The organism is Litoreibacter halocynthiae, assembly GCF_004365635.1.
Taxonomy (GTDB): Bacteria; Pseudomonadota; Alphaproteobacteria; order Rhodobacterales; family Rhodobacteraceae; genus Litoreibacter; species Litoreibacter halocynthiae.
Window position 1 is genome coordinate 394,501 of record NZ_SOBH01000002.1, and the last position, 112,731, is coordinate 507,231.

Here is a 112,731-nt window from a genome sequence, read left to right on the forward strand (position 1 = left end):
CTAAACACCTTTGCGATCTTGGACGCGGCCAAGGTGACCAATCTGCCGGAACTTCTACAAACGTCCGGATTGGAGCATCATTGCCTGTTTAAGGGCGACGCTTTCGATGAACTCAGCCATGTGGCTCCGTGGATTGTGCAACTTGAAGCCGACAATCGCTTTGCGCGCAATCTATTTACCGCTGGCCGCGCCCCTTGGCAGCTTTGGGATAAAAGCCCCGGATGCTTCCTGCGCGCACGTGCAAGCTGTGAGGAGATACGCAAACACTTTCGCAAAATCCTTCGTGTTCAGGACGACACGGGAAAGTGGTTCTTCTTCCGCTTTTGGGAAGGGACGGCGCTGCAAACTGTGGCGGCGACCGTTGATCTTAAAGGCCAGCAACGTCTTTATCACCCCACCATGGCCGTCTACGCGCGGCAATCGACACCCGATGGCGACATGCTGATAAAAAGCTGGGTCAACGCAGGACCAGAGGCCCCGACATCATGAGCTTCGTAATTTCCGCCCCCTCCGTGGCTGATCTGCGTTTCGACAATCTCTATAAACGCATTCTAGCCTATCTTATGGAACTGGATTCCGCGCGCTTTCGGGCTTTGGGCGATGACAATTGCAGGGCATTCGTTCGTAAAGGCATCGCGTTCTGTGACACCCGCAATCTGGGGTTTGTGGAGCACATCGAATACGTCCATTTCCTGATGTATTTCATCGGCACGGATTTCGACCGCGACCCGCGCTACTCCGCGCTCACACGCGCCCTGAGCGATCAAAGTCACGTCGCCAACGAGCGCATCGAGACCGCACATCGGCTGTTTCGACCCGTAGCGGAGCGGTTTATCGGCGTCGGGCTTGCACAGGCACATGTGGCCTTGTCTCGCTTTAACGAGGCGATGGAACACACCATCGATGACCAGCTCACCCCGCGACTGGTGTTTGACGCGTTCTACGCCGCCTATGATTTCACCCCGACCGAGCGGGACCGCTTTCCCGAAGCGGCACTTGTCGACGCCGCCGTGCAAGGAGCGCAGGCGCTCGGCATCGAAACGGCACTTGGCCGCAGTGTCTGCTTGTCGCTGGCGCTCTGGCTCGGCACAGGTTTCGCCAATGACCCGTTGTTTCCTTGGGTCCGTGATGTGACCGCCCAAGCCCCCAACAATGCAAACGAACGCGCCCGTTCTCTAAAAGCCTACGCCCAAAAACGCATGATAAAAATGCGACCGAAAGAGGAGACCTGACATGTGTGGAACCACCATGATCAACCCCGCAGCAAGCCCGACCACAGGGGCCACTGGAAGTCAGGCCTCTGCTCCATGTTGCCCGCCACCGCCGTGGATGCCGATCGCGCTTGCTGAAAACGCGAAAGGTGTTGCGGAGATTTCAGGTGCAACAGAGAACCCCGACGTTGTGCGCTACATGGGTATGAACCGCTACGGTCACCGTCGCGATGACAATACGTCGTGGTGCGGCTCGTTCGTGGCCTATGTGTTGGACAAAGCTGGAAAGTCGATCTCGACCGTTCCCGAACGCGCGCTGACTTGGGGGCGTCCCTCCTCTCATCCTGAGGGCTACTGGCCCGGCGGAATCAGCATCGGTCGGCCCATCTATGGCGCCATCGCAGTCAAATCACGGCAAGGTGGCGGCCACGTCACCTTTGTCATGGGGCAAGACAAAGACGACTCGACAATTCTGCACTGCCTCGGTGGCAACCAGCGCAACAAGCTTCAGGTTTCCAGATACTCCCGAAGCGTCTTTTCGGCGTATATGGTTCCCGAAGACTATCCACATAGCTGTTGCACACTTCCGATTTACAACGGAACTTCGACGGCAGCCGGATCGGAGGAATAGCCTGTGCGTCACTTGATTGCGATCACACTGACGGCCATCGCTGTCGCCGGATGCGCCAGCGCCTCGAACCTCGGCAATCGGGAGGTAGGCGAAAACGACGTCTACCTCAATGGCCCGATCACGCGCGCTATGGCCAAGCAATCCCACCCGCTTGATGAAACCAGCGCAGCCGTGTGCGGTATGAAGCACCGCAGCTCTACCCTGTCGGTGCGAACTGCCCCGATGGTCAACGCCAAAGAAATCTACAGAGCCCGCTACTATTCCATCGTCGATTTCACCGGAAAGATCAGCTCGGACGGGAAATGGGTGGAAATCGAAAGTGTCTCCCATCGAGTCGATACCAACGGATTCTTTCTTGAGATCGTCGATCAGACAAAAACCGAAGTCACGGGATGGGTCAGCTTGCGCTACCTGTGCGACTTTGAAATGTAGCGCTTGGTTTGCTGCGGCGATGCTCAGCGTCGCTGGCACAACTGCATTCGCGGTCGAACTTATGCCTTTCGGCACAGATCCCGACAGAGATGCGGCCAACCGTGTTGGTGGCTGGATGGTTTGCGGACTTGAAGGCCCCGACAGCTATCTTTCCTTGCGACGGAAACCCCAATCAAATTCGGGCGAAGTGCTAAAACTGAGCCCTTACACGTTGGTGGCGACAACTGGAAAAACCAGCAACAAAGGCGCATGGGCGCAAATCCATCAGTTCCGTGTTCTATATACCTCGCACGGTGTATTCCTGACCGAAGCAGAGTTCGCCCAAACCAAGGTAACTGGCTGGGTCGCAACCCGCTTCCTTTGTCACTACGGCCCACTTCCGAACGGCGACTAGATCAATGAGTGCCATAGGGTCCGCACACGAGCACAGCCCCCTCGACGCGCCTCTCCAAGCCAACCCAACTCACAATATAAATCACTTTGACGCTCTGGTTCAAATCGTTGCGGCTGCCGTTCAAGGCAAGCGCCGCTGCACCCCTTATCTTCAAATCATCAACAGCGGGACAGCACGTCGCCTACCGCAACAATCGCTGAAATAAGGAAGCAAAGTTATGAAACTTCTTACTCTCACAACCGCCATCGCCCTCGCTGCTGCACCCGTTTTCGCAGAAACACCCGCCGAGAAATTCGGCATGATCCATGCGGGCTCCGGCGCATCCCAAGCTGCTCAAGCAACCGCAGTTGAAAAGCTGTCCGGCGACAATGTCGATGATCGCATCGTTATCGCAGCACCTGCACAAACGACCCGCAACTCGCAAGGTCACTTGCAGCTAGCCAAAAACATGGGCGTATCCCCTGACGCCTACACCAACGCTGAACTGGCAAAAATGTTCATCGGCGCATACGACTGATCGCCCTCCCCAGCACTACGCAAGTAGTAAATGATCAGTCGAAAAAACCCCGGTTGGTTCACATCAACCGGGGTTTATTTATGCGTGTGCGTGGTCCGTGCGAAACTGGCTGGGGGAAACCCCCAGATGCTGTTTGAAGCTGCGTGACAGATGCGCCTGATCGGCAAAGCCGCACTGAGCGGCGATTTGCGCCAGCGACTGCACACCTTCCCCCAACAAGCGGCTCGCAACCTCAAGGCGGACTTGCGTCACAAAGCGCATGGGGGTCTCGCCGACCGTGGCTTTGAATTTACGCGAGAACGCGGCCTCGCTCATTCCCAACTCTGAGGCCAGTTGCGCCGGATTTATCTTGTCAGCCAGATGGTCCTCAACAAAAGTGACCACCTGCGCGTATTGCTCCGGGCCGAAGCGCTGGTCAAATGCCACGTCGGTGTGGTCTTTTTTGCAGTAGCGTTTGACCATCAGCACAAGAAACATCCGCGCCAAGGCGTCAAACACGACGCTGGAGCCCAACTCGTCAGCCTCCAAAGTGTCCTTCATGCGCTCGGCGGCATGTCTGACGTCAGCGTCATAGAAAAAGATCGTATTTTCAAAGCGATGCCCGTTCGGCACGACTTTCAACTCCGTTTGCACAAAGCGCCGCATTACGGTCGGGTTCACATGGATTATAATTACCTTCGCAGGGTCAAGCCATTGCCAGGCAGTCAGCGATCCAGCCAGTGCCACAGCAATATGACCCGCCTCCATGGTGAAGCGCTCGGTACGCCCGTCACGATCCGCGATGACCCGAATGGGCGTGTCCTGTACGGAAATGATCAGGCTGTTATGCGCATGCACCTGCGGTGGCAAAGAGCCCGGTTCGTCTTCGCGGTATTCAAAGCGCAACAGCCCATCGAGGCTGGAATGCGCAAGCAAAGCTGGGGTCTTTGTTTCCAGCTCGGGATTTAGCCAAAATCGCTCGGTTTGCTTGCCCATCTAAATTCCCTCGGCTCAAAATTGAACTATTCGGTTTAGATATGGATGGCCATCCTCATGGTCAAGGGAGGGAATTTCAAAAACAAGTGAACGCCGGAAGTTGAACCCCTGTACGTTACGAGTCGCGCTGGACCGGCCCGCCCTGCGCTTCCCACATTGAAAACCCCTCGCGCAAATGCGCCGCGTCGAAACCCATGTCGTTCAGTGTCGCCACCGTCAGCGCGGACCGCCAGCCGGACGCGCAGTGGAAAACGAATTTCTTGTCCTGCGCAAAGACCTCTTTGAAATACGGGCTGTGGGGGTCCACCCAGAACTCCGCCATCCCGCGCGGGCAGTGAAAGCTGCCCGGCACATAGCCGCTACGATGCCGCTCCCGCACGTCGCGCAAATCCACGATCACCACATTCGGATCGTCCACCATGGCAATCGCGTCCACGGTCTCGACCTCCTCGATCCGCGCCCGTGCACGCTCCACCATCTGCGCTGCCGATACTTTCAATGCCATGTTCCGTCCTCTCTATAGTGCTACAACCAGCACCAGAATACTGACCACGATCAACGCGATCCCCGCCAGTTCCTTGGGCGTGCTGCGCTCCTTGAAGATGAAGTAGGACGCCAGAAAGGTGAACACCAATTCCACCTGCCCCACCGCCTTCACATAGGCCGCATTCTGCAACGCGAACGCCACGAACCACCCGAAAGAGCCGCACATCGACGTCACCCCTACCAGCGAGGACACCCGCCACGAGGCTACGACGCGCCCGATCTCACCCTTGTCGCGCCAAGCGAGCCACGCGGCCATGATCAGCGTCTGGAACGCGGTGGCCACGGCCAGACTGACGCCTGCCCGCACAATTACGTCCGGGCTGTCAATCTGCAGCGCCGCGCCGCGATAGCCCACCGCCGACACCCCGAACAATAGCCCTGACCCAAGCCCAAACCCTGCCGCCTTATTGAAAAACCGCGCGCCGCCTTTCGGCGGGTCCGACAGTAGCACCACGCCCGCGAACCCGATGACAATCGCCACGACGCCAAGGCTCGAAACGCCCTCGCCCAGTACCACCAGCCCCAACAGAGCCGTCAGCACCACTTCAGTTTTCTTGAACACGATGCCCACGGCAAAGTTCCGCTCCGCAAACAGCGCCACGACACAGGCGGTCGCAAGGATTTGGCCGATCCCGCCAGACAGCGCATAGGCCCAGAATTTCCCGCTTAAGGCCGGAAACGGTGCATTGGTCACGCTCATATATGCCCAGATGCCAAGCGCCACCAACGGGCTGGAAAACAGAAACCGCGAGAACGTCGCCCCGCCGGTCGACAACTTCGTCGCCTTGAGGTGCTTTTGCAACATGAACCGCAGGTTTTGCATAAAAGCTGCGAAGATCGAGACGTATATCCAAAGGGCCATAGGTCTCTCCAGTTGCGACGTATGGCGTGTCTACGCGGGCGGCGTGCGGTCGTCCAGCGCGCGGTGCATCAAGGGATGCTCTACGGGGTCCTTGGCCCGCACAAGATGCCGCGCAAAGATCGCTCCGTAAGAGGGATAGATATAGCTGTCATTGCACGCCAGAAAGCGGTCCTTCCCACTACGGTAGAGCGCAGGAAGATCATACCAGGGCACACGCGGATACATATGATGAACGGCATGCAGGTTGTTGTTTAGAAACAAGAATGCCAATGGCCCGCGATCCTCGACAATCACCGAGCGCGCGCGGCTCTGCTCATGCGCGCGGTGCTCCAGAAAGGTGCGGATTTTCAGCAGCGACAGGCCAAGATAAGCCGCTATCAAATACGCCCATAGCGGCATTGGGGACTGGATCACCAGCCAGACAATCGGCACCGTTGCAACTATATGTGCCAGCCAACTCATCACGGTCCGACGGCTCGGCGCTCTTAAGTCACCGCGCATGAACGCCCATTGCCCGATCGCTGGCCCAAGCAATATACGCCCCGCCAGCGTGTTGTTTATGCAGCAAACAAACTTCGCCCACGCAGGCAGCGCCGCCCAGTCCCGAGCCGCCAGAAAGTTGCTCTCGGGGTCGTCATAAGGGTCGGTCAGGTTCGCATCGCGGTGATGGGCCAGATGGGTATCGCGGAACCGGCCATAGGGAACGGCAAGGTTCAGCGAGGGTCGCACCATCGCCTCGTTTACCCACTGCAAGCGCAGCGGGTGGCCGTGCAAGACCTCGTGCTGTAACGACGACTGCTGCGCAATGGCCAACGCGGCGATCACAACAGCCAAAGGAACCGACCACCCCGCAATCCAAAACACCGCCCCGGCCCAGACAGCGTAGGTGGTGAACAACAAAGCCAGCGTGGGCCACTCGACCCGCAATGCGATTGATTTCATATACGCACCCTTCCCCTGCACACTGATTAACGCCTCAGCCGACTTTAGGGCATCCGGTAGATAGTTCACATTATCCAGCATTGGTGATAGTAATCACCAAATGATGGAAATTCTTGACAAGCGAGACCGCGCAGAGCTGTTCCGCACTCGACTGGCCACCGCAATGGACGCTGGCGACGTCACCCAAAGCGCCCTTGCCCGCGCCATCGGCGTGGACCGCTCGACGGTGTCGCAACTGCTCAAACAGGAAACCGCCCGCCTGCCCAACGCGCAGGTCGTCGGCGAATGCGCCCGCGTGCTGGGCGTGTCCGCGGACTGGCTGCTGGGTCTCACCGACCGGCCGGAACTGGCCGCCGACCTCATGGCCTCCACTCTGACTTTTACAGAAGCACCGCGCGCACTGGTTGATGAGCAAATCTTCGAATGGCACCGCGAGGCCGCAGGTTACAAAATCCGCCACGTTCCAGCGGGACTACCCGATATGCTAAAGACCCGCGAATTGTTGGAATGGGAATACACGCCGCATCTGGGCCGCACTACGGCACAGGCCATCGGCGCGTCCGAGGACCGGCTGTCGTGGATGCGCGGCGCAGGCTCGGATTACGAGATCGCCGTGCCATTGCACGAGCTTCACGCTATGGCGGAAGGTTGCGGTTACTACGTTAGCCTACCCACTGAGATACGTCGCGCGCAACTCGCCCGATTGCTGGAACTCCACGACCAGCTTTATCCCACGCTCAGGCTCTACGCCTTCGATGCTCGCAAGCTCTATTCCGCGCCGGTGACCATCTTCGGCCCCAAGCTGGCGGTGATCTATCTGGGCCGCAACTACCTTGCCTTCCGCGACCGCGAACGGGTGCAAGCCATCACCTTGCACTTCGACGGGCTGGTGCGAGAGGCCGAGCTATCGTCGCGCGAAATGCCGGAATTGTTGCAAAGCCTCGTTGATGCGGTGAAAGAACAAGACAACCCAAGATAGCGTCGCAACGTCCACGCACGGGGCCGTTCCTGTCACACTTTGGGATCGGGGTTCTCCGTATGCCCGTCCACCGCAATGACCTGTCCTGACACCAGCCGCGCAGCGTCGGAGCCAAGGAACACGGCCATGTTCGCCACGTCACGCGCCTCCACGAAAGAGCGCATGGAGGTGCCCTTGGCATAGCCCTCGTAAACCTCGTCGCGGGTCATGCCTTTAGTGGCCGCTTCACGTGCCAACACGCCCTCCATCCGCGGACCTTCGACCGCGCCGGGACAGATCGCGTTGGCGCGGATGCCATGCGGCCCCAACTCCATCGCCAAGGTTTTCATCAAACCGATGATCCCCCACTTCGCCGCCGAATACGGCGCACGGTTGGGGTAGCCGTAAATGCCCGCCGTCGAAGAGGTTAGCACCATCGCGCCGGAGCCTTGCCACTTCATCAATGGCGCCGCATATTTCGCCGCCAGAAACGCGCCTTCGAGGTTCACGGAAACGCACGCCTTCCAGTCCTTTAGCGCCACGTCTTCAACCGCCGCCGTCGGCCCCGCGATACCTGCGTTGGCACAGAGCACATCAAGCCCACCCCAAGCGGTTTCGACCTCTTGGAACAGGGCCGCCATGGCGCTCTCACTGCTGGCATCCACAGTGCTGGAGCGCCAATCATCAGGCACCGCACTGACGTCCAGATCCGTCACCCAGACCTGCGCCCCCGCCTCGGCAAAAGCCTGCCCCATGGCGAAGCCGATGCCCGAGCCGCCTGCGGTGATCAGAACCCTCACCGCTTGCCTATGGCAGCGCCCGCACCCTCCGGCGCGGGTAGTGACGCATGGGAAGCCGCGATCTCGCCCAGCTTGGTGGCAATAGCGACCGATGGCTCCGACGCGCGACGGGTCTCCAGCGAGACATGGATCAGCATATGCTCTCCCGTCGCCAATAGCCTTCCTCCTTCGTACATCCGGTGGAACAAATGCATCTTCTTGCCCTGCCCTAACAGCACCTGCGTTTCGACGCGAATGCTCGCACCTGCATGAACCTCGTCAAGGTGGCGTATATGGGTCTCGGCGGTGAAGTAGCTGCCGCCCGACGCGATGTAATCCCCGTCACAGCCGATCATCTCCATGAAGCGGTCGGTGGCGTCGCCAAACGCCTGCAAATACCGCGCCTCGTTCATGTGGCCGTTATAGTCGGTCCAGTCCAAAGGCACCGCGCGTTGCACAGTGACGATGGGCAGCGCGCTGTCCTCCAGTTCCGGCTTGGCGGGTTGCGCACGGTTCAGCACCGCCCCCGCCCCCCAGTCCTGTGCCTTCAGCGCGCGCATCATGGCGACAAGGTTCGTGTCGCGGATACGTTCCAGCTCGCGGATCGAGTGCTTGCCCGATTGCGCATCAGACTGGCTGGCGATCTGGTCGACCAGCTCGTCCGTCAGCTCCGGCACATCCATCAGCTTGGTCCATGGCCACGACAGACAGGGGCCGAACTGCTCGATAAAGTGCTTCATCCCAGCCTCGCCGCCCGCAATGCGGTAGGTCTCGAACAGCCCCATCTGCGCCCAGCGTAAACCAAAACCCATGCGGATCGCCTCGTCGATTTCTTCGGTGGTGGCGATGCCGTCCTTTATAAGCCACAAAGCCTCGCGCCAGACGGCCTCCAGAAAACGGTCCGCGATATGGGCGTCGATTTCCTTGCGAACATGCAGCGGGAAGCACCCGATGGAGGTCAGGATATCCTTGGCCTTCTGCACCGTGGCGGCATCGTTCGCTGGGCTAGGCACCAGCTCGATCAGTGGCAACAGATAGACGGGGTTGAACGGATGCGTCACCACGATCTGCGCGGGGCGCGCAGCACCTTCCTGCAACTCGGACGGCTTGAAGCCGGAGGTGGACGAGCCAATGATCGCGTCTTCGCGGCACGCCGCCTGCACTTGGGCGAAGACCTTGTGCTTGATCTCCAGCCGCTCCGGCACGCTTTCCTGTATCCAGTCGGCGGGGCCAACGGCCTCGGCCAGATCGGCGTGGAAACTCAGACGGCCCTCGTCCGGCATAGCGGTGTCTGACAGGCCCGGCAGCGAGCGCCGTGCGTTGGCGAGCACTTCGTTAATCTTGCGTTCAGCCTCTGGGTCGGGGTCGAACACCCGCACGTCCCAACCCATGAGCAGGAACCGCGCGGCCCATCCTCCGCCGATAACTCCGCCGCCAAGGATTGCTGCTATTTGTGTCATGGGGACACCTTTCTGAGTTTGGTGATGTCGTAGCCGTTGAAGGCCAGTATTTCGCGAGCCGCCTTCAGGCGGTCCGAGCGCAGGTTTTCCGTACGGTTGATAATCATGCCAAAGCGACCGGACGGTGTGCCTAAGGCTGCCGTACGGTGGTCTTCGTCGACCCAGATCACCCAGATCGGGTCACCTGCTTCGGGTGACAGCCTGCCAAATTGGCCGATGCGATAGACCGGCCACACGGCTCCTTCCGCATCCGCCGCTAACGGAGAAATTGCGGCTTGTGGGATGTAGCGATACCCGCCCGCCTCGGGTCGGAAGGTCACGCGACTTATCGCGACTTCGCGCGGAGTTTGCTCAAAACTTTCGATCACCCGCCAATCGCCTGCAAAGCGTTTAGGGTTAAACCGCGTGGAGGATGTGATCGGGATGTTGGTATCGCGAAAGCCATCTGGCACGAATGCAGGTTTCGGCTCGCAAGCAGCAAGCACCATTATCACCAATGCAACCAGCCAAAGCTTCACCCGCGCGGCGCCCGCTTCACCAACCCCAGCTTTTCACGCACAGCATCCGGCCCGATGACCTTGGCACCCAACCGCTCGGTTATCTCGACGGCGCGGGTGACCAGTGCCTCGTTTGTAGCCAGCACGCCGCGATCCAGCATAAGGTTGTCCTCTAGGCCAACCCGCACGTTTCCGCCTGCAAGGATGCTCGCGGCAGCCAGCGGCATCTGGTTGCGGCCCAGCCCGAAGGCGGAGAACGTCCAATCGTCGGGCACGTTGTTAACCATCGCCATGAAGGTGTTGAGATCGTCCGGCGCGCCCCACGGGACGCCCATACACAGCTGCACCAAGGCGGGGCTGTCCAGCACGCCGTCTTTGACCAACTGTTTGGCATACCAAAGGTGTCCCGTGTCAAACGCCTCGATCTCCGGCTTCACACCAAGCTCCGTCATCATCCGACCCATGGCAGTCAACATGCCGGGGGTATTGGTCATGACGTAGTCGGCCTCGGCAAAGTTCATGGTGCCGCAGTCGAGCGTGCAAATCTCGGGCAGGCACTCGGCCACATGCGCCACACGTTCTTCGGCGCTGACCATGTCGGTCCCCGCCTGCGTGGGAAGCGGACTCGGGGTACCGAAAACGATGTCGCCACCCATGCCTGCGGTCAAGTTCAGCACCACGTCGACTTCGGCATCGCGGATACGGTCGGTGACCTCGCGGTAGAGCTTCAGATCCCGCGACGGCGTGCCGCTTTCTGGATCACGCACGTGGCAATGAACCACCGCCGCCCCCGCCTTGGCCGCCGCAATCGCACTGTCGGCGATCTGCTTGGGTGAGCGTGGTACATGCGGGCTTTTGTCCTGCGTCGAGCCCGAGCCCGTCACAGCGCAGGTGATAAACACCTCACGGTTCATTTCCAGCGGCATGAGATACTCCCTTTTTGTGTAGCGGACGTCATCCAAGTGGGTCTTAGCAAGCTTATTTCCGCGCAGATGTAGCCTGAATACGTCATAGTTTCATCTTGGCTAAAATATTCCCGCCGGAGGCTCCGATCTCACCTAGTATGGCATCGGATTGGCTTTATGCGCGGCGGTGATGTCATCCAACACATCCTGACCAAGTACCAAACCCTTTCCCGCGATGATATGGTTGAGCTGATCCATCGTCGTCGCGCCGAAGATCGGGATCACCGGAAACGGGCGCTGGCAACACCACGCCAGCGACATGTGAACCGGATCCAGCCCATGCTTTGCCGCGATGTCCAGATACACTTGCGCCACATCCAACACGCGGTCCGATGCGCGCCCACCCATCTTCTCGTTGATCGACATACGCGATCCTTCGGGGATTTTACCGCCTTGATATTTGCCCGTCAGGAACCCAACAGCCAAGGGCGAGAACGCCAGCAGTGAGACATCTTCATTATGACCCAGCTCGGCCAGATCAGTGTCATAGAGACGGCAGAGCAGCGAGTATTCGTTCTGGATACTCTGCACGCGCGGCGCACCCATGCGCTCGGCGATTTGCAGCCACATCATCGTGCCCCACGCGCTTTCGTTGCTCAGACCGAAATGGCGAATCTTGCCTTCTGCCACCAGTCCTTGAAGCGCGCCAAGCACATCTTCCATATGGGCCACCGTGACGGCACGATCCTGCCCCGACGGGTCGTAGGACCAGTTCTGGCGAAACATGTAGCTACCCCGATTGGGCCAGTGCAGCTGGTAAAGGTCGATCACATCCGTTTGCAGCCGCCTCAGCGAGCCTTCGACAGCCTCGCGAATAGTCTTGGAGGAAATTTCCTCTCCGTCACGAATATAATTGCCCGCACCCGCCACCTTGGTCGCCAGCACTACATCATTGCGACGCCCTGATTTGGCGAACCAATTGCCAATGATTTCCTCGGTTCTGCCCGCATTTTCCTTATTCATCGGGTTTACCGGATAAGCTTCGGCGGTGTCGATGAAGTTGATCCCTGCATCCAGACTGGCATCGATCTGCTGATGCCCCTCTGCCTCGGAGGTTTGTGTGCCCCAAGTCATGGAGCCAAGACAAAATTGGGAGACCATCAGGTCGGTGCGGCCAAGGCGGGTTTTTTTCATGTCGGGCTTCTCTGTCATTAAGGTCGGAGGCTGGGGGCGAAGCCTACTTCGCTGTGAAATGGTGGCAACCGCAAAATCCCCTCGCGTACCCGTCACGATGAATTGACGCCATGCGATCTCAAGCCATGTATATGCTGAGGCGATCATACAGGACACCCGATGACACAGCTGACCCGCCGCGCCTTCTCCACAGCCCTTGCCATGATACCGCTCGCCCACGCGGCCCATGCAGTTGCGGTCCCCTATGCGCTGCAAGCGCGGCGCTCCACCGTGGGGTTCATCTACCGGCTATCCGGCCAAGCCTCCAAAGGCAGCATGCCGGTTAAACGTGCGTCAGTGGTGATTGACTTCGATGCGCTTCAACGCTCCTCGATTGATGTGGAGGTCGACGTGCGGGGGGCCAGAACAGGACTCATCTTCGCCACCGAAGCCTTGAAGGCCGCGTCGGTGCTGGACGCCAAAGCACATCCCACAATCCGGTTTCGCTCGACTGCGATCCGCTTGAACGGCAAGGGGCGCCTGTCGGACGGCGCCGAGATTGACGGCCTTCTGACAATCAAAGGCATCACCAAAACGGTTATTTTGCGGGCCGCATTGTTCCGGCAAGCCGGCACACAGGCGGGCGATCTCAGCCAACTCAGCTTTCAGCTGAAAGGCCGAATCAGCCGCGCGGCGTTCGGGGCCGCAGGCTTTGCCGATCTGGTCGCGGACGAAATCGACCTCGACATCGTCGCCCGCGTGAGACGGGCCTAAAGGTCTTTTGGATCAACCCGCGACATATTGCTTTGGGTCAATTCGCGAAGCGGGCGGATGTAGCTTGTCACCACAGCCCAGCCGCGCTCCATATCCGTGAGACGCGACAAAAACGCATGAGGTGATCCCGTCGTCATGTTGCGCACCTTTTGCGCCATGGCCTGATGGCTATCGTCGTCGTTCCAGCCGCGGTTTGACGTCCCGCTGATCCGCCCCAAGGCAAGGAAATCCGCCCCTGCCCCCTTCGAGCGCGGCAGCAAATGGTCGACATCCTGCCCGTCAGAGCTGCGCGGCATCACCGCGTCAAACGCAGCGCGGTAGCTGGTATAGGCTGGGTTCACATAGACCGTCGCCCAGTTTTTGCGCACCAACACAAAAGCGTTGGACAACCCCCGTCCGCCAATCTTGTGGATGGCAACTTCCGGCATCTTCATGTCAGCAGAGCCGATGGCCGGCGCGGGCCAAAGCACCCCTTGTTGGCGCATCATAGCGCCATATTGTCTTGCGGTAATCATGCTCGACCTCTTGGAAATTAATTCAAATAATGACGTCAGTATTCCGGAATTTCCGTTCACAATCCAGCACGTATTGCGCACATGTGACAAGGATATGACGCGAAATCACTTGCGGTCAGTCCTCTGGAGGGCGAGCGTAGGGCAACCTAAAGGGCAGTCCTATGCGCCTCATGATTTCTTTCGCCGCCCTGTTTTTGTCGGTGGTGCTGTTGCAGCTTTCCTCTGGCGGGGTTGGCCCCCTCGACGCGTTGTCGGGGCTTACATTGGACTTCACCAAATCCGAAGTCGGCCTGCTCGGCTCGGCACATTTCCTTGGCTTTTTCATTGGCTGCTGGTGGGCGCCGCGCGCGATGGGCTCGGTCGGGCATTCCCGCGCATTCGCAGCATTCACGGCGACGGGCGCCATCGGATTGCTGGCGCATATGCTGATCATCGACCCCTACGCCTGGGCCTTGATGCGCGTTGCCTCCGGACTTTGCGTGGCAGGGTGCTACACGGTGATCGAGGCATGGCTTCAATCCAAAGTCACCAACGAGACGCGTGGCCGCGCCATGGGCACCTACCGGTCGGTCGATATGGGGGCGTCCCTGGTCGCGCAACTGATGATCGGCGTTCTGGAGCCCGCCTCCTACGTCTCCTACAACCTGCTGGCCTTGCTCTGCTGCGCCTCGATTATCCCCTTGACCCTGACCACCGCACGCCCGCCTGACACCCCCTCCGCGCCGCGGCTGCGTCCAATGCTGGCGATAACCCGCTCCCCTCTGGCTGCGGCCGGGGTCATTGTGGCGGGGCTGAACAGCGCCGCGTTCCGGATGGTCGGTCCCGTTTATGGCCAGGAGGTTGGTCTGCGGCCCGACCAGATCGGTATTTTTCTGGCCGCCTTCGTCGCGGGTGGCGCTCTGGCCCAAGTCCCATCCGGCTGGCTGGCGGACAAATACGACCGGCGATGGGTGCTCATCTGGCTCTCCATCGCGGCCATCATCTCCAGCGTTTTCACCGTGTTCTCGGCCACGGGCGGTACAACCATGGTTTTGCTGGGCGCTGCGGTCTTCGGGTTCACCACCTTCCCGATCTACTCCGTCGCCGCCGCCCACGCCCATGATTTCGCCTCCTCCGAAGAGCGGGTTGAGCTGTCGGCAGCCTTGATGTTCTGGTACGCGGTCGGCGCCATCGCCTCGCCTCTTGGCGCGTCAAAGCTGATGGAGGCATTCGGGCCCACCGCCCTGTTCATGCTGATGGCGGTCGGGCACGCTGTCCTTGTGGTCTTCGGTCTGACCCGAATGCGCGCCCGCTCCACACCAAAGAAGCGCACAACTTATGTCTACGCGCCACGCACCTCCTTCACCATCGGGCGGCTCCTGAGACGACACAGAGACCGCAAATAGGTCTTCATCTTGGCAAAAATATTCAAAATCCGTCACTGGCAGGACGCGCAGGCTTAGGCTAAACCAACCCGACACCGGCCAAGGACGACCAAATGAACCGTATCCTCATCACCTCTGCCATTCCGTATATCAACGGGATCAAGCATCTCGGAAATCTTGTGGGCTCGCAACTGCCTGCGGATCTCTTCGCCCGCTACAATCGCGCACGCGGGGCCGAGGTCATGTTCATTTGCGCAACCGACGAGCACGGCACTCCGGCCGAGCTGGCCGCCGCGAAAGCGGGCAAGCCGGTCGCCGAGTTCTGCGCTGAAATGTATGACGTCCAAGCCGACATCGCCAACCGCTTTGGTCTGTCTTTTGACCACTTTGGCCGCTCCTCCAGTCCCCAGAATCGAAAGCTGACCCAGCACTTTGCGGGACGCCTGAAAGCCGAAGGCTATATCGAGGAAGTGTCTGAGAAGCAGGTCTATTCCAACGCCGATGGCCGCTTTCTTCCAGACCGCTACATCGAAGGCACCTGCCCCAATTGCGGCTATGACAGCGCCCGTGGCGACCAGTGCGAAAACTGCACAAAGCAGTTGGACCCGACCGATCTGATCGAGCCGCGTTCTGCTATCTCGGGCTCCACCGATCTGGAAGTACGCGAGACCAAGCACCTGTATCTGCGCCAGTCCAAGCTGAAGGATCAGCTGGACGCTTGGATCAACTCCAAAACCGACTGGCCCGTGCTGACCACATCGATCGCCAAGAAATGGCTGCATGATGGCGACGGGCTACGGGACCGCGGGATCACCCGTGATCTGGAATGGGGCGTGCCGGTCAAGGATGGTGAAACCGACTGGCCCGGCATGGAAGGCAAGGTCTTCTATGTCTGGTTCGACGCTCCCATTGAATACATCGCGGCCACCAAGGAATGGGCCGATGCGCGTGGTCTAGACGACAGCGCATGGGAAAGCTGGTGGCGCACCGACAAGGGTGCCGACGACGTGCGCTACGTGCAATTCATGGGCAAGGACAACGTGCCATTCCATACGCTGAGTTTCCCTGCCACGATCATGGGCTCGGGCGAGCCGTGGAAGCTGGTCGACTACATCAAATCGTTCAACTACCTGAACTATGACGGCGGCCAGTTCTCGACCTCGAAGGGGCGCGGCGTGTTCATGGATCAGGCCCTGGACATCCTACCCGCCGATTACTGGCGCTGGTGGTTGCTGTCCCATGCACCGGAGACGTCAGACTCTGAATTTACATGGGAGAACTTCCAAGCGTCGGTCAACAAGGACCTTGCCGACGTGCTGGGCAACTTCGTGTCCCGCGTCACCAAGTTCTGCAACTCCAAGTTCGGGCCTGCGGTGCCGGAAGGCGGCGCATATGGCGCGCGTGAGGAGGCGCTGATCGCCGACCTCACCACCAAAATCCGCGCCTATGAGGGACACATGGCCGCGATGGATGTGCGCAAATCTTCGGCGGAGCTGCGATCAATCTGGGTGGCGGGCAACGAATACCTGCAAGAGGTCGCTCCATGGACGACCTTCAAGGAAAACCCCGACCAAGCCGCCGCGCAAATCCGCTTGGCATTGAACCTGATCCGCGTTTACGCGGTGCTGTCTGCGCCGTTTATACCAACGGCTTCGGCGCAAATGCTGTCGGGCATGAACACGCTGGATATGAGCTGGCCGGATGACGTGGAAGCTGCACTGGGTGCGCTGCCTGTGGGCCACGAATTTACCGTGCCGGAAGTCCTGTTTGCCAAGATCACCGACGATCAACGCGAAGAATGGGCGGAGAAGTTCTCAGGCGTGCGCGACTAAATCCAAGCGAGCGTCGCCATCGCCAGCACAAGGTAGCGCCCGAACTTTGCAACGGTGACCAGCACTAGAAACGGGCCGATTGGCTCGCGCAGGACACCTGCGACGACGGTCAGCGGATCGCCGACAATCGGCAACCAGCTTCCCAACAGCGACCAGCGGCCATAACGATGATACCACGCTTCCGCACGGGTCAGCTGGTCTTGCGACACCGGAAACCACCGCCGGTCCCGGAACCTCAGTAAAAAGCGTCCCAGAGCCCAGTTGATCACCGCCCCCAACACGTTGCCAGCTGTGGCGACCGCTAAAAGACCGGTGACAGGGTAGTCTCCCGTTGCCAGCAATCCGACCAGAACGGCCTCCGACTGCATGGGCAGGATCGTCGCCGCAATCAACGCCGACGCGAACAGCCCGAAATACGCGATCAACTGCCCCGCGCCCGTGACGCCATAACCGGGATGAGAATGCTCAAGATCACCAAGCGGCCCACATGGCATGCCGCCACGAAGCCCGGATTGGCCCCGAGAACGGCCCCCATCACGATCATCGTCTCCAACCCGCCCGGTGCAAACGCGACAAGAACGTGGGGCAAGGGCATGTCCAGAAACATCGACACTGGTACCGCGAACCCGATGGCCAGCACTGTGGTTAGAGCAGTAATCGCCACACCACCGCCCGCATAGCGGAACAGTGTCATCGGGCTGGTCCCGCTGAAGCGCGACCCGATGAGCGTTCCCATCAGCACGAGGCACGCCAAGGTGATTTTCGGCTCCAACACTCCGGGCGAGAGATCCGACAGGTGGCCGATTGATGACACCAGCATCGCACCGATCAGAAGCGGTGCCGGCACCCGTAGGCGCTCCAACACCCAACCGGTGATCAGCGACAACACGACCAATACGGCAATGTAGCCCACGCCCAGAATATCACCGCTTGGCGCCATGCCTTGGGACATATCCAACCCCATTAGCGCCGCCAACGCGGGAACGGTCAAAGTCAGCAGCAGCACCCGCACGGATTGTGCGACGGTGACGCGGGTCAGGTTAACACCATAGGTCTCGCCCAATGCGATGACAAAGCTCAGATGCCCCGGCGCGGATGCCAAAACGGCGCTGAGGCGGTCGAAACCAAACCCCTTCACCAGCAATACACGGCACAAGATCATGGCGATAACCAGCATGACGGCCAAGGCGACAAACGCCAAAGGCCAGCGCAACATCGCGGCGGCGGCCTCCGCGTTCACGCCCGCGCCAATGCCGATGCCAATAAACAGGAACGCGATGTCACGCAGCAGGGGCGCGATTCCGAGCCGCATTCCGAGCAGCGATAAAACCGAAACCAGAACTGCCGGACCCGTCAGCATATAAAGCGGCAGGTGAACCAGATATCCAAGCGCAGCCCCGGCGGCCCCGACCGCAAGGGAGACGAGCGAAAGCCCGAGGGCAGGCAAGGTTGGCGGCGTAAGCATACGAACTGGCTATCACCCCTCCTCGCGGATGTGGAGAGACTGAATGCACTCATGTTGTGCATTGTTGGTGGGGGAAAAAGGAGGGCTAATGCATGGTGTTAACAATAAACTTACCAGCAGAAGACTTGACGCAGAGAGTTTCTGCGGCACCATTCGGTGATGCGTTTTATTTTTCTTCTTCCGATCGTCTTCCCGCTGGCGTCTCTGGCTGATTGCCCACCGATGCCCGAGCGCAGCACCCGTCACACCGAATTGATGAATTTGGTCGCCACGGCCTCGAACGAGATGATCGCAAGGGGCTATACCAACGAGCTGTGGGGAATTTGGGCAACCGCCCCTGACGACACCGCGCAAGAAATTCTGGACCGCGGGATGACGCGGCGGGCCTCCTATGACTTCGCCGGCGCGATTGAAGACTTTGACAAGCTGATCGCCTACTGCCCCGATTATGCTGAAGGGTATAACCAACGGGCATTCGTGAATTTCATTCGTGAGGACTACAATGCCGCGTTGGTGGACCTGGATCGCGCTGTTGAATTAACACCTGATCACATCGGCGCAATCGTTGGACGTGCGCTGGCATTGATGCAGCTGGGGCAAGTGCGACGCGGGCAAATTGCGTTGCGAAAAGCGCTCCTGCTCAACCCGTGGTTGCCGGAACGCAATCGCATCATTCCCCTACCCCACAACAAAGAAAACGACATCGAAACCGACCTTTGATCTTTAAGCCCTTGCGGCACCCCGCTATGGTCTCGCGACCCCTCGTGCCCGCGTGGTGGAATGGTAGACACATGGGACTTAAAATCCCTGGACCTAACGGTCGTGCCGGTTCAAGTCCGGCCGCGGGTACCAAATCAAGCATACCTGTCGTTTTGCCGCTACTTCAACTGCACGCCGTCGGCTGGTTGTTCCTTGCGGGCCTTCGGTAGATGGTCTTCTACATCTTCCAAATAGACGCATACCTCTGGCGCATTGAATCGCAATTCGTCGGCCAACTCTTGGGTAAGTGGCACCATTCCTATCTGCGCCACCGGACCGCACAGCATGATGCGATTGAGGGCGTTGGGTGATAGATCGGGCAACAATCGCGTGGCATCGGCCAAAGTTTGACCCGGTAGCAATCGGACAATCTTCGCCGACCGGATTGCCTCGATAAGCATCAGAGTCTTCAACCCTGCGATCGTCACCATAATAATGTCGCCACGAATGATTTCAAAGTCTGACATTGAAGTTTTGTCCTTTGTAGAAGCCCGAGATCTTAGGGGCTTGAGCTAAACGCCCGCATGAAGTCTGCTTTTACGATGAAGGCCTCGGTCGTAGGTCGGTCATTATAGAGCATGACCTGAAAATACTCTACGCCCGCCTCAACCTGTTGGCCTGTGCTTTCGTCAATTGCATTGGACGGAATATCAGCCGCCTGAAACGGAACAAGTGTATCGGGCAATCCGGTAAACGCGTCGGTCCTAAGGAATACAGGGCTGTTTTCCGGCGAAGTGGTATACGGAATGTTGCCAGTGAAGGCCCAGCGCGCAATCGGTGCCGGTCCTTCCAAAGGGCGCCCACCATTTGTCGAATAGACCTCGTTCGGCATTTTTCCGTCTCGATCAATTCTTCCTGCAACGATATGGAAATCCGAATTCTCTATCGGGTCCTGTCGGTACACAACTGTTCCGTTCTTGTCGACATATTGCCCACCCCACGCGGATGCGGAAAGTGGCCATAGCACGAAAAGAATGTCACAAGCGCTATCTGGCGCGTCGGACGAGTAGTCATCCCCTCGATCGATGAGCGCTCCATCGGCACGTGCAAGTTGCTGCAACCCTCGGACAGTGAATTCGACCGAAACAGTTTTTCCGCTGTCGGTTTGGTAGGTGAATACCTGACCGATCTCCAAGTTGCCCCAAATGTTACGCAGTCGCGCCGAAAGGCCGGCGCAGTTGGTAATCTCGTAATCCGCACCAAATGGGTCATTGTAGCGCTGGAACGCCAGGCAAGGACATCCTTCGGTGCATTGTGTAACGGCAGGAGTACCCGATTGCGCAGGGACAACACGCGCTTCGGCAGTTCCACTTCCGCCTAGGTTACCCACCATTGTGCAGCTCTTGCTTAAGAGGTTGAAGTGGTAAGTTCGCAAGATGCTCCTGACAAGCCTGCCAAAGCAAATGCTCTTTATCCAAGGCCGGTGCAGGATTCTGCAAAACCATGCGAAGCCACGGAAAAAGCGGATCGTTTGTCACGCCATACCCGAAAGAGAGCCGCATGCAGACTAAAATGAAAACGGAACTTGGTGCGAACAGCCGAAGTTTGCGGCACAGATCAGCGGTTTCGTGCATCATTGACCAGATCACGTTACGCCCGACATAAGCGGTCATACTAGCGAAATGAGCGTCGACAAATGCAAGCGTTTGGGTGGCATCCACGGGCGCGTCTTGTGGGTCATTCAATGTCTGAAGTTGGCGCAGGAAACCCGATATGTGTTCACCCTCATGGCCACAGGTTTGCTCCACATACTCTAAAAAAGAATCGCGCAGTGCGTTAATCCTATAGGCTTGTCGCCCGTTCCGGCAGGGTGTGACGAGCGCCATTTTGGCCCAAGGCAACAACGGATCTTCGTCAAAATGCGAGCCCAAATGGAACATAATCTGGATATAGGCCTTGAGGGGCGACCGCTCGTCAATGGCGTAACGTTGGCCACTCCGTATCCCCAAATGTACCGCCTCACGTATGCTATCCACACCAAGATTTCTCTCTAGCATTGGATCAGCAGCCATCAGGTCGCCTACGAGTTCTTCTGAGAAATCGCGCAGGACTTGATTCTGAAGAGCGGAAACGCTGTTTCTTTTTAATGTGAGCATGTTGCAATGAACTTTAATATCAATTCGCAAGGTAGCATCAGCCATGGCCGCAATCCAGCAAAGATGCCTTTAGCTGGTACGAAACTCCCACAAAAAAACGCGCCCCAGTGGGACGCGTTTTAAAATCTCGCTTCGGGCCAGCTTTATGCAGCTTCGGCTTGGCTTCGGCGTTCGCTTTCTTCGCGAGACAGGGCGACGGAGGTCCGAACGCCATTTCCAACAAAAGCCATCAAACCGGACACAACACGTTCGTTGGGGTCGATACCAGCACAGCTCAGCACTTCGCGGCCATCGCGAGAGCGCGCCCAGCGGGCGATCTGCTCGGGGCCGTTTCCATATTTCTTGTCATCCGCAATCGCATCATCGAGTGCAGCGAGGACCACCGCGGCGAAGAGTTTCCGCGCACGTTGTCCTTGTTCAAAGTTGAAAGCGTTGCCATCAACGAAATCAGCAGCCATTTCGTTTCCTTTGTTTTTGCTCTTGTATCTTCGGGCGTGAAGACGGTTGTGACAGAAACTATCCGATTCGTCATTGCATTTCTGGAATACCACCTATGCATCTAACGCATGACTTGGCGTCACACCAAACCGTATTTAGCCTTCTTGCCACCCCATAACTCCCCAGATATAGGATTGTTCCAAATTCTATCAACCTTTTGCCAAGGAAATGACACAATGCCCAAGATTAACGGAAACGAAATCCGAGGTGGCAATGTATTGGAGCATAACGGCGGCCTCTGGGTCGCTGTGAAAGTGGACCATGTTAAGCCCGGTAAAGGCGGCGCTTTTGCTCAAGTAGAGATGAAAAACCTGCGCAACGGCTCGAAATTGAACGAGCGTTTTCGCAGCGCCGACAAGGTAGAGCGCGTCCGGCTGGAGCAAAAAGACCAGCAGTTTCTATATGAAACCGACGGCATGCTGACCTTCATGGACACCGAAACCTATGAGCAGATCGAACTGCCAGCTGACCTGCTGGGCGACCGCCGCCCCTTCCTGCAAGACGGTATGATTGCCGTGGTCGAATTCCACGAAGCCGAAGCGTTGAACGCGTCCCTGCCCCAGAAAGTCACCTGCAAGGTCGTCGAGACCGAACCTGTGATCAAAGGTCAGACCGCGTCCAAAAGCTTCAAGCCAGCCGTTCTGGACAACGGCGTGCGCATCATGGTGCCACCGTTTGTGGGCGTTGACGAAGATATTATCGTCGACACCGAGTCGATGGAATATTCCGAGCGCGCCTAAGCGTTTAGACGGCGATCCACCGATCCGGAAGAATATCCCGATTGGCCAGTTTGGGATCGTTGAACCAATGCGCAGGCCCGACCACACGTGCGTCCGGCCTGCGATCCAGCCAGCCACCCCACCACGAAAAGGTGGAGTTGGCGATCACATGATCCGAGCAGCACGACATAAGCCGCAAGTCCTCATAATGCTTGTCAGGGCCGTTATGGCCCACGGCAGTCATGTCGTAAGGCAATTTCAGGTTGTCACGCACCCAAACGGGATCGTCGGAGAAGACGAACACCTTCAGGTTGCGTCCCCCTTCCGACAGCCGCTCTAATGCCCGCAGATAATAGGCCTCGTCACACGTGGCATAAGTCGCGTTAGACTTCGGCGAGCCGAGATAATCCCCCCGACGCATGTGCAGCGAAACTGTATGGCCCGCGTTGGCGATGCGCTCGGCATAGTCGGCATTTTGGGTGTCTGGTGGCGTGATGATCCGCAACTCGTCACCAAGCTTGTCCATCACGTCTGCAAAATAGCGTTCGGACTGGAAGTACCCGTGCAGATAGGTGCCGTCGGGCGCGTTGGCGATGCGGTCCTGATAGCCCAGACCCTTCTCGCGCATGAATTTCGGATTCCGCCCGAACGCGCGCCATAGGGCGTAATTGACAGGTTTGTCTTTGGCTGGCGGAAGCTCGGACGGCTCTGCAATGCGGGCGTTTATGTTGAAATGGTCCAGCGCGAAGGCCCAATGCGAGCCCGGCGGAGCAAGGCGGGCGTCAAGTACAAGCTCAGTCCCCAGTCGCAGCGACACAGCCCGCGCGGCGGCGTATTGGAACAACTGGTTACCCAAGCCACCGAAAATTCTGCTGTAGATCATATCCCGCCCCTACTGCTGCAAGGCTTGCCCTGCCCGACCGCGTTTGTCATAGCTATGCGACCCAATAGCCCAATTGCGAACGGACCTGAAATGCGAATTTCCCTCAAGCACTGGCTTCGCCTGCGCCGCGACCCTTGGCGCAAGATTTTCTATGACGCCTACCGTCAATGGAAACGCGACAAGATGGAGGCCAAGCGTTACGTGTTCAAGGGCCTGAATGCCGACAGTGTTGTGTTCGACGTTGGCGGGTTCGAGGGGAACTGGGCACAGGATATCTATGATCGGTACGGATCAACCATCCATGTGTTCGAGCCGCATCCAACCTTTGCAGCCGCACTTGAAAAGCGGTTTGCGGAAAACCCAAAGATTGTGGTTCACGCCTTTGCATTGGGCAGTGAGGCGGGCCAATTGCACTTGTCAGATGACGGGGATGCGTCCTCGGCGGTGAACGATGTTGCGGGCTCTGTGTCCGGCGAAGTGCGCCCTGTGGCCGAGTTCATGAAAGAGTTTGAGCCGCCAATGATTGACCTGATGAAGATCAACATCGAAGGCGGAGAATACGATCTACTGCCAGCGCTTGCAGCGTCCGGCGATCTGGGTCGGTTCGGGATCGTTCAGGTCCAATTCCACCAGTTTCGCGAAAGCGACGGGGCTTTGCGTGACACTGTGCGTGCCGAATTGGCAAAAACGCACTCGGAGAAATGGTGTTATCCGTTTGTCTGGGAAGAATGGCACCGAACCTAATCGTAAGTGCACGGTCTTCCGCTTTGCACGGTGAGTGCCGCGCGTCGAAGATAATCGGCATAAAACCTCGCGCGTGCCGCATTTTCCGTTATGGCTGCCCTGCGCGCCGCGTAGTCTTCCACACTGACGCGCTGTAGGGCGTCGCGTATCTCAGCCTCGGACTGGCAGATCATCATGCCTGCGGGGTTGAAGAAGGTCTCGATATTCGGGCATCCCCAATAGATCGGAACTGTTTCGCACAGTGCGGCGTCGACCATCTTTTCGGTAAAATAATCCCGCTCGCGAATATTCTCGATGACCACCGAATACCGATACGGCGCCAAGCCATCTTGTTTACGCTCAAACGGCTTGTAGCCCCGCCCCATCACATCGACTTCAAGAGCGGCCTCGCGAACATGATCCACGATTTGATGACGTAGCTTGTGCCCTTCCAGATCGCGTTTGGCGGATGCGATCAGGGACGTCATTCGGGTTTTGTCGACCACGATGCTGTCAATATCGTCAATGAAGGTAAAGCCGAACACGTAGTGCAAAGCGTTTGGCGCGCCTGCCAGCAGGTCTTTGTTCTTCGTCAGAATGTGGTGGAACCGCCAACGCATCCGCCTTGCATTCTTTAGGTGGTGGCCGTGAACGACATCAGGCTCCACGATCATCACCGATACCTTTGCCCTGACACCCGGCCATGGCAGATAGAACATCGGCTTGCGCGGGAAGGTGATCAGGTGATCATCAGGTCCCAGATCAGAAACCGTGCCTTGGGACAGGCGATCAGGGCGACCAAGCGGCCAGACCAGATCATCCAAAGACATTTTCGCGATACCCAAGGTTGGCCAGCAGCCATAGGGCACCACCGCAACGGCTGAAACAGCGCCGGTCATTTGCGTCGCGTCACAAGTGGAAGGGTTGACTTGTATTTCGCCTCCGGATGCGGCGGATGGCCTTCCGTGGCCTGCCAGTAGGCCGCCCCGCCCCGCTTGAGCCATAGCGGCAGACACAGCAACAAGCCGATCAGGAAGCCGCCTGCATGCGCCCAGTAGGCGACGCCCACTCCGTCACCGCCCAAGTTCACCACGCCATTGAAAAGCTGCAAGGCAAACCAGACCCCAAGCATGACCCATGCCGGCACCGGAAAGATTTTGAAGAAGATCACAAATATCAGAATGATATCGACCCGAGCCCGTGGAAACAGCAGCAAATAGCCACCCATCACCCCTGCAATCGCACCCGACGCTCCGACGACAGGAACCTGACTACTTGGGTCCGCTAACAACTGCCCGATATCTGCGCCGATACCAGCCGCAAGGTAGAACAAGGCAAATCCGACATGCCCCATTTGGTCTTCCAGATTGTCGCCAAAAATCCAAAGAAACAGCATGTTACCAGCAAGATGCATCAATCCGCCATGCAGGAACATCGAAGTCAGCAAAGTATGCGTTTTTGCGCCTGAACTCACTTCAAACGGCTGCATACCCCACGTCTGGAAGAATGCGCCCAAGACGGGTTCATCGTTAAACAACGGCCAATAGCTGGCAAAGATCACGACGTTTAGCGCGATCAGCGCATAGGTCACATATGGCGTGCGTTCCGACGGGTTGTGGTCACGGATTGGAAACATGACGCGACGCTGACGGATTGAACGAGGAGGGTCAAGCGCCCACCTCGGCCAACAATGCCGCATTGCCACCAGACGCGGTGGTGTCGATGCAAACATGCCGTTCAGCCAGCGTGTCGCATGGGCGCGGCACCTCTGTGATCAGCTGCAAAATCGGACCATCGCGGCTTGCCAATACCTGTCTTACATCGCGCGCAGTCTCGGTATCTCCCCACCACAAGGCACCTGCAATATCGCCAGCGGAGGCCACATCTTTGACTTCCCCGTGCAAGCCGATCCCGCCAGCTGTCGCGATTGCCTTGAGTTGTGCCGCATGATCCGGCCCCAAACATAGGAACGGGGCCCGTGGTGCCATAGACAGGCGGTTGGTCTCGCCGGTTGGCCCTGGCATATCTAGGGTGTCTGGCAGTGCTGGTGCGCCGTTGCTTCGGGTGAATTTGGTCAGGTAAAGCGGGCCTCCGGCCTTGGGGCCTGTTCCGGACAACCCTTCACCGCCAAACGGCTGGGAGCCTACAACCGCGCCAATCTGGTTGCGGTTTACGTAGACATTGCCCGCGTGAACACGGTCGACCACAGATTGCACACGGTCATCGATGCGTGAGTGAAGGCCGAACGTGAGCCCGTAGCCTGTGGCATTGATCTGGTCGATTACATCATCAAGTTGATGCGCCTTGAACGTCGCCACATGAAGAACAGGGCCGAAAATCTCCTCTTTCATCTGCGCGATGCCGTCCACCCGCAGCATCGTCGGGGCGATGAAAGTGCCGTTAGACGGCGTTTCTAATTCGTGAAGCACCCGCCCCTCTGCGCGCGCAGCCTCGATATATCCGGCAATCTTGTCACGGGCAGCTGCGTCAATGATGGGGCCGACATCGGTGCTGACATCCCACGGATCGCCCACCTGCAGCGCGTCCATTGCCCCGCGCACCATCTCTATCAGACCCTCGGCCACGTCCTCTTGAACATAAACGCAGCGAAGCGCCGAACAGCGCTGACCCGCCGACTGGAAAGCCGACGCAACGATGTCGCGCGTGACCTGCTCTGGTAGTGCTGTGCTGTCCACGATCATCGCGTTCAGACCGCCAGTTTCCGCGATTAGCGGAGCGGCGGCATTTCCATGTTGCGCAAGGCTTTGGTGAATGCGCATCGCAGTCGCTGTCGATCCGGTAAAGCAAACGCCATCCACCAGTTGCTGCGATGTTAGTGCCGCCCCGACGTCACCCCCGCCCGGTAGCAATTGAAGCGCCTCTTGCGGCACGCCCGCCTCGTGAAGGAGCGATGTCGCCAAATGGGCGATGAGCGGAGTTTGCTCGGCGGGTTTGGCCAGCACAGCGTTGCCCGCGGCCAACGCGGCGGCGATTTGGCCAGTGAAGATTGCCAGCGGGAAGTTCCATGGCGAGATGCACACAAAGCGGCCGCGTGCCTCGCCCGTCAGCTTGCCAGCCTCGCCTGCATAGTATCGCAGGAAATCGACGGCTTCGCGCACCTCGCCGATGCAATCGGGCATTGTCTTTCCAGCTTCGCGGGCCAGGAGCGCGAAGATCTGGCCGATATTGGCTTCATACAGGTCGGCGGCTTTCAGCAGCACCGCGGCGCGATCGGTTGCGGGCGCGCTCCATGGTTGCGCGACTTTCACCGCTGCGGCGGCGTCCTCGGCGGAGGCGAGGTTCACGGTGCCGACCTGATCTTCCGGCGTTGCGGGGCCGTGAATGTTGCGTTGGTCTGTCCCTGCTTTGGTCGACACGACCAATGGTGCAGCCTTGCTCTGGCCCTCACGGAATTTGTTGCGGGCGGTGTTGATTTCACCCATGTCGCGAGGATCGGACCAGTCCCAACCTTGCGAGTTCTTCCGTCCCGGAAAGATGTCGCAGGGCAAGGTCACAGCCGGGAATGTCAGCCCTTGAATTTCCTCGAACGGATCAGAGGCCACCACAGAGGCCGGAACATCCTCGTCAACGATCTGGTTCACGAACGAACTGTTCGCACCGTTTTCCAACAACCTGCGTACCAGATAGGCCAGCAAATCACGGTGTGCGCCCACTGGAGCGTAAATCCGGCAGCGGGTCTTTTCGCGACGCAGGACAATGTCGTGCAAACGCTCGCCCATCCCGTGGAGGCGCTGGAATTCGAAGGCGTTTTTGTCACTTGCCATAACCAGAATCGCGGCAACGGTGTGCGCGTTATGTGTGGCGAATTGCGGATAAATGCGATCCGTCAAACCCAGCAGCTTGCGTGCGTTAGCGATGTAGGACACATCCGTCGCCTGCTTGTGGGTGAAAACGGGAAAACCGTTAAGGCCCATGACCTGCGCGCGCTTGATCTCCGTATCCCAATACGCGCCTTTAACGAGGCGCACCATAATGCGCCGGTCAAGACGGGTCGCCAGCGCATATAGCCAGTCGATCACAAAGCTCGCACGCGGGCCGTAGGCTTGCACAACAACGCCGAAACCGTCCCAACCCTGCAAGGCTTCATCGGAAAGTGCCGCCTCGATCACGTCAAGCGACAGATCAAGGCGATCCGCCTCCTCCGCGTCAATGTTGAGGCCAACACCGCCCTTGGCTGCCAAACGGCAAAGCTGCGACAGACGTGGCACCAAAACCTGCATCACCCCATCTTTTTGTGGCGCTTCGTACCGTGGAAATAGCGCAGAGAGTTTTACCGATATGCCGGGGTTGGAACGGATATCACCATATGTTGCGGCTTTGGTGATCGCTTCGATGGCATTGTGATAGGCATCGAAATACCCCATTGCATCCGCGTCGGTCCGCGCGGCTTCGCCGAGCATGTCGTAAGAATAGGTATAGCCCTCGCCCTGACGGGTTTCTGCGCGGGTCATCGCCTTGGAAATGGTTTCCCCCAGTACAAACTGCCGACCCATTTCCTTCATTGCGCGCGCCACAGCAGTGCGGATCACCGGCTCGCCCAATCGCTTGACCATTCCGCGCACCTGCCCTGCGATCCCGCGCGTATCCTCTTCAAGCACCTTGCCTGTGAGCATCAACGCCCATGTCGAGGCATTTACCAAAGGCGAGGCGGAATGGCCCAAGTGACGCCCCCAATCAGACGGTGCGATCTTGTCTTCGATCAGGGCATCCATGGTGTCCGCATCTGGGACGCGCAACAGTGCTTCCGCGAGGCACATTAGTGCCACGCCTTCATCGGTGGAAAGCCCGTACTCAGCGAGGAAAACCTCCATCAACCCCGGTTTTTCGGAGCTGCGGATTTTCTCGACAAGCTGCGTGCCCGATGCCGCGATCCGGTCGCGATCAGCCTGCGACAGGTTCGCCGTGAGGACCAGTTGGTCCAATACGTCGCGTTCGTTTGGAAGCATATGCGCCCGCATTTCGCGGCGTAGATCAACGGCAGTTTCAAGGGTCATTGCGGAGTCCTCCCAACAGGCTATTTAACAAGCTTACGCGCCCTATTGCAAAAATGAACCCCGTCCTTCAGATTTAGAATAGATTCTGTCCCGTAGATTCGAGAAATTTCAGGCAAAATGACTGACGAATTAGACACCTACGACACCGCCATACTAAAAGCCGTATCCGCCAATGGCAGAATTACGGTCACAGATCTGGCAGAGCGTATAAATCTATCCAAATCGCCAACCCAAACGCGGCTGCGGCGGCTCGAGAAAGCCGGATATATCAGAGGCTATACCGCCCAGCTCAATCCGATCAAGCTCGGGCTAGCGCATATCGCTTTTGTCGAGGTCAAGCTCGACGACACCCGCGAGAAGGCATTGAAAGCGTTTAACGAAGCGGTCTTGTTGGTGCCCGAGATCGAGCAATGCCACATGATCGCGGGGAAGTTTGACTATCTATTGAAGGTCCGCACATCGGACATGCAGACCTATCGCCGCATTTTGGGCGAGCGCGTGAGCGCGTTGCCCCATGTCGCCCACACCTCCACCCATGTGGTCATGGAGGCGGTGAAGGAGGAGGCGATCTAAGGCGCGCTCTTTACTTCCCCGCCCTTTCGCGGCACCTCGGTCAGACGGCTGATCGGAGAGACCAAGTGACCAAGGCAATCATGATACAAGGCGCAGGCTCCAACGTCGGCAAGTCGATGGTTGTTGCGGGGCTGTGTCGCCTGTTCACAAAGCGCGGCCTCACGGTACGCCCCTTCAAGCCCCAGAACATGTCGAACAACGCGGCCGTGACATCGGATGGCGGCGAAATCGGGCGTGCGCAGGCGTTGCAGGCCTTGGCCTGCGGGGTTGCGCCGCACACGGATATGAACCCCGTCCTTCTGAAGCCAGAAAGCGATGTCGGGGCGCAGGTGATCGTTCACGGAAAGCGGTTCGCCACGTTGAAAGCACGCGACTACGCGAAAGCCAAACCCGAGTTATTGGCAAAGACCTTAGAGAGTTTTCATCGCCTTGCGGAAAGCGTCGATCTGATCATCATCGAAGGGGCGGGCAGCCCTGCCGAGATCAATCTGCGCAAAGGCGACATTGCGAATATGGGCTTCGCGGAGGCCGCAAATGTCCCCGTAATCCTGGTCGGTGACATCGACCGTGGTGGCGTCATTGCGCAGATCGTCGGGACGCATTGCGTATTGCCGGAAAGTGACCGGTGCCGGATTAAAGCCTTCATGATCAATAAATTTCGGGGCGACGTCACCCTGTTTGATGAAGGTATGAGTGAGATCACGGATCGCACCGATTGGGCACCGCTTGGGGTGTTGCCGTGGTTTTCAGACGCGTGGCGACTTCCTGCAGAGGATGTGATGGACGTCACCTCTACGGCGCGGGCCGGTGATGTGTTGAAGATCGCAGTTCCCAAGCTGTCTCGCATCGCGAATTTTGACGACCTCGACCCGTTGGCAATGGAACCCGGAGTGTCGGTCGAAATTATCGAACCGGGTCGCCCCCTCCCCGCAGATGCGGATTTGGTTCTTATTCCCGGGTCAAAGTCGACCATCGGCGATCTGGCCTTCCTTCGTGCTCAGGGATGGGACATCGACATCCTTGCCCATGTGCGACGAGGTGGGCATGTGCTTGGCATCTGCGGCGGGTATCAAATGCTGGGACACACGGTGTCCGATCCGGACGGCATCGAGGGTGCAAATGGGTCTGTTCCGGGCTTGGGATTGCTGGATGTCGAAACCACCATGGCCCCACTAAAAAGACTGGCTGACGTGCAGGGTGTTCACTTAGCCTCTGGTGCGGCAATCACCGGATATGAGATACATATTGGGTCGACAACTGGTACTGACACCGACCGGCCATGGCTTCAGATCGAAGGAGCATCAGCTGGCGCGTCCTCCCAAGACGGCAAAGTCCAAGGATGCTACATCCACGGCTTGTTTACTTCAGATGCGTTCCGGCGCAGCTATCTGGAAAAACTGGGTGGCACCTCTCAGGTCAACGACTATGGCGCATCCGTCGAGACTGCATTGGATGCGCTTTCCGACCATCTGGAAGCACATCTGGATATAGCAAAACTGTTCGAACTGGCGGAAGAGGTCGAACCCACCTAGGCGCTATTCGAACTCGCGGGTCATCACGGCGCGATGAATTTCGCGGCGCACCAGCTTGCGGACGTTGCGCGTGATCCGCTCGCCCAGTTCTCCGGTCAGTTCCTGACGCACGATATCTGCCACAAGGTCGCGCAGAGCATCTTCGTCAACTACACTCTCGTCGAAATCCGCTAAGTCCACGTCTTCGTTGGTCTCGTCGTTGTCCATGTTGCCATCAACAACCGAAGCCGCGGCTGCGGAAACAAATTCGACCTCGTCAGCGAATACAGTTTCCTCAGTTTCTTCTGCATCTTCAACATTATGACCGTCATCCGCGTTCTCGTCATGCCCGCCGTCATCGTGGTCGACCGTTTCGTCATCAGCTTCAGTAATCTCTGAGATTTCATCCGCCTGCGCTTCGGCCTCGTCGTCTTCATCGGCAGGCATCTCAGCCGCTTCAGGCTCATCATCGACCCAGTCTTCCACCGGATCGGCTTGCTCGACGTCCTCACCCTCAGGCGTTCCATCTACGAGTTCCGGCTCCCAAGCCTCTTCCGCATCGGACAACTCGCCAGTCGCGGGTTCCGATTTAGTACCTTTACCGTGACGGATAAAATCTATGACCGGAGCAGCTTCTGGCTGCATGTCATCCTCGTAATAATCATCATCGGCCAAAGACCATTTGCCTTGATCCGTAGATGCAGCGGAAGCGTCATCCTCGGCCTCAACCGCTGACTCTTCGGACAGCGTGTGACGGAAGTTTGACATTGTTGCGTGGCTGAACTCTGGCACCGAATCCTGTTCGGTGGATTTCACGCGCAGGGCGGAGGTCAGAATCAAAGCATCCGAGGCCTTCGGCTGTTCTTCTGCCGTCTCGGCCAGACCTTCGCTCGAAGCTTCGAGTGCTTTTGTTTCTTGGCGATCTTCGCTTTTTGTGTCCGACACGAGCCTTCTGATGGATGACAGCACATCTTCCACGTCTACGTTGGTCACCGGATCAGACATATACTCAGCCTCTACACTTTTGATGCAAGATACCTGCCGCGTGTCGGCCTGACAACCGATCGTTAGACTCTTCAGTTCTTTTGGTAGCGGTTCAAAATACGATCCAGCTTCTTGCCCGCCTTTGAGCTGGGCACCGGAGCGTTCTTGACTGCGTTGTAATACTCTGACGGATCATAACGCTGGACATTGAGTTTCAGGTTGTCAGCGGTGAGCAAACCCATGGCCGCCAACAGCCCGTAAGCCGCTGAGTAAACTTGCGTTTCCGAGACAACCCGTGTTGTGCGCGCGTCTGACAACACCTGCTCCGCATCCAAGACGTCGAGTGTCGTACGCGCCCCCAGCTTGGCCTCTTCACGCACCCCGTCAAACGCAATTTGAGCGGCACGAATCTGGCGATCTGACGATGTTACTTGAGCGTTGGCGACCGCGAGGCGCGACCACGCATTCGCAACATTTTGTTCCAGCACAATTGCGGTTTGGTTCAGCGCCGCCTTGGACCCGTGAACCGCCGCCAGTGATTTGCGCACCAGCGCCGAAAGCTGCCCGCCTTGATAAATCGGGACGTTCATTTCCAAGCCAATGCTGGACGAATTGTTGGTAACCGAAGAATGCGACAGAGCGCTATTGAACGTGATCCGTGGCCGTGTGCCTGCTTTCGCTGCTGCGTAATTCAGCTCATTGGCCTTGATCTGATGCTGCACTTGATCAATCAGCGGGCTGACCCGTTTGGCCGTCGCCTTCGCCGCGTTTGCGGATGCTGGCAGTTTCGGCAAACGTGAAATGCCTTTCAAGCCGACGGGCGCGCGGCCAACTGCAACTTTGTAAAGCTCGCGGGTAATCTGCAAGTTCCCCTGTGCCTCGACCAACGAGCCACGCGCTTGTGCAAGTCGCGCTTCCGCTTGGGCCACATCCGTGCGGGTCACTTCGCCAACTTCAAACCGATCACGCGCGGCACGCAGCTCTTGCGTGATCAGGCGAAGATTGCTGTCACGCAATTGCGCAACACGTTGATCCCGCAGCACTTGAACATAAGCGTTTACCGCGTCCAAAAGCACCGCTTGCTCCTGCTGGACCAGTTCTGCACGCACCGCCAAGACGGTTTCCTTGGCAGACTCGACAGCCAACTGGGTTCGTCCGGCATCCCACAACAACAACTCCAAAGTCAGCGCAACAGTCGACGACAGGTTGTCGCGCGCAGGAGATGGATCGCTTAGCGTGATGGTAGATCGCGCATTGATGCTGGGAAGCAGCGCGGACAGGGCAATGGCAACATCTTCATCCTCGGCACGCAAAATCGCGCGGCTTTGCTCCAGGAGGTTGGAGTTGTCATAGGCAGCCGTCAAAGCACTTGCGAGCGTTTCAGCCGACAGCTGAACCGGAGCAAAACTCATCACGACACCAACCAGCGCACTATTCAGAAAACGGTATTTCATGCGAACTTACCTCTATACCGAAGCCCTCTAACAAGGCTCTTGGGCAGTGATCTTGTGCCACAAAAGTGACGACTAAAGCGCGAAGACAGCCTCGGACTCAAAGCCGGGCAGGATTGGTGCCGTCGCGTTGAATGCAAGACTCCAACTCACCTTGCCGTTGACCTTGCGGCCTAATCGCGCTTCGCCAAGGACGCCAACCGCGAATATCGCAAGGATACGACCCCCTTCTTTCAATTGCTCCAGCACTTCGGCAGGCACGACTGACACGGCACCCTCGATGCAAATCACATCATAGGGGCCATGTTTGGCAGCTCCTTTGGCCAGCGCGTTCGTAAGCACCACAGCGTTGTCCACGCCTTCCTCGGAAAGCGCCGATTCAGCGTCACGGGCCAAATCCTCGATTTCTTCAACCGCAACGACCGCATCCGCCATATGCGCCAGAATGGCAGACGAGTATCCAAGCCCGCACCCTATATCTAGCACAACATCGTCGGGTTGAATATCCAGCGCATCCAGCATCTTTGCAAATGTACGCGGATCCAGAAGGACACGCCCGCCGCCAAGATCAATGTCCCCGCCAGCATAGGCCACATTGCGTTTGCTTTCAGGGACAAACGCCTCTCGGCGCACGCGCAACATAGCGTCAATAATGGGAAATTTGGTGACGTCAGAGGGGCGCACTTGCGAGTCGACCATCATCGTCCGGCTTTTGGTATTGTCGAGCATACTAAACTCATTAGTCTAGTTTCAGTTAAAGCTGGTTTGACACAGATCGGCGGATGCGGCAACGCCGAAGTAAACCCAGCAGAAGATCGTTTGCGAAATTTGACTGCAATTCTACGATAAATCGACAGCTTTCGCACCCCTAGCTGCGACTCTTTACGTTTGCATATTGTATTGGCGCAAAAGGATAACGGACTTTTGTGTAGCCTATTGCACGCCCCATAAGCTTGGTCTAGAGAACCGGAACACCATCGAGGCGAGTTGGCGGAGTGGTTACGCAGCGGATTGCAAATCCGTGTACAGGAGTTCGATTCTCCTACTCGCCTCCAGATTTTTCAGCATAAAACTCCGTTCCAGATCCTCAGGTCCAGTTCGGCACGTCCCCACCCGGAAGCATCTGGCGCGCGATCATGGGTTGGCGATAGTCGAGCGAATTTGCATCGCAAAAACCTGAGACCCAAGCGTCATCCATCAGCAAAAAATCCAGAACCGAGCCCAGGAATGCCGGATCAGATGCCTGCGCACGCACGGTATCAAGTGTCGATCCGGTGGCCCCCAAGAACACCCCTATCAGGTCGTCTGATGCCGCGATCCAGCCCAGTGCCGATAGCGCCAGTTCTTCGGCTTTCTGAGGGGTCATAGGTGCTCTCCAACATAGTAAATATTTCTTAACTCTTGGCAGAACACACTGGGCGCGTTCAAGGGCCGATTCCCGCTTTCAGGAGAAGAACCACAGATGGCTGGCCGCATTCTCATCATTGATCCCGTCCCGACAAACCGGATGGTTCTGAAGGCCAAGCTCGCGCTGGCCCATTACGACGTCAGTCTTGCAGACAGTGTTCAGCAAGCCCGAAAGCTCGCCAGCACACATGTGTTCGAGGCCGTCTTGGCGTCCTCCGCTCTCGTCAATCACTCTGTGGATTGCATATTGGAATGGGTGCGTGGGCTTCGGGGCAATAGCGGGTCAGCAACCACCTTCATCTTCATGAAGGATCGACCCAACTCAACCTCAGCCCGCGACGTGTTGGACCAATGCCTAAGTGCGGGTGCCGATGACGTCCTAAATCGCCCGTTTTCAGAAGATGTCTTGCTCGCACGCATCAGAAACCTGATGAGAAGCCATGCGCTTAATCGAGAGTTAAACCTGCCACGCGGTCACCACAACGTGCAGTATGAAACGAAAACCACAAAGGCCTTGCCTCCCATAAACATTGCAATCGCGCATGTGAACTCCGACACACCTTCGCATCAAGCCGACCGATTGCTCGGATGCCTTGAAGAGGCCTTCCAAAGGAGCCCTCGTACACAAAGCATAAAAACAATTCCGCTCACCGTCCTCACCCAACCAGACTCGGCCCCGAGCGAGCCGGACGTGGTCTTGCTGGTGGCCGGACGCCGCGACGCGGAGCGGGCCTTGTCCATTACATCGCAACTGCGTTCCCGCGCACGCACGCAAGATTTGCGGGTGGTTTTGATCGCGGAAAACCTAGCGCACTTTCAAATTGCCCGCGCCTTTGATCTGGGCGCTCATGACGTCGTTCCGCTAAACATTCAGACCTCCGATCTGGTCGCGCGTCTTCGCAATCAGGGGGAAATCCATCACGTCATCCGCAGCAAAAAGCACAGTGTTCGCGAAAGCCTTTTGCAGGCCATCACCGACCCTTTGACCGGCTTATACAACCGCCGCTACGCAGCCAGCCGGTTGGTCGAATTACAGCGAGATTGCCTTGCAACAGGCAAGCACTTCGCGATCCTCGCTTTCGATGTGGACCACTTCAAAAACGTCAACGACCGATATGGGCACGCAATCGGCGATGCCGTCCTGACAAAACTAGCCGACACATTGCGCCAGAACTTGCGGGACGGGGATTTAATTTGCCGGACGGGGGGCGAGGAGTTCTTGGTCGCCTTGCCGCATACCGACCTCGCGCGCGCTACAACCACCGCAAACCGGTTGCGCAAAGCGGTGGGTGCGCTGGACATCACTGTTAAAAATCATGCAACCCCGTTGCGCGTCACAGTGAGCATCGGCCTGTCGCTGCAAGACGGAAAAATGCCAATTCCGGAGATGCTCGATCAAGCGGATCGGGCTTTATATCAAGCCAAGGCGCGTGGGCGGAATGTGGTCGCGATGGCCGCCGCCGCCTAAGCTGATCAAGAGGCAGTTTTATTCGCGATCTGGTTTGCCCCGACGCCCTCCGCGCTCCAATAGTTCTTCCAGCCGCTCGGCATACTCAGCCCGTTGCTCTGGCGACATGGCGGCGATTTGCTCCACCAATGCGTCTTGCATGGCATCCGAGCGTCCTTTGATCAGGCCCTGTTGGCGCAGCAACACGTCAGAAAACGCACCCTTATCAAACGGCGTCTGCTTCAGCAGGTCGGAGGCCTCGCGCACCATTTCTCCCAACTCGGCGCGAATTTCCTGGCCGCGCGTTGCGCGACCATCACGCAACCGCTGACCAATTGCACGCCGATCCGGTTTCTCTAGCGCACGGCCATAGATTCCAATCGCGGCAGTGTCACCACCGCGTTTGTCAAAACTGCTTCGGTCGCGATTCCCCCCGTGCAGAACTGCGCCAACGATTACCCCTACAACCAATACGTTGATCGCAAGAGAAATCGCCAACGCCACTTTTACGCGTTTAGGGGTGCGTGTTTTAGCATCGTCCATCCCCATCACCCTTTCTCAATCCAATACAAATCACCCAGCAGCGCATGGCTCATGACGCCTTCTGCTTCTACCATAACCTCGGTATCCGCAGCGCCCCAAGTCGTTGCAAATTCAGGGTTTACGAAGCCCAAATAGATGCCGGTACAGGCCGACGCCACCAGTCCGCCCATCGCAGGCAAGCCGCCGACATCGTCAAAAAGCTGCCGCCACCAAGGCACAGAAGCCTCGCGCGGCATTTCGTTGGGCCGGCCAAAATCTGCCTGCGTTGCGTTCGCGTCGTCCGATATGCGCGCCAGCAAACCGGACGACGGGACAGGCGCCTCGTCACGTGCTTGTGCGAAGAAACTCTCCAGCTCCGAATCCACGTCCGGGTTGATGTTCTGTCTATCGGTCATGACGACAACTCTTCCTTTTTAGAGGCCAGCAGTTTTGCCAACGTCCGTTTCCCGCGCGCCGTCAAACTTTCGACGGCTTCCACGCTAATATCCATTATCTGCGCTATCTCGGGGTTTGCTTGCCCCTCGATATGCCTCAAAATCACGGCCTGTCTTTGCCGCTCTGGCAGTTGAGCGAACGCGGCATCCAGTGCTGCCATCCTGTCTTCTTGGATCAAACGGGCTTCCACCGAGGGTGAGGGATCCATCGGCTCGGCCAAATCATCCAGACCCACATTGATCCGCTGGCGCTTTCGCAACCGGTCGATGCACAGGTTGTTTACGACACGATAAAGCCACGTCGCCGGTTTTGCCTCGCCGGGCCGCCAGTCGGGGGCGATACGCCAAAGCCGCAGCATCGCTTCCTGCACCACATCCTCGGCCTCTGCCAGATCACCCAACATGCGTTTCGCAAAACTCAGCGCTTGAGGGGACAGGCGCAGGGTCAAGGCCTCCGCTGCCGCACCATCGCCATTGGCGAACAGCACGATCAACGCGTCATCGTCGAGTTGATCCGATTGATCCAGAGCCATACCCATCCCGCGTATCAATATCCCATTCAGGGCAGCGGGGCGACCACCTAAGGCCGCCCCTCTTAACTCAGTTCTTGTGGTTGCGACCACCGCGACGTTTCTTGGCCATCTCGTCGTATTCCGCTTTGGAGATGGCGCCGTCCCCGTCTTTGTCCATCCGCGAGAACCCTTTGCCTTTGCGCTCGCTACCAACATTGGCCAGCTCGTCTTGGCTCAAGACTCCGTTGCCGTCAGCGTCCATACGCTCCATCATTTTGTCCAAGCGACGCGTCATCCGGTCTTCCTTGCCGGATTTCATTTGTGCCTCAAGCTCCGCACGCGACAATGAGCCATCCCCATCCGTGTCAGCAGTTGTGAACTTTGCAGCACGATGTGCCTGCATTTCCGCCTCGGTCACGCTGCCGTCTCCGTTTGCATCCAGCTCTTCGAAGGTGACCCGTGGTCCGTGACCACCTTTGGCTTGCGCCATCATAGGGCTCATCGCCAATGCAAGGCCAAGCCCGGCCATCACAAGTTTCGTTTTCAGGTTTCCTGCCAATATTGCCATTTTATAGCTCCGTTAATGGTTCACTCGTCGACCTGTCTTGATCGCCGATATGCACCTTTAACGGGCACAGACGCCCACTCCGTCGCGGCTTGGTAAAAAAATTATATTTTCTCCAGCCGAGACATCCTGTCACCCTGCAATTGCCTACGTCCCCCATTAAGGTGATCGTCTGCGACGAAGGTATCATTAAATGGCGAGAGATATTTTGACTGAAGAACTCGAACGTGAACTCAAACCGGCCCTTTTGCGCGGGTGGCGTCGTCGTTGCCCATCTTGCGGGCAGGGTCCGTTGTTTTCAAGTTATCTGAAGGTGCGTGACGAGTGCGCCGTCTGCCACGAGCATATGAGCCACCATCGCGCCGATGACGGCCCAGCCTACTTGACCATCCTGATCGTGGGGCACCTGATGGCGCCGTTGCTGCTTTGGACTTTTTTCGAATTCGAGCCCGATCCGTTGGTGGTGGCAACCATTTTCACAATCGGGTGCGTCGCCCTATCGCTTTACCTTTTGCCGCGACTAAAAGGGGCAATTGTCGCGCTGCAATGGGCAAAACGCATGCACGGGTTTGGTGGGCGAACCGCCTAACTCAGCCGAGCGTTTGCAGTTGAAGCCGGACAGCACTCAGGTCACAGTACCCGCATGACAGATACACCGATCAGAGACGCGGCCAGTGTCGTTCTTTTGCGTGACGCCGATACCGCGCCAAAAGTGCTTATGGGACAGCGCGGCCAAAACGCCGCCTTCATGCCCAACAAATTTGTATTTCCGGGGGGTGCTGTCGATCCTGAAGACGCCACCGCCGTCTTGCCCGGCATACCATCCGAAATGTGTCTATCACGGCTGGGCAATGTCGGCCCTGCCTTGCTTGCCGCTGCCTTGCGCGAAACTTGGGAAGAAACCGGCCTAACCTTGAGCAAATGCGAAGGTCTACACTACTTCTTCCGTGCCATCACTCCGCCAGGCCGCCCACGTCGCTTTGATGCCCGATTTTTCCTCGCGGATGCGAACATCATGACCGACGCCGACCTAGACGATTTTTCGAAAGCCAGTGACGAGTTGCGCCATCTGCACTGGGTCCCGCTTCCCGAAGCACGGGCGCTGAACTTGCCGTTCATCACCGAAGTTGTGCTGGCAGAAGTCGAAGCGCTCGCCAAAACCAAGGCACCGCCCGCAAGTGTTCCCTTCTTCGACAACAGCACCGGCAGCTCCCGTTTCTTAAGGATTCAGTAGTGCGAACAGCACTGGTGTTCTCTATCTAGAAACAGTTTCATAATCCTGCCCTATTTTGTCGCTAGCGCACGGAGGATATGAATTTGGTCGACAGCATACCAACCCACCCCGCAGCGTTATCGGGGAAAGCCCCGCGCGCCCTGCGTGACCGGATGCTGTTCTGGGGGCTGATCGCATTGTTCATCTTCGGATTGTTCGGCCTTATCAGCGCGACGGGTTGGCAGGAAACATGGGACGAGCTGCGCAAATTGTCAGCTTGGCAGGTTGGCGTGCTTCTGGCCTTGTCGATGATCAACTACCTGTTGCGCGGATTGCGCTGGCACATCTTGGCGCGTCGTCTGGGCATTAGCCTCCCGCTTCGCTACTCGCTTTTGCACTTCATTGGTGGCTTTGCGATGACCATCACCCCCGCGCGGGTGGGTGAATTTGTGCGTCTGCGATGGCTCACGCGCATGACGGGATGGAGCATTGAACGTGTAACTCCCCTCCCCCTAGCCGATCGTGCATTTGACATGGCGACGATGGGATTGGTTCTAGGCGCCGCACTACTTATTTCCGGCCAAGGCAACATCAGCGCGGGTATCGTCGCGATCACCGCCATCGCTTCGGCGATTGTGGTGACGCGTCCAAAGCTGCTGATCAAGCTGGTGGAAGCCCTTTTCGGCGCAATTGGTCGCTGGCCGCGCCCGTTTGCAAGATTGCGCCAAGCAGCCCGCTCTATGGGACTGTTCAGCGCGGCTCGGACAACCGGCCCTGCCTTCCTCCTCAGTGTCGTTGGATGGATGGCCGAAGGCTATGCCCTATACCTGCTACTTCAATGGATGGGGGCCGAGGTCAGCATCGCAACCGCGACCTTTATCTTCGTATTTGCCACATTGGCAGGTGGCCTGACAGGTGCGCCGGGTGGACTGGGTGGTGCCGAGGCCACAATGATGGTTCTATTGGCAATGAACGGAACCCCACTTCATGTCGCCCTCGCCGCAACCACCGTTATCCGCATCACCACTCTCTGGTTTGCGATCGCCATTGGCGCGCTCGTCTTTCCGTTCTCCGAAGCCCTTTCACACAAGTCGAAAAAAGTATGATCTGGAACACTCTCACTTATACCGGCTGGGGTCGGGTTCGTAGCGCGACCGCACAAGTCGCGCGCCCCGAACGCACCTCCTCACTTGCAGCACTGCAAGCAGAGACCGCTGCACCCGCAATTGGCATGTGCCGGTCCTACGGGGACTCCTGCCTGAATGATGGCGGCCATGCCGTGGATATGACCCGCATGGATAGGTTGCTCGGATTTGATCCGGACACCGGAATCCTAGAGGTCGAAGCAGGTGCGCGTATCGGCGACATCGCGCGCCGTTTTGCCCCTGACGGCTGGCTACCCAGCGTTATGCCCGGAACCGGCTTTGCCACGGTTGGCGGCTGCATCGCCCATGATGTGCACGGAAAGAACCACCACGGCGCGGGATCTTTTGGCCAGCATGTGGTCGAGATCAGCCTGATGAATGGTGGCAAACTGCAAAAGGTAAGCCCGTCAAAGGGCGTGAAGCTGTTCCGCGCCACCATTGGCGGCATGGGCCAAACCGGCGTTATCGTTTCAGCCAAGCTTCAGCTGCTTCCATGCAAGGGCGACATCATGACAGTCACCGAGCGCAGGATCGAAAATCTTGAACACTTTCTAGAGGCTTTGGACGCCTCAAAATCCACCTACACCGTCGGCTGGATCGATGCGACGGCACAGGGCGAAGCGCTTGGGCGCGGGATTTTGGAAGAAGCCGAGACCGGTTATGGTTTGGTACCGGATGCAAAACCGTCGCGCGCTGTCCCGTTCAATGCCCCCCGCTGGGCCTTGGCCACTCCAGTGGTGCGCTTTTTTAATGCAGCCTATTTTCGCCGTGTGCCGGAACGCGGCAGGACCAGCGTAAAGCCGATCACCGAGTTTTTCTTTCCGCTCGACAAACTTCTTGAGTGGAACCGCCTCTACGGCAAACGCGGCTTTCACCAGTTCCAATGCGTGGTCCCTGTGTCAGAGGCTGCCGTGTTGCGGTTGATGCTGGACAAGATCGGCTCTGCCGGTCTCGCCTCCCCCTTGGCTGTACTCAAACGCATGGGGTCGGGCCGCGCGGGGCTCATGTCCTTCCCGATGGAAGGCTATACTCTCGCAATCGACTTCCCTAACCGCGCAGGCGCCGAAGCCCTGATCGCCGAGTTGGAAGAAATCACGGAAAAAGCGGGCGGGCGGGTCTATATGGCCAAAGACGCCACCCTAGATCCGTCCCATCTGACGAAAATGTACCCAGACGTTACCAAATTCGCCAAACTTGTAAGCAGCATTGATCCGGACGGGCAGTACGAGACCGATCAAACCCGCCGCCTCAACATTCGGAGCCACGCATGACCGAAACTTGGATCATTCTCGGGGCAACGTCCTCAATGGCCCGCGCATTTGCGCGCGCTGTCTCCAAAAACGGCGATCAGGTCATTTTGGCGGGCCGTGACATACCCGATCTGGAAGCCAGTGCGTCCGACTGCGCGTTGCAAGGCGCCCCGATTGCCGAGGCCATACAGTTCGACGCAAGGGAAGCAGCCACTTTCGCGCCAATCATCGAACGCGCATCCGAACTGGAAGGTATGATTAACGTCGCGGTCTTCGTCGGCTCGATGCCGTCTCAGGACCAAATCGACACCGACCCGTCGCTGATTGCGGGCACCGTGACTGACAATTACGCAGGACCTGCAACCTTTCTTCAGCTTGTCGCGTCTACCATGGAGGAACGTGGTGGCGGAACCGTCGTGGGTGTAGGCTCGGTGGCGGGCGACAGGGGCCGGATCGGCAACTATGTATATGGCTCCGCCAAAGCAGGGTTTCACACCTATCTCAGCGGGCTGCGCAATCGCCTGACGCGATCTGGCGGGCATGTTGTCACCGTAAAACCGGGATTCGTGGACACTGCAATGACTTGGGGGATCGAGGGGATGTTCCTTGTCGCAACTCCGGACAAGATCGCAGCTGACATTCTCAAAGCCGTCGAAAAACGCAAAGACGTGATTTACACGCCGGGGTTCTGGCGGCTGATCATGGGGATCATCACGGCCATTCCTGAACGCGTGTTCAAAAAACTCAGCGTTTAGAATCCAAACGCCTTTTGAGACAGCCCTGCCGCGTAGAACATCAGTGTCAGGGTGAACAGGGTCATGGAGAGACGAGCAGGCCTAAGTAGGCTGCTTTGCGGCTGGTCGCTATATCAAGAGTAATCGCCGCAATCATTCCGATCTGGAAAAGAAGAGCCCAGCTCGCAATCCGCCGTTTGCACTTGGTCGAGGGCCTCCAATCTGTGCCCTCCAAAACCAAGGAAATTCCGAAGCCAACAATCAAATTGCATTCTTGACCCCGTGCTACACCAAATCAATCAACTCAATTGTTTGCGGGCGTCAAGAATTCACGCGTCGCGCTTTGGCAGTTAAACAGTTGGCAACGACCTTCAGCGCTTGGGTCGGCGTACGCTCCATTGCTAACCAGAAGGTTTCAAACAAGATATCAGCGCGAAAAAAGGTGCCGTCGACACCAAGATCAGGGGTATGTCGATTTTGGACTAGCCATTCGTGCGGAAAACGCAGCCATCGGACACCAGTTCTGGCGGCGACAAACACATGCCCTTCGCAACTTTCCATGCGGCCAGCACTTTGGGAACATAGTTACGGGTCTCGGAATAGGGCGGCACGCCCCCATGCTTCTTCACTGCATTTTCGCCCGCGTTATATCCGGCAAGGGCCAGAATAGGGTCGCCGTTGAATTCCTTCATCAGCCATTCCAGATAGGCGACGCCGCCTTTGATGTTCTGCACTGGATCGGTGCTGTCCGTCACACCAAAGCGGGCGGCAGTGTCGGGGATCAACTGCATTAGGCCTTGCGCACCCTTGTTGCTTTCGGCGGCGGCGCGACCACCCGACTCGATCGAGATGAGGGCCAAGACGAAAGCCGGCGATATCTTCTTGTTTAATGTCTCGAGCAGAATTGTCGTTCCGTGTTGCGACGCGATGGACTGCATGGTCTCTAGCCGTGGCGCTTTGACCGCCTGCCCTTTCGGTGCTTTCCCAAGACTGGCGACTGCATTCGAGAACCGGCCCGGACCAGATGCATCTATTGACGGGGATACCGCTTGCCAAAACCAGTCCAGCTGCGACGGAGCTGGCACAGATGCTCCGGCTTTGGCCGTCGCTGTGGTTTTGGTTTCTACACTCTTGGGTTCGATCTGAACCGTTATGAGTTTCTTGGTGCCGCTTTTCGGCGGTGCAATCTTCTTAAAGGTAAAGTTCCCGCCAAATGCAGGTTTGAGCTCTGCCGCCTTGGCAGAGAAGCCGATGCTCATACACATCAGGACGAATATTGCGCGTTTCTGAATCGACATGAGCCTGCCCGACTTGTCGTTGGTGTTATTCTTTTTCAGGACTCTTCCAGAAAACGGGCATCAATTCCACCACAACTAAGAAACAATCAAGAACCTGTGCCAGCATTGACGCAACCACCGCGACAGATTCCATGCCCGAAATATTAATTTCTTGTTAATTATTATTATAAAACAACGAGATGTAAGATTTTAGGAAGATTTATTACCCTGCTCCGAAAAGGAACCATTCGCGCCCAATTCTCGCCCCGATTGAGGGGGATACATGCTGCATACCAAGACGGCGACACGGTCTAGAACAGAGGCTGGCCGGGTCGAACAAGCGTCAGGGTTAACTTGGAAACTAAACAAACTTACATCCTTGGAGGGATACACTATGACACTGAACGCAATGATCAAAAATTTCGCAGCTGACGAATCTGGCGCAGTAACTGTTGACTGGGTTGTTCTGACCGCTGCCATCGTTGGCTTGGGCATCGCAGTTATGGCTTCTGTTTCCGACGGTCTGGAAGACCTGTCCGGCGACATCGAAAACCAGCTGACGACTCAAGGCATCTCGACCACTTTCTAAGTTGGTCGTCGCCTAGAGCGACTTCGAGATTGGGCCGCGTTCTTCGGAACGCGGCTTTTTCGCGTTTTGCAGCCACAGCCCTTGCGCAATCACCAATCAACAATGACCCAAATCTGGTCCAACTCTCGCCCTATTCTTTTCGGATAAATTTTTCATCTTACAACAACAATCCAAAGAAGGTCGGCAACCTTGCGGGATACCACTATCCCAATCTGACGCAGAGAACCAAGCCAGACCTAAGATCAATGAGGGGTAGATTATGACACTGAACAAACTGACCAAAAAATTCGCTTCGGACGAGTCTGGCGTCATTACCACCGATACGATGGTGATGATCGCTGCAGGCGGCCTTTTGAGCGTCGCGGTTATGGTCTTTGCCAGCGCCGGCGTCGAGCAGCTCGACAAAGACAAAGCCTATCAGCTGAAGGCTCAGGAGAAGGTCACCACTTTTTAGACGTGGCGGCACAGTATTGACCACGCCAGTGAGGGGCGCGTTCTTGGAAGCGCGGCCTTTTTTAACGGCCGAAAGCACTCACAACCTTTCGTCGCCGACTTCGAAAACGGAAACGATCAGTTTCTAACTCAGACCGCAAATATGGCGAGATTGCCTTATTCCTTCTAAATTTTGCCTAAATTCGTTGCGATAATTGGCATGTTGCAATCAAGGCCCCAGGCCAGTTCCGTCGGAGAGTAAAATGACGTATCTAGTATCCCGATTTTTGACAGACGACTCTGGCGCTGTAACCGTAGATTGGGTCATTCTGTCTGCGGGCGTCATTGGATTGGCACTGGCTTCAATGGGTGTCGTCATCGATGGCACTGAAGACCTGACGGGCGATGTAGACACGACCCTCAGCAGCCAGTTAATCAGCACCTCGTTTTGATCAAACGGCCCGCGTGACGCCGCGGTAAATCCACGCCAGCTCCTACATTTTGCCGCATTTGCCGTGCATGACTGCGGTCACACGAGTGAGCCTGACCGGCAAATCGGCAGGTGTTACAATATTTAAAGGGGCTAAAAATGCGATTGGTATTCGGGTTAGTACTGGTAGTCGGCGTCGCCTTGGCGGGCTTCGCTGCATACATGGCGAAAAACAGGTTCGACCAATATCAGGCCAAAGTGGCCGCTCAGGAGAAATTGCTGAAAAGCAATGTTCCCTTGGAAGCTGTCTTTACGGTAAAGCGGCAGATTGCTTATGGCGAAACGCTCACCAAAGACGACGTGCAGATCATCGCTTGGCCAAACAACGCCATTCCTGAAGGCGCATTTCAAAAAGGCGAGGACTTGTTCCCTGCCACTGGCGCCCTTCGCACTGTTCTTCGCGTAATGGAAAAAGACGAAGCCGTTATGGCATCGAAAGTGACAGAGCCGGGCGAAGACGCCGGTGTGTCCTCGCGCCTGTCAAAAGGTATGCGCGCTTTCGCGTTGCGTGTTGACGTATCATCCGGCGTATCAGGCTTTCTGCGCCCCGGTGACCATGTCGACGTATACTGGACCGGTAATAGCCAAGGTCGCGAAGTTACAAAACTGATCGATACGCGTTTGCAGTTGCTTGCCGTAGACCAGATTGCCGATGGCGACCGCTCTGCCCCGACAATTGCACGGACTGTAACCGTGGCCGCGTCGCCAGCAGAAGTCGGAGCATTGGCACAAGCCCAGTCGTCTGGCCGCCTGTCTCTATCCCTTGTTGGTGCCGGTGATGACACCGAGGTCGCAGCAGTTGAAATCGATCAAAACCAGCTTCTGGGTATTCTTGAAGAAAAGGCCATCGAAGCCAAAGCCGCGAAGGTTTGCACAATCAAGACCCGCAAAGGTGCTGACGTCGTAGAAATCCCGATCCCCTGCGCTGAATGATCTGGAACCAATTTACAAACGACTTCACGGCACCCTATATTGGGTGCCGTTTCCGTGTGACCTACTAGAATTTGCGTTGTGTTGCGACAGGCCCACATAAAAGACGCGCGGTAAACACCTGATTCTTGCAATAAATTTTAAATTCGCGCATGGTTCTCGTGAAAATGGGCAAAAGACCCGTTCCACTTAAGTGATCAGAGAGGCAGATCACAATGAAATTGAAGCAGTTTTTCTGCGTTGGCCTGTTTGGCCTCGCGCTAACGTCATTCGTACCAGAGACAGGGTTCGCACAGAATCTGAAGGTGACCAACCAGTCGACGGCACGCAAACTCAATGTTGCAATCAACAGCGCCGTGGTCGTCGAAAGCGACGTCCCCTTCGCTGAATTGTCCGTGGCCAACCCTGCCATCGCGGACATCGCGACCTTGTCGGACCGCACGATATATGTGCTGGGCAAATCTCCGGGTCGCACAACTCTGACACTTCTTGGACCGGATGGTCGCTTGATCACCAACGTGTCTGTGCGCGTATCGCCAGATCTGTCGGAATTCAAAGAGCGCCTTCGCGAAATCCTCCCAGGTGAGAAGATCGAAGTTCGCACCGCGAATGACGGACTCGTTCTGTCCGGCACTGTTTCTAGCATCGCAAAGCTCGACCGCGCGTTGGATCTCGCCGAGCGTTATGCGCCGGACGCCGTGTCCAACCTGATGAGCGTCGGTGGCACCCAACAGGTGATGCTGAAAGTTCGGTTTGCTGAAATGCGCCGCTCCGTCTCTAAAGATTTGTCCGCAAGCCTTGGTTTCCAAACCGCAGGCGGGACGTTCGGGGCAAACGGCTTCACCAACACGCTTCAAGCTGGCAACAACCCGACAACAACCTTCCCCGCCGGTGGCGGTGCTGGTAACGCGGTTTCAACCCGCGAACGTAACGGTGTGTTCTCCTTCGGGTTCGGCAGCGGCAGTCTTCGCGCTCTCGTTGTACTCGAAGCCCTTGAAACCAAAGGCCTTGTGCGCACTCTTGCCGAGCCGAACCTGACCGCCCTCTCTGGTCAGGAAGCGACATTCCTTGCAGGTGGTGAATATCCGATCCCAGTTGTCGACGATGGAACGGTTAGCATCAGCTACAAACCTTTCGGTGTTGAGTTGAAGTTCACGCCAACCGTGTTGGACGAAGACATCATTAACCTCAAACTTGATACCGCCGTTTCGGGCATCGACTCTACTGTCGTTGTTCAGAACGAAGGTTTTGCGGTTAACGCCTTCTCCAAACGCGCATCTTCGACTGTAGTGGAAATGCGTGATGGCGAAAGCTTCGCAATCGCGGGTCTTCTTGAAGACGACTTCACCGATCTGGCTGGCCAGGTTCCGTGGCTCGGGGATATCCCAATTCTGGGTGCATTGTTCCGCAGTGCGAACTTCGAGCGCCGTCAGTCAGAGTTGGTTGTCATTGTCACCGCACATCTTGTGTCGCCGACCCGTGGCAACGCCCTTGTTCTGTCAACCGACCGCATCCGCCCACCGACCGAGCGTGAATTCTTCCTGAACGGGAAAGTCGCACGCGAAGTTCGGACACGCCGCACATCGACCGGCGAAGTGGCCCGCCAGGACTTTTCTGGCTCCTACGGCTATGTTTTGGAGTAATACCAGATGCTTAAAACCTCTTCTTCAATCGCCCTGATCGCCGCACTTACGGTCAGCCTCTCCGCATGTTCCAACTCTCGCAATGTTTTTGAGCGGGAAGCAGGCGGTGACCTTGATGAGGGCGGCTTCGGCAACCCCACCATGACCAACACCTTGATCAGCAACGGGACGATTTCCGTTGCCGAGACTCTCGGCCGCCGTTTTGCGACGGATGTGAACACTCAGGTGAACTTCGAGTTCAATTCGGCACAACTTGACGCGAATGCGCGCGCCGCCCTGCTCGAACAAGCGAACTGGATCCGCCAATTCCCGGAAGTCCGCTTCCGCGTCTATGGCCACACCGATCTCGTCGGCTCGAACGCCGCCAACAAGGCCCTCGGGCTACGCCGCGCAAATGCTGCTGTAAACTTCCTGACATCTCAGGGCATCAGCCGCTCTCGCCTCGAGGCCGTCGCTTCGTTCGGCGAAACGAAACCCGTGATCCTGACTGAGAGCCCAGAACGTCGCAATCGTCGTACTGTAACTGAAGTTACAGGCTTCGTGAGCAACCATCCGATGCTGCTAAATGGCAAGTACGGAATTATCGTTCAACGCGAGTATGTTCAGACCGCAAAGAGCCCAGAAACGCTCGCACGGGAAAGAATAGTGCAATAACGGAAATAATACCTCAGTTTTTCGCTAATTTAGCCCCATTCTCGCCCCTTTTCCTAAGCATTCCTTGTCATGAGATAAGCCACAATCCGCCCTAAGACGGCATGTTGGTTTAAATACCGCAAACAGTTGGCGGGGGCGCTAACCCTTATGAAAGGGTGCCCTCGTTAACACGAACCCGGCCGTGTTTTTTGGCCAAATGGGATTTGAGGCATGACGAGCAGTGTAGCTTTACAAACCGAACCGGCGCCAATTTCAGCCTGTACCGTCGCTCGCGACGTTCAAAACTTCGATCTTCTGATCGAAGATATGGAAACAGAGCTGGGTGAAGCATGGGGTGATCTGAGTTTCGAGGACGCAAACGCGTACTTGTCTCAGCCCGATGCCACGGATTTGCAGTTTATCGCCGTCGCGGTCGACAATTCCGACGAAGACAACCTGACACTTGTGGGCGACGTAATAGGTCGCGCCAAGGAAGTCGGTGTTAAAGTCATCCTGATTGCAGAAGATGTGTCGCCAATTGCGCTGCACCAACTGTTGAAGCTGGGCGCGGACGACTTTGTCCCCTACCCGCTTCCAGAAGGCGCACTGCACGACTCCATCGAACGCATTAACAAACCAGCTGAAGTCGCCGAGGCGCCTCAAATGCCCGCCACTGTCGAGACCGCGCCAGTGGTAACCGGCAAAGAGGGCACCAATGAAGGCGTCGTTCTTCCAGTCCACGGCCTTGCCGGCGGTGCCGGTGCGTCCACCTTTGCGGTGAACCTGGCTTGGGAGCTGGCGACCGTCGACAAAAAATCCGAAGTAAGCGTGTGCTTGCTCGATCTGGATTTCCAGTTCGGCTCAAGCTCTACCTATCTTGATCTACCGCGCCGCGACGCTGTGCTAGAGATGCTGACTGATATCGACGGCATGGACGACGCGGTATTTCGCTCGACGCTTCTGACTTTCAACGACAAACTTCAGGTCCTCACGGCTCCTGCCGACATGATCCCTTTGGACATGGTCGGGCCGGAAGAAATCGAAAAGCTGGTCGAAACAGCACGTCGCAACTTCGATTATGTCATCATCGACATGCCATCGACGCTCGTTCAATGGACCGAAACAGTTCTGGGCATGTCTGATGTCTATTTCGGGATGCTGGAACTTGATTTGCGTTCTGCGCAAAACACTCTGCGTATGGTGCGCGCCCTCAAATCCGAGGACCTACCCTACGAGAAAATTCGTTACGTGCTGAACCGTGCGCCGAAATTCACCGATTTGTCCGGCAAAAGCCGAGCGAAACGGATGGCAGAAAGCCTTGATATTTCCATTGAGCTGCACATGCCCGATGGCGGCAAACAAGTTGCACAAAGCTGCGACCACGGTCTGCCGCTTGTCGACACCGCGGCCAAGAACCCTTTGCGCAAGGAGATCGCCAAGCTGGCGCAATCTCTGCACGAAACAAATATGGCGGAAGCCACAGGATAACGGAAGGTTACCACCATGTTTTCGCGCTACAAAAAACCAGGTGCCGATCCAAAGGCACAAGCAAACGCAGCACCGCAAGCAGCAGCGCCGAAAATCAGCGCCGCAAAATCCATGCGCAAGGCCGAGGGCAAGCCTCCAGTCGCGCCTGCCGAGGTGATTGCGCAAGACAAAGAACTCAAGCGCCGCCAGCGTCTGGAGGAGGTCCGCTCAGATCTTCACCACCGCCTGCTCGACAACTTGAACCTCGCCGCGTTGGAAAACGCACCAGAGGCTGACCTCAAAGCCGAAATCATTGCGATTTGCGCCGAGGGCCTTGAAGAGCAATCCATCATCCTCACCAAGGACGAGCGGCAGACCCTACACGCGGAACTTTTTGACGAAGTCACGGGCCTTGGCCCGCTGGAACCGCTTCTGAAAGACGACACCGTCAACGATATTCTGGTCAACGGCCCGAACCGCGTGTTCATCGAACGCGACGGTAAGCTGACGCTGACCAACACCCGTTTCAAAGACGAAAAGCACTTGCTTAGGATCATCGACAAGATCGTGTCCGCTGTGGGTCGTCGTGTCGATGAATCCAACCCGTACGTGGATGCGCGCTTGAAAGATGGCTCGCGTTTCAACGCCATGGTTCCACCGATTGCAGTGGACGGCTCGCTCGTTTCCATTCGTAAGTTCAAGAAAGAAAAGCTGGCGATCGACGATCTCGTCAAGTTTGGCGCGTTTTCGGAAGAAATGGCCGCCTATTTGCAAGCCGCCGTCGCGTGCCGTCTGAACGTCATTGTGTCGGGTGGTACGGGTTCCGGTAAAACGACCACGCTCAACGCATTGTCATCCTTTATCGACAATTCCGAACGCATCCTGACGATCGAGGATACGGCGGAACTTCAACTCCAGCAGGTCCATGTCGGCCGGATGGAAAGCCGCCCTGCCAACGTTGAAGGCAAAGGTGCGGTGTCCCAGCGCGACTGTCTCAAAAACGCCCTTCGGATGCGCCCTGACCGCATCATCGTGGGTGAGACGCGTGGCGAAGAAGTTATCGACATGCTGCAAGCTATGAACACCGGCCACGACGGCTCGATGACCACGATTCACGCCAACTCGGCGCGTGACGGGGTGTCCCGTCTTGAAAACATGATTGCGATGGCCGGTATCGAGATGCCGATCAAAGCTGTGCGCGCGCAAATTTCCTCGGCTGTGAACCTGATCGTGCAGGCGTCGCGTCTGCAAGACGGCTCGCGTCGCATGGTCTCGATCACCGAGATCACCGGCATGGAAGGTGACGTTATCTCCATGCAGGAAGTGTTCCGGTACCAGCGTTTGGGCCTTCAGCCCGACGGCAAGATTATCGGCCAGTTCACGCCAACAGGTGTGCGCTCGCACTATTCCGACCGGTTCAAGCAGTGGGGCTACGACCTGCCCGCTTCGATATACGAACCGATCGCAGCGGAGTAACCAGTTATGGAAATCAGTTTTGAGCCAATCCTTTACGGCATAATCTTCGTTGCCGTTCTGATGTTGATCGAAGGCGTCTACCTCGTGGTATTCGGCAAATCGATCAGCCTCAACAGCAAGGTGAACCGCCGCCTGGACATGATCCAGAAGGGTGGATCGCGCGAAAAGGTTCTGGAGCAACTCCGCAAGGAGATGAACCAGCACATGAATTCGGGCGGTATCCCGCTTTATTCCATGCTGGCCGACAAAGCCCTACGCGCCAACATCGCGTTTACGCCGACCGCGCTCATCGCGATGATGTTTGCGCTTGCGGCCGTTATCTTTGCTGTTCTCAGCCAAATGACAGAAGCCGCCGCCCCCGTGCGCGGCCTCATTGCGCTCGCGATGGGGATCGGTGCCGTCTATGTCTGGGTGAATAACAAATGCAAAAAGCGCCTTGCACTGATGGAAGAGCAATTGCCGGATGCCATCGAGTTGATGGTGCGGTCTCTTCGTGTGGGTCACCCGTTTGCCTCGGCGATCAACATCGTCGCCAAAGAGGTCGCGGATCCGCTTGGCACCGAATTTGGCGTGATCGCAGATGAATCCGCCTATGGTCGTGACGTGTCCGAAAGCCTCAAGCACCTGGCCGAGCGTATGGACATGCAAGATTTGCGATTCCTCGCCGTGGCCGTGACCATTCAACAAACCTCCGGTGGTAACCTTGCCGAGATTTTGCACGGGCTTTCGCAGGTGATCCGTGCTCGCTTCAAACTGTTCCGCCGCGTGAAAGCCATCACGGCAGAGGCCAAATGGTCCGGCATGTTCCTATCCGCCTTCCCGCTTCTGGCGCTCGTCGGGATCAACATCATGGAGCCGGACTACTACACCGAAGTCAAAGAAACCGAATTCTTCATTCCCGCGTGTATCGTTGTGGGTGTGTTCCTTGTGGTGAACATGGTTTTCATGCGCATCATGGTCAACATCAAGGTGTAATGAGATGCAGTTCATTGAAAATATCAACGCCTTGCTCGTCGACAACTTCGGGGAATTGGGCCCGCTGATCGCAGTTGGCTTGCTGGGACTCATCATGGTTCTGGTCACTTTGCCAACCATGCTGAAGAAGCAAAAGGACCCGCTCGATCGCATCCGCGAAGAGGCGCAGCGCGCCAATAGTCGCTCGAAAAGCGGCGAAGGCTCGCTCCGGAATGCGAACGGTACCGACAAGCTCGACAAGTTCGCCAACTTCCTGGAACCGCAGGATGATGAAGAACTTGCGGGCATGAAGCTCAAGCTGCTTCAAGCGGGCTACAAACAAAAAACAGCGGTGCGCACATTCCACTTCGCGCAGTTCGCGCTTGGCTTGTTGTTTCTGACCCTTGGCCTGCTCTATGTTCTGATCCTCGGGGGCGACGACATGTCGACCCGTGATCTGATCCTGGCGATCGTGATCCCGGGTGGTGCAGGCTACTACCTGCCCAAGTACTGGATCGAACGCCGCCGTCAGGAACGGCAGGACGAAATCGAAAGCGGCTTCCCCGACAGCCTCGACCTGATGCTTGTTTGCGTCGAAGCCGGTCAAGCGCTGGACCAGTCAATCATCCGCGTAGCCTCCGAAATTCGCGCCGGTTATCCGGCATTGGCGGATGAATTCCAAATGGTCGCCAACGAGATGAAAGCTGGTAAGGACCGGATCACCGTGCTGCGCGATATGGCCGAACGTGCCGGTGTGCCTGACGTATCCAGCTTTGTAACGGTGCTGATCCAATCGACCAGCTTCGGTACGTCCATCGCAGATGCCTTGCGCGTCTATGCGTCCGAGATGCGTGACAAACGCGTTATGCGCGCCGAAGAGAAGGCAAACGTGTTGCCGACCAAACTCACCCTCGGCACGATGTTGTTCTGTTTGCCACCTCTTTTGATTATTTTGATCGGCCCGTCGATCTATGACATCTATAAGAACCTAAACGGTGGTGGCGGATAATCATGCGACTTTGGGTGGGTGCGATAGCAGTTGGACTTAGCCTCGCTGGATGCGAGGAAAAGGCCCCTTCGCTTGGCGAGGGGGCTAATCCGTTTCCGCCCACCGGAGACGTCGCCCGCCTTCAAGGCGTCGACGGGCTAAGCGTCGGTCACCAGCTTATGGCTGCCGGTCAGTTCGAACTGGCCCTCAAAGCCTACCTTCGCGCCGCAGGGGAACAGGGAACCACTGTCGATGTGCTCAGCGCGCTCGGCTCGGCCAACTTGAGGCTTGGCCGGCTTGGCCAGTCGGAAAAGCAGCTGCGCCGCGCCATCAAAATTGACCAAACCTTTGTTCCTGCTTGGAATAATCTTGGTGTCGTGCTGATGGAAACCGGCCGCGCCGGAGAGGCCAGCCGTGTTTTCAAGACTGCCTTCGCCCTCGATAGTGGCAAATCTGACGAAATCAGGGAAAACCTGCGCCGCGCGCTCGCCAAGATTGAAAATCCTGCATATAGTCCAGAAAAAGACGACAGAGCCTTTGACTTGGTGAGACGCGGTAACGGCCGCTACCTGATTTTACAGGCGCCCTGAACAAAAAGGCCATTGAGAGCAGAGTAGAGGACGCCCCATGCGCCATATGAAGACAGGAATGCTGTGTCTTATCAGCGTTGTAGCCCTAACCGCTTGTGATAAAGGTGGCAAAGGCGAGTACAGCAAAACCCTCAAAAACGTCAATGTTATCGATGAGAGCAATCTCAACGACATCATGCTTACGGTCGCTGACCCCAATGAGGCGGTGACCTATTTCCAGAAGGCTAGTCGTGACGATCCCGACCGTCTTGACCTGCAACGCGGCCTCGGCCAATCGCTGCTGCGCGCCAAACGCGCGACGGAAGCCGGTGTTGTCTGGGCAAAAGTCATAAAGCACCCCGACGCGAACAACGACGATCAAGTCTTTTACGCCAATGCTTTGGTCCGCCAGGGCGAGTGGAAGAAAGCCGAAAAAGCGCTTGATGCAGTTCCGCCGACATATGAAACCTTCGAGCGGTACCGCCTCGAAGCAATCATCGCGGACACCAACAAAGAGTGGAAAAAAGCCGATAGTTTCTACCAAACGGCTGTTGGCCTGACCACCACACCCGGATCAGTGCTCAACAACTGGGGTTTCTCGAAACTGACCCGCGGTGACTATGACGAAGCCGAGCGTCTGTTCGGCGAAGCCATCACCTATGATCCAAGCCTGTTTACCGCGAAAAACAACCTCGTGCTCGCGCGTGGAGCCCGCAAGAACTACACGCTTCCGATCATCCAGATCACACAGGTCGAACGCGCGCAGTTGCTGCACACCATGGCCCTGACGGCCATCAAGCAAGGCGACACGCAGACCGGCAAAACCCTGCTGGAAGAAGCAATCGAGACCCATCCGCAGCACTTCGAGGCAGCGATCCGCTCCTTGCGCACGCTCGAAAGCTAAATCTATGGCGACCTTCGCGTTATGGTCCCTGCCCTTGGCGACCCTCATTTGCATGTGGGTCGCCTGGAGCGACCTCGCCCGCATGAAAATTCCCAACAAGGCCGTGCTCGCATTGCTCGCGGTCTTTGTGGTGGTTGGTCTTCTAACCCTGCCGCTAGAGGTATATCTGTGGCGCTACGCCCATTTTGCAATCATTCTGGCCATCGGCTTCTTGATGACCATCACCGGATTGGTCGGTGCGGGTGATGCTAAGTTCGCCGCCGCGATGGCCCCGTTTGTCGCTGTCATTGACGGCACCTTTGTGGCCGCCATCTTCGCGGTCACGACGATTGTTGCATTCATCTTGCACCGCTTGGCGCGTATTTCACCGCTGCGCAAGCTTGCCCCGAACTGGGAAAGCTGGGAGCGTACACGCGACTTCCCGATGGGCCTTCCGCTCGCCGTAACCCTCATCGTCTATCTGGCGCGCACAGCCTTTCTTTAGGGGCGCGCGAACAAGATATAGAGCTCGGTCCGCCGGACCTCTTCAAGCTTCTCACCCCGCGCCTCCACGTCCTTCAGGATCGACCTGTAGGCATGTGGCGTGGTCGGGCAGGTCGGGATCAGCAGGTAATCCGCATTCTCAAACCCCGTCAGGCGTCCGTAATACCAAGGGGCGGCGCCAAGCGTGGGCTCCAGATCGCCAAACATCCACAGGTTGCCAAAGGTGTCCGCGACAAACACGGATTTCCCGTGAGACAACCCAGCCTGATCCAGATCCCGTGCCATCGCATGCGAGGCCCCGATCAACCCCAACTCTTGCGCGCAGGAGGGCAAAACCTCGCCTTGAAACTCTGCTGGAGGCAGATGCGCCGCAAGCTCGTTCATGTAGGCAAATTCCTCGCTTTCGAACAGCATGGGCTTACGCATCAGGATGCGGTTGACCCGTTCAGCTTTGGTAAAGAAATCGCCATAGCGCGCCCCATTGGGAGTGCCTTCGAACAATGCGCTGTAGGTATCCTGCTTCGCCACAAAATGTCGCGCAGTGCTTGTTGCCATGTTGAAGAAGGAGGGCGCTATCAAAGTGCAGGCCACAACAGCCAAGGCGATGACCTGCGGGGTTCGGGACACCGCCAAAATCATCACCGCCAGAAGCGCCAGCCATTTCGGGTCATTGCCATAATTCTGGTAGGTGACGTAAATCATCCCTGGTCCAAGAAGCATCAGAACCAACCCCAAACGCGGATCAACGCCGCGCCGCAAGACCACAACGGACAAGACCAGTACCGCATTCCCCAATGCGTATTGCGGGGCCGTCAGCAGCGTGCCCAGATCTACTCCTGCACGCGGGCGTATGTCTGTGCCTGCAACCAACGCGAGATCACCCAGATAGGCTGGCCACATCGCCGGACCTGCCAAGGCCGTCAGCACACCGGCAAACAAGGCCACCACAACCAGTGCCGCCCCTATCACCCGCCACTGGCCCCGAATCGCCAGCGCTACAGCTACCCCGGGGGCGAAGGCCACGCCGTAGGTTATTTTCCCAAGGACAAAGAAGCTGAACGCGACCCCCAAAATGACCCCGTCAAACCATTGATTTTCCGCCTGCTTCGGTTCCAGAACCGCGACGAGAATCGCAACAAAAGCGAACGCCCATGCCCAGCGGTTGTAGTGCATCGACAAGGACAGCGACGCCCCGGCCTCGCCATGAATCATGGCCAAAACAAGAACCATCACCAATGCACCGACACCATAGGCCATTCCGCGGGACAAACGGCTGTAAGCTAGCCACCAGACCATTGGCACAAACATCAACGCAACGGTGATCTGCGCCAGCAAAATCGCGGTTCCGATGCCGAAGCCCATCCAGACGAAAGCCACAATCGGCAAGAAACCAAGGACCCCCAAGGGCGTGACAAAGTCCAGATGCGGCCATTGGCCTTCGGCCATCCGCAGCACAATTTCGATTAAATGAAGTGTGTCGCCCTCGTGGCGGTCGACGTAAAGACCACCTTTTGCCAAGGATAGACCGCCCATCAGCGCGACCAATCCTAGCAGATAAACAAGAAAAAGCCTTGCTCCGGCCTTATCCATACCCTCGTCCATGCCCATCATCCCCATGCCCCGCCCTGTTTGGCGGTGTTCATTATGTATAAAGGCTAGCGCAGCTGGCCTGCTTTTTGAAGTGAGATCGGTTTATGTTGTCCGGATACAGTTCAACCGGTAAACTAGGTGGAAGGATGCCGAAAAATCGGCACGCGAGGCAGAGCACATGAATATGCACACAACCACGGGCGTACAGGCCCCGGCCCCTCCTAAGTCGTTGAAAGACACGGGGCTAAGCGTCGTTATGATGCGCGATATCCTGTTAAAAACAATCTTCCGCAAGAACCTTGAGCACGTCTCGGACATGGCCGTTGCCATTTGTCTGTCCCTGCCGCTGACCCAACAACTTGTTGAGATCGCGCGGGAGCAAAAGCTGATTGAAGCACAAGGTACATTGCACGCGGGCTCCGGCTCCGAGATGGCGTTCCAGCTGTCTGACGCGGGCAAATCACGCGCGCTCGACGCTCTGTCCCAATCCGAATATTACGGCGCCCTGCCTGTTCCTTTGGCCATGTACAAAGAGCAGGTAAAAAAGCAGTCCGTGCGCAACATCCAGATCACCCGTGAAAAGCTGCTGGGTAATATGGGTCACCTGATCCTGCCCGACAACCTGCTGAACGATCTTGGACCGGCGGTGAGTTCCGGCCGCTCCATTCTGCTTTATGGCCCTCCCGGCAACGGTAAATCAGCGATTTCCAACGGCATCCGCGACGCACTTGGCGACATGATATATATCCCGCAATGCATTGAATATGCAGGACAAGTTGTAACACTATACGATCCGATCGTGCATACACCGATCGAAGATGTCGAGACGCAAACCACCTCGCTGCGCCGGACCGACAACCGCTACGACAAGCGCTACCTGATGTGCGAACGCCCCACGGTTATGACCGGTGGTGAGCTGATGCTGAACATGCTCGACCTGAACTACAACGCCACCTCGCGCACCTACCAAGCCTCGCTTCAGTTGAAGTCGACCGGCGGCGTGTTCATCGTGGATGACCTTGGCCGTCAGGAAGAGCCGCCACAGGCGCTGATCAACCGCTGGATTGTTCCAATGGAAGCCGAATACGATATTCTGGCCCTGCAATCGGGCGAGAAGTTCGAGGTCCCATTTGACACACTGGTTATCTTCTCGACCAACTTCCACCCCAACGAGATGTTCGATGGCGCGGCCCTGCGTCGTATTTTCTTCAAGATCAAAATTGACGGCCCGACACAGGAAGAATTCCTGAAAGTGTTCGCCATGGTTGCGAAGAAAAAGAAAATCCCGTTGAACGAAGAGGCGTTGATCCACCTGTTGAAGGTCCGCTATCCCACCATCGACAACGTCTACGCCAACTACCATGCGAACTTCCTGATCGACCAGATGATCGCCGTATGTGAATACGAGGGCATCCCAAATCAAATGACGCCCGAGCTGATCGACCGCGCATGGGCGAACATGTATGTGAAAGACGAAGAGATTAAACACTGACCAAAACCATTGGTCGGGCTATATCTGGGGCATGACGCAACTGCCCCAGCCCCTGCACGATTGGTTCGCCGCCAGAGGCTGGGATATCCACCCGCATCAGCAAGCGATGCTCGATGCCGCATACGCGCCGTCGACCTTGCTTATTGCCCCGACGGGGGGCGGCAAAACCATGGCGGGTTTCCTGCCCACGCTCGCCGAACTGCACGCATCCCCACGCGATGGGCTTCACACGCTCTACATCTCGCCACTCAAAGCATTAGCGGCTGATATCAAACGGAATCTTCGCACGCCCGTGGACGAGATCGGCATGGATATCCGCATCGAAGATCGCAGCGGCGACACTACCTATACCCAGAAACGCAAGCAACGCGCGGACCCGCCCCATATCCTGCTCACCACCCCTGAAAGTCTGGCATTACTTCTCAGCTACGAAGACGCACCGCGCATCTTCAACGGGTTGCAGCGCGTCGTGGTCGACGAAATCCATGCCCTTGCCGAAAGTAAACGCGGCGACCAGCTCATGCTCGGCCTCAGCCGCCTGCAAGCCCTTGCACCAGACCTGCGCCGTGTGGGCCTAAGCGCCACCGTTGAGGACCCCGAAGCCATCGCCAACTTCCTTGCGCGTCATCCGCAGCCCACCAAGATCATCCACGCGGACCCCGGCCCTGCCCCCGACATCTCCATGCTGGAAACGGAAGTGGCCCCGCCATGGTCCGGCGGTGGCGGGCGATACGCCATCCCTGCTGTGCTGGAGCAGGTGAAACAGCACAACACGACGCTGATCTTCCACAACACCCGCGCGCAGGCCGAGATTTTCTTCCACCACCTCTGGCTCGCCAACGAAGACCAGTTGCCCATCGGCATTCACCACGGTTCCCTCGCCCGCGAGCAGCGCATGAAGGTGGAACAAGCGATGGTCGACGGCAGCCTCAAGGCCATTGTCTGCACTGGCAGCCTTGATCTGGGCATTGATTGGGGCGACGTCGATCTCGTGATCCAGATCGGCGCTCCGAAAAACGTCAAACGCCTCGTGCAGCGCATTGGCCGCGCCAATCACCACTATAACGCACCGTCCAAAGCGTTGCTCGTACCCGCAAACCGCTTCGAAATCGTCGAATGCAATGCCGCCCTTGATGCGGTGAAGGAACACGACCTGGACGGGGAGCCGCGAAGCACAGGCCCGCGCGACGTCTTGTGCCAGCACATTCTGGCCAGCGCCGCGTCCGGCCCGTTTGCTGCCGATGATCTTTACGGGGAAGTCATCACCGCAGGCCCATATGCCAAGCTGACCCGTGACGATTTCGACCGCTGTCTCGATTTCTGTGCAACCGGCGGCTACGCGTTGCGCGCCTATGACCGCTATCAGCGCATTGTGGAGCGGGACCGAAAATGGCAACTCCGCGACCCTCGATCTGCCGCTCAAATCCGCATGAATATCGGCACGATCATCGACACCGAAATGCTGAAAGTCCGGCTTAAAGGGCGGCGCGGCGGGTCCGCTTTAGGCGAGGTTGAAGAAGCCTTCGCCTCGACACTAAGCCAAGGTGATACGTTCCTGATCGGAGGCCAGATCGTGCGCTACGAAGGCTTGAACGAAATGACCGTCGAGGTCACCCGCCGCGCATCCGACAATCCGAAGGTTGCGGTCTTCTCCGGCACCAAATTCGCCAACACCACACAACTCAGCCAACGCATTATGCGGCTGTTGCAGCAAGACAGCTGGCCCGACCTGCCTGCTCACACGGCCCATTGGCTGACCTTGCAACGCGAGCGCTCGAAATTGCCCGAACCTTCGCGATTGCTCATCGAAAGTTTCCCGCAAGACAATCGTCAGTATACCGTCATTTACGGCTTTGCCGGACGCAACGCTATGCAAACACTGGGGCTTCTTCTGACCCAACGGATGGAAGAACAGGGTCTCGATCCGCTCGGGTTTCTGGCAACCGACTACGCCACCATGATCTGGAGCTTGCAGCCAGTATCCGACCCGACGCCGCTGTTTGAGCTGGACAACCTGCGGCAGGGCTTGGAGGAATGGTTGGCTGGAAACGCGGTGATGAAGCGAACCTTTCGCGCTTCCGCCATCATCTCCGGCCTCATTGACCGCATGACACAAGGCAAGCGCAAGTCCGGCAGGCAGGCGACGTTTTCCTCCGACATCCTGTACGACACATTGCGAAAATACGATCCCGATCACCTCATGCTCGACATCACGCGGGAAGAGGCGATGAAAGGCCTCATCGACTTTGGCCGCATCGAGGAGATGATCACCAGAACCCGCGGCGCAATTGATCATCTGCAACTGGATCGCGTCACCCCCCTGGCAGCCCCCCTCTTCCTGGAAATCGGGCGCGTCCCGATCAAAGGCGCGGCGGAAGAGCGGCTTGTGGCCGAAGAGGCGTCGCTATTGATGGCGAAGGCTGGTCTGGAATGAAGCCCTTTTCATTTTGTGGGGCGGACCTTGTGGCCCTCCCCTCCGGCGCGCTTCTCTGGCCTTCGCAAAAACTGCTGACCGTCTCCGATCTACACCTTGGCAAATCAGAACGTATCGCGCGCAGAAGCGGCCAGATGCTCCCCCCTTACGAGACGATGGACACGTTGACGCGTCTACAGACCGATCTGGACGCCCATACGCCCGAACATGTCATTTGCCTTGGTGACAGCTTTGACGATCTGGAAGCCGGCGCGCTTATGCCCGAAAATATCACCGACTGGATCACGCAATTGATGGCTGGCCGAAGCTGGACATGGATCGAAGGCAATCACGACCCGGGGCCGTTAAACCTTGGTGGCAGCCACCGCGCCCAACAAACGATCGTCCCCTTGACCTTCCGCCATATCGCGCAATCAACCGCTGCATCGGGCGAGGTCTCGGGCCATTACCACCCCAAAGCCAGCTTGCGCACACGCGGGGGTAACGTCACACGGCCCTGTTTCCTGTATGATCAGACCCGCCTCATCCTGCCCGCTTACGGCACCTATACCGGCGGCTTAGGTACCAATGCGGCCACCCTGCAATCGCTGATGGCACAAGATGCCCGCGCCATTCTCACCGGCGCATCAGCGGTGGAAATCCCGATGCCACGCAGCTAGGGTTTCGGAAAAATCCGGAGCTCCCATGCCGTCATCCCCCCGCAACCCCGACTATGAAACCACGGTGAAGGACAGCTTTGCGCGTCAGGCGATGATGGCAACAGCTGGGGCGTCCCTCACCGAAGTGTCGGCAGGGCAGTGCATAATCGCCGCCCCGATCCGCGCGTCGATGACGCAACAACACGGGTTCGGGCACGCGGCTTTAACCTTCGCACTGGGCGACAGCGCTGCGGGTTATGCCGCCCTCACACTCATGGAAAAGGGGCAGGAGGTTCTGACCTCCGAGATGAAGATCAACCTGCTCGCACCGGCCAAGGGCGATCACCTTAAAGCGGTCGGGCGGGTCCTGAAGGCGGGGCGTCGGTTGGTTGTGGTGCAGTCGGATGTCTACGCAATCGACGGCGAGGTGGAAACCCACATCGCCGCCCTTCAAGGCACAATGGTGCCGGTTTAAGCGGTCAGGCCTTCCGGCTCCGGCAACCCGTTGGCACGGCAACACGCGGTCAGGGTGTTGGCAAGCAGACAAGCAATCGTCATTGGTCCGACGCCGCCCGGAACGGGTGTAATCGCGCCAGCCACAGCCGCCGCGCTTTCATAATGCACGTCCCCGACAAGGCGGGTCTTGCCCTCGCCTTTTTCAGGCGCGTCGAGACGGTTGATGCCGACGTCGATCACCGTAGCACCCGGTTTGATCCAGTCACCTGGGACCATTTCAGGGCGCCCCACAGCGGCCACGACAATATCGGCACGGCGCACCACATCTGGCAAATCCTTGGTGCGGGAATGGGCAATCGTCACCGTGCAGCTATCCCCCAGAAGCAGCTGTGCCATGGGTTTTCCAACGATGTTCGAGCGCCCGACAACCACCGCGTCCAAGCCGGAAAGAGACCCGTGATGGTCGCGCAGCATCATCAGACACCCCAATGGTGTGCAGGGCACCATCGATTTCTGACCGGTGCCCAGAAGCCCGACATTGGAGATATGAAACCCGTCCACATCCTTGGCAGGATCAATCGAGTTGATCACCAGATCTTCGTTCAAATGCTTCGGCAACGGAAGCTGCACCAGAATGCCGTGGATTGATGCGTCTTCATTCAGCGACTTGATGACGGCCAGCAGGTCTGTCTCGGACGTGTCCGCATCCAGTCGATGCTCCACCGACTTCATGCCGACTTCCACGGTCATCTTGCCTTTGGAACGCACGTAAACTTCGCTTGCAGGGTCTTCGCCCACCAGAACGACCGCCAACCCCGGTACAAGGTCGTGATCGGCTTTCAACTTGCTCACACCTTCCGCGACTTGCCCGCGCACCTTGGCCGCAAAGGCCTTTCCGTCAATTACTTGTGCGCTCATGCCCGTGGTCTCCCTATTGATTTCAACACCCGCAACACGCGCGGGAAGCAGCCAAAGCTGCGACGCGGGCGTGGCGGCCTCGATGGCTGCCACGCCCGCACCATGTCTTAGAACAAGCCTTCGATTTCGCCCGCGTCGTTTAGCATAATCGCTTCAGCGGACGGAACCCGCGGCAGGCCCGGCATGGTCATGATCTCGCCGCAGACCACGACGACAAAACCCGCACCCGCAGACAACCGCACTTCGCGCACTGGCAAGGAGTGACCAACCGGCGCGCCACGCAGGTTCGGGTCGGTCGAGAACGAGTATTGCGTTTTCGCCATGCAGACCGGCAGATTCCCATATCCGGCCTCTTCCCACTGGCGCAGCTGATCGCGGATTTTCTTGTCCGCCAGAACCTCATCGGCGCGGTAAATGCGCTTGGCGATGACTTCGATCTTCTCGATCAACCGCAGGTCGTCGGAATATAGTGGTGCGAATTGCGACGCTCCGCTATCCGCGATTTCCGCCACGCGTGTCGCCATTTCCTTGATCCCTTCGGAGCCATGCGCCCAGTGCTTGCACAAGATCGCTTCCGAGCCTTGCGCTTCCACATAGGCTTTCACCGCCGCCACCTCCGCATCGGTGTCACCCGAGAAGTGGTTGATCCCGACGACAACCGGCACGCCAAAAGATTTGACGTTTTCGATATGGCGCCCAAGGTTGGAGCAGCCCGCGTTCACCGCGTCCACATTCTCTTCTGCCAGATCGGCTTTCGCAACGCCGCCGTTCATTTTCATCGCGCGAACCGTCGCGACCAGAACCACGCAGTCAGGCGCAAGCCCGGCTTTGCGGCACTTGATGTTCATGAATTTCTCGGCGCCCAAATCGGCCCCGAATCCGGCTTCGGTGACAACGTAATCGGCAAGTTTCAACGCCGTTGTGGTCGCCACGACCGAATTACAGCCATGGGCGATGTTGGCGAAGGGGCCGCCATGTACGAAGGCCGGATTGTTTTCCAGCGTCTGCACAAGGTTGGGCTGCATCGCTTGTTGCAGCAGCACCGTCATCGCACCGTCAGCCTTGATATCGCGGCAATAGATCGGAGAGCGGTCCCGGCGATAGGCCACAATGATGTCCCCAAGACGCTTTTGCAAATCGTCCAGATCAAGCGCCAGACACAGGATCGCCATAACTTCAGAGGCCACAGTGATGTCAAACCCCGTCTGACGCGGGAAGCCGTTGGCTACCCCGCCCAGCGACGTCACGCAATCGCGCAGCGCACGGTCGTTCATGTCCAGAACCCGCTTCCACACTACGCGGCGCTCGTCGATTTCCAGCTCGTTGCCCCAATAAATGTGGTTGTCGATCATCGCTGACAACAGGTTATGCGCCGAAGTGATCGCGTGGAAATCGCCCGTAAAGTGCAAGTTCATTTCTTCCATCGGCACGACTTGCGCGTACCCGCCACCAGCGGCCCCGCCCTTCATCCCGAAACACGGACCCAGCGAGGCTTCGCGAATACAGATCGCAGCCTTCTTGCCGATCGCATTCAGGCCGTCACCAAGGCCTACGGTCGTTGTGGTCTTACCCTCACCGGCAGGTGTCGGGTTGATCGCGGTCACAAGGATCAGCTTGCCGTCTTTCTTGCCGCGCTGTGCGGCGATGAACTCTGCCGACACCTTTGCCTTGTCGTGGCCAAAGGGCAGAAGGTCCGCTTCCGGAATGCCCAGCTTGGCGCCAATCTCTTGGATCGGGCGTTTTTTGGCCTCGCGGGCAATCTCGATATCGGTCTTGAAACTCATGGTCTGTCTCCCCTTGGCCCGCGTAAAAACGCAACGGCTCGATTGTGTACCATCGCCTATATCGGGGACACGGCCAGTCTCATCCTGCGTTTCCGACATTTATGGCCTCGGAATCGGCCTCAACGGGATTATGCGTTTCTCATCGGAACGACTTTTGCCAATCAGCGCGGTCTGATTGCTGTCAAGCGTCGCTCGGGCTCCACGCTCTTTGGTCGGGGATGTGCAAGCTCACGGTATCGCCCACGCGCAGTAGGCCTTCCCGCTCGACCCAAGCCGTCACCCCGCGGCGGTCTTTTGCTGCTGCTTTGAACGCGCGCCCGTGGCCCGGCGCATCTTCGTCGATAACGGGGCTGGGCAAATGGCATGGGCGGTTTTCCATGTCCACAGTCAGCGTGGTGCCATCTTGCGTTTGCAGTCGCGAGGATGGTGGGATGTGGGTGAAATCCGAAATGCCTTCGATCACGATGTTCGCGCCGCACCATTCCGGGTTGAACTGCGCCACCCCGATCTCTGATGCGACAGCCGCCATTTCTTCCGCCGACACGATACAAAGCTGCCGCGTGTTCTTGATTGGTGTCCCCTTGGGATATTGCGACGAGACGCGGCTGCAAGACGGGCGGGTCAGATCGCCGTGATCCTCGCCGTCAATGCCTTCGAACCGGGCTTCGACTTCAGCCAGCGGGCTGGACCGCAAAGCATTCGCCCTGCTTTCCACGCGCCCCAACCAGATGATGGTGCCAGTGTGTTCAGTTTTTTTCAAAGCAGGCATGCAGTCGGTCTCCAATCAGAATTGTCCGGCGACAATGGGCGACGGGACAAAGGGCGTCCAGTCAAACTCTGTGACATCCTGCATCACAAGAAAACGCCCCACCAATTGGCAGGGCGTTCATTTGTCTTGTGGGAGTGATCAAGCCTTACGAAGAAGGTTCCGGCTCCATGCCGCCATCAGATTTTGGCGTCTTGGGTTTCCGCGTCTTCGGGATCGCCGCAACGGAGGTTGTACCGCTGCTTGGCGTATCATCTTCTTCGTCATCACCACGGTTCAGCGGCTGACCTGCAACCACTTTGGCGATTTCGGATCCGGTAAGAGTTTCATACTCCAGCAGCCCCTGCGCCAACCGTTCCCATTCTTCCTTCTTTTCCGTCAGAATGCGTTTGGCGGTCTGATACCCTTCGTCGACCAGTTCTTTTACCTTCTGGTCAATGATCTTCTGGGTTTCCTGCGAATGGCTCGTGCCACCACCATAAGGGCCCAAATGGGATTGCTGCTCGTTTGCGTAGTCGACATGGCCCAGCTCTTCAGAGAACCCGAATTGCGTGACCATCGCGCGCGCGATTTTCGACACTTGCTGGATATCCGAGGTCGCACCGGAGGTAACGTTCTCAGGCCCGAACTTCAGCTCTTCCGCAACCTTGCCGCCCATAGCCATGGCGATTTTCGACGTATACTTGGTTTTGGAAACCGATAGCTGATCCCGTTCCGGCAGGCTCATCACCAGACCCAAAGCACGTCCGCGCGGGATGATTGTCGCCTTGTGGATCGGGTCATGCTGCGGAACGTTGAGCCCCACAATCGCGTGCCCGGCCTCGTGGTAGGCCGTCAGCATTTTCTCGTCCTCGGTCATGACCATCGAGCGGCGCTCCGCCCCCATCATGACCTTGTCCTTGGCATTCTCGAAATCTTCCATTGTCACAAAGCGACGCCCGATACGGGCCGCCATGAGCGCGGATTCGTTGACAAGGTTCGCCAGATCGGCACCCGAAAACCCAGGCGAGCCGCGCGCAATGATGCGCAGATCAACATCAGGGCCAAGCGGCACCTTGCGCGCATGCACGCGCAGGATTTTCTCGCGACCTTTGATATCCGGATTCGGCACCTGAACCTGACGGTCGAAACGACCAGGGCGCAGCAATGCAGGGTCCAGAACGTCAGGACGGTTGGTTGCGGCAACGATGATGATGCCTTCATTGGCCTCAAAACCGTCCATCTCGACCAACAGCTGGTTCAATGTCTGTTCGCGCTCGTCATTGCCGCCGCCATAGCCAGCCCCGCGGGAGCGACCAACAGCGTCAATCTCGTCAATAAACACGATGCAGGGTGCGTTCTTTTTCGCCTGCTCGAACATATCACGAACGCGTGAAGCGCCCACACCGACGAACATTTCCACGAAGTCGGAGCCCGAAATGGTGAAAAACGGTACGCCGGCTTCGCCTGCAACAGCACGCGCCAGAAGCGTTTTACCAGTCCCGGGAGGGCCAACCAGCAAAGCTCCTTTCGGGATCTTGCCGCCAAGGCGCGAGAACTTCTGCGGGTTGCGCAAGAACTCGACGATCTCTTCCAGATCATCCTTCGCCTCGTCGATGCCTGCCACGTCGTCAAAAGTCACGCGGCCTTGCTTTTCGGTCAGCAGTTTGGCCTTCGATTTGCCGAAGCCCATGGCCCCGCCTTTGCCGCCACCCTGCATCCGGTTCATGAAGAAAATCCAGATACCGATGATCACAAGGAAAGGCAGCAGTGTGCCGACATAAGCCAGAATACCGTTTTGTTCCTGACGCTTGGCCTCAACAGCGACCTTGTTCTCAAGCAGAACAGGGGTCACATCAACGCCTTCAGGCTTAATCGTAGCAAAGCGTTCATTGCCCGCTTGGATGATGATGTTCTCGCCATCCAAGGTTACTTGGCTCACATCGCCGGACTCAACTCGCGAAATGAATTCCGAATAGGAAATCATGCGGGAATCTGCGGCGCTCTGCCCACCGTTGAACAGGTTGAAAAGAGCGAGGATCAATAAAAACAGTACGACCCAAAAAGCGATGTTTCTCGCGTTGCCCAAGAGAGTTCTCCTAAATCAGCTCGGCTTTGACGCAGACACTTACGCCACTTACAGCCGTTGGTGTTAAAATAGGGATAAGTGGCGCATGTTCAATGCGATAAAACGAACTCGAGGTACTCACAGTCATGTTGTCGCAGCGTCAGGCTCCAATTGTTGGCCCAACCGGCCAAAGGGGCCGCCAGTAACCGGTCACCCTCCCACACCGACGGCGAGGCAAGCACCGAAGCGCGAGGCAATCCGGTATCGCGCCAATTGACCGCACATTGTGCCAATCCCGCCTCTCCCAAGGCCCGAATTTCAGTGGTTTTGCTATGCGGACCGGCCACGCTCCATCGCTGGTCCCAAACCTCGGTCGAAGGTACACGAAGCGCCGAAACCGCGTTGAATTCCCGCCCGACCCGAAGCCCTGCATCGTCGGATGTGATCACGCAGCCATGCAGCACGGTTTTCTGGCGCAAATCCGCCAGTACCCGCATCATTTTCGCGCCACGCGGCGGATAATCCTGCCCCGCGACGAATTGCAATGCCGAATTCAGCAATCTGCGCTGCGACTCAGATGACTTTGCCTCCAGCCAGTGAAGGTCAAAACACAGATCGCCCCGATCCAGCCGGACATGGCCTTCCACCTCGGCGGCAAGTTCAGCATTCAAATCGCGGCGGGTCGCTTGCAGGTTGCTTAGGGACATCTCGATTTGCTGGGCCGAAACACCTGCGGCTGCCAGTGCGCTCATACTCTGACGCACCTGAATGCGCTGGTAGCCGGGGTCGTCATTGCTCGGATCATCAAACCAGCTGATGCCCGCGCCTTGCAAGATTTCGCGCAACTCCGACCGGCGAGCGTGAAGTAAAGGGCGATGAAACGCGATGCCTTTGCGCAAAAACGAAGGCTGCATTCCGGACAACCCGTCCAAGCCCGCCCCCCGCGACAGGCCCATCAGAAATGTCTCGATGTTGTCGTCGGCAGTATGCCCTAGCGCCACGCTGTCCAGACCGGCCTCGGTGGCCCATTCCGATAGCAACCGGTAGCGACCCCGTCGCGCCTGATCTTGTAGGTTGCCCGTGCCGTCCCAATGCCAGTGCAACACATGGTGCTTAACACCAGAGGTCGCACAAAACGCGGCGACGGCCTGTGCCTCTGCTCCGGCTTCATCGCGAAGATTGTGGTTCACGGTGGCGACCTGAACCGGCACGCGGGCCTGTAGCAGCAAATGCAGCAACGCCATACTGTCGCCGCCGCCAGAGACAGCAACGCCCAGAACGCTGTCCGGCATTAATGAGGTAAGGAAGTCTTCAGGAAGCGCTGTGGCGGTCACTGGCAGCCAAGATTGCGCATCGACGAATTCGCCGGAAGCACCTGATCCGATCCGGGATAGCGCACGCCCACTTCTTGCAACATCAGGCAGGCCTCTTCCGCTTGACCCAGCTCGTACAAGGCAAGGCCCAAACGGAACAATGCCTCGGGCGCACGCGGGGCATCAGGCGAGCCGGAGAAACTTTCCAAATAGGAGCGCGCTGCGTTGTTCCAGTCGCCCGATTGCGCCAACGCTTGGCCACGCAGGAAATAGGCGTCGGAGGCTAGAGGCCCCCCCGGGTAGGATTCATTAAAGGCCGCAAACTGCTCCGCGGCGCTGCGAAAGTCACCGGCTGCGAGCGCCTCCTGCGCCCGCTCGAAGTCGGCTTTCTCGGATATGGCCAGTTCTGCCCCGCCCGTATCGGGTGAGGTGGATGGCGCGACTGCAACTGGGGCAGTTCCGGTGTCACCACCCAAAGTCGGGGTTTCCCCAAGCGCGCCAAGGTCGCAGCCCTCTTCCAACTCGCACAGACGGAATTCCAGATCGCCCACGCGGTTGGTGCCGTCGGTTACCACACGGTTGATCCGGTTCTCCAGATCCTCGGCCTTGGAGGTCAGCTTTGCCAAGGACGCCTCGATAATGTCGATACGTTGCAATGTGTCACCGGTGATCGTCAAACCACCGGTATTGCCGCTCGACACCTCAGAGCGCAGTTGAACCAGCGCAGCATTCAACTGCCCCAACTCCGCGCGAATATCCGCAAGGCTCGAGTCCTGCGCGGCCAGCGGCCCCACACTCAGAGCGAAACTCAAACACATCAGAAACTTGCGCATAATCTTAGCCTATCAGCTGCCAACCCCTGCGGAGATCACGGTCACCGCACGGCGGTTCTTCGCATAACATTCTTCTGTTGAACAGACCGCAAGCGGGCGCTCCTTGCCGAAGGTTACCGTGCGCAGACGGTTGTCCGCAACGCCGTTCGCCACAAGGTAGTCACGGGCGGCCGCGGCGCGGCGGGCGCCCAGTGCAAGGTTATACTCGCGTGTGCCCTGCTCGTCGGCGTGGCCTTCAATGATCGCGGTGTAGGTCGTGTTGTTGTTCAGCCAGTTGGCCTGTTGGCTCAGCGTGGTGCGAGCGGTATCGTTGATCGTGGACTGGTCCACGGCAAACAACACTTTGTCACCGATAGTCTGGTTGAAATAGGCCGGGCTGTTCGCATCCAGAGCGGAGCTGGAAATTCCGCCGTTATCTAGACCCCCAGCACCTGCACCGGCGCCATTGCCGCTGCGGTCAAACGGGCTTTTGGCGCAAGCGGCCAGCGCCAGCGTGGTGGTCAGCACTACAACCTTGGTAAACGTCTTCATGGGGTTTGATCCTTATGGGTCATTATATGTTGCTCGATTGCGCCGAACTTAGCATGTGCGCGGCGCAAAGGGAATCTCACGGTTTATTTCAGCAGCGGTGACCAACTTGGGTCCGACGCCTGCGCTTGTACGGCCTTCAGGTTGCGCCCCGAAATATCCACCGAATACAGCGTTGACGACCCGCCAGAGCCAGCCGTTTCACGGGTGAACATGATCACACGACCATTCGGCGACCATGTCGGACCTTCGTCCAGAAACGAAGCCGTCAGCAACCGCTCACCCGATCCATCCGTACGCATCACGCCGATGTGGAAACGGCCACGGTTTTGCTTGGTGAACGCGATCAGGTCGCCACGCGGTGACCAAACGGGCGTGCCATAGCGGCCCTGCCCGAAGGAAATGCGTGTCGCCTCGCCACCACCGGCGCTCATCACATAAAGCTGCTGGGTGCCGGAGCGGTCGCTTTCGAACACGATCTGCGTGCCGTCCGGCGAATAGCTGGGTGCAGTCTCGATCGCGGGGCTGGTGGTTAGCTGCGTGCGCTGCCCGCTATCCAGATTCAGCTTGTAGATATCCGTGTTGGACCCTGTGGTCAGCGAGAACACGACATCCTGCCCGTTAGGCGCGAAACGCGGCGCAAAGCTCATCGTGCCCGGCTGGTCTTGCAGCACACGACGCCCGACCGAGGCCACATCCAATACGTAAATCTTCGGAAAACCACTCTCGTAGGAGGTGTAGATCACCCGATCGCCATTGGGCGAAAAACGTGGTGCCAAAACAATCGCCTGTGCATCGGTCAGGAATTGCTGGTTCGCCCCGTCATAATCCATGATGCCAAGACGTTTCAGGCGGGCATTCTTCGGGCCGGTTTCAGACACATACACGACGCGGCTGTCAAAATAGCCGCCCTCGCCGGTGATCCGCGAATACACGGCGTCCGCCACCTTGTGCGCCATGCGACGCCATCCATTGGTGGAGCCGACAAATTGTAGCCCCTCGCCCATCTGGTCCTCGGAGAACACGTCGAACAGGCGGAACTTCACGACGATCTGCCCGTCGCCCGTTGTCGTCACAGCGCCGGTGATCAGCGCTTGTGCGTTGATCGCCTTCCAGTCCGCGTATTGGACGGGGCTGTCAAAGCTGGTGATCTGGCTGATGAACGCATCTTGGCTGATCGCGCGGAACAGGCCGGAGCCTTGCAAGTCCGACGACACAACCGCCGCCAAGTCGCGGGCATATTGGTCCGCTCCCGCAGACTCGGCAATGAACGCAGGTGCTGCAAATGGCAACGGCTCGATATTGGGGCTGTCCAGCTCTATGCGCAAAGGTTCGGCCTGCACGGCAGAGACCGCCATCACAAACGCAAGACAGGTGAGAAGCATCTTCATCATGGTCTTATCCTTTCACGCAGACGGTACAATGCAAGACGTTCTCGCCCTGCTTGGCTGCACTTCGGCATATTTGCGCCATTTTGGTCATCTGATTTCTTTCTTCGTCGCGTTGAAGCTTACTTCCACTTCACGCCATTGGTCATATTTGTCGAGGGGAAGGTTGTACCCGCTTGCCCCGCAACGGATAATTGCACGGCGTGCAGCCTCATAGGCTTTCTCCACCGCGACACCGCTGCCACCCGTGGACGAGATCATCCGGATCGAGCCCACAATCGGTTTTGCATTTTGCTCCATCTGGAAGCCCACAACCACGGAAACCGCCAAGGCATCGGTGCCCAACGCGCCGACATTCCAGCATTTCTGAATACCCAGAATGAAAGCGCCTTTTTCAGACCGCGTGATCGGGGACGACGTGCCGCCACCGGGGTTGGCGTTGTCCGCCACGGCGGTCGACGTGTTCGCCTCCGCCACCGCGTTCGCAATGCTATCTGCAAGGCTCGGTGCTTCGCTGGGGGTTTCGGTCGGTGTTTCGGCCACTTGTGGCGCAGGGCGAGCAGGCGGCTTTGGCTTGCGGCCGGGCCGCGTCGATTTGGTCGGCGCAGAGGTTGACGGCTCGTCCGCTTCGGTCACGATCTCGGTCGTGGCCTCTTCGCGGGCGGTCTCTTCCTGGGCCTCTTCCACGGGGGTCGGCTCAGCCGCTGGCGCAGTCGCCGCTTGGTCCGTTTCGCCTACGGCCACCTCTGGATCGGGCTGCTCGACCACCTCCTCGGCAATCCGCTCCGCAGGGCGCGGAACCGGCACGGCATCGGGCACGATCAGGGTATCGCCCGGATCGCCATCCACATCCGGCGCTTCTGGTTGCTCTGGAACCACGGGAGCCTCGACAGCTTCCGCAGGTTCGGGGATCACAGGCTCGGGCTCAGGTGCGACCTCTTCCACCGGACGCGGGGTCGGCGGCGGCGCGCTTGGTGTCTCCGGCTCAACGGCGGGAGCCGGTTGGTCTACGTCAGCAGGCACTTCCGGCGCGGGTGGCAATTCCCCTTCGCCGGGGGATTGGGCCTGCATGGACGCAAATTCTTCGCCCGAGATAATCGAGACGTTGCTGACCTTCACTTCGAAATCCGTGTCCCGCGCGACGAAAAGCCCCCCTACAATTAGGTAGAGGATGAAGGCCGCGTGGCCTGCGCCGGAAACATATGTGCCGGTATTTGGGGAGATGCGCATGCGCGCCTACCCGCCCTGCCCGTCAAGAGAGGGACCACCGGTATCCGTCACCAAACCAATGTTGGAAAAGCCACCCTTGTTGAGCGCCCCCATCACCTGCACGACCCGCTCGTAAGGGATCGAGCCATCGGCCCGCAGGAACACCTTGTCGTCATTCCGCTCGGCAGCAATGGCGCGCAGGCGGCCAATCAGCGCCTCATCCTCAATCGGGGTATTCTGGATCGACAACTGCCCGTCCGCTTCAACCGTGATGGTCAGCGGCTCTTCCTGCTCGGTCGGTAACGCCGACGCCGCAGTTTTCGGCAACTCCACCGGCACCCCGACCGTCAACAACGGGGCCGCCACCATGAAGATGATCAGCAAAACCAGCATCACGTCCACAAACGGCGTGACGTTGATCTCCGACATCGGCTTGGAGCCGCCCTTACGCCGCTTGCCCCGACGCCCGCCCGAAGACGCGCCTTGTTGAACACTTGCACCCATGGCTCAAGCGTCCAGTTGACGTGACAGGATGGTGGTAAACTCGTCGGCAAACGCCTCGTAGCCCGACATGATGCGGTCCGAGTCGGCACTCAGCTTGTTGTAGAAAATCACGGCGGGAATAGCGGCAACCAGACCCAGTGCCGTGGCGACCAGCGCCTCTGCAATTCCGGGGGCCACAACCGCCAAATTGGTGCTTTGCGAGATCGCGATTTGCTCGAAGGCGTGCTTGATGCCCCAAACCGTGCCGAACAACCCGATGAACGGGGCTGTCGCGCCCGTTGTCGCCAAGAAGCCCAGACCGTAGTTCAGCTTCTCTTCCTGTTTGGAAATCGCCACATCCATCGAGCGGTCAATCCGCGCGGTGGCCCCCGCGATCAGTTGGCCGTCGTCGCGGTGCGAGCGTCGCCATTCGCTCATGCCAGCGGCAAAAATCTTCTGCGCCGCCCCGTCCGGATCAGCGCCCACCTTGTCGAACAGCTCGTCCAGCGGCTCGCCCGACCAGAACAGGCGGTCGAACTCTTCGGCCTCGCGGCGGGCCGCGCGGTAGTTGATGAATTTCTGAACGATGATCGCCCAGCCCCAGAACGAGGCCCCGATCAGCATCAGCATGACTATTTTAACAGTTGGTGTTGCCCGCCAGAAAAGCGCCGTGACTGAAAAGTCCACGTCGCTGGCTAGGCCGATTGCCTCAGCTTCCATAAAACCCGCTCGCCTTGTTTATTACCGCTTTGTGCGGCTTGATTGGTGGTAGAATAGCCGCAACGGAACCGCATTGCTACATTCCACGCAACAAGGGCATAAAAATTCCCGTTACCGTTGCATCAATTGGCGAATATCCGCCGGAAGGCGCTGCGGACGGCCATCTGCGCCCAAGCAAACAAGCGTCACCACGGATTTGAACAGCGTCTCGTCACCCCGGCTGACATCTTGCGTGAGCGTGATCCGCGCCGCCGAGATGTCCTGAACATCCGTTGTCACGCTAACCACATCGTCAAATTTCGCAGGAGACAGATAGTCCGCCTCGACCCGCCGCACGGCAAAAACGATCCCTTGCTCGGCTTTTAGCGCCACTTGATCCACGCCAATCTCGCGCACCCATTCGCTGCGCGCACGCTCGATGAACTTCAGGTAATTGGCGTAGTAAACGATCCCCGCGAGGTCCGTATCCTCGTAGTAGACACGCAGGGAAAAGCTATGTGGCACGTTAATCTCCCGCCTCAATCATATCGCGAATTTTCACGGCTTTCTCAAAGTGGTCAAGCTGGTGAGTTTCGATCCACCAGCGGGCGGCCTCCATCAGCATGTCGGGCGTGTCGTTCTTGTTGGCGAAGAAGGCGTAGAATGACAGCCCGACACCCTCCCCCTTCTTGGCAATTTTATCCGTGCAAATGGCAATGGCCTTACGGCGCAGCTCCGGCCTCATGTAAGCAACGCCCCGACGCGCGCTGCCATGCGTAATGCGTGAGACGCATCATCCGCTGCCACAGGCATCACCGGATCGTAAGCCGCACGTATCACATTCGCGACGTCCGGTTTCAGGATAGCCACGTTGTCGCGTGTCAGTGCCAAGGGCGAGCTTGTGGCAAAAGCCGCGTCCGACCACAGCAGCATCGACTGCACCGCTTGGCCCAAACATAAGGTATCCGCTGGCAGCTCCGACAATGCCGCATCCATCCGCAGAAACACAAAGCAGGCTTTGATCCCACCGGCCTCGTCAAAGCGGAATAACCGGTATTGATTGGCGTCCGCGCTCTTCAAACGCCCGACCAACGGCCCCAACTCGGGGATCAGGCGGTCCAGATTGGGTGTATCTGCCAGCTCCTGCCAATCGCGCACGAAGAACACCATGAAGTTGGAGCCCAGTTCGGGGTCCGTCTCCGCCATCTCGTGTTTGGCCAATCGGCACACGGCCTCGATGGCACCCTTCAAGATTGACACCGCGCTGTCCTCCACACCGAAGGCGACCGGCGCAATAGGCCGCCCCCAACGGGCAAACTGGTAGGTTCCGTCCGCGCGGGTGAACAGCTTGGTCAACACCTCGGGCGAGGTCTCGTGCATCATGGCATCCTCCATCTCAATAGCGACGCGATAACGGGGTCTGCAAATTGCTGGTCACCCGCAAAGACAATAGGACCGCCACGATCATAGAAGATCGCAAAGGGGGCGCCGTCAATGATCCGCAACGCCCAAGCTGCAGAAGCGCTATTGCACATATGCGCCTGGCAGGCGCGGCCGACGACCCAGCCACCCTCCTGCTTCGTGTCACCCGGACCGGACATCCTGCGGTTCAGCTCGTCCATATTTTGTGGCGTCAGCACACGGGCAAACCGGGCCTGCTCACTTGGGTCTTGCGTCAGGTGTTGTGGATGCTGTCCCAGCCAGCGCGTCACGGCCTGTCCCGCTCCAGCCGCGGGCGCGGTCGCCTCTGCCACCGCCACTTGGCTCAGCTGCGCCCCGTCAAAGCGGAAGGTTTGATGCGCCACCCGTGGTGCGGGGTCGGAGATATCGAGCTCCAAAGCGTCGGGCGTAACCCGAACGTCAATTGGCCTGCCTCGGCAAACCCCGAATTCATCCGTGCGCACCGCAGCACCTGCCGTCAGCATAATGGCGACCTGCGCGCCACCCCCGCACATGTTGCCACCATGGATTGAAGACAACACCGCCCAGTCCTGTCCGCCGCCCTGCACAGCCCAGACACCATCAATGGAATAGGAGTGGTTCTCGATCCCAAGATCAGAGCCGTTGAACATTACCCGCTGAAAACCCCGAGGCCCCACAACCTGCAACAGCCCGAAGCGGGTCTGCGCCTGATCAAAACCACCCACTGGGTAGTCCGCCGCAGCAGCATTGCTCCAAATCGCGAAGAGAAAAGCAATCACGTACCGCATAGCGTCAGCCTTCAAACAAGTCGTTTCGCATCGTCGGCGCGTCGAGCCCCAGATGGGTCCACGCCTTTTGCGCCAGCATCCGCCCGCGCGGAGTGCGCTGGATCAGGCCTTGTTGCAGCAGGTAAGGCTCGATCACCTCTTCCAGCGCGTCACGGCTTTCGGACAGGGCCGCTGACATGGTCTCGATACCCACCGGTCCGCCTTGGTAATTTTCGGCGACCAGCCGCAAGTAGCGCCGGTCCGCCCCGTCGAGGCCCAGATGATCCACCCCCAGCCGCGTCAAAGCACTGTCCGCCAACGCCCGCGTAATTTTCCCGCCGCCCTCAACCACGGCAAAGTCCACGACCCGACGCAGCAACCGCCCTGCAATACGCGGCGTGCCGCGCGCGCGCCGTGCGATCTCCAACGCGCCGTCATCTTCCGTTGGCACGCCCAGCAGCCGCGCCCCGCGGCGCACGATCTCATGCAGCTCGCTCTCGGTATAAAACTGCAAACGAGTCGGGATGCCAAAGCGGTCGCGCAAGGGCGTCGTCAACAGCCCCAACCGCGTGGTGGCCCCCACCAGTGTGAAGGGTTGCAGCTCGATGCGCACCGTGCGCGCCGCAGGCCCCTCGCCAATCACCAGATCCAGCTCGAAATCCTCCAAGGCAGGATACAGGATCTCCTCCACCACAGGGTTGAGCCGGTGAATTTCGTCGATGAACAACACGTCGCGGGCTTCCAGATTGGTCAGGATCGCCGCCAGATCACCCGCCTTGGCCAGCACCGGACCAGAGGTCATGCGGAAGTTCACCCCCAACTCGCGCGCCATGATCTGCGCCAGCGTGGTTTTCCCCAAACCGGGCGGGCCGTGAAACAGCGTGTGGTCCATCGCCTCGCCGCGTGTCTTGGCGCTTTCAATGAACACCCGCAGGTTCGCCCGCGCCTCGGCCTGCCCGATGAATTCATCAAGGCCTTGAGGCCGCAACGCGCGGTCCGCGTCTCCCGGTCTCGCCTCCGGGCGCAGTGTTGGGTCAGGTTCGTTCATATACATCTCTATGCCGCAGGGCGGTGCGTTCTTCCAGAGGAAGGTTCACCCACTACTCCTTCGGGGCCAGCAGTTTCAACGCAGCACGGATCAGCGCGGGCGTCTCGGCCGCGCCGTCTCCGGCGGCTTGCGCCACCGCACTTGCCGCGTCCCCGTGGGCATAGCCGAGGTTGATCAGGGCCGACAACGCTTCGGCCTGCGACGATGCGCTGGAACTGGCAACACGTTCTATCACGTCATCATTTACGTCATCATTCTCGGGGGCCGCGACAACCGTGCCTTGTGCTGCGGCCAAACTGCCACCCATCGCCATGACCTTCGGCGCTTTGTCCTTCAGTTCCAACACAACCTTTTGCGCGGTTTTGGGGCCGATTCCTTTGGCTGCCTTGATCGCGTTCCAGTCACCCAATGTTACCGCACGCGACACGCCATCCGGCCCTAGTGTCGACAGGATCGCCATCGACGCCTTCGCGCCGACACCCTGCACCGTCATCAACATCCGGTGCCATTCTTTTTCGATCAAGGTGGTGAAGCCGAACAATTGCAGCAGGTCCTCACGCACCAACAATTCCGTAAACAGAGACACAGCTTCCCCCGGTCCCGGCAATACCGCCATCGTGCGCTCCGAGCAGTAAACCATGTAGCCGACCCCGCCGACGTCGATCAAAACATGATCCGTCGCGCGGTAATCCAGACGCCCCGAGAGTTTGCCGATCATGCCCCTGCCCTCGCCAATGCTGCGCTTAATGTGTTGCCGGTGCGGGCGTGAAAGGCGTGGCACAAGGCAATCGCCAAGGCGTCCGTCGCATCCGGCCCCGTCAAAACCACCCCCGGCAGCTGCATCTTCACCATATGCGCCACTTGGAGCTTGTCGGCATGGCCGACGCCCACAACGGTCTTCTTGATCTTGTTCGGGGCATATTCGCCAATGCTCAGCCCCGCTTGCGCAGGTACCAACATCGCGATGCCGCGCGCTTGACCCAATTTCAGAGTCCCCGCGCCATCCTTGTTAACAAAGGTCTGCTCTACCCCAGCCGTGTCGGGCATAAACTGCCTGAACACTTCGGTAAGCTGGCTGTGCAAGCTCAACAGTCGCGCCCCAAGTTCGGTGCCGGTCGAGGAATGGCAGGTGCCATTTGCAACATGCGTAATCCGCGATCCGTTGGTATCGATCACCCCCCAACCAAGGTTTCTCAACCCCGGGTCAATCCCTATGACGCGCATGTCCTGCTCATTTTTTGTTGTTCTTTCGCCACAAGTAGCACGAAACAAGAACATTTGCCAAGATGATACGTGCAGGGCCGTTTTAACCAACTTTCACCCAGTTCCCCCGAAAACGCCGTATCTGGGGTCAAAATCGTCGCCCCGCGCTCTGTTTGCGACACGCGAAAATGCCTTATTTTGCCATATTTTTTAGGGATTTAGGTGACGTTAGGACATATGCAAAAACTGCATAGGGGCCATGCAAAAATCATTCTTGTGGGACTCGAGTCCGACCCCTAGATGCGGCTCAGATACTCATATCGCTCAACAATTGGGCACAATCAAAAAAGGACGACTCGCATGGCTGTATATGAAACCTCCCGCTCGCTGAACGAAGGCGTCCGCGCCGATGCACGTGGCTTCTTTGCTTCTCTCTTCGCAACTGTTGCAACATGGAATGACCGCCGTGTCACCCGCAACGCTCTGTCGGCTTTGACCGCACGCGAACTGGAAGACATTGGCCTGAACCGCGACGACATCTACAACGTCTAAGCCACAGGGCTTACCGTATCGAAATCGCAAAGCCGCCCCTCGGGGTGGCTTTTTTCGTTTTCAAAGTTGAGTTCTTTATTTACCGGGCATGACCACACGAAGGCCACGCGCCATGGCTTCGGTTGCAGGATCAGAATCCAGAAGAAACGCCGCAAAAACCTGAGCACTTGGCCCCTTCTTGAGGGTATCAATGCGGCTTTCGTATTCGTCTACACCCAGCTGAGCCAGAACGAACCCTTTAAACATCACAAAGATCAAGGCGATGGTAACCATGCTTTTTATCGGGAGAAGTTTTTTGCGACGCGGCTTGACCACCTCGACCACAAGGCCATCCTTGTTGACCTTGCGCACGACCTTTTTCTTCGGGTCGCTTTTCTGCTGAATCGCATTTAGTCGCTCGATAAAGCGATCTTTATTAACGTCTGCCAAAACCTGATCCCAGTGCTTATGAATTGCACATTTGCGATCTTCGCTAACAGGTTTGCAGAAAAACTCCTACAAAAATCCTATTTTTTACACATTCTGAGCGCAGTCCATTCGCCAATGTCGCGTCTTTGCGACAGTTCGAAACCGTTTTTCTCGTAAACCGCCTGCACTTCATCGGCCTGTTCTATCAACAAACCTGAAAGAATAATTGTGCCTCCTTTAGCACAATGCGCCGACATATCCGGCGCCAGATCAATCAAAGGGCCTTTCAAAATATTCGCAAAAACCAAATCGAACGGGGCTTTTTCGGCAATGACCTCATGTCCAAAACCAATCGCTTCCAGACAGGTAATCTTGTCCGCCATGCCATTGGCCTGGGCATTCACTTCCGCAACCTCGACCGCAACGGGGTCAATATCGGACGCAATCACCACATCACCCCAGACCGCAGCCGCCGCCATAGCCAGCACCGCTGTGCCACACCCCACGTCGATGACGTTTCTGGCGTGACCGCCCTCACTCACATAGTCTTCCAACGACAACAGGCAGCCTTGCGTGGTGCCGTGATGTCCTGTCCCGAAGGCCATTGCCGCCTCGATCAACAGTGACACCTTGTCTGCAGGAACTTTGTCCGCGTCATGCGCCCCGTAGACAAAGAAGCGCCCCGCCTCGACAGGGGCCAGTTCGCGGCGCACATGGGCAACCCAATCTGTCTCGGGGATCTCGGACACCACAAAAGGCTTCGCCCCGTGCAGTGCCGTCAACAACGCCAGCTCCACATCGCTGGGCTGGTCCATGAAATAGCCACCCACTTCCCACAGACCGGAGCCGTCCTCGACCTCGAAAACACCAACACCCGTTGGTGCAGGCTCCAGCGCCTCCAGCGCCTCGCCCAAGGCTTGTGCGGCGGGTTCTCCCATCAGGGTGGTCAAAGCAGTATAAGTTGGCATGGGCTGGCTCCTTAATGTTGCCGTTCGCTTAGGCCGCTGCCCGCCCCGGCGCAAGCCCCCGACGCATTACTCCGCCGGGGCCGCCTTGGCGCGGGCAAAGATGGTCTCGTGGCCCGGCTCAGGGTGGCGCGGTATCAGCATCGACAGCACAAGCGAGGTGATCGCCATACCCGCCGCCGCAATGAACACCGACGCGGGCGAGTTGATCCACATGTACCCCAACACCACCGGCAGGAAAACGGCGGCGATATGGTTAATGGTAAATGCGACGGCAGCAGTCGGGGCAATATCGGCAGGGTCCGCGATTTTCTGGAAATAGGTCTTCAACGCGAACGCCATGGAGAAAAACAGGTGGTTCACAACATAGAGCCCAGCCGCCAGCACCACGCCCCAGCCGAAATAGTAAATGCCACCATAGGCAAGGAACACAAGCGTCAGGCCGACATATTCGAAGATCAGCATCCGGCGCTCGCCATAAACACCAATCGCCCGCCCGATCAGCGGCGCGAAGATCATGTTGGCGACGTAGTTAATCAAAAACAGCGCCGTCACTTCATGAACTTCGAAGCCGAAGCGCTCGACCATCATGAAGGCTGCAAACACCACGAAAATCTGACGCCGCGCGCCAGACACGAATTGCAGCGCATAATAGAGCCAGTAGCGCTTGCGCAGCACCATGGTTTTGTTTTGCGGGTTCGGCGTCTCGAATTGCGGGAAATAAAGTAGGCAGAATGCGGCGATCAGCACCGTGATGCCACCCGACGCCAGATAGACCAGCTCATAGCTTAGATCAAAGGTCTTCCACGTCAGCACCAGCAACCCGTAGGCGATCAGCGAGGCGAAGCTCCCCGCCGCCGTGAGCCAGCCCAGCGTTTGCGGGGCTTTGGCCTTGTCGATCCATTGCAGTTGCAGCGACTGGTTGACCGTCTCGTAATAGTGGAAGCCGATGGAGGACAGCAGCGTCAGCATCAAGATGCCGCCAAATTGCGGGAAATAGGATGTCATCGCGGTGGCAGCACCCAAAAGGATCAGCGAAATCAACCCCAGCACCTGCTCGCGGATGAAGATGATCAGGAAGATCACCCCGATCGCCAGAAACCCCGGAATTTCACGCACCGTGTGCAGCCAACCGATCTCGACGCCGGTGAATCCGGCCACCTCGATAACAAAATTGTTGAGCAGCGCAGACCATGTCGCAAAGGCAATTGGCATGGCAAAGGCCATGAGAAACAGCAAGAACACAGGCTGGCGCACGAAGGGCAATGCCTTCGCTTCATCCAAATCCATGCGTCTGATCTTGTCTCCGAACATGGCGAAGGCTTACGCCTGTCCCACCAGAATGGCGAGCAGAATCCGCAGCAATTGGCGCGCTATTCCACCACCTTGACCTCGTAGGGGACGGTCACAGCCGCCCCTTCCACACCGGGGCGCGACAGGTCGGTCAGCACCAGTTCGATGCGGTATTCTCCGGCATCCGGCAACGCGAAACCGGCGGTGATGAAATTGTCGAAATAGTCGTCCGGCACCGGAATCCGGTGGGTGCTTTGCCCTGTGTAGACGAATGCCGACGGCATGCGCTGCACTCCCGGCTCATCAAGCCGCGTCACGACCAAATCCATGTTGATCTCGTACCGCGCCTTCGAGGTTCCGGGATCGTAACGCCCGACATTCAGCAGGTTGGCGTGCAAGGAAATCCGCTCGCCTGTTTTATACACATTGCTAGCGCGGCGCACGGGTGGCCCGCCGGGCTGGCGCGCGGCCTCATTCACCAAGGCTTGCGATTTTATCGCCATCGGTGGCAGCGCGTCTTGTCGTGCCGCCGCGTTTTCATCGATTTGCTGGTCAAACGGCGTGCGCGGCCCGAACTGCTCAAGGTTGTTCATCATGTAACGCATCGACATCGCATAGCAGTCCTGCCGCAACTGCGGGCTGTCCATGGTGACGATCGTGTCGGTGTAGATGAATTCTCGGCCCGTCAACGGCTTGCGGATCAATCTGCATTCGGGCTGATCCAGCAGCACCTCCAACCCTTCTAAAAGCGGCTGTTGCGCGCTCGAGCTGAGAAAACTTTTCACGACCTGATCAAACTTGGCGGGGTCGGTCGTCGGCACGTTGGTCGCAAGAAAGAACGCCACCGTGCCACCTTCTGTTTTCGCCGTCTCGATGGTGCGGTCGATTGCATAGAAATCCGTGTCGATCACCGTGCGGGTGCTCGCCTCCAGCCCTTCTTGGGCCACAGCCGCGTTCCAAGCGGCTTCATCAACAACGCGCCCGTCGTTTTGGTTGATGACCACAAACCAGGCCTCCACGTCTTGCGCTGCGGCAGGAACGGCCAGAAGGGACAAGGTCAGCGGCAGGAATTTCAACATCAGAGCACCTCGAAATGACAAAACAATGCTCCAAGCGTAGCAAAGGGCGCAACAAGGCGCGCCCTTCATTTTCAATCTCATCGCCCGTAGGCGGGAAAAGGCTTAGGCCGACACGCGGCTCACGATGGCCCCAAGGTCTGACGCGATGGCGCCAATGTCGCCCATGGCATCGACCCGAACCAAAGCGCCCTTGCCGTCATAATAGTCAATCAACGGCGCGGTTTGCGCGTGATAGGCTTCAAGACGCGAGGCAACTGTTTCGGCATTGTCATCCGCGCGGCGTACCATTTCGGTCGAGCCGCATTTGTCACAGGTCTCCGCCACAACGGGGGCCTTGAACGTGTCATGATAGCCTTCGCCACACCCGCCACAGGTGAAACGGCCCGCAATGCGCGTGACCATCTCGGCGTCGTCCACATCCAGCGAAATAGCGGCATTGATACGTTGGCCTGACGCTTTCAGCAGTTCATCCAGCGCCTCCGCCTGTACCGTTGTGCGCGGGAAGCCGTCGAGGATCACACCCTTGGCGCAGTCCGGCTCTGCCAAGCGATCCTTGAGGATCGCCAGCACGATCTCGTCGCTGACCAGCGCACCGGATTCCATCACGGCTTTGGCTTGCTTGCCCGCCTCGGTGCCAGCGGCAACCGCGGCGCGCAGCAAATCACCCGTCGACAACTGCACAAGGCCGAAGCCTTCCTCCAGCTTACGTGCTTGCGTCCCCTTACCCGCGCCCGGAGGCCCGAGCAGGATCAGAACAGGTGCCGCATCGGGAACGTTGGATCCATCCATCACGCGTCCTTCCGATTCATGCGGTTGGCAATCAAATCATCGACCACCGCAGGTTCCGCCAGCGTGGAGGTATCCCCCAACGCGCCGAAATCATCCTCGGCAATCTTGCGCAGGATACGGCGCATGATCTTGCCGGAACGCGTTTTCGGCAGACCGGGCGACCATTGGATCAGGTCCGGCTTGGCAATCGGGCCAATCTCGGTGCGGACCCATTTCTCCAGCTCCTTGCGCAACTCTTCGGTCGGCTCCACCCCGTTCATCAAGGTGACATAGGCGTAGATGCCTTGGCCTTTGATGTCATGCGGGTAGCCCACAACCGCGGACTCGGCCACTTGGGCATGTGCCACAAGTGCGCTTTCCACTTCCGCCGTCCCCATACGGTGACCGGACACGTTGATCACGTCATCCACGCGCCCCGTAATCCAGTAATCGCCATCCGCATCGCGCTTACAGCCGTCACCGGTGAAGTAGTAGCCGGGGTAGTCGCTGAAATAGGTCTTCTCGAACCGCTCATGATCGCCCCAAACGGTGCGCATCTGGCCTGGCCACGAGTTGGCGATAACCAACACGCCATCAACGTCGTTGCCCTCGATCACCTCAGCCGATTGCGGGTCCAGCACCAGCGGTTTGATCCCGAAGAACGGCTGTTGAGCGGAACCCGGTTTCAAGTTCGTCGCCCCGGGCAGCGGGGTCATCAGGTGGCCGCCGGTTTCGGTCTGCCACCATGTGTCAACGATCGGCACTTTGCCCTTACCGACGACGTTGTAATACCAAGTCCACGCCTCTGGATTGATCGGCTCACCCACCGTGCCCAGCACTTTCAGATCGCTCAGGTCGTATTTTTCAACAAAGCTGTTGCCCTGCCCCATCAACGCGCGCAGCGCGGTCGGTGCAGTATAGAACTGGTTCACTTTGTGCTTCTGGCACACATCCCAGAACCGGCCTGCGTCGGGGAAGGTCGGCACGCCCTCGAACATGATCGTCGTCGCGCCATTGGCCAGCGGGCCGTAGACGATATAGCTGTGGCCCGTGACCCAGCCGACATCTGCCGTACACCAGAACACGTCACCATCATGGTAGTCGAAGACGATTTCTTGGGTCATCGCAGCATAGGCCAGATAGCCGCCGGACGTGTGGACCACACCTTTGGGCTGGCCAGTCGAGCCGGATGTGTAGAGGATGAACAGCGGGTCTTCGGCGCTCATCTCGGCGGGGCGACAAGTGTCGTCTGCTTCCATCGCCATCTCGTTGTAGTCGTAGTCACGGTCAGTCCAAGTGGTCTGCCCGCCAGTGCGCTTGACCACCAGACATTTCACGCTGTCCTTGCAGTGCAGCAGCGCCTGATCGGTGTTTGATTTCAGCGCCGTTTTGCGGCCACCGCGCGGGGCCTCGTCGGCGGTGATCACGACCTTGGCGTCACAGCCATTGATCCGCGCACCCAATGCGTCCGGCGAGAAGCCCGCGAACACGATGGAATGGATCGCGCCGATGCGCGCACAGGCCAACATGGCATAGGCGGCTTCGGGGATCATCGGCAGGTAGATGACAACGCGGTCGCCTTTGCGCACGCCGAGGGTTTCCAGAACGTTGGCCATCTTGCACACGGATTTGTGCAGCTGCTTATAGGTGATGTGCTTGGCGTCTTCCTTGGTGGGATCGTCAGGCTCCCAGATAATCGCGGTCTGGTCGCCACGGGTCGCCAGATGACGGTCGATACAGTTGGCAGCGACGTTCAAAGTGCCGTCGGCGAACCAGTTGATGTGGACGTTACCCAAGGTGAAATCCACGTCCGACACTTGGGTGAACGGCTTGATCCAGTCCAGCCGCTTGCCCTGCTCTGCCCAGAAGGCGTCGGGGTCAGCCACAGAGGCTGCGTACATTTTCTCGTAACCCGCCGCGTCCACATGGGCGGCCTTGGCGAAGGCAGGGTCCGGGGCATAGGTCGTGTCTGGATTGGATGGGGTCGTCATATGGTCCTCCGCAAAATCTGAGCAAGGAGCCTGACGCTAGGGCACTCCCGCCCCGCACCCTATCTCGTAGATAGTGCTCCCTTACCGGAGCTTATAGCACGCTCATTTTAAAATTGCCGTCAAGCGTCGGGTATTGAAAGATAATTTTGTAAACTTATTTCCCTTATTCAGTCGAAACTTGGGGGATAAGTTGTAAATTTAGTAAATTTATTGCCACTCCATTGACTTGCCGCAACGCAGCAGAGGCCATTTTAGCAGCCAACCTTCAGCAGTTTTCCACCACGTCGCGCACCCTATCAGACCATAGTCGCGCGACATGTTGGCGCAAAATGACGCAGCGGAAGGAAGGCTGCCCAAATAGGGCAACCTGCGATTCTCAGCTGGCGAGCACGTTGCGGAACTGCCAGGGGTCACTCTCGTCGATATCCTCGGGGAAATGCTGCCACCGGTCCTGCAAAGGCGTCCAGTCGGTGTAATGCCCCTCGACCGGCCCCAGATACGGGCGTTGAACCTCCAGACACCGCGCATGGTCCATCTCGTCGGTCTCGACGATCCCCGCATTCGGGTTCTCCAAGGCCCAGACCATCCCCGCCAGCACGGCCGAAGTCACCTGCATCCCCGTCGCGTTCTGATACGGCGCCAGCTTGCGCGTTTCCGCGTTGGACAGGCGCGAGCCGAACCACAGAGCGTTCTTCTCATGGCCGTAGAGCAGCACGCCCAACTCGTCGATCCCCTCGACGATCTCATCCACATCAAGGATTTCATGCTCCACCTGTTGGCGGCCGGAGCCGAACATCTCGTGCAGCGACAGCACCGCGTCGTCACAGGGGTGGTAGGCATAATGGCAGGTCGGGCGGTACTCAGGCGCATCCGCCGCGCCGACGGTGTAGTAATCCGAGATAGACACGGCCTCGTTATGGGTCACCAGATAGCCGAATTGCGGACCCGGCGTGGGGCACCATGTATGCACGCGGGTGATCGCACCCGGACGCTCCAGCCAGATCGCCGACTGACAGCCGACGTCATAGCTATGCGCGTTCTCCGGCATCCACGTCTCATGCGTGCCCCAGCCCAATTCAGCAGGCTGGAAGCCTTCAGCGATGAAGCCTTCGACCGACCATGTGTTCACGAACACATTGCGGGGGCGCGGCAGGCGGCGGGCTTGGGTGTCCCGCTCCGCGATATGGACCCCTTTGACACCGAGTGATTGCATCAGCTTGCCCCAGCCGTCGCGGGTGGTCGGCGCGGTCGCGTCCTTGCCGGTGTCCTGCGCCAGCATCAGCAATGCCTCTTTGACGAACCAGCTCACCATGCCGGGGTTAGCCCCGCAGCACGACACCGCCGTCGAGCCGCCGGGGTTAGCCGCCTTCTCGTCGCGCACTTTCTGGCGCAGGGCATAGTTGGTCCGCTCCGCGTTGCTTTCGGTCTCGAAATAGAAGCCGTCCCACGGCTCCACCACGGTGTCGATATACGGCACCTCCATCTCGCGGCAGAACTTCATCAGGTCCAGCGAGGACGTGTCCACCGACAGGTTCACCACGAAGCCGCGGCCCCGCTCCAGCATGCCCCCCAGCAAGTCGCGGTAATTCTCACGGGTCACCGCGTCTGGCACGAAGCGGATGTTGTGCTGTTTGAGGAAGTTGTGGTTGTCGGCGTTCGGCTCGATCACCACGAACTTGTCGGCGTCATACTCGAAATGCCGCTCGATCAGCGGCCACGTACCTTTGCCGATAGAGCCGAAGCCGATCATCACGATGGGGCCGTCGATACGACCGTAGACAGGGTGGGTCATTTATCTTCCTCCAAAGCAAAAAGACCGCCCCGAGGGGCGGCCTTTGGAACTGAATGCCGCAAGAACCTTAGTTCTGTGCGTAGTATTCGATCACGAGGTTCGGTTCCATCATGACGGGGTAAGGCACATCGCCCAGACCCGGAGTGCGCACGAAGGTCGCTTTCATTTTGGAGTGGTCGACTTCCATGTAGTCAGGAACGTCACGCTCCGGCAGTTGCGACGCTTCGAGCACCAACGCCATTTGCTTGGACTTCTCGCGGACTTCGATTACGTCGCCTTCCTTCACACGGTAGGACGGGATGTTCACACGCTGGCCGTTCACGGTCACGTGGCCATGGTTGACGAACTGGCGGGCTGCGAAAACGGTCGGCACAAACTTGGCGCGGTACACGACGGCGTCCAGGCGACGCTCCAGCAGGCCGATCAGGTTTTCACCGGTGTCGCCTTTAACGCGGGCAGCTTCAACGTAGGTACGCTTGAACTGCTTCTCGGTCAGGTCGCCGTAGTAGCCTTTCAGCTTCTGCTTGGCACGCAGTTGCAGACCGAAGTCGGACAGCTTGCCCTTGCGGCGCTGACCGTGCTGGCCGGGGCCATATTCACGACGGTTAACTGGGGATTTAGCGCGGCCCCAGATGTTTTCGCCCATCCGGCGGTCAATTTTGTATTTGGCAGCAGTACGTTTCGTCACTTGCTGATCTCCTTCTTGCATTTTCAGAAGGGCGTTGTCCTTCCCCCGGATTTTGCCGGGGTGACAGGGTTCCTCTTGCGAGGGCCACCAACACCAATGAAGAGGCGCTTTTAGACGGCTTCGGGGCAGAGTCAACAGGCTTTTGCAGCAGACCGAAAAGCACGGCATCTCACCCCATCGGCGCGGCTCGGTAATTTCCGAGGCCAGACACGCGATGCTGGCTAAAACGGGGCGCCCGGTTTCCTTCGTCCAACCATCCGCTATGCAGGACGAAGCGGGCATTCTTTGGGAGAGGCGCAGCATTCGTCCAAGGGCTGAAACCAGTTGCAAGCTGCAGAGGGCACGAACAGCCACTTGGGAAGCGTGCATCGACAGCGTCGCTATGCAATACTAACATCGGGTTCAGCATCTAGAGCTTGTTGCCGCGGATCGCTGACGTATGAGGCACCCATGAAGCTTTCCGCCCCACTTATTTGTTTTTTCACCGGCTTTCTAATTTTCTTCGTCGCGTGGATGTCAGGCTTCGGACCGCCTGATCACAACATTGGGCGCAGCATTGCCAGTGGTATTGTGCGACAAGGGTTTCAGGTTCTTGGTGGCGTGACCTGTGTTTTGGGTATAATTTGGCTCATAGTGCGCTGGTCTGACCGCCCACCGAGATGAGGCTGTGACGCTCTGGATTGGCTCGGGTAGGCGTCAAGTCGCTGCTTATCGACGAAGCCGACATTCATGCGCCCCGCAGCATCTGGTTAGATGGTCTCCCCCACATATTCGTCTCATCCACGCCAAGGTTCGTTTTTCTGCTTTGGGCCAGTGCCAAGATCAAGACTCGCGGGACGTACTGCCAAGCACGATATTGCTCGACGCGCCCAATCCATACCGCAGGCTTGTCCCGATCGCCACAACGCTCACCACCAACCAAAGCCCACCCCATAGCACGGTTGCCCCGCCGAACTCGTTAGCCATCATTCGCGCGTCGGATAGCAAATGCGACCGCGCGATGGTGTCGGAGAATATGTCGAACGGCACATAAATCATCGAGGTCAGCCCGATCACCCGCAGCACCAGATCATTGGCGCGGTGATCCAGCCATCGCGCCACCGCCAGCAACACAACTGCCAGACCGATGCAAAACAGCAAGGCAAACAGGTCGCGCAAATACAACGCTGCCACCACCAGCAGCAACAGCCCCAATCCCGCCACCACAACGCGGTCCGCCGTGCTGCGCAAGGCCGCGAACAGTAGCGCCATGCCAAGCAGCAACGACCCCAGATAGCCAGCCGTCAACGACCAGAAGCGCGAACCGCCGCGCAACTGCGCCAGCCCGCCTTGTTCCGGGGAAATGGTGATTTGCTCGATGGAGCCGCCAGTGAGGATCGCGGCCAATCCGTGGGACAGCTCATGCAGCAACACCACGACGATTTTCAGCGGCACCATGACCGGTGTCGACCACAATGCAAATATAATGGCGACCAGCACCAGCAACTGCCAATGGCCTTTCACAAAGGCCACGGGTCTACACCATGTCGTGCATCAGAATCGCAGCTTCGGAGCGGTCAAGATTGCGCCGCGCAAACGGGCCGTAGCTGTGCAAGTCGCGTTTCAAGTCGGGGAACAGGTCCAGCAATCCGGCACGTTGCCCGGCATCCACCGTCTTCAGCGTGGTATTCGCCGGATGGTAGCTTTCCGTCGCCACCCCGTTGGCCCACAGAACCTGATGACGCGACAACAGCAGATGAATATAGGTCACCTCTTTCACGGTGTGGTCGACAAAAACCGAATTGTCGTTGATCAGGTCGGACGCCGCCACCAGCACTTCTGATTGATTGAACAAGGCTTGCGCATTGGGGCCGGAGAACAGGATACGGTGATGCGGCGAGACCAGCAAATCCTCGTCCGGCACATCTAGGTCCAGCGCCGCCGCCCGCAGGCGCACAGGGCGCAACTCGGGCATCGCATAAAGCCGCGCGCCGGACATCCGGCGACAACCGATCCACAGAATTTCTTGCGCCCCGTCATCTTTGGTCTGCACCACGTCGCCAACATTCAGATTTTCCACATGGGCTTCGCCATCAGGCGTGCGAATGCGCGTGCCTTCGGTAAAGCAAATCACGTCACCGCCAAAATCGCTGGAACTGCGTTGAACCGCGGGTGTGCTTGGGGCGGAGGTCACACGGTACTCGCGCCCCGCAAGCGGCACGCCATCAACACACCACCACAACATCGTTGCCAGTTTGGAGGATCGTATCGGCACCAGCGTGAACCGCATCTCGCCATCCGACAGCACGTAGCCCTCTGGCCCTGACATCTCGTCGTCGCCAACGGTAACATCACCGCCTTCGGGTAAATCGAACTTGCGCTGCACGACGCGCGCGACACGGCGGCGCAAATCTTCGCGGCCGATCTCACCCGTTAGGATCAATGGAGAATGCGTCCCATCCAGACGCACGGCGTCCCCGTGCCAAGACCAGACCTGACCGGTCTGAGGCAGCTGTCCCAAAGCACTTGCGGCTCCGTCCAGCTGAATTTGGTCTGACGTGAGGACATACGTGCCTGTAAAGCCCGTTTTCATGTCCGTTACCTGCTCAAGTTTTTTATTTTTTTGGTCGTCTTTTTTTAAGCGGTAACACGAAAATCCGTATCTGGATAGGCTTGCGTTAACAATTCGTTAAGACGTGTAGCTCACCTGTTGCATAGAGGACTCCCTCGCAGCTGTCAGAATTGTATATTCACACTCAGCGCGCCGACAACCTGCCCCTCGGGCTGGCTCTCGTATTCCTCGCTCAGATAGGTCGCCCCGTAAAACAATGCCGCGCGCTGGAACTGCTGATGCACCCCCGTCCGAAACCGCGCCCGCAACTCTTTCGCAGCGATCCCTGGAGTGTCGAGGTATTTGCTATCCGCCACATACGCGACATCGCCGCCCATAATGAAAGACAAGCCCGTCGGCCGATCCCCGTGAATGCCGGTGTAAAGCAGCCCCGTCGTGCTGTCGCGCAGCAGCAAGGCCCCAGTCCCGAAGCCGCCAAAGGTCACATCCGCACCCACCCGCGCCAGCGTTTCCGCCCCCGCCTGAAGCTCCACGAAGGGGCGCACACGGCCCGCCCCGCCAAGCGCGAACACGCGACCGGCCTCGAATGTCACGGTCGGGTAAACCGCATTGGCAACCTGAAACCCGTCCACATTCACACCGGACGAGGCGAATACCCCGTGCAGTTCGTCCTGCAACTGATCCACCTTGGTTTGCGGGCCGACAAATACCAGATCCAGCCCAAGGCTCATCTCGGTGGCACCTTTTTGGAAATGAGTATGCGCCCCGACAGACAGCGCGCCCACATACAGGCGATCCGACGCTCTGGGCGCGGCCACGTTGACAGGGGTGATCATTTCGGCGCGGAACCGGTATTCGATCAATGCCCCGAAGCTGTCAGGCCGCCGCCCCGACCATTCCGTGCCGCGCAGATGCGACACCACCAACGACGCGCTGCGCCAACGGTCCTTGTTGTCTCCGATGGCGTCATTGGTGAAAAGGCTTCCCCACCCCAAAGAGCGGTTGCCATCAGCCGACGCGCCACCGGCCACAGCCAGCAGCATCACAGTCGCCACAAGAGTACGCAGAGATTTCATCGGGGGCCTCACGGTTATTTGCAGACGTTATCCGCAAAGCGGCCCCGTGCCACAAGACAGCGCCACGTCGCCAATCCCGCCCTACGGCATCTGCGCAACACGGCTTTCCGTTCCGCGCCCACCCATATCGGTCGGGGCCACCGAGACGGACTTGATCACCGCGTAGCAACTCAGCCCCGCAGTCAGCCCCATCGTTCTGGCGGAGCGTCGGGTGATCCGTGCCATCAACGCATCCTCGCCGGAGCGCAGCGCAACTGCCACCCCCGGCCCCTGCCCTTCATGTATCTGCGTCACCTTGCAGGGCAGGATATTCAACGCCGACAACCCGTCCGGCTTGTCTTTGGATAGGATCACATCGCTGGCACGAATGCGCACCCGCATCGCAGTTCCATCCTCGGCTTGCACCTTCGGAAGAAACAGGCGGCCGGCGCTGGTGGCCAATACGCTCAACCCGTCGCTGGCGTCGGCCTGCGCCACGGTGACATTCAGAATGGCCCCCGCCTCGCGCACCCCGATATCGGAAATTGCCGCCGGATCAGACAAAAGCTGCGCCAGCGCACCAGAGCGCGCCACCCGCCCGTCCCGCATCACCACCAGATGATCTGCAAGTTGCGCCACCTCGGACATGGCGTGGCTGACATAGAAAACCGGAATGCTGGTCTTGGCGACAAGCGCTTGCAGGTAGGGCAGGAACTCCGTCTTACGCGCATCGTCCAGCGCCGCCAGCGGCTCGTCCATCAGCAACACTTTCGGCTGGCTCGTCAGCGCCCGCGCAATCGCCACGCGCTGCGCCTCGCCGCCCGACAGGTCACGCGGATACCGCTCCAACAGGTGTTCGATGCCCAGCACGGCCAATCCCCCGTCTCCCCGCGTAGAGTAAAGCTGGTTTGGCCGCCCATAGCCGATATTTTGAGCCACGCTCATATGCGGGAACAAGCGCGGCTCTTGAAACACATAGCCGATCCGGCGCTTGTGTGGCGGCACGAATACTCCCGTCGCGCTGTTAAACAGCACCTGATCCCCAAGGCGGACATGCCCCGCGTCAGGGCGGCTCAGCCCAGCAATCGCGTTGATGATCGAGGTCTTCCCGCAGCCCGATGGCCCGAACAGCGCCGTCACCCCGCCTTCGCTCTCAAACGATGCATCCAGCGCGAAATCTCCAAGGCGCTGCGTGATCTGGACCGAAACGCTCATGCCCGCCGCCCCGCAACTTTACGTGCGACCCATTCGGACACCGCAACCGCGCCCAGCGCTATCACCAGAGACACCAGCACCAGTTTGCCCGCTTGGCTTTCGCCGCCGGGCACTTGCAAGAACGCGTAAATGGCCGAGGGGATGGTCTGCGTCTGCCCCGGAATGGCCGCGACGAATGTAATCGTCGCGCCGAATTCGCCCATGGCCTTGGCGAAGCCCAAAACCGCGCCTGCAATCACCGACGGCAAAGCCGCGGGCAAGGTGATCGTGCGGAAAACCCGCCACGGCGTCGCACCAAGTGTGGTGGCCGCTTGCTCCAGCTTCGGATCACTCGCCTCGAAGCCAAGCCGAATTGCGCGCACCATCAAGGGAAACGCCATGATCGCCGCGGCCAGCGCAGCCCCCGTCCAGCGGAAGGCGAACACGATGCCAAGGTTGCTGAGGAAGCCGCCCACCGCGCCTTGCGTGCCGAAGGTCAGCAACAACAGATAGCCGGTGACCACGGGAGGCAGCACCAGCGGCAGCAACACCAGCGCGTTCAACACGCCCTTGCCCACAAACTCACGCCGCGCCAGCAGATGCGCCACCCAGATCGCCAATGGCAGGATCGCCAGCGTCGCCACAATGGACACCCGCAGCGACAACCCAACCGCGGCCCATTCCTCTGGTCCCAAGCCAAGCATCAAGGCACCCCGAACCCGTGGGCCGAATAAATCGTGCGCGCCGTATCGCTTTGCAGCGCCTCCATCACAGCCTCCGCCTCCGGCTTCGCGCTGGCCGTCAGCGCCACGGGGTAGCGGATCGGCAGGTCCGGCAATTCAGGCAAGGCGTGGATCACATGCACCGCAGGCTCCGCAGCCGCATCACTTGCGTAAACCACCGCGAACGGCACCTCGCCACGGGCAACCAAGGCCAGCGCCGCACGGGCGCTGTCGGTTTCAACCAGACGAGGGGCGATGGTGTTCCAGTGGCCCGCGCGTTCCAGATAGGCTTTCGCGTAAATCCCCACCGGCACCGTGGCGGCCAGCCCCGTCGCGACGCGGCCATCGCTTGCCAACATGTCCTCGAAGGGCACTGCCTCATGGCCGACGATCACCAGCGCGTTCGACAACAGCTCCAAGCGGCTCTCGGGCCGGATCGCGCCCGCGTCCCGCGCTGCGTCCATCCACACCTCGTTGGCCGAGAAGAAGATATCCGCCGGTGCGCCTTGCATGATCTGCCGCGCCAGCAGCCCGCTGCCACCGTAGGAGATGCGAACGGGCAGGCCCTTCGTTACCTCGTCCAGAGCCGTCTTCAGACTAGACGCGGCGAAGATCACCACGTCCTCCGCCCGCACGGGCAGCGCGGCAAGGCAAAACGCCAAGGCTATGAAAACACGACGGATCATGGCCGCCGATTGTGGGCAATGCGCGCGCGGGCGCAAGGCCAAATGCTTCTTGCAGCGGCGCATAAGCGCGTTAGGCTGCGCCCTATGATGACATTCACCAAATCCGAGCTTGAGGACGCCTGCGCCCTCGTCTACCGCCACATGCTGCCCACGGCGCAATATAGCTGGCCCATGCTGAACGCCCGCACGGGCACACCCACTTGGGTGAAGCATGAAAACCACGGGCCCACCGGCGCGTTCAAGATGCGCGGGGCGATCACCTTCATGGACTGGCTGATCCGCACCCACCCGGACGTGCCGGGCATCTGCACCGCCACCAAGGGCAACCATGGGCAGGGACAGGCGCGGATGGCCACGGCGGCGGGTCTACGCGCGTTAATCTACGTCCCCCACGGCAACTCGGTCGAGAAAAACGCCGCCATGCGCGCCTTCGGGGCGGAACTGGTGGAGCACGGACAGGATTTCGATGAGGCCAAGGCGGAAGCCTTCCGCGTGGCCGAAGAACAGGGCCTGTTCATCGTGCCACCGTTCCACAAGGAACTGGTGCGCGGCGTGGCGACCTATGCGTTCGAGTTGCTCTCCGCCCAGCCCGATCTGGACACGATCTATGTCCCCATAGGCTGCGGCTCCGGCATCTGTGGCACCATTCTGGCGCGGGATGCCTTGGGGCTGAAAACCAAGGTGGTTGGTGTGGTGTCAGAGAATGCCCCGACCGCGAAACTATCGGTCGAGGCGGGACGCATGGTCGAGACCGACAGCGCCAACACCTTCGCCGACGGTATGGCCGTCCGCCTGCCGGTGCAGGAGGCCTATGACATCTATTCCAAAGGCGCGGAGCGGATAATCACCGTCAGCGACGACGAGGTCGCGGAGGCTATCCGCGCCTATTACACCTGCACCCACAATCTGGCCGAAGGTGCGGGTGCTGCCCCGTTGGCGGGGCTGTTGCAGGAGAAAGAGCAGATGGCGGGCAAGCACTGTGCGGTGATCCTGTGCGGCGGGAATATCGACACGGATTGGTTCTTGCAGGTCATGGCGGGCGGAACGCCCAAGGTTTAGCAAGTCTTAAAGCGACGCCTTCAACCGCGCGGTGAGTTGACCCAGCCGCGTGCGCACCTCGTTCCTGATCGCGCCCTCACGCGGGTCGTCAGTCAGCGTGGTGAACCAATGCTCCGGCGGGTTGCGGCCATGGCGGTTGCCCTCGAAGCTCAGGACCCGCAATACGGTTTCGGCCTGCGCGGGGAGGCGGTCCGGCGCCTCATACCCCGCCAACTCGCCCCAAACAGAAGTCCACAAGCGCCCGACGCTCCATGGGTTGTAGCCGCCCCCGCCCAGCACCAGCAGGCGCGGCGCGAGCGGTCGCAACGCCCGCAGCACGCGCAGATGCGCGTTGTTCGACAGGCTCAGATGCGACAGCGGGTCTTCCTCCACCGCATCCGCCCCACATTGCAAAACGATGGCGTCAGGGCGATGGGTGGTGACCACAGGCAGGATCAGGCGGTCGAGGATCAGCGCCATCTCGGTGTCGTTCAATCCGCGCGGCACCGGCAGGTTGAAAGCCGAGCCGCCTGCCTCGTCCTCCACCGCGCCGGTGCGCGGCCACAGGCCTTCCTCATGCACCGACACCATGACCGTGTCCGAGTCCCCCGCAAAGCCATGCTCCACCCCGTCGGGATGATGCGCGTCGATATCCACATAGGCGATGCGCTGCACGCCTTGGCGGCGCAGGGACAGCATCGCCAGCACCGGATCGTTGAGGTAGCAAAAGCCCCCCGCGCGGTCGGGAAAGCCGTGATGCGTGCCACCTGCGGGGCTGTAGACCACGCCACCATTCGCCAGTAACTCCCCCGCCAGCATGGCTCCGCCAGCCGAGGTTGCAGGGCGGCGGAACATCTCGGGGAAGACGGGATTGTCCAGTGTGCCGATGCGGTGGCGGGCGCGGGTTTCCGCGCTGACATGCTGCGCGTCCTCCGCCGCCTGCAACGCGGCGATATAGTCGGGGCTGTGCCAAATCTCCAACGCCTTAGGCTTGGCACGGGGAGAGTTGACGAACTGCGCGGGCGGCAGCCACCCCAACGCGCGGCTCAGGTCCATCACGGTCGACACACGCGGCACCCGAAGCGGGTGTTTCTTGCCGTAGGAAGAGCCGCGATAAATCTCGGAGCCAATGAAAAGCGGTTGGGTCAACATGGGGCATATACCTAGCGGCTCTGCGCTGAAGGAACAGTCGTTTCGGCGCAAGACTCTTTAATTATCTACATTTGCGGGCTACCTTAGGGAAAAGGGCGTGTAATCGCGCCGTCGGAGCAGAGCATGTCGCTGATCAAAATGAAACACCCCGCCCTCCGCATGGAGGACGCCCAGAAACGGGACGTGCGCGCCCAGTTCGGGGCGCTGTGTTTCCGTGTTCAGGATGACGAGACGCAGGTGCTTTTGGTGACCTCGCGCAATTCTCGCCGCTGGATTATCCCCAAAGGCTGGCCGATGGAAGACCAGTCCCCCGCCCAAGCCGCCGCCATCGAGGCGTTCGAGGAGGCAGGCGTCGAGGGCAAGGCTTACAACATCTGTCTGGGCCTTTATTCCTATACCAAGATTATGGCCAAATCCGACAACCTGCCCTGCGCGGTGTCGGTGTTTCCGCTGAAGGTGCAGAAGACCCGTAAGGTCTGGCCTGAAAGCAAGCAGCGCACTCGCAAGTGGTTCAGCTTAAAGAAGGCCGCCGCCCGCGTGCGAGAGCCGGAATTGCGTAAGATTATCAAGAATTTCGACGCGGCTTTGCTGAAAGCCTGAACCGATTGAGGCTTGCCTTCGTCCCGCGCGTGCTTAGATTTATATGACGCTATAAGGACCACTCCGCGCTATGATCCGCTACGCCCTCACCTGTGCCAACGACCACAGCTTCGACAGCTGGTTCCAGTCGGCAGACGCCTTCGACAAGCTGTTGTCGGCGGGCATGGTGACCTGCGCAATCTGCGGCACCGACGAGGTCAAGAAGTCCATCATGGCCCCCCGCGTGCGCACCTCGGATGACAAGCCGCTCTCCGCCCCTGCCTCCCCCGCCGAGCAGGCGTTGAAGGAGTTGCGGGCGAAGGTGGAGGCGAACTCGGAGAATGTCGGCAAAAACTTCGCCAAGGAAGCCCGCGCCATGCATGACGGCACAGCGCCGGAACGCTCGATTTATGGCGAGGCGAAGCTGAAGGACGCAAAGGCGCTGATCGACGACGGCATTCCCGTGGTGCCGCTGCCGTTCGGGCCGAGCCGCAAGAGCAACTAGAGAGTTTGGCAATGTCACATGATGCGCGCCCTGTCCTGTCCATCATCGTAAGGCGGTTCGGGCACGAATTCAGAGATGACATCATGCAGTCCCTCGAACAATTGCAGAAAGCCGCCGCCAATGAGGAAGGGTATCTGGGTGATCACAACAGCCTGTCGCAGCAGGATGATTGCTACGAACTTGTAAACGTTTTCTCATTCGACTCGCGAAAGAACCTCGAAAGATGGGAAAGCTCGGACCTGCGCAAAGAGTGCCTGGCGGATCTGGACCGGCATCCGCAGAAGGTCACGAGACATCCCCATGTCGACGAATTCTCCCTACTTCTGAGCCCCAAATCGCGGGTGAGCAAAATCGAAATTGTGGTAATTCTGATCTTCTGGATTCTTGTCCTAGGCGCCACATTGGGCTTTTTCGCCGATTTGCTCCTACCTGCAACCTTCCCTGCCGCAGTTCGGTCGGTCTTGCTGATTTCGATCAACGTCGTGCTGATCAGCTACATTTTCCTCCCTTGGTCAAGCAGCTGGCTGACACGGCTCAAAACCCGTCTTGCCGTCAAGAAATCCGGCAAATGACGCGCATTCCTCAGCAAGTCGATGCCTGACTGACCCCGCGCCCCTTGCCCTTGGCTGCGTCGCGTCATAAGACGCAGCACGACACGACAAGGGGCACAACCCATGCCAAGACTGGTGATGAAATTCGGCGGTACGTCCGTCGCCAATCCGGACCGCATCCGCCGCGCCGCAAAGCGCGTGGGCGTCGAGGTGGCCAAGGGCTATGAAGTGATCGTCATCGTGTCGGCCATGTCCGGCAAGACCAACGAACTTGTGGGCTGGGTCGAGGACGTCTCGCCGCTCTATGACGCCCGCGAATACGACGCGATCGTCTCGTCGGGCGAGAACGTCACCGCGGGCTTGATGGCGCTGACCTTGCAGCAAATGGACGTGCCTGCGCGCAGTTGGCAGGGCTGGCAGGTGCCGTTGATGACGACGGACGCCCACGGCTCCGCCCGTATCGAGGACATTCCGACCGCCAATCTGGACGCGAAGTTCAACGAGGGCATGAAGGTCGCCGTTGTCGCCGGCTTCCAAGGCATCAGCCATGAGGGCCGCATCACCACGCTGGGGCGTGGTGGCTCTGATACGACAGCCGTGGCCTTCGCCGCCGCATTTGAAGCAGAGCGCTGCGACATCTACACCGATGTAGACGGGGTCTACACCACCGACCCGCGCATCGAGGACAAGGCCCGCAAGCTGGACCGCATCGCCTTCGAGGAAATGCTGGAACTGGCCTCTCTGGGCGCAAAGGTTCTGCAAACCCGCTCGGTCGAGTTGGCGATGCGCTACGGCGTGAAGCTGCGGGTTCTGTCAAGTTTTGAAGAAATGGACGACAACGCGGGCACGCTTGTGTGTGCCGAGGAGGATATCGTGGAAAGCAACGTAGTCGCAGGCGTGGCCTTCGTCAGGGACGAAGCCAAAATGACCCTTATCTCGGTCGCCGACCGTCCGGGCATCGCAGCCGCCATTTTCGGGCCATTGTCCGAAGCGGGCGTGAACGTGGATATGATCGTACAAAACATCTCGGAAGAGGGTCGCACCGATATGACCTTCTCCTGCCCCGTCAACGAAGTGCCCCGCGCCGAAAAAGCCATGGCGGAAGCCAAGGCCTCCGGCTCGATCAACTACCACGATCTGGTTGCAGACACGGATGTGGCAAAGGTTTCGGTGGTCGGCATCGGCATGCGCAGCCACGCAGGTGTCGCCGCGAAAATGTTTGCCGCCCTTCAGGCGGAAGGTGTCAACATCAAGGTTATCACCACCTCCGAGATCAAAATCTCGGTGCTGATCGACCGCAAATACATGGAACTGGCCGTCCAAGCGCTGCATGACGCCTTCGAGTTGGATAAGGTGGGCTAAACCCCCGCTATTCCTCGCTAAAAACCGATAATACCGTTAGCGCCCGCGCATCGTCGCGGGCGTTCGTTTTTGGGAAACCCCGAAAGAGTGGCCTTCACAATTGGTACAGTCCCCGCCCAAGAATGAGACTTATCAGCCCAATATTTGCGCTTTCGGAACATCTGGCGTCTTGTGATGCGTGAAAACGCATCGTATCGGCGACTTTCCTCTAAGCAGGCAAGTCTCCCCTCTCCACTTCCCCAGAAAACTCCCGTATAGCAAATAGTGAGACCACAAGGGGGGGCGAGGGTTTTGCCCAACGGAACTGAAAGTGAAAGCCGCAAGCTGCTTGGCCGCCTGCGCGATACCCTTGCCGAAGAAGGCGCGGGGCAGGAAAGGCTTGACCGGATCACCACCATCATCGCGGAATCGATGGCGACCGATGTGTGCTCTATCTACCTGTTTCGCGACGCGGAAACGCTGGAGTTGTGCGCCACCGAAGGTCTGAACCAAGAGGCCGTCCACCAGACGCGGATGCGGATTGGCGAAGGTCTTGTCGGCCGCGTCGCGCGGACTTCCACGCCGGTGAACACACCCGACGCCCCGTCCGCCCGCGGGTTCCGGTTCATGCCGGAGACCGGCGAGGAGATTTTCTCGTCCTTCCTCGGCCTGCCCATCCAACGGTTAGGCGACACGCTCGGCGTGCTGGTCGTCCAGTCCAAAGACGCCCGCAGCTACACCGAAGACGAAGTTTACGCGCTGGAAGTTGTGGCCATGGTGCTGGCCGAGATGACCGAACTGGGTGCGTTCCAGGGCGAAGGCGCCGCGATGAGCGCACGCCACGTCCAGCAAGCGCTGTTCCGCGGCGGCACCGCTCAGGAAGGGGCCGCAGAGGGTCACGTCTACCTGCACGAGCCTCGCGTCGTGATCACCAACCCGATTGCCGACGATCCCCATGTCGAACTGCGGCGTCTGGAGGATGCCATGGCGACCCTGCGCGGCTCGGTCGACGAGATGCTGGGCGCGATGGGCAAGAACACCGACAAGGAACAGGTGAAGGTGATCGAGGCGTATCGCATGTTCGCCAACTCCCGCTCTTGGGTGAAGCGCATGCAGGAAAACGTCGGGCTGGGCCTATCGGCCGAGGCCGCCGTCGAGAAAGAGCAATCCGCCACCCGCGCCCGTATGGAAAGTGTGCCGGACGCCTATCTGCGTGACCGGCTGCATGATCTGGACGACCTGTCGAACCGGCTGCTGCGCCTGCTGACCGGACAAGGACGCGACACCGGCGCGGAAATGCCGGACAACCCCATTCTGGTCGCCAAGAATATCGGGCCGGGGGAATTGCTGGACTACGGCAAGAAGCTCAAGGGCATCGTGCTGGAGGAAGGCTCTGTCGGCTCCCACGCGGCGATTGTTGCGCGCGCTTGGGCCATCCCGCTGGTGATCAACGCCAAGCGGATCCTGACCGAGGCGCTGAACGGTGACCACATTCTGGTCGATGGCGACCAAGGTATCGTTCACCTGCGTCCGGAGGATGCGGTTGCCGCCGCCTTCCGCGACAAGATCGCGATGCAGACGCAGGCGCAGCAACGCTACACCTCCATCCGCGAAAAGCCCGCCACCACGCTGGATGGCGAAACGATTGCCTTGCACATGAATGCGGGCCTGATGGCCGACCTGCCCTCGTTGGTCAGCTCGGGCGCGGAGGGCGTGGGCCTGTTTCGCACCGAGTTGCAATTCCTGACCCGCGCACGGGTGCCGCGCCGGTCCGAACTGGCGTCCATCTACGGCTCTGTCATGGATGCCGCAAAGGGCAAGCAGGTTGTGTTCCGCACGCTCGACATCGGGTCGGACAAAGTGCTGCCCTATATGAAAGCCACCGAGGAGCCGAACCCCGCGATGGGCTGGCGGGCCATTCGTGTCGGGCTGGACAAAAAGGGCGTGATGCGGATGCAGCTGCAAGCGCTGATCCGTGCCGCCAACGGGCGTCCGCTCTCGGTCATGTTCCCGTTTGTCGCCCAGTTCGACGAATTCCGGGACGCCAGACAGCATCTGCTGGACGAGTTGGAGCGCGAAAGAAAGTTGGGCCACACCCTGCCCGTCGACGTCAAAATCGGCGCGATGCTGGAGACCCCGTCGCTGGCCTTCGCCCCCAAACAGTTCTTCGAGCTGGCGGATTTCATCTCCATCGGCGGTAATGATCTGAAACAGTTTTTCTTTGCTGCCGACCGCGAAAACGAGCGTGTGCGCAAACGCTATGACACGCTGAATGTCAGCTTCCTGACCTTCCTTGAGCAAATCGTCGCGCGCTGCGCCGAGACCAACACGCCGGTTAGTTTCTGTGGCGAAGATGCAGGAAGACCCGTCGAGGCATTGTGCTTTACAGCAATCGGTTTGCGGACGCTGTCGATGCGCCCTGCCTCCATCGGTCCGGTGAAAAGCCTGCTGCGCCGAACGGATCTGGCCGAGGCCAAGCAGGTCATCGACGCCGCCCGCCTGTCGGGGGCGCAATCGGTGCGGGCCGCTGTTATGGACTGGTTAACGGGCCGCGCCGAGACGTCCTGACCCCGGAAAACAAAACGACCCGCCGCACGGTTTTATCCGAAGGGCAGGCCGCGTCAGCGAGAGGGAAGACCCGCTGGAAACTGGTTACTTACTCGTGCCTCAGGCATGTGTTCTTAACGATCAGCAACCCGTTGCATGCGCAGATAACCCCAGCAGGGTTACCGAATAGTTAACGCTTGGTCGCTTTGTTCGACAACTCTTGCCGGAAGGCCTCGACCAAAGCGGCACGATCCGATCCCGTCTCCTCGGCCAGTCTTCGCAACCCGAAGCTGACATGCGCCATTTCCTGATAGTAACTGGTAAAGCTGTAGTTGATTGCCGCCCCCGTGACCGCCCCCAGCACCGGAATGGTCTGCGCGGCGAGCTTTTGGCCCAGCACCAAGGCCAGCTTCGGGGCCACCTGTTTGATGACGCCGTGCAGCGTCGCGCCGGTGACGCTCAGCCGGAGGGTCAGAAAGTTGAGGTCGGTGCTGTCATCCTCGGCCAGCGGACCAGCCGAGGCGAAGACCTGCAAGCATTCCGCCCGTGTGTCGGGATGGGTTGTGTCGAAACCATGTTCCTCGGCGATGGTCTGGATGGCGCGCAAGATAACGGTGGTGGTCACCGGCAATTCGGCCAACGCGGATGGCAGCCCGCCGAACCCGCCAGCAGCCCCTGTGCCCATCGTCAGCGCACGGGTCATCCACTGACCCGAGTCCGGCACATTGGCGCGGGTCTTCGCCGCCGCCTCGAAGCTGAACTCCAAGGCCTTGATCGTCGCCCCATCCAACCCGTCGCGCGCGCCTTTCGGCAAGTTATCCAGCAGGCCTTCCGCCTTCGCGCCCAGTGCGTTCAAAACTTTCAACCCGATCCCGCGCGCGTTGCGGTAACGGGCGGCAAGATGCTTGATTTGCACGTCCAAAGGGGGGGCAGCGGGTTTGATCGGGGGCAAAATGGACTGGTTCATCCCCTTTAAGTGCTGCCCGTCGGCGCGTTTTTCAAGGAGGACACCACGCCGCGCACGTCTTTCCAATCCCAAAGCCCCAGCACACGGTCCGGGTTTGTGGGCGGTGGCATTTCGACCCCGTCGAGTTTTTGAAAGCCGAATTTTCCGTAATACGGCGCGTCGCCGACCAGCAGCACCCGCTTCCAGCCAAGCATCTCGGCGCGGGCCAGACTGTCGCGCACCAAGGCCCCGCCCAGCCCCTCGCCCTGACGCGTCGGGTGAACGGCCACAGGGCCAAGCAAAAGCGCACCATGCGCCCCCACGCGGATCGGCCAATAGCGGATGGCACCGCCGATAATGCCCGCCTCGTCGCTAGCGACCAAAGACAGCTCCGGCACCGGATCGACCCCGTCGCGCAAGCGGTAGGAGGACAGCGCAGTACGTCCGGGCGCAAACGACAGATCGTATAGCGCCTCGACCGCCCACCAGTCTTGCGGAGTCTCAACCCTGAGTTCCAATTGCCCTGCCCGTTTTTGTCCTTTCGGTGCAGTCTACATGGCGCTACCCCTTGGGCAACCAAGAAGGAGCCATTTGCAATGTTCTACCGCCCCGAAGACGGCCACGGCCTGCCGCATAACCCCTTCAACGCCATTGTGACGCCACGGCCCATCGGCTGGATTTCTACGCGCGGGTCTGACGGCTCCGAGAACCTCGCGCCCTATTCCTTCTTCAACGCGGTGGCGTATGTGCCGCCGCAGGTCATGTTCGCCTCGACCTCGGCCAAGCCGGACCGCGACGGCACCAAGGACAGCGTGGCAAACATTCGTGACACGGGGGTGTTCTGCGTCAACGTGGTGGAATACGCCGCGCGCGATGTGATGAACGTGACATCCGGCCCGTGGGACAAAGAGGTGGACGAGTTCGCCAAGGCGGGGATCGAGCGGGTCCAGTGTGACACCATCCCCTGCTCCCGCGTGGTGAATGCCCCTGCCAATCTGGAGTGCAAACTGACCCAGATCGTGCGGCTTCCCGGCGAGGCGAATTTCGCCGTTTTCGGGGAAGTCATCGGCGTGCATATGCGCGATGACTGCATCAAGGATGGCATGTTCGACGTGACCACCTTCCAGCCTTTGGCACGGCTGGGATACAAGGACTACACCTATGTCAAAGACGTGTTCAGCCTTAACCGTCCGGGTGAGTAAACACGCCAATAGCCCCGAGCCGCCGGAATGCGGCGCGGGGTGGTGAGACATCTCTATCTGGGGAAAAGCGCCCTCAAATCGGGTCGCTGGATACATAAATGGCGGCGCCGCCTGTCGCGGGTTGAGCCAGACAGGGGCGTTACCCCCTGCATCTTGAACGCATGCGTCATGCAGATTGCCCCATAACAGAGGCCCTGAATTCCACGAGCTATGTTCGACGTCGAGGGGCAGGTTTTACCCGCCCCCCGTTAATCTTTCGCTACGCAAGCGCACGGTGCCTAATGCCCGCCCGCCATAACGCCGGTTTTGACCGAGTAGTTCACGGCGATCTCGTAGTCGGGGTCGTCGTCGCTGTCGATCATCAGCTGGCCCGCCTTGGTCAGCAACTGGTGGCAGTCGCGGCTGAGATGGCGGAGGTGGACGGACTTGCCCTCTGCCTCGTATTTGCCAGCGATGGCTTCGATGGCCTGCAAGGCCGACTGGTCGGCCACGCGGCTGCGGGCGAAGTCGATGATGACCTCTTCGGGGTCGTCCATGGGCGTAAACAGCTCCGAGAACCCTTCGGCAGAGCCGAAGAACAGCGGGCCTTCGACCTTGTAGACCTTGGTACCGTCCTCCATGATTTCGGTCTCGGCATGGATGCGGCGGGCGTTTTGCCACGCATAGGCCAGCGCCGACACGATGACGCCCACAACCACCGCAATGGCAAGGTCATACATCACCGTGGTGATGGTCACCAAGACGATCACGAACGCATCCAGACGCGGCACCTTGCGCATGATGTTGAACGAGTTCCACGCGAATGTCCCGATCACCACCATGAACATCACGCCAACCAAGGCGGCCAGCGGGATCTGCTCGATCAGCGGCGAGGCCACCAGAATGAACGCCAGCAGAAACAGCGCCGCCGCGATACCCGCCGCACGGGTGCGGCCGCCGGATTTTACGTTGATCATGGATTGCCCGATCATCGCGCAGCCGCCCATGCCGCCGAAGAATCCGGTCACCGTGTTTGCCACGCCTTGAGCCACACATTCCTGCGACGCGCCACCGCGCTTATTGGTCATTTCGCCTACAAGGTTCAGCGTCAGCAGGCTTTCGATCAGACCAATGGCCGCGAGGATCAGGGCATAAGGGAAGATGATCCACAGGGTCTTGAGATTGAACGGCGCCAACATGTCGCCATAGAGGCCCGTGCCGCCCTCGCCGCCAAAGCTGAACGGGATGTGGAACGGCGGCAGACCGCCCTTGATAGACGCCAGATCACCGACCCGTGGCACGTCGATCCCGAAGCCGATGACCAGCAGCGCCACGATACCGATGCCTGCCAGCGGCGCAGGGATCAGCGACGTCACCTTGGGCGTGGCCCAGATAATTGCCATGGTCAGAACGGTTAGCCCCAGCATGATCACCAGCGGCCACCCCGTCATCCATTGCCCGCTGGCAATACCATGACCGCCGCTCGTGGCGGTGCCGGGCACCTGAAACTGGCTCATCTGTGCGAGGAAAATAACGATGGCAAGCCCGTTCACGAAGCCCAGCATCACCGGATGCGGCACCAGCCGGATGAACTTGCCCAGCTTGAAGATGCCCGCCGCGATTTGCAGCAGCCCCATCAGGATCACGGTCGCGAACAGGTACTCGACCCCGTGCGCAGCAACCAAAGCGACCATGACCACGGCCAAAGCACCCGTCGCACCGGAGATCATCCCCGGACGCCCACCGATACAGGCCGTGATCAGGCCCACGATGAAGGCCGCATAGAGCCCCACCAGCGGGTGAACCCCTGCAACGAAAGCAAAAGCCACAGCTTCCGGCACCAAGGCCAGCGCCACGGTCAGGCCGGACAAAATTTCGATACGCCAGCGCGCGGCCCCCATGGGGCCGGAGGGCGCAAGGCTCAACTCGTTCAATATCGGATTTTTGGCGAGGGACGCCATCAGCTTGTTGGTCACGCTGCTGCCTCTTGTTCAGGTCACATATGTCTTTGAGTTGCGGGCCTGTTAGCGCACACAGTCACGGAATGCACGGAATACTTGAGCATACGGTTGCGTGATCTGGCGTCCGGTGCATTTCCATCCGCTTAACCTTCCGCCAATATGCCCCGAACTGATGCAATTCACGAATGAAGGACAGCAAATGGCAGATACGATGATCGGTGTGATCGGCGGCTCCGGCCTCTACGAGATCGACGGGCTTGAGGGCGCTGAATGGCAAACCGTCGAGACCCCGTGGGGCACCCCGTCCGACGCGATCCTCACCGGCACGTTGAACGGCGTGAGTATGGCGTTCCTGCCCCGCCACGGGCGCGGCCATGTGCATTCGCCGACCACCGTTCCCTACCGCGCTAATATCGACGCGCTGAAGCGGCTGGGGGTGACCGATGTCATCTCCGTCTCCGCCTGCGGGTCGTTCCGCGAGGAAATGGCGCCGGGTGATTTCGTCATCGTGGACCAGTTCATCGACCGCACCTTTGCCCGCGAAAAGTCCTTCTTCGGCACAGGCTGCGTGGCCCATGTCTCGGTCGCGCACCCGACCTGCCCCCGTTTGGGCGCGGCGTGTCTTGAGGCGGCCAAAGACACCGGCATAAATGTCCACAACGGCGGCACCTATCTGGCGATGGAAGGCCCGCAATTCTCGACCTTGGCCGAAAGCAAAATGTACCGCGACAGCTGGGGTGCGGATGTGATCGGCATGACCAACATGCCCGAGGCCAAGCTCGCCCGAGAAGCCGAGCTTTGCTACGCAAGCGTCGCCATGATCACCGACTACGACAGCTGGCACCCCGACCATGGCGAGGTCGACGTAACGCAGATCATCGCCACCTTGATGGGCAATGCCAGCAAGGCGCGCGACATGGTTGCCAAGCTGCCCGCGCTGCTAGGATCAGAGCGCGCGCCCTGCCCCCATGGCTGCGACCGCGCGCTGGAATATGCGATCCTCACCGCGCCGGAGGCCCGTGATAAAACCGTGATGGCCAAGCTGGATGCGGTTGCGGGCCGCATGATTTAAATTCAAAAACAAACACTTGCAGGCGCAGCATGCAATTCACGTCTGCGCTTGCCTTACCTGTGGTAAACTCTCCCTATCAAGACAATAGCGAGGGAATTTAGAATGGACACAGCAGCCATCAAGCTTGTGCAATCCAAGCTCAAGGAAATGGGGCATTACTCCGGCCGGATTGACGGCGACCGGGGGCCCAAAACACATGCCGCCGTCAAGAAGGGCATTCCACAGATCGGCGGCACCCCGCCCGCAGGTTGGAAAGACCTCAGCGGCAAACGCCAGTCGATCATGTTTCTGCAACTCTACTGCCATTCCAACGACATCGACGCCGGCACCGTCGACGGCTTTTGGGGGCCGCAGACATCATGGGCCGCCGACGCGCTGGACGAGAAACTGCAAAACGGCTTTGTCCACGCATGGCGTGACGTAGAGCCGATCGAGGCCAACCCGCACCAGTTCCCCAAGCAGTCCCAGATGACGAATTTCTACGGGCCCCACGGCATCCCAGGTGGACGCTCCCCCGAACTGGTATCGGTCCCCTGCCCGTGGCCATTGAAAATCGCCTGGAACAAGTCGCAGCGTCGATCTGGCTTCAAGGTGCACAAGAAGGTGGCCGACAGTCTGGGCGAGATCGTCGAGCGGGTGCATGACCATTACGGCCTCAAGGAAATCGAACGCCTCGGCTTCGATCTGTTCGGCGGCGATTATAACCCGCGTAAAATGCGCGGCGGCAGCAGCTGGTCCACCCATAGCTGGGGCATCGCCATCGACTTTGACCCTGAACGCAACCGCCTGAAATGGGGCCGTGGCCGCGCCAGCTTCGCCCACCCCGACTGCGCCGACTTCTGGGAAATCTGGGAACGCCAAGGCTGGACGTCGCTGGGCCGCGTCAAGAATTTCGACTGGATGCATGTTCAGGCCGCGCGCTTGGGTTAAAGGCTTTTAACCACGGCAACGCTAAGGTATCCGGAGATGCACGCAATCTCCGGAGCCGGTCATGCCAAACACCAAGCAGGTCAAAGACTATATTCGCACCATCCCGAACTTCCCTCATGAGGGGATCATGTTCCGCGATGTCACCACCCTGTTTCTGGACGCCCGCGGGTTTCGCATGGCGGTAGACCAGTTGCTGCACCCCTATGCGGGCATCCGGTTCGACAAAGTGGCAGGGCTAGAGGCGCGCGGCTTCATCATGGGCGGCGCTATCGCGCACCAGTTATCCACGGGCTTCGTGCCGATCCGCAAGAAGGGCAAACTACCCGGCAAGACCATCGCGCAAAACTATCAGCTCGAATATGGCGAAGCGACGATGGAGCTGCACGAGGACAGCCTGCAGCCGGGCGAAAAGGTGCTTCTGGTCGACGATTTGCTCGCCACAGGCGGTACCGCCGAGGCTGGCATCAAGCTGATCGAAAAGCTCGGGGCCGAAGTCATCGGATGCAGTTTCATCATCGACCTTCCCGATCTGGGTGGACGCGCCAAGCTCGAAGCGATGGGCCAGGATGTCCATGTGCTGTGCGAGTTCGAAGGCGACTAACCCGCTCCTCCCCCCATCATTGCTTCCAAAATACCTCGGGGTGTGGGGCAGAGCCCCACTAATTTCACCGCGTGTGGGGCAGAGCCCCACTAATCTCCCTACCCCGTCACCACCGCGCCGGGGTTCATAATACCGTTCGGATCCAACGCCGCCTTGATCACCCGCATCGCCGCCAGCTTTGTCGGGTCGCCATAGCGGTTCAGGTCATTAACCTTGAGCCGTCCGATCCCGTGCTCTGCCGAAAACGAGCCTCCCATTTCCACCGCCAGATCATGCACGATCCGCTTCACCTCAGCCCGCTGGTGGTCGTGATCCGCCCGCGACTTCCCCTTTTGTGGAAATACGTTGTAATGCAGGTTGCCGTCCCCCACATGGCCAAAGCAATTGATCCGGAAATCGTCGACCCGCGCCAGCGCCTTGCCCGCACGTTCAATAAATTCGGGGATGCGCCCGACCGGAACCGACGTGTCATGCGACGAGACCGAGCCGATCCGGCGGTTCGCCTCCGGAATGCTCTCACGGATGGTCCAGAACGCCTCCCGCTGCGCGCCGGATTGCGCAATCACGCCATCACTCACCAAACCCCGTTCCGCTCCGGCTTCAAACAATCGCTCCAGCGCCCGCGACGGCTCCACTCCCGCGACACAGCCGACATCAATCAGGACCATCCACTCCGGTGCTTGCTCGAAAGGCACGCGGACATCCGGCCCGACCTCGCCTAGGAAATCCAGCCCCATATGGTTGATCAACTCGAAGGCCGAGACCTGGTGCCCCAGCAGATCCCCCGCCAAAGTCAGCAGATCAAGCGCGGCCTGCGGGTCCGGCACAACCATTAACGCGGCCCCCTCGCCTGCGGGTTTCGGGAACAGTTTCAGCGATGCTGCGGTGATAACCCCCAGCGTCCCTTCCGCCCCGATCATCAGGTGACGCAGGTCATAGCCGGTGTTGTTCTTTTTCAGCCGCGACAGCCCGTTCAGGATCGCGCCGTCCGGCAGCACGGCTTCCAGCCCGACGCATAAATCCCGCGCATTGCCGTAGCGCAGCACATTCACCCCGCCTGCATTTGTGGACAGGTTGCCGCCAATCCGCGCGGATCCTTCGGAGGCCAGCGACAGCGGAAACACGCGGTTGACCGCCTCGGCGGCGTCCTGAACCGATGCAAGGATCGTTCCCGCCTCGGCCACCAGCACATTCTCGTTTGGAAACACGTCACGGATTTTGGTCATCCGCTCCAGTGACAGGATCACCGGCACAGGGCCGCTCTCCAGCACTTGTCCGCCGACAAGGCCGGTCCCACCACCATAGGGGATAATTCCGACCCCTGCCGCAGCACAGGCCCGCACCACCAATGCGACATCCTGCGTGCAATCGGGCGCAATCAGGAAGCCGTCGCCCCCGTGATAGCGCCCGCGAGGCTCGTGCAGGTAGGCGTCGGTCAGCTCGCGAAACGCGGCTTCGGGAAGTTTCGAGGTCAGCTCTGCCCGCAGGGCGTCAGTCACAGAATTCAGCATGGGGTCTTTATTGCGCGGCTTCTCGACAAGGGAAAGCTCATTCAATCGGGGCCCGCAAATAGGCAGGCCGCAAGGTGATCACAGTGGGCCGCTTTGGCAGCGTGCGCAGCGATATCTCAAGCGAACTGTCGCGGCGGCGGTCGATGGCAAACGCGTCCGACATGCCGGCCACGAACCGCCCCAAAGAGCCATCCGCCCACCAATGCATCGGGATCACCACCGAGGATTTCAGCCGTTTCAACACCTTCACCATAGTCGGCAAATCCAGCGTCAGCCCGCCATCCACGGGGGCCATCACCACATCCAGCCGCCCCAATGCCGCATATTGCGCCAGATCCGGCTCGTGATGCAAATGCCCCAGATGCCCGATGCACAGCCCCGCCACCTCGAACACAAAGATGGAATTACCATCCTCCTCCACATCGCCGGAAAACTGCCCGCGAATATCCGTCGACACATTGCGCACCAGCATCTCGCCTAGGTCCAGATGATGCTCCTGCTGCCAGCCGCGCAGCACGTATTTGATGCGCGGATCAGGGCTCGGCGTCCAATGGCTGGAATGGGCGTGGTTCATCGTGACGACATCCGGCACAAAGTCCCGCACGCCGAAAAATCCGGTGTAGTCAGTGGCCGCCGTCAGCCCGCCCGACGTCTCCAGAATAAATGTGGCATGGGCAATGTAGCTGAGCCGAACTGTATAGTCGTCCAGCGCCTCCCCGAACGCCGCGCGATGCATATATTCGATCCCCGGCGCTTTGGCCAAGGCAATACAGTGGCTCGGCCTGCGGTCCTGAGCCAGTGCCGCAAGCGGCATCATCAAAAAGAGAAGTACCCATCGCATAGCCCAAAGCTAGGGCATACGCTGCTCTGGGCAAAATCAAATGGTCTTCATCTTGGCAAAAATATTCAAAATCCCAAGCCGGCAACTGCTAGCCAACGTCCGTTTTGCCCCGACGGTCGCCGCGCAAATTGGCGAACAACACATGATTGCGCCAACGCCCGTTGATCTGCAAATAGCTCTGCGCGACACCTTCATACTTGAAACCCGATTTCTCCAGCACCCCGCGCGACGCGGTGTTTTCCGGCAAGCACGCCGCCTCGATGCGGCTCAAATCCAGCGTCGTAAACGCATAATGCACCAGACCGAGGATGGCTTCCTGCATATAGCCGTGGCGCGCATAGTGCTGGCCCATCCAATAGCCGAACGTCCCCGCCTGCGCAGGGCCGCGCCGGATGTTGTCCAGCGTGATCGCGCCCAGCAGTGTCTTGTCCTCACGCCGCTCCAGAAACACCGGAATGGCATTGCCGTTATTCACGGAGCGCTGCGCCCAGTAGACGCGGTTGGTAAAGCTTTTGCGGGTCAGATGATCGGACGCCCAGGACGGCTCCCAAGGAGTCAGGAATTCGATCGACGAGGAGCGCAGCGCCGCCCATTCGCGGTAATCGCCATGCGCAGGCAGGCGCAGCGTCATACGTTCCGTCTCGATACGGACCTTACGCTTGCGCCCCAACATCACGCGGCAAGCCTGCGGGCGACATGGGCCAGATCGCGGGCTTTTTCCACCGGACCATACAGGGCCATAGCCGCTTCGGCTCCGGCCAGTTTTTCCGCAAAACCGCGTACCTGTGTGACATCGACCGCATCAATCCTGGCGATGGTCTCCGACAAGGGCGGCACGCGGCCCCAGATGCCGACCAGCCGCGCCAGACGCTCGGCCCGCGACGACGGGCTTTCCAGCCCCATCAGCATGCCCGCTTTCATCTGCACACGCGCGCGGTTCACTTCCGCCTCGGACATATCCCCCGCGGCGCGTTTCAACTCGTCCACCGTGATATCGGCCAATCCGGCGATATCGTCGCCGGACGTACCCGCATAGACGGTCATCATTCCGGTGTCGGAATAGCTGCCGATAGAGCTGTAGATTGAGTAACAAAGCCCCCGCTTTTCACGCACTTCCTGAAACAGGCGCGAGGACATGCCGCCACCGAAAGCAGAGGCAAAAACCTGCGCTGTATAGAAATCATCATCACGATATCCCGGCGCTTCGAGCGCCAAGGTGAAATGCGCCTGCTCCAGCGCTTTCACCTCACGCCGTTCACCCGCGGCAAAACTGGCATGTTCCGCCGTCAATGCGGCGCCTTGCGCCATGTCGCCAAACATTTCCTCGGCCATGCGCACGATCTCGTCGTGGTCCACCGCACCTGCCGCCGACAGAATCAGGTTTTGCGGGCCGTAATGCTCCGCCACGAACCCTGACAGGTCGGCGCGGGAGAAGTTCGAGACCCGCTCCGTCGGCCCCAGAATGGTCCGCCCGATGGGTTGCTCCGGATAGGCCGCTTCTTGCAGCCAGTCGAAAATCACATCGTCGGGCGTGTCCAGCGACATGCCGATCTCTTGCAAGATCACGCCGCGTTCGACCTCGATCTCGCGCGGGTCGAACACCGGATGGCGCACGATGTCGCCGATCACATCCATCGCCAGCGGCACGTCGTTTTTCAACACCCGGGCGTAATAAGCCGTCACC

The 112,731-nt window shown here is 58.8% G+C and carries 119 protein-coding genes and 2 tRNA genes (2 of these 121 cut by a window edge); 51 read left to right on the forward strand and 70 right to left on the reverse strand.

Features of this window, described 5'->3' with window-relative positions; translation table 11 throughout:
- From BDE40_RS09155 to BDE40_RS09180, 6 genes are all read left to right on the forward strand, one after another.
- Positions 1-489, forward strand: partial view of a DUF4123 domain-containing protein gene (locus BDE40_RS09155; RefSeq protein ID WP_162848066.1) — the 3' portion only. It extends 219 nt beyond the left edge of the window; the window shows 489 of its 708 coding nt (coding positions 220-708); the start codon falls outside the window, past its left edge; its stop codon occupies positions 487-489.
- On the forward strand, positions 486-1,232 hold the full coding sequence (locus BDE40_RS09160) for a hypothetical protein (protein WP_134014273.1): 747 nt from the start codon (positions 486-488) through the stop codon (positions 1,230-1,232). Before BDE40_RS09155 ends, BDE40_RS09160 begins: the two co-directional genes overlap by 4 nt.
- A 1-nt stretch (position 1,233) precedes the next feature.
- Positions 1,234-1,842, forward strand: coding sequence for a TIGR02594 family protein (locus BDE40_RS09165; RefSeq protein WP_134014274.1), 609 nt, complete (start codon positions 1,234-1,236; stop codon positions 1,840-1,842).
- A gap of 3 nt (positions 1,843-1,845) precedes the next feature.
- On the forward strand, positions 1,846-2,274 hold the full coding sequence (locus BDE40_RS09170) for an SH3 domain-containing protein (RefSeq protein WP_134014275.1): 429 nt from the start codon (positions 1,846-1,848) through the stop codon (positions 2,272-2,274).
- Positions 2,275-2,293: 19 nt separating this feature from the next.
- A complete protein-coding gene (locus BDE40_RS09175) occupies positions 2,294-2,668 on the forward strand; it encodes a hypothetical protein (protein WP_134014276.1) in 375 nt (124 codons plus the stop codon).
- A 217-nt stretch (positions 2,669-2,885) separates the two neighbouring features.
- Positions 2,886-3,185 (forward strand): hypothetical protein, encoded by a 300-nt coding sequence (locus tag BDE40_RS09180; RefSeq protein WP_134014277.1) that lies wholly within the window; start codon positions 2,886-2,888, stop codon positions 3,183-3,185.
- A 78-nt stretch (positions 3,186-3,263) separates the two neighbouring features.
- On the opposite strand, the gene BDE40_RS09185 is transcribed toward BDE40_RS09180, so the two are convergent.
- The 4 genes from BDE40_RS09185 to BDE40_RS09200 all read right to left on the reverse strand — a co-directional run bounded on the left by BDE40_RS09185 (position 3,264) and on the right by BDE40_RS09200 (position 6,510).
- The gene (locus tag BDE40_RS09185; protein WP_134014278.1) at positions 3,264-4,160 is read right to left on the reverse strand and encodes an AraC family transcriptional regulator; all 897 of its coding nucleotides are present in this window, start codon (positions 4,158-4,160) and stop codon (positions 3,264-3,266) included.
- A 115-nt stretch (positions 4,161-4,275) separates the two neighbouring features.
- Positions 4,276-4,665, reverse strand: coding sequence for a rhodanese-like domain-containing protein (locus BDE40_RS09190; protein WP_134014279.1), 390 nt, complete (start codon positions 4,663-4,665; stop codon positions 4,276-4,278).
- A 12-nt stretch (positions 4,666-4,677) separates the two neighbouring features.
- Positions 4,678-5,568 (reverse strand): DMT family transporter, encoded by an 891-nt coding sequence (locus BDE40_RS09195; RefSeq protein WP_134014280.1) that lies wholly within the window; start codon positions 5,566-5,568, stop codon positions 4,678-4,680.
- 30 nt (positions 5,569-5,598) lie between these two features.
- Positions 5,599-6,510 (reverse strand): fatty acid desaturase, encoded by a 912-nt coding sequence (locus BDE40_RS09200; RefSeq protein ID WP_134014281.1) that lies wholly within the window; start codon positions 6,508-6,510, stop codon positions 5,599-5,601.
- 100 nt (positions 6,511-6,610) lie between these two features.
- Here BDE40_RS09200 and BDE40_RS09205 point away from each other — a divergent pair, with 100 nt between their 5' ends.
- Positions 6,611-7,489 (forward strand): helix-turn-helix domain-containing protein, encoded by an 879-nt coding sequence (locus BDE40_RS09205; protein ID WP_134014282.1) that lies wholly within the window; start codon positions 6,611-6,613, stop codon positions 7,487-7,489.
- A gap of 32 nt (positions 7,490-7,521) precedes the next feature.
- Here the strand turns inward: BDE40_RS09205 and BDE40_RS09210 are convergent, their stop codons facing one another.
- The 5 genes from BDE40_RS09210 to BDE40_RS09230 form a co-directional block, all read right to left on the reverse strand.
- Positions 7,522-8,268 (reverse strand): SDR family oxidoreductase, encoded by a 747-nt coding sequence (locus BDE40_RS09210; protein WP_246030402.1) that lies wholly within the window; start codon positions 8,266-8,268, stop codon positions 7,522-7,524.
- A complete protein-coding gene (locus BDE40_RS09215; protein WP_134014284.1) occupies positions 8,265-9,707 on the reverse strand; it encodes a carnitine 3-dehydrogenase in 1,443 nt (480 codons plus the stop codon). The genes BDE40_RS09210 and BDE40_RS09215 overlap by 4 nt, the downstream gene beginning before the upstream one ends.
- Positions 9,704-10,225: a lipocalin family protein gene (locus tag BDE40_RS09220; RefSeq protein WP_134014285.1), complete on the reverse strand. Its 522-nt coding sequence runs from the start codon at positions 10,223-10,225 to the stop codon at positions 9,704-9,706. The genes BDE40_RS09215 and BDE40_RS09220 overlap by 4 nt, the downstream gene beginning before the upstream one ends.
- Positions 10,222-11,130 carry a 3-dehydrocarnitine:acetyl-CoA trimethylamine transferase BcoG gene (bcoG, locus tag BDE40_RS09225; protein ID WP_134014286.1) on the reverse strand — a complete coding sequence of 303 codons (909 nt, stop codon included), beginning with the start codon at positions 11,128-11,130 and terminating at the stop codon, positions 10,222-10,224. Before bcoG ends, BDE40_RS09220 begins: the two co-directional genes overlap by 4 nt.
- A 132-nt stretch (positions 11,131-11,262) precedes the next feature.
- Positions 11,263-12,303 carry an aldo/keto reductase gene (locus tag BDE40_RS09230; protein WP_134014287.1) on the reverse strand — a complete coding sequence of 347 codons (1,041 nt, stop codon included), beginning with the start codon at positions 12,301-12,303 and terminating at the stop codon, positions 11,263-11,265.
- A gap of 159 nt (positions 12,304-12,462) precedes the next feature.
- Between BDE40_RS09230 and BDE40_RS09235 the strand changes: the two genes are divergently transcribed.
- Positions 12,463-13,056 (forward strand): YceI family protein, encoded by a 594-nt coding sequence (locus tag BDE40_RS09235; protein ID WP_134014288.1) that lies wholly within the window; start codon positions 12,463-12,465, stop codon positions 13,054-13,056.
- Here the strand turns inward: BDE40_RS09235 and BDE40_RS09240 are convergent.
- Positions 13,053-13,571, reverse strand: a complete 519-nt coding sequence (locus tag BDE40_RS09240) for a hypothetical protein (protein WP_134014289.1) — start codon at positions 13,569-13,571, stop codon at positions 13,053-13,055. The two genes, BDE40_RS09235 and BDE40_RS09240, sit on opposite strands and share 4 nt — an antisense overlap.
- Before the next feature lie 161 nt (positions 13,572-13,732).
- Between BDE40_RS09240 and BDE40_RS09245 the strand changes: the two genes are divergently transcribed.
- Both BDE40_RS09245 and metG read left to right on the forward strand, forming a co-directional pair.
- The gene (locus BDE40_RS09245; RefSeq protein WP_134014290.1) at positions 13,733-14,956 is read left to right on the forward strand and encodes an MFS transporter; all 1,224 of its coding nucleotides are present in this window, start codon (positions 13,733-13,735) and stop codon (positions 14,954-14,956) included.
- Positions 14,957-15,048: 92 nt separating this feature from the next.
- The gene (metG, locus tag BDE40_RS09250; protein ID WP_134014291.1) at positions 15,049-16,767 is read left to right on the forward strand and encodes a methionine--tRNA ligase; all 1,719 of its coding nucleotides are present in this window, start codon (positions 15,049-15,051) and stop codon (positions 16,765-16,767) included.
- On the opposite strand, the gene BDE40_RS09255 is transcribed toward metG, so the two are convergent.
- Both BDE40_RS09255 and BDE40_RS09260 read right to left on the reverse strand, forming a co-directional pair.
- Entirely contained in the window at positions 16,764-17,192 is a 429-nt protein-coding gene (locus BDE40_RS09255; protein WP_246030403.1) for a YqaA family protein, read from the reverse strand. The two genes, metG and BDE40_RS09255, sit on opposite strands and share 4 nt — an antisense overlap.
- The gene (locus BDE40_RS09260) at positions 17,189-18,232 is read right to left on the reverse strand and encodes an AbrB family transcriptional regulator (protein ID WP_134014293.1); all 1,044 of its coding nucleotides are present in this window, start codon (positions 18,230-18,232) and stop codon (positions 17,189-17,191) included. Before BDE40_RS09260 ends, BDE40_RS09255 begins: the two co-directional genes overlap by 4 nt.
- A 159-nt stretch (positions 18,233-18,391) precedes the next feature.
- On the opposite strand from BDE40_RS09260, the gene BDE40_RS09265 reads away from it, so the two are divergent.
- The gene (locus BDE40_RS09265) at positions 18,392-18,952 is read left to right on the forward strand and encodes a tetratricopeptide repeat protein (RefSeq protein ID WP_134014294.1); all 561 of its coding nucleotides are present in this window, start codon (positions 18,392-18,394) and stop codon (positions 18,950-18,952) included.
- Between the two features lie 46 nt (positions 18,953-18,998).
- Positions 18,999-19,084: transfer RNA gene (locus BDE40_RS09270), tRNA-Leu, on the forward strand.
- Positions 19,085-19,110: 26 nt separating this feature from the next.
- Here BDE40_RS09270 and BDE40_RS09275 read toward each other — a convergent pair.
- From BDE40_RS09275 to BDE40_RS09290, 4 genes are all read right to left on the reverse strand, one after another.
- Entirely contained in the window at positions 19,111-19,458 is a 348-nt protein-coding gene (locus tag BDE40_RS09275; protein WP_134014295.1) for a hypothetical protein, read from the reverse strand.
- 32 nt (positions 19,459-19,490) lie between these two features.
- Complete coding sequence (locus tag BDE40_RS09280) at positions 19,491-20,324, reverse strand: hypothetical protein (RefSeq protein WP_134014296.1); 834 nt, start codon at positions 20,322-20,324, stop codon at positions 19,491-19,493.
- On the reverse strand, positions 20,314-21,132 hold the full coding sequence (locus BDE40_RS09285; RefSeq protein ID WP_134014297.1) for a hypothetical protein: 819 nt from the start codon (positions 21,130-21,132) through the stop codon (positions 20,314-20,316). Before BDE40_RS09285 ends, BDE40_RS09280 begins: the two co-directional genes overlap by 11 nt.
- Before the next feature lie 98 nt (positions 21,133-21,230).
- Positions 21,231-21,545 carry a DUF6280 family protein gene (locus tag BDE40_RS09290; protein ID WP_021099617.1) on the reverse strand — a complete coding sequence of 105 codons (315 nt, stop codon included), beginning with the start codon at positions 21,543-21,545 and terminating at the stop codon, positions 21,231-21,233.
- A gap of 216 nt (positions 21,546-21,761) precedes the next feature.
- On the opposite strand from BDE40_RS09290, the gene efp reads away from it, so the two are divergent.
- The gene (gene efp / locus BDE40_RS09295; RefSeq protein ID WP_073142780.1) at positions 21,762-22,325 is read left to right on the forward strand and encodes an elongation factor P; all 564 of its coding nucleotides are present in this window, start codon (positions 21,762-21,764) and stop codon (positions 22,323-22,325) included.
- Positions 22,326-22,329: 4 nt separating this feature from the next.
- On the opposite strand, the gene BDE40_RS09300 is transcribed toward efp, so the two are convergent.
- Positions 22,330-23,187, reverse strand: coding sequence for an alpha-1,2-fucosyltransferase (locus tag BDE40_RS09300; RefSeq protein ID WP_134014298.1), 858 nt, complete (start codon positions 23,185-23,187; stop codon positions 22,330-22,332).
- Positions 23,188-23,277: 90 nt separating this feature from the next.
- Here BDE40_RS09300 and BDE40_RS09305 point away from each other — a divergent pair, with 90 nt between their 5' ends.
- Entirely contained in the window at positions 23,278-23,931 is a 654-nt protein-coding gene (locus BDE40_RS09305) for an FkbM family methyltransferase (RefSeq protein WP_134014299.1), read from the forward strand.
- Here the strand turns inward: BDE40_RS09305 and BDE40_RS09310 are convergent.
- Genes BDE40_RS09310 through putA form a run of 3 tightly spaced genes read right to left on the reverse strand, consistent with a single transcriptional unit; the run spans position 23,928 to position 28,925 of the window.
- Positions 23,928-24,809, reverse strand: coding sequence for a glycosyltransferase family 10 domain-containing protein (locus tag BDE40_RS09310; RefSeq protein WP_134014300.1), 882 nt, complete (start codon positions 24,807-24,809; stop codon positions 23,928-23,930). The genes BDE40_RS09305 and BDE40_RS09310 overlap by 4 nt on opposite strands.
- On the reverse strand, positions 24,806-25,546 hold the full coding sequence (locus BDE40_RS09315; protein ID WP_134014301.1) for a rhomboid family intramembrane serine protease: 741 nt from the start codon (positions 25,544-25,546) through the stop codon (positions 24,806-24,808). The genes BDE40_RS09310 and BDE40_RS09315 overlap by 4 nt, the downstream gene beginning before the upstream one ends.
- 31 nt (positions 25,547-25,577) lie before the next feature.
- Entirely contained in the window at positions 25,578-28,925 is a 3,348-nt protein-coding gene (gene putA / locus BDE40_RS09320) for a bifunctional proline dehydrogenase/L-glutamate gamma-semialdehyde dehydrogenase PutA (protein ID WP_134014302.1), read from the reverse strand.
- A gap of 117 nt (positions 28,926-29,042) precedes the next feature.
- Here putA and BDE40_RS09325 point away from each other — a divergent pair, with 117 nt between their 5' ends.
- On the forward strand, positions 29,043-29,498 hold the full coding sequence (locus tag BDE40_RS09325) for an Lrp/AsnC family transcriptional regulator (RefSeq protein ID WP_134014303.1): 456 nt from the start codon (positions 29,043-29,045) through the stop codon (positions 29,496-29,498).
- 65 nt (positions 29,499-29,563) lie between these two features.
- Complete coding sequence (locus BDE40_RS09330; protein ID WP_134014304.1) at positions 29,564-31,030, forward strand: cobyric acid synthase; 1,467 nt, start codon at positions 29,564-29,566, stop codon at positions 31,028-31,030.
- Between the two features lie 3 nt (positions 31,031-31,033).
- Here BDE40_RS09330 and BDE40_RS09335 read toward each other — a convergent pair whose 3' ends face one another.
- The 3 genes from BDE40_RS09335 to BDE40_RS09345 all read right to left on the reverse strand — a co-directional run bounded on the left by BDE40_RS09335 (position 31,034) and on the right by BDE40_RS09345 (position 34,173).
- The gene (locus BDE40_RS09335) at positions 31,034-32,014 is read right to left on the reverse strand and encodes a prolipoprotein diacylglyceryl transferase (RefSeq protein WP_134014305.1); all 981 of its coding nucleotides are present in this window, start codon (positions 32,012-32,014) and stop codon (positions 31,034-31,036) included.
- 71 nt (positions 32,015-32,085) lie between these two features.
- On the reverse strand, positions 32,086-33,447 hold the full coding sequence (locus BDE40_RS09340; RefSeq protein WP_246030404.1) for a TolC family outer membrane protein: 1,362 nt from the start codon (positions 33,445-33,447) through the stop codon (positions 32,086-32,088).
- Positions 33,448-33,519: 72 nt separating this feature from the next.
- Positions 33,520-34,173 (reverse strand): protein-L-isoaspartate O-methyltransferase family protein, encoded by a 654-nt coding sequence (locus BDE40_RS09345; protein WP_134014306.1) that lies wholly within the window; start codon positions 34,171-34,173, stop codon positions 33,520-33,522.
- 252 nt (positions 34,174-34,425) lie between these two features.
- Here BDE40_RS09345 and BDE40_RS09350 point away from each other — a divergent pair.
- Positions 34,426-34,499, forward strand: a tRNA-Cys gene (locus BDE40_RS09350).
- Between the two features lie 32 nt (positions 34,500-34,531).
- On the opposite strand, the gene BDE40_RS09355 is transcribed toward BDE40_RS09350, so the two are convergent.
- Complete coding sequence (locus tag BDE40_RS09355; protein ID WP_134014307.1) at positions 34,532-34,810, reverse strand: DUF3572 domain-containing protein; 279 nt, start codon at positions 34,808-34,810, stop codon at positions 34,532-34,534.
- A gap of 96 nt (positions 34,811-34,906) precedes the next feature.
- On the opposite strand from BDE40_RS09355, the gene BDE40_RS09360 reads away from it, so the two are divergent.
- A complete protein-coding gene (locus BDE40_RS09360; protein ID WP_134014308.1) occupies positions 34,907-36,319 on the forward strand; it encodes a diguanylate cyclase in 1,413 nt (470 codons plus the stop codon).
- 18 nt (positions 36,320-36,337) lie between these two features.
- Here BDE40_RS09360 and BDE40_RS09365 read toward each other — a convergent pair whose 3' ends face one another.
- From BDE40_RS09365 to BDE40_RS09380, 4 genes are all read right to left on the reverse strand, one after another.
- Positions 36,338-36,841 (reverse strand): periplasmic heavy metal sensor, encoded by a 504-nt coding sequence (locus BDE40_RS09365; protein WP_162848067.1) that lies wholly within the window; start codon positions 36,839-36,841, stop codon positions 36,338-36,340.
- A 5-nt stretch (positions 36,842-36,846) separates the two neighbouring features.
- Complete coding sequence (locus BDE40_RS09370; protein ID WP_134014310.1) at positions 36,847-37,236, reverse strand: hypothetical protein; 390 nt, start codon at positions 37,234-37,236, stop codon at positions 36,847-36,849.
- A complete protein-coding gene (locus tag BDE40_RS09375) occupies positions 37,233-37,814 on the reverse strand; it encodes an RNA polymerase sigma factor (protein WP_134014311.1) in 582 nt (193 codons plus the stop codon). Before BDE40_RS09375 ends, BDE40_RS09370 begins: the two co-directional genes overlap by 4 nt.
- A gap of 61 nt (positions 37,815-37,875) precedes the next feature.
- Positions 37,876-38,355, reverse strand: a complete 480-nt coding sequence (locus tag BDE40_RS09380; protein WP_134014312.1) for an EF-hand domain-containing protein — start codon at positions 38,353-38,355, stop codon at positions 37,876-37,878.
- Between the two features lie 190 nt (positions 38,356-38,545).
- Here BDE40_RS09380 and BDE40_RS09385 point away from each other — a divergent pair, with 190 nt between their 5' ends.
- From BDE40_RS09385 to BDE40_RS09405, 5 genes are all read left to right on the forward strand, one after another.
- Positions 38,546-38,941, forward strand: coding sequence for a DUF983 domain-containing protein (locus BDE40_RS09385; RefSeq protein ID WP_134014313.1), 396 nt, complete (start codon positions 38,546-38,548; stop codon positions 38,939-38,941).
- Between the two features lie 54 nt (positions 38,942-38,995).
- On the forward strand, positions 38,996-39,586 hold the full coding sequence (locus tag BDE40_RS09390) for an NUDIX hydrolase (RefSeq protein ID WP_134014314.1): 591 nt from the start codon (positions 38,996-38,998) through the stop codon (positions 39,584-39,586).
- A gap of 77 nt (positions 39,587-39,663) precedes the next feature.
- Entirely contained in the window at positions 39,664-40,671 is a 1,008-nt protein-coding gene (locus BDE40_RS09395; protein ID WP_134014315.1) for a lysylphosphatidylglycerol synthase transmembrane domain-containing protein, read from the forward strand.
- On the forward strand, positions 40,668-41,981 hold the full coding sequence (locus BDE40_RS09400; protein WP_134014316.1) for an FAD-binding protein: 1,314 nt from the start codon (positions 40,668-40,670) through the stop codon (positions 41,979-41,981). Before BDE40_RS09395 ends, BDE40_RS09400 begins: the two co-directional genes overlap by 4 nt.
- Positions 41,978-42,715: an SDR family NAD(P)-dependent oxidoreductase gene (locus BDE40_RS09405; protein ID WP_134014317.1), complete on the forward strand. Its 738-nt coding sequence runs from the start codon at positions 41,978-41,980 to the stop codon at positions 42,713-42,715. Before BDE40_RS09400 ends, BDE40_RS09405 begins: the two co-directional genes overlap by 4 nt.
- Positions 42,716-43,176: 461 nt before the next feature.
- On the opposite strand, the gene BDE40_RS09410 is transcribed toward BDE40_RS09405, so the two are convergent.
- Positions 43,177-43,992: a lytic transglycosylase domain-containing protein gene (locus tag BDE40_RS09410; RefSeq protein ID WP_134014318.1), complete on the reverse strand. Its 816-nt coding sequence runs from the start codon at positions 43,990-43,992 to the stop codon at positions 43,177-43,179.
- 373 nt (positions 43,993-44,365) lie between these two features.
- On the opposite strand from BDE40_RS09410, the gene BDE40_RS09415 reads away from it, so the two are divergent.
- The 13 genes from BDE40_RS09415 (at position 44,366) to BDE40_RS09475 (ending at position 55,530) form a co-directional block, all read left to right on the forward strand.
- Entirely contained in the window at positions 44,366-44,560 is a 195-nt protein-coding gene (locus BDE40_RS09415) for a Flp family type IVb pilin (RefSeq protein WP_073142742.1), read from the forward strand.
- A gap of 259 nt (positions 44,561-44,819) precedes the next feature.
- Positions 44,820-45,014, forward strand: coding sequence for a hypothetical protein (locus tag BDE40_RS09420; protein WP_134014319.1), 195 nt, complete (start codon positions 44,820-44,822; stop codon positions 45,012-45,014).
- 241 nt (positions 45,015-45,255) lie between these two features.
- Positions 45,256-45,444 (forward strand): pilus assembly protein, encoded by a 189-nt coding sequence (locus BDE40_RS09425; RefSeq protein WP_134014320.1) that lies wholly within the window; start codon positions 45,256-45,258, stop codon positions 45,442-45,444.
- 137 nt (positions 45,445-45,581) lie between these two features.
- Entirely contained in the window at positions 45,582-46,415 is an 834-nt protein-coding gene (gene cpaB, locus BDE40_RS09430) for a Flp pilus assembly protein CpaB (protein ID WP_134014321.1), read from the forward strand.
- A 212-nt stretch (positions 46,416-46,627) separates the two neighbouring features.
- Complete coding sequence (locus BDE40_RS09435) at positions 46,628-48,055, forward strand: type II and III secretion system protein family protein (protein WP_073142734.1); 1,428 nt, start codon at positions 46,628-46,630, stop codon at positions 48,053-48,055.
- Between the two features lie 6 nt (positions 48,056-48,061).
- A complete protein-coding gene (locus BDE40_RS09440; protein ID WP_134014322.1) occupies positions 48,062-48,709 on the forward strand; it encodes an OmpA family protein in 648 nt (215 codons plus the stop codon).
- A gap of 210 nt (positions 48,710-48,919) precedes the next feature.
- Positions 48,920-50,176, forward strand: coding sequence for a CpaE/TadZ family protein (locus tag BDE40_RS09445; protein WP_134014323.1), 1,257 nt, complete (start codon positions 48,920-48,922; stop codon positions 50,174-50,176).
- A gap of 15 nt (positions 50,177-50,191) precedes the next feature.
- The gene (locus BDE40_RS09450) at positions 50,192-51,631 is read left to right on the forward strand and encodes a TadA family conjugal transfer-associated ATPase (protein WP_134014324.1); all 1,440 of its coding nucleotides are present in this window, start codon (positions 50,192-50,194) and stop codon (positions 51,629-51,631) included.
- A gap of 6 nt (positions 51,632-51,637) precedes the next feature.
- A complete protein-coding gene (locus BDE40_RS09455) occupies positions 51,638-52,606 on the forward strand; it encodes a type II secretion system F family protein (RefSeq protein ID WP_073142725.1) in 969 nt (322 codons plus the stop codon).
- Between the two features lie 4 nt (positions 52,607-52,610).
- Complete coding sequence (locus BDE40_RS09460) at positions 52,611-53,594, forward strand: type II secretion system F family protein (protein WP_134014325.1); 984 nt, start codon at positions 52,611-52,613, stop codon at positions 53,592-53,594.
- A gap of 2 nt (positions 53,595-53,596) precedes the next feature.
- A complete protein-coding gene (locus BDE40_RS09465) occupies positions 53,597-54,163 on the forward strand; it encodes a tetratricopeptide repeat protein (RefSeq protein ID WP_134014326.1) in 567 nt (188 codons plus the stop codon).
- A gap of 37 nt (positions 54,164-54,200) precedes the next feature.
- On the forward strand, positions 54,201-55,046 hold the full coding sequence (locus BDE40_RS09470) for a tetratricopeptide repeat protein (RefSeq protein ID WP_134014327.1): 846 nt from the start codon (positions 54,201-54,203) through the stop codon (positions 55,044-55,046).
- A gap of 52 nt (positions 55,047-55,098) precedes the next feature.
- Positions 55,099-55,530 (forward strand): prepilin peptidase, encoded by a 432-nt coding sequence (locus tag BDE40_RS09475; protein WP_342775019.1) that lies wholly within the window; start codon positions 55,099-55,101, stop codon positions 55,528-55,530.
- Here the strand turns inward: BDE40_RS09475 and BDE40_RS09480 are convergent.
- A complete protein-coding gene (locus BDE40_RS09480; RefSeq protein ID WP_134014329.1) occupies positions 55,527-57,131 on the reverse strand; it encodes a hypothetical protein in 1,605 nt (534 codons plus the stop codon). The two genes, BDE40_RS09475 and BDE40_RS09480, sit on opposite strands and share 4 nt — an antisense overlap.
- A gap of 166 nt (positions 57,132-57,297) precedes the next feature.
- Here BDE40_RS09480 and BDE40_RS09485 point away from each other — a divergent pair, with 166 nt between their 5' ends.
- Genes BDE40_RS09485 through BDE40_RS09500 form a run of 4 tightly spaced genes read left to right on the forward strand, consistent with a single transcriptional unit; the run spans position 57,298 to position 62,158 of the window.
- Positions 57,298-58,611 carry an ATPase gene (locus BDE40_RS09485; RefSeq protein ID WP_134014330.1) on the forward strand — a complete coding sequence of 438 codons (1,314 nt, stop codon included), beginning with the start codon at positions 57,298-57,300 and terminating at the stop codon, positions 58,609-58,611.
- 31 nt (positions 58,612-58,642) lie between these two features.
- Positions 58,643-61,045 carry a ligase-associated DNA damage response DEXH box helicase gene (locus tag BDE40_RS09490; RefSeq protein ID WP_134014331.1) on the forward strand — a complete coding sequence of 801 codons (2,403 nt, stop codon included), beginning with the start codon at positions 58,643-58,645 and terminating at the stop codon, positions 61,043-61,045.
- On the forward strand, positions 61,042-61,704 hold the full coding sequence (gene pdeM / locus BDE40_RS09495; protein ID WP_134014332.1) for a ligase-associated DNA damage response endonuclease PdeM: 663 nt from the start codon (positions 61,042-61,044) through the stop codon (positions 61,702-61,704). Before BDE40_RS09490 ends, pdeM begins: the two co-directional genes overlap by 4 nt.
- 25 nt (positions 61,705-61,729) lie before the next feature.
- A complete protein-coding gene (locus BDE40_RS09500; RefSeq protein WP_134014333.1) occupies positions 61,730-62,158 on the forward strand; it encodes a PaaI family thioesterase in 429 nt (142 codons plus the stop codon).
- Here the strand turns inward: BDE40_RS09500 and folD are convergent.
- The 18 genes from folD to ruvC form a co-directional block, all read right to left on the reverse strand.
- A complete protein-coding gene (folD, locus tag BDE40_RS09505) occupies positions 62,155-63,057 on the reverse strand; it encodes a bifunctional methylenetetrahydrofolate dehydrogenase/methenyltetrahydrofolate cyclohydrolase FolD (RefSeq protein ID WP_134014334.1) in 903 nt (300 codons plus the stop codon). The two genes, BDE40_RS09500 and folD, sit on opposite strands and share 4 nt — an antisense overlap.
- Positions 63,058-63,164: 107 nt before the next feature.
- A complete protein-coding gene (locus BDE40_RS09510) occupies positions 63,165-64,841 on the reverse strand; it encodes a formate--tetrahydrofolate ligase (protein WP_134014335.1) in 1,677 nt (558 codons plus the stop codon).
- Between the two features lie 181 nt (positions 64,842-65,022).
- Entirely contained in the window at positions 65,023-65,610 is a 588-nt protein-coding gene (locus BDE40_RS09515) for an MOSC domain-containing protein (RefSeq protein ID WP_134014336.1), read from the reverse strand.
- 145 nt (positions 65,611-65,755) lie between these two features.
- Positions 65,756-67,675, reverse strand: a complete 1,920-nt coding sequence (gene ftsH, locus BDE40_RS09520) for an ATP-dependent zinc metalloprotease FtsH (RefSeq protein ID WP_134014337.1) — start codon at positions 67,673-67,675, stop codon at positions 65,756-65,758.
- An 89-nt stretch (positions 67,676-67,764) separates the two neighbouring features.
- On the reverse strand, positions 67,765-68,988 hold the full coding sequence (gene tilS / locus BDE40_RS09525) for a tRNA lysidine(34) synthetase TilS (RefSeq protein ID WP_246030406.1): 1,224 nt from the start codon (positions 68,986-68,988) through the stop codon (positions 67,765-67,767).
- Complete coding sequence (ybgF, locus tag BDE40_RS09530; protein ID WP_134014338.1) at positions 68,985-69,800, reverse strand: tol-pal system protein YbgF; 816 nt, start codon at positions 69,798-69,800, stop codon at positions 68,985-68,987. Before ybgF ends, tilS begins: the two co-directional genes overlap by 4 nt.
- 12 nt (positions 69,801-69,812) lie before the next feature.
- Positions 69,813-70,331: a peptidoglycan-associated lipoprotein Pal gene (pal, locus tag BDE40_RS09535; RefSeq protein ID WP_134014339.1), complete on the reverse strand. Its 519-nt coding sequence runs from the start codon at positions 70,329-70,331 to the stop codon at positions 69,813-69,815.
- An 83-nt stretch (positions 70,332-70,414) separates the two neighbouring features.
- Positions 70,415-71,722, reverse strand: a complete 1,308-nt coding sequence (tolB, locus tag BDE40_RS09540; protein WP_134014340.1) for a Tol-Pal system beta propeller repeat protein TolB — start codon at positions 71,720-71,722, stop codon at positions 70,415-70,417.
- Positions 71,723-71,806: 84 nt separating this feature from the next.
- Positions 71,807-72,946 (reverse strand): energy transducer TonB, encoded by a 1,140-nt coding sequence (locus BDE40_RS09545; protein ID WP_134014341.1) that lies wholly within the window; start codon positions 72,944-72,946, stop codon positions 71,807-71,809.
- Between the two features lie 6 nt (positions 72,947-72,952).
- Positions 72,953-73,429 carry a protein TolR gene (tolR, locus tag BDE40_RS09550; RefSeq protein WP_134014342.1) on the reverse strand — a complete coding sequence of 159 codons (477 nt, stop codon included), beginning with the start codon at positions 73,427-73,429 and terminating at the stop codon, positions 72,953-72,955.
- Positions 73,430-73,432: 3 nt separating this feature from the next.
- A complete protein-coding gene (gene tolQ, locus BDE40_RS09555; RefSeq protein ID WP_073142679.1) occupies positions 73,433-74,128 on the reverse strand; it encodes a protein TolQ in 696 nt (231 codons plus the stop codon).
- A 111-nt stretch (positions 74,129-74,239) separates the two neighbouring features.
- Entirely contained in the window at positions 74,240-74,632 is a 393-nt protein-coding gene (gene ybgC, locus BDE40_RS09560) for a tol-pal system-associated acyl-CoA thioesterase (RefSeq protein WP_134014343.1), read from the reverse strand.
- 1 nt (position 74,633) lies between these two features.
- On the reverse strand, positions 74,634-74,852 hold the full coding sequence (locus BDE40_RS09565; RefSeq protein WP_134014344.1) for a DUF6500 family protein: 219 nt from the start codon (positions 74,850-74,852) through the stop codon (positions 74,634-74,636).
- Entirely contained in the window at positions 74,849-75,490 is a 642-nt protein-coding gene (locus BDE40_RS09570; RefSeq protein ID WP_211342420.1) for a hypothetical protein, read from the reverse strand. Before BDE40_RS09570 ends, BDE40_RS09565 begins: the two co-directional genes overlap by 4 nt.
- Positions 75,487-76,317 (reverse strand): hypothetical protein, encoded by an 831-nt coding sequence (locus BDE40_RS09575; RefSeq protein ID WP_134014345.1) that lies wholly within the window; start codon positions 76,315-76,317, stop codon positions 75,487-75,489. Before BDE40_RS09575 ends, BDE40_RS09570 begins: the two co-directional genes overlap by 4 nt.
- A 4-nt stretch (positions 76,318-76,321) precedes the next feature.
- Positions 76,322-77,344 (reverse strand): Holliday junction branch migration DNA helicase RuvB, encoded by a 1,023-nt coding sequence (gene ruvB / locus BDE40_RS09580; protein ID WP_073142670.1) that lies wholly within the window; start codon positions 77,342-77,344, stop codon positions 76,322-76,324.
- A 52-nt stretch (positions 77,345-77,396) separates the two neighbouring features.
- The gene (gene ruvA, locus BDE40_RS09585) at positions 77,397-78,062 is read right to left on the reverse strand and encodes a Holliday junction branch migration protein RuvA (protein ID WP_134014346.1); all 666 of its coding nucleotides are present in this window, start codon (positions 78,060-78,062) and stop codon (positions 77,397-77,399) included.
- Entirely contained in the window at positions 78,059-78,568 is a 510-nt protein-coding gene (gene ruvC, locus BDE40_RS09590) for a crossover junction endodeoxyribonuclease RuvC (protein WP_134014347.1), read from the reverse strand. The genes ruvA and ruvC overlap by 4 nt, the downstream gene beginning before the upstream one ends.
- A 339-nt stretch (positions 78,569-78,907) precedes the next feature.
- On the opposite strand from ruvC, the gene BDE40_RS09595 reads away from it, so the two are divergent.
- Positions 78,908-79,099 carry a DUF1127 domain-containing protein gene (locus BDE40_RS09595; protein WP_134014348.1) on the forward strand — a complete coding sequence of 64 codons (192 nt, stop codon included), beginning with the start codon at positions 78,908-78,910 and terminating at the stop codon, positions 79,097-79,099.
- Positions 79,100-79,174: 75 nt separating this feature from the next.
- Here the strand turns inward: BDE40_RS09595 and BDE40_RS09600 are convergent, their stop codons facing one another.
- From BDE40_RS09600 to modA, 14 genes are all read right to left on the reverse strand, one after another.
- Positions 79,175-79,528, reverse strand: a complete 354-nt coding sequence (locus BDE40_RS09600) for a hypothetical protein (RefSeq protein ID WP_134014349.1) — start codon at positions 79,526-79,528, stop codon at positions 79,175-79,177.
- 77 nt (positions 79,529-79,605) lie between these two features.
- Entirely contained in the window at positions 79,606-80,475 is an 870-nt protein-coding gene (locus BDE40_RS09605) for a 50S ribosomal protein L11 methyltransferase (protein ID WP_134014350.1), read from the reverse strand.
- Between the two features lie 66 nt (positions 80,476-80,541).
- A complete protein-coding gene (locus BDE40_RS09610) occupies positions 80,542-81,771 on the reverse strand; it encodes an MFS transporter (RefSeq protein ID WP_134014731.1) in 1,230 nt (409 codons plus the stop codon).
- Between the two features lie 74 nt (positions 81,772-81,845).
- Positions 81,846-82,844 carry a hypothetical protein gene (locus BDE40_RS09615; RefSeq protein ID WP_134014351.1) on the reverse strand — a complete coding sequence of 333 codons (999 nt, stop codon included), beginning with the start codon at positions 82,842-82,844 and terminating at the stop codon, positions 81,846-81,848.
- Between the two features lie 102 nt (positions 82,845-82,946).
- A complete protein-coding gene (locus BDE40_RS09620; RefSeq protein WP_134014352.1) occupies positions 82,947-83,633 on the reverse strand; it encodes an adenylate kinase in 687 nt (228 codons plus the stop codon).
- The gene (gene acs, locus BDE40_RS09625; RefSeq protein ID WP_134014353.1) at positions 83,633-85,603 is read right to left on the reverse strand and encodes an acetate--CoA ligase; all 1,971 of its coding nucleotides are present in this window, start codon (positions 85,601-85,603) and stop codon (positions 83,633-83,635) included. Before acs ends, BDE40_RS09620 begins: the two co-directional genes overlap by 1 nt.
- Positions 85,604-85,979: 376 nt before the next feature.
- Positions 85,980-87,395 (reverse strand): homospermidine synthase, encoded by a 1,416-nt coding sequence (locus BDE40_RS09630; protein WP_134014354.1) that lies wholly within the window; start codon positions 87,393-87,395, stop codon positions 85,980-85,982.
- A gap of 67 nt (positions 87,396-87,462) precedes the next feature.
- Positions 87,463-88,083: a 30S ribosomal protein S4 gene (gene rpsD, locus BDE40_RS09635; RefSeq protein ID WP_073142972.1), complete on the reverse strand. Its 621-nt coding sequence runs from the start codon at positions 88,081-88,083 to the stop codon at positions 87,463-87,465.
- 822 nt (positions 88,084-88,905) lie between these two features.
- Complete coding sequence (locus tag BDE40_RS09640) at positions 88,906-89,595, reverse strand: M50 family metallopeptidase (protein WP_134014355.1); 690 nt, start codon at positions 89,593-89,595, stop codon at positions 88,906-88,908.
- A 4-nt stretch (positions 89,596-89,599) separates the two neighbouring features.
- Positions 89,600-90,655 carry a Hint domain-containing protein gene (locus tag BDE40_RS09645; RefSeq protein WP_134014356.1) on the reverse strand — a complete coding sequence of 352 codons (1,056 nt, stop codon included), beginning with the start codon at positions 90,653-90,655 and terminating at the stop codon, positions 89,600-89,602.
- A 143-nt stretch (positions 90,656-90,798) separates the two neighbouring features.
- The gene (locus BDE40_RS09650) at positions 90,799-91,710 is read right to left on the reverse strand and encodes a lipid A-modifier LpxR family protein (protein ID WP_134014357.1); all 912 of its coding nucleotides are present in this window, start codon (positions 91,708-91,710) and stop codon (positions 90,799-90,801) included.
- An 81-nt stretch (positions 91,711-91,791) separates the two neighbouring features.
- The gene (gene modC, locus BDE40_RS09655; protein WP_134014358.1) at positions 91,792-92,904 is read right to left on the reverse strand and encodes a molybdenum ABC transporter ATP-binding protein; all 1,113 of its coding nucleotides are present in this window, start codon (positions 92,902-92,904) and stop codon (positions 91,792-91,794) included.
- On the reverse strand, positions 92,901-93,587 hold the full coding sequence (modB, locus tag BDE40_RS09660; RefSeq protein WP_134014359.1) for a molybdate ABC transporter permease subunit: 687 nt from the start codon (positions 93,585-93,587) through the stop codon (positions 92,901-92,903). The genes modC and modB overlap by 4 nt, the downstream gene beginning before the upstream one ends.
- Positions 93,587-94,291, reverse strand: coding sequence for a molybdate ABC transporter substrate-binding protein (gene modA, locus BDE40_RS09665; protein WP_134014360.1), 705 nt, complete (start codon positions 94,289-94,291; stop codon positions 93,587-93,589). Before modA ends, modB begins: the two co-directional genes overlap by 1 nt.
- Positions 94,292-94,375: 84 nt before the next feature.
- Between modA and BDE40_RS09670 the strand changes: the two genes are divergently transcribed.
- The gene (locus tag BDE40_RS09670; RefSeq protein WP_134014361.1) at positions 94,376-95,350 is read left to right on the forward strand and encodes a threonine dehydratase; all 975 of its coding nucleotides are present in this window, start codon (positions 94,376-94,378) and stop codon (positions 95,348-95,350) included.
- 6 nt (positions 95,351-95,356) lie between these two features.
- Here BDE40_RS09670 and BDE40_RS09675 read toward each other — a convergent pair whose 3' ends face one another.
- Positions 95,357-96,481 (reverse strand): acetoin utilization protein AcuC, encoded by a 1,125-nt coding sequence (locus BDE40_RS09675; protein ID WP_134014362.1) that lies wholly within the window; start codon positions 96,479-96,481, stop codon positions 95,357-95,359.
- A 123-nt stretch (positions 96,482-96,604) separates the two neighbouring features.
- On the opposite strand from BDE40_RS09675, the gene BDE40_RS09680 reads away from it, so the two are divergent.
- From BDE40_RS09680 to ptsP, 5 genes are all read left to right on the forward strand, one after another.
- Positions 96,605-97,081 (forward strand): NUDIX hydrolase, encoded by a 477-nt coding sequence (locus BDE40_RS09680; protein WP_134014363.1) that lies wholly within the window; start codon positions 96,605-96,607, stop codon positions 97,079-97,081.
- A 70-nt stretch (positions 97,082-97,151) separates the two neighbouring features.
- Complete coding sequence (locus BDE40_RS09685; protein WP_134014364.1) at positions 97,152-97,565, forward strand: DUF1178 family protein; 414 nt, start codon at positions 97,152-97,154, stop codon at positions 97,563-97,565.
- Between the two features lie 11 nt (positions 97,566-97,576).
- The gene (locus tag BDE40_RS09690; RefSeq protein WP_134014365.1) at positions 97,577-98,137 is read left to right on the forward strand and encodes a putative antibiotic biosynthesis monooxygenase; all 561 of its coding nucleotides are present in this window, start codon (positions 97,577-97,579) and stop codon (positions 98,135-98,137) included.
- A 102-nt stretch (positions 98,138-98,239) separates the two neighbouring features.
- Complete coding sequence (locus BDE40_RS09695; protein WP_134014366.1) at positions 98,240-99,478, forward strand: aspartate kinase; 1,239 nt, start codon at positions 98,240-98,242, stop codon at positions 99,476-99,478.
- Between the two features lie 291 nt (positions 99,479-99,769).
- Entirely contained in the window at positions 99,770-102,025 is a 2,256-nt protein-coding gene (gene ptsP, locus BDE40_RS09700; RefSeq protein ID WP_134014367.1) for a phosphoenolpyruvate--protein phosphotransferase, read from the forward strand.
- 169 nt (positions 102,026-102,194) lie between these two features.
- On the opposite strand, the gene BDE40_RS09705 is transcribed toward ptsP, so the two are convergent.
- Both BDE40_RS09705 and BDE40_RS09710 read right to left on the reverse strand, forming a co-directional pair.
- Complete coding sequence (locus tag BDE40_RS09705) at positions 102,195-102,971, reverse strand: EcsC family protein (protein WP_134014368.1); 777 nt, start codon at positions 102,969-102,971, stop codon at positions 102,195-102,197.
- Positions 102,972-102,976: 5 nt separating this feature from the next.
- On the reverse strand, positions 102,977-103,468 hold the full coding sequence (locus BDE40_RS09710) for a GNAT family N-acetyltransferase (protein WP_134014369.1): 492 nt from the start codon (positions 103,466-103,468) through the stop codon (positions 102,977-102,979).
- Positions 103,469-103,546: 78 nt separating this feature from the next.
- Here BDE40_RS09710 and BDE40_RS09715 point away from each other — a divergent pair, with 78 nt between their 5' ends.
- The gene (locus tag BDE40_RS09715; protein ID WP_134014370.1) at positions 103,547-104,152 is read left to right on the forward strand and encodes a flavin reductase family protein; all 606 of its coding nucleotides are present in this window, start codon (positions 103,547-103,549) and stop codon (positions 104,150-104,152) included.
- A gap of 278 nt (positions 104,153-104,430) precedes the next feature.
- Here the strand turns inward: BDE40_RS09715 and BDE40_RS09720 are convergent, their stop codons facing one another.
- Entirely contained in the window at positions 104,431-106,107 is a 1,677-nt protein-coding gene (locus BDE40_RS09720; RefSeq protein ID WP_246030408.1) for a SulP family inorganic anion transporter, read from the reverse strand.
- Between the two features lie 184 nt (positions 106,108-106,291).
- Here BDE40_RS09720 and BDE40_RS09725 point away from each other — a divergent pair, with 184 nt between their 5' ends.
- The 3 genes from BDE40_RS09725 (at position 106,292) to BDE40_RS09735 (ending at position 108,695) form a co-directional block, all read left to right on the forward strand.
- On the forward strand, positions 106,292-107,164 hold the full coding sequence (locus BDE40_RS09725) for an S-methyl-5'-thioadenosine phosphorylase (protein ID WP_134014371.1): 873 nt from the start codon (positions 106,292-106,294) through the stop codon (positions 107,162-107,164).
- 102 nt (positions 107,165-107,266) lie between these two features.
- A complete protein-coding gene (locus BDE40_RS09730) occupies positions 107,267-108,094 on the forward strand; it encodes a M15 family metallopeptidase (RefSeq protein ID WP_134014372.1) in 828 nt (275 codons plus the stop codon).
- Positions 108,095-108,155: 61 nt separating this feature from the next.
- On the forward strand, positions 108,156-108,695 hold the full coding sequence (locus BDE40_RS09735; protein WP_134014373.1) for an adenine phosphoribosyltransferase: 540 nt from the start codon (positions 108,156-108,158) through the stop codon (positions 108,693-108,695).
- Positions 108,696-108,793: 98 nt separating this feature from the next.
- Here BDE40_RS09735 and BDE40_RS09740 read toward each other — a convergent pair whose 3' ends face one another.
- From BDE40_RS09740 to BDE40_RS09755, 4 genes are all read right to left on the reverse strand, one after another.
- A complete protein-coding gene (locus BDE40_RS09740) occupies positions 108,794-110,206 on the reverse strand; it encodes an FAD-binding oxidoreductase (RefSeq protein ID WP_134014374.1) in 1,413 nt (470 codons plus the stop codon).
- A gap of 37 nt (positions 110,207-110,243) precedes the next feature.
- The gene (locus BDE40_RS09745; protein WP_134014375.1) at positions 110,244-111,047 is read right to left on the reverse strand and encodes an MBL fold metallo-hydrolase; all 804 of its coding nucleotides are present in this window, start codon (positions 111,045-111,047) and stop codon (positions 110,244-110,246) included.
- Positions 111,048-111,135: 88 nt separating this feature from the next.
- On the reverse strand, positions 111,136-111,720 hold the full coding sequence (locus BDE40_RS09750) for a GNAT family N-acetyltransferase (protein ID WP_134014376.1): 585 nt from the start codon (positions 111,718-111,720) through the stop codon (positions 111,136-111,138).
- On the reverse strand, positions 111,720-112,731 hold the 3' portion of the coding sequence (locus BDE40_RS09755) for a M16 family metallopeptidase (protein WP_134014377.1). The gene runs 248 nt beyond the window's last position; the window shows 1,012 of its 1,260 coding nt (coding positions 249-1,260); its start codon lies beyond the right edge, outside the window; the stop codon is at positions 111,720-111,722. Before BDE40_RS09755 ends, BDE40_RS09750 begins: the two co-directional genes overlap by 1 nt.

Coding starts and splice junctions, on each gene's coding strand:
- BDE40_RS09160 (WP_134014273.1), top strand. CDS start 486: ATGAGCTTCGTAATTTCCGCCCCCTCCGTGGCTGATCTGCGTTTCGAC.
- BDE40_RS09165 (WP_134014274.1), top strand. CDS start 1,234: ATGTGTGGAACCACCATGATCAACCCCGCAGCAAGCCCGACCACAGGG.
- BDE40_RS09175 (WP_134014276.1), top strand. CDS start 2,294: ATGCTCAGCGTCGCTGGCACAACTGCATTCGCGGTCGAACTTATGCCT.
- BDE40_RS09180 (WP_134014277.1), top strand. CDS start 2,886: ATGAAACTTCTTACTCTCACAACCGCCATCGCCCTCGCTGCTGCACCC.
- BDE40_RS09185 (WP_134014278.1), bottom strand. CDS start 4,160: ATGGGCAAGCAAACCGAGCGATTTTGGCTAAATCCCGAGCTGGAAACA.
- BDE40_RS09190 (WP_134014279.1), bottom strand. CDS start 4,665: ATGGCATTGAAAGTATCGGCAGCGCAGATGGTGGAGCGTGCACGGGCG.
- BDE40_RS09195 (WP_134014280.1), bottom strand. CDS start 5,568: ATGGCCCTTTGGATATACGTCTCGATCTTCGCAGCTTTTATGCAAAAC.
- BDE40_RS09200 (WP_134014281.1), bottom strand. CDS start 6,510: ATGAAATCAATCGCATTGCGGGTCGAGTGGCCCACGCTGGCTTTGTTG.
- BDE40_RS09205 (WP_134014282.1), top strand. CDS start 6,611: ATGATGGAAATTCTTGACAAGCGAGACCGCGCAGAGCTGTTCCGCACT.
- BDE40_RS09215 (WP_134014284.1), bottom strand. CDS start 9,707: ATGACACAAATAGCAGCAATCCTTGGCGGCGGAGTTATCGGCGGAGGA.
- bcoG (WP_134014286.1), bottom strand. CDS start 11,130: ATGCCGCTGGAAATGAACCGTGAGGTGTTTATCACCTGCGCTGTGACG.
- BDE40_RS09230 (WP_134014287.1), bottom strand. CDS start 12,303: ATGAAAAAAACCCGCCTTGGCCGCACCGACCTGATGGTCTCCCAATTT.
- BDE40_RS09235 (WP_134014288.1), top strand. CDS start 12,463: ATGACACAGCTGACCCGCCGCGCCTTCTCCACAGCCCTTGCCATGATA.
- BDE40_RS09240 (WP_134014289.1), bottom strand. CDS start 13,571: ATGATTACCGCAAGACAATATGGCGCTATGATGCGCCAACAAGGGGTG.
- BDE40_RS09245 (WP_134014290.1), top strand. CDS start 13,733: ATGCGCCTCATGATTTCTTTCGCCGCCCTGTTTTTGTCGGTGGTGCTG.
- metG (WP_134014291.1), top strand. CDS start 15,049: ATGAACCGTATCCTCATCACCTCTGCCATTCCGTATATCAACGGGATC.
- BDE40_RS09260 (WP_134014293.1), bottom strand. CDS start 18,232: ATGCTTACGCCGCCAACCTTGCCTGCCCTCGGGCTTTCGCTCGTCTCC.
- BDE40_RS09265 (WP_134014294.1), top strand. CDS start 18,392: ATGCGTTTTATTTTTCTTCTTCCGATCGTCTTCCCGCTGGCGTCTCTG.
- BDE40_RS09275 (WP_134014295.1), bottom strand. CDS start 19,458: ATGTCAGACTTTGAAATCATTCGTGGCGACATTATTATGGTGACGATC.
- BDE40_RS09280 (WP_134014296.1), bottom strand. CDS start 20,324: ATGGTGGGTAACCTAGGCGGAAGTGGAACTGCCGAAGCGCGTGTTGTC.
- BDE40_RS09285 (WP_134014297.1), bottom strand. CDS start 21,132: ATGGCTGATGCTACCTTGCGAATTGATATTAAAGTTCATTGCAACATG.
- BDE40_RS09290 (WP_021099617.1), bottom strand. CDS start 21,545: ATGGCTGCTGATTTCGTTGATGGCAACGCTTTCAACTTTGAACAAGGA.
- efp (WP_073142780.1), top strand. CDS start 21,762: ATGCCCAAGATTAACGGAAACGAAATCCGAGGTGGCAATGTATTGGAG.
- BDE40_RS09300 (WP_134014298.1), bottom strand. CDS start 23,187: ATGATCTACAGCAGAATTTTCGGTGGCTTGGGTAACCAGTTGTTCCAA.
- BDE40_RS09305 (WP_134014299.1), top strand. CDS start 23,278: ATGCGAATTTCCCTCAAGCACTGGCTTCGCCTGCGCCGCGACCCTTGG.
- BDE40_RS09310 (WP_134014300.1), bottom strand. CDS start 24,809: ATGACCGGCGCTGTTTCAGCCGTTGCGGTGGTGCCCTATGGCTGCTGG.
- BDE40_RS09315 (WP_134014301.1), bottom strand. CDS start 25,546: ATGTTTCCAATCCGTGACCACAACCCGTCGGAACGCACGCCATATGTG.
- putA (WP_134014302.1), bottom strand. CDS start 28,925: ATGACCCTTGAAACTGCCGTTGATCTACGCCGCGAAATGCGGGCGCAT.
- BDE40_RS09325 (WP_134014303.1), top strand. CDS start 29,043: ATGACTGACGAATTAGACACCTACGACACCGCCATACTAAAAGCCGTA.
- BDE40_RS09335 (WP_134014305.1), bottom strand. CDS start 32,014: ATGTCTGATCCGGTGACCAACGTAGACGTGGAAGATGTGCTGTCATCC.
- BDE40_RS09340 (WP_246030404.1), bottom strand. CDS start 33,447: ATGAAATACCGTTTTCTGAATAGTGCGCTGGTTGGTGTCGTGATGAGT.
- BDE40_RS09345 (WP_134014306.1), bottom strand. CDS start 34,173: ATGCTCGACAATACCAAAAGCCGGACGATGATGGTCGACTCGCAAGTG.
- BDE40_RS09355 (WP_134014307.1), bottom strand. CDS start 34,810: ATGACCCCTCAGAAAGCCGAAGAACTGGCGCTATCGGCACTGGGCTGG.
- BDE40_RS09360 (WP_134014308.1), top strand. CDS start 34,907: ATGGCTGGCCGCATTCTCATCATTGATCCCGTCCCGACAAACCGGATG.
- BDE40_RS09365 (WP_162848067.1), bottom strand. CDS start 36,841: ATGGACGATGCTAAAACACGCACCCCTAAACGCGTAAAAGTGGCGTTG.
- BDE40_RS09370 (WP_134014310.1), bottom strand. CDS start 37,236: ATGACCGATAGACAGAACATCAACCCGGACGTGGATTCGGAGCTGGAG.
- BDE40_RS09375 (WP_134014311.1), bottom strand. CDS start 37,814: ATGGGTATGGCTCTGGATCAATCGGATCAACTCGACGATGACGCGTTG.
- BDE40_RS09380 (WP_134014312.1), bottom strand. CDS start 38,355: ATGGCAATATTGGCAGGAAACCTGAAAACGAAACTTGTGATGGCCGGG.
- BDE40_RS09385 (WP_134014313.1), top strand. CDS start 38,546: ATGGCGAGAGATATTTTGACTGAAGAACTCGAACGTGAACTCAAACCG.
- BDE40_RS09390 (WP_134014314.1), top strand. CDS start 38,996: ATGACAGATACACCGATCAGAGACGCGGCCAGTGTCGTTCTTTTGCGT.
- BDE40_RS09395 (WP_134014315.1), top strand. CDS start 39,664: ATGAATTTGGTCGACAGCATACCAACCCACCCCGCAGCGTTATCGGGG.
- BDE40_RS09400 (WP_134014316.1), top strand. CDS start 40,668: ATGATCTGGAACACTCTCACTTATACCGGCTGGGGTCGGGTTCGTAGC.
- BDE40_RS09405 (WP_134014317.1), top strand. CDS start 41,978: ATGACCGAAACTTGGATCATTCTCGGGGCAACGTCCTCAATGGCCCGC.
- BDE40_RS09410 (WP_134014318.1), bottom strand. CDS start 43,992: ATGTCGATTCAGAAACGCGCAATATTCGTCCTGATGTGTATGAGCATC.
- BDE40_RS09415 (WP_073142742.1), top strand. CDS start 44,366: ATGACACTGAACGCAATGATCAAAAATTTCGCAGCTGACGAATCTGGC.
- BDE40_RS09420 (WP_134014319.1), top strand. CDS start 44,820: ATGACACTGAACAAACTGACCAAAAAATTCGCTTCGGACGAGTCTGGC.
- BDE40_RS09425 (WP_134014320.1), top strand. CDS start 45,256: ATGACGTATCTAGTATCCCGATTTTTGACAGACGACTCTGGCGCTGTA.
- cpaB (WP_134014321.1), top strand. CDS start 45,582: ATGCGATTGGTATTCGGGTTAGTACTGGTAGTCGGCGTCGCCTTGGCG.
- BDE40_RS09435 (WP_073142734.1), top strand. CDS start 46,628: ATGAAATTGAAGCAGTTTTTCTGCGTTGGCCTGTTTGGCCTCGCGCTA.
- BDE40_RS09440 (WP_134014322.1), top strand. CDS start 48,062: ATGCTTAAAACCTCTTCTTCAATCGCCCTGATCGCCGCACTTACGGTC.
- BDE40_RS09445 (WP_134014323.1), top strand. CDS start 48,920: ATGACGAGCAGTGTAGCTTTACAAACCGAACCGGCGCCAATTTCAGCC.
- BDE40_RS09450 (WP_134014324.1), top strand. CDS start 50,192: ATGTTTTCGCGCTACAAAAAACCAGGTGCCGATCCAAAGGCACAAGCA.
- BDE40_RS09455 (WP_073142725.1), top strand. CDS start 51,638: ATGGAAATCAGTTTTGAGCCAATCCTTTACGGCATAATCTTCGTTGCC.
- BDE40_RS09460 (WP_134014325.1), top strand. CDS start 52,611: ATGCAGTTCATTGAAAATATCAACGCCTTGCTCGTCGACAACTTCGGG.
- BDE40_RS09465 (WP_134014326.1), top strand. CDS start 53,597: ATGCGACTTTGGGTGGGTGCGATAGCAGTTGGACTTAGCCTCGCTGGA.
- BDE40_RS09470 (WP_134014327.1), top strand. CDS start 54,201: ATGCGCCATATGAAGACAGGAATGCTGTGTCTTATCAGCGTTGTAGCC.
- BDE40_RS09475 (WP_342775019.1), top strand. CDS start 55,099: ATGTGGGTCGCCTGGAGCGACCTCGCCCGCATGAAAATTCCCAACAAG.
- BDE40_RS09480 (WP_134014329.1), bottom strand. CDS start 57,131: ATGGACGAGGGTATGGATAAGGCCGGAGCAAGGCTTTTTCTTGTTTAT.
- BDE40_RS09485 (WP_134014330.1), top strand. CDS start 57,298: ATGAATATGCACACAACCACGGGCGTACAGGCCCCGGCCCCTCCTAAG.
- BDE40_RS09490 (WP_134014331.1), top strand. CDS start 58,643: ATGACGCAACTGCCCCAGCCCCTGCACGATTGGTTCGCCGCCAGAGGC.
- pdeM (WP_134014332.1), top strand. CDS start 61,042: ATGAAGCCCTTTTCATTTTGTGGGGCGGACCTTGTGGCCCTCCCCTCC.
- BDE40_RS09500 (WP_134014333.1), top strand. CDS start 61,730: ATGCCGTCATCCCCCCGCAACCCCGACTATGAAACCACGGTGAAGGAC.
- folD (WP_134014334.1), bottom strand. CDS start 63,057: ATGAGCGCACAAGTAATTGACGGAAAGGCCTTTGCGGCCAAGGTGCGC.
- BDE40_RS09510 (WP_134014335.1), bottom strand. CDS start 64,841: ATGAGTTTCAAGACCGATATCGAGATTGCCCGCGAGGCCAAAAAACGC.
- BDE40_RS09515 (WP_134014336.1), bottom strand. CDS start 65,610: ATGCCTGCTTTGAAAAAAACTGAACACACTGGCACCATCATCTGGTTG.
- ybgF (WP_134014338.1), bottom strand. CDS start 69,800: ATGCGCAAGTTTCTGATGTGTTTGAGTTTCGCTCTGAGTGTGGGGCCG.
- pal (WP_134014339.1), bottom strand. CDS start 70,331: ATGAAGACGTTTACCAAGGTTGTAGTGCTGACCACCACGCTGGCGCTG.
- tolB (WP_134014340.1), bottom strand. CDS start 71,722: ATGATGAAGATGCTTCTCACCTGTCTTGCGTTTGTGATGGCGGTCTCT.
- BDE40_RS09545 (WP_134014341.1), bottom strand. CDS start 72,946: ATGCGCATCTCCCCAAATACCGGCACATATGTTTCCGGCGCAGGCCAC.
- tolR (WP_134014342.1), bottom strand. CDS start 73,429: ATGGGTGCAAGTGTTCAACAAGGCGCGTCTTCGGGCGGGCGTCGGGGC.
- tolQ (WP_073142679.1), bottom strand. CDS start 74,128: ATGGAAGCTGAGGCAATCGGCCTAGCCAGCGACGTGGACTTTTCAGTC.
- BDE40_RS09565 (WP_134014344.1), bottom strand. CDS start 74,852: ATGAGGCCGGAGCTGCGCCGTAAGGCCATTGCCATTTGCACGGATAAA.
- BDE40_RS09570 (WP_211342420.1), bottom strand. CDS start 75,490: ATGATGCACGAGACCTCGCCCGAGGTGTTGACCAAGCTGTTCACCCGC.
- BDE40_RS09575 (WP_134014345.1), bottom strand. CDS start 76,317: ATGCGGTACGTGATTGCTTTTCTCTTCGCGATTTGGAGCAATGCTGCT.
- ruvB (WP_073142670.1), bottom strand. CDS start 77,344: ATGAACGAACCTGACCCAACACTGCGCCCGGAGGCGAGACCGGGAGAC.
- ruvA (WP_134014346.1), bottom strand. CDS start 78,062: ATGATCGGCAAACTCTCGGGGCGTCTGGATTACCGCGCGACGGATCAT.
- ruvC (WP_134014347.1), bottom strand. CDS start 78,568: ATGCGCGTCATAGGGATTGACCCGGGGTTGAGAAACCTTGGTTGGGGG.
- BDE40_RS09595 (WP_134014348.1), top strand. CDS start 78,908: ATGGCTGTATATGAAACCTCCCGCTCGCTGAACGAAGGCGTCCGCGCC.
- BDE40_RS09605 (WP_134014350.1), bottom strand. CDS start 80,475: ATGCCAACTTATACTGCTTTGACCACCCTGATGGGAGAACCCGCCGCA.
- BDE40_RS09615 (WP_134014351.1), bottom strand. CDS start 82,844: ATGTTGAAATTCCTGCCGCTGACCTTGTCCCTTCTGGCCGTTCCTGCC.
- BDE40_RS09620 (WP_134014352.1), bottom strand. CDS start 83,633: ATGGATGGATCCAACGTTCCCGATGCGGCACCTGTTCTGATCCTGCTC.
- acs (WP_134014353.1), bottom strand. CDS start 85,603: ATGACGACCCCATCCAATCCAGACACGACCTATGCCCCGGACCCTGCC.
- BDE40_RS09630 (WP_134014354.1), bottom strand. CDS start 87,395: ATGACCCACCCTGTCTACGGTCGTATCGACGGCCCCATCGTGATGATC.
- BDE40_RS09645 (WP_134014356.1), bottom strand. CDS start 90,655: ATGAAAACGGGCTTTACAGGCACGTATGTCCTCACGTCAGACCAAATT.
- BDE40_RS09650 (WP_134014357.1), bottom strand. CDS start 91,710: ATGAAATCTCTGCGTACTCTTGTGGCGACTGTGATGCTGCTGGCTGTG.
- modC (WP_134014358.1), bottom strand. CDS start 92,904: ATGAGCGTTTCGGTCCAGATCACGCAGCGCCTTGGAGATTTCGCGCTG.
- modB (WP_134014359.1), bottom strand. CDS start 93,587: ATGCTTGGCTTGGGACCAGAGGAATGGGCCGCGGTTGGGTTGTCGCTG.
- modA (WP_134014360.1), bottom strand. CDS start 94,291: ATGATCCGTCGTGTTTTCATAGCCTTGGCGTTTTGCCTTGCCGCGCTG.
- BDE40_RS09670 (WP_134014361.1), top strand. CDS start 94,376: ATGATGACATTCACCAAATCCGAGCTTGAGGACGCCTGCGCCCTCGTC.
- BDE40_RS09675 (WP_134014362.1), bottom strand. CDS start 96,481: ATGTTGACCCAACCGCTTTTCATTGGCTCCGAGATTTATCGCGGCTCT.
- BDE40_RS09680 (WP_134014363.1), top strand. CDS start 96,605: ATGTCGCTGATCAAAATGAAACACCCCGCCCTCCGCATGGAGGACGCC.
- BDE40_RS09685 (WP_134014364.1), top strand. CDS start 97,152: ATGATCCGCTACGCCCTCACCTGTGCCAACGACCACAGCTTCGACAGC.
- BDE40_RS09690 (WP_134014365.1), top strand. CDS start 97,577: ATGTCACATGATGCGCGCCCTGTCCTGTCCATCATCGTAAGGCGGTTC.
- BDE40_RS09695 (WP_134014366.1), top strand. CDS start 98,240: ATGCCAAGACTGGTGATGAAATTCGGCGGTACGTCCGTCGCCAATCCG.
- BDE40_RS09705 (WP_134014368.1), bottom strand. CDS start 102,971: ATGAACCAGTCCATTTTGCCCCCGATCAAACCCGCTGCCCCCCCTTTG.
- BDE40_RS09715 (WP_134014370.1), top strand. CDS start 103,547: ATGTTCTACCGCCCCGAAGACGGCCACGGCCTGCCGCATAACCCCTTC.
- BDE40_RS09725 (WP_134014371.1), top strand. CDS start 106,292: ATGGCAGATACGATGATCGGTGTGATCGGCGGCTCCGGCCTCTACGAG.
- BDE40_RS09730 (WP_134014372.1), top strand. CDS start 107,267: ATGGACACAGCAGCCATCAAGCTTGTGCAATCCAAGCTCAAGGAAATG.
- BDE40_RS09735 (WP_134014373.1), top strand. CDS start 108,156: ATGCCAAACACCAAGCAGGTCAAAGACTATATTCGCACCATCCCGAAC.
- BDE40_RS09740 (WP_134014374.1), bottom strand. CDS start 110,206: ATGCTGAATTCTGTGACTGACGCCCTGCGGGCAGAGCTGACCTCGAAA.
- BDE40_RS09745 (WP_134014375.1), bottom strand. CDS start 111,047: ATGCGATGGGTACTTCTCTTTTTGATGATGCCGCTTGCGGCACTGGCT.
- BDE40_RS09750 (WP_134014376.1), bottom strand. CDS start 111,720: ATGTTGGGGCGCAAGCGTAAGGTCCGTATCGAGACGGAACGTATGACG.